Below are 111,679 nucleotides of genomic sequence, written 5' to 3'. Positions count from 1 at the left end.
TCCGGGTCCCGCAGACCCGGGACATGATCGGGGACGAGCTCTCCGGAGACGAGGCGTTCACCGCCCTGCGCCACTACGGCGGGCTGCGGCTGCTGACCGACTCCTTCGCGCGGTTCCGTTACGCCGACGGTTTCACCAACGCGCGCGCCCTCGCCTTCCAGGTGGTGCTCGGGCTGGTTCCGTGCACCGTGGCGCTGGTCGGTCTGGCCACGTCGGTGCACACGGAGGGCGTGGGCCGGATCATCGAGCTCACGCTCGGCCGGATCGTGCCGGGCGCGAGCGCCGATGTCGTGAAGGACGCCTTCGACGGGACGCGCCGCACCGCGCACGGCAGCGTCTGGAGCACGCTCGCCCTGTGGCTCGGTCTGGGTTTCGCGCTGTTGAACCTCGCCTCGGCCATGGGCCAGATCGAGCGCGGCGCGAACCGGATCTACGGCATCGAGCGCGACCGTCCCTTCCCGCGCAAGTACGCGCGCGGGATCGTGCTGGCGCTCGCCGCCGGTCTGCCGCTGGTGCTGGGGTTCGTCGTGCTGGTCGCCGGAGAGGCCGTGGGCGACGCGGTGGCCGAGTCCGCGGGCCGGGCGGGCGGCGGTCCGCGCTGGTGGGGAGTACTGGACCTGCCGGTGGGGCTCGCGCTGGCCTGGGTGGCCTCCGCCGTGATCTTCCGCTGGTCACCGCGCCGGGTGCAGCCCGGTTACACCTGGCTGGCCTTCGGCTCGGCCGTACATCTGCTGCTGTGGGTGGCGGCCACCTGGCTGCTCGCGCTGTACGTCGAGGAGAGCGGTGCCTTCGGTGCCGTGTACGGGCCGCTCACGGCCTTCATCGCCCTGCTGCTGTGGGCCAACCTCACCGCTGTCGCCCTCTTCCTCGGCATCGCGTTCGCCGCCCAACTGGAGGCGGCCCGCGCCGGCATCGAGTCGGCCGTACACCCCGATCCGGGTCCGGGGGTGTGAGACCGCCCGGCAGCAATGTGACGCGGGATGCGACGGCGCACCGGGGCCGTACCCCCAGGTCCCCATCCCGGGGTGTGAGACCGCCCGGCAGCGATGGCACGCGGGGTGCTACGGCATACCGGCGCCGTACACCCGGATCCCGGCCCCGGGAGGTGAGCCGGAGTACGCCCGCAGCCCCCGGCGTCAGCCTTCCGCCGCAGCCGTGACCGTCGCGGGGTCCACGCCGGTCAGTTCGACGATGCGATGCGGCGGTACGCCGGCGGCCAGCGCGCGGCCGATCAGGCCGTCCCGGCCGTCCGCGTAGTCGCGGTAGGTGAGCAGTTCCTCCTCGACCCCGGCGAGGGACTCCGGTGCCAAGTGGTGGCGGACCCGGCTCAGTTCCTCCTCGCTCAGCGGCACGGGCAGCCGTTCGGCCCCCTCGGGCACGGCCGCGGTCTCCTCCGGCGGCAGCAGACGCAGATGCGGGGAGGTCAATGTGGTTCCCTGGGCGTCCAGCCACGCGCGGACCGCGGGCGTCTCCATGCACGCGAGCTCGCCGACGGCGGCGGGGGCCACGCCCAGCCGCGCGGACGCGTTGTCGAGCAGGAACAGGTAGGCGTCGTCGGTCATCCTCGGCTCCTTCACACCAGGGGTCGATCGACCTCCCCTTACCCCGCCTCGCCCGGCTAATGTTCAGGTTCGGTGGATGACCCCGGAGGAGTGAGGACATGCCCGGTTTTCCCAGCACGCGTTGACGTCGTAGGCCGTCCGGCCTGTCATCGCGTGCCGCCCCTGACGGTGTGGCACAGCACGCCTTCGATCCGGGGATCCTTGTGCCGTCCGCTTCCTCCAACGTGTCCGATTCCGGTCGCCCCACCCCGTCGAACCTGTGGCGGAACGGCGACTTCCGTAGCCTCTGGGTGGGCCAGACCGCCTCCCAACTCGGCGAACAGACAAGCCTGTTGGTGTTGCCGCTGTTCGCCGTCCTGACTCTCGACGCCGGTGCTGGCCAATTGGGCGTCCTGCGAGCGGTGGGGCAGGCGCCGATCCTGCTGCTCTCGCTCTTCGTCGGCGCGTGGGTGGACCGATGGCGCACCCGCACGGTGATGGTCCTGTCGGACGCCGGCCGGGCCCTGGCGCTGGGTGCCGCCGCCCTGGCCGGGCTCCTGGGGCTGCTCGGCCTGCCCGCACTGTTCGCGGTCGTCTTCGCCGTCGGGGTCCTGTCCGTGTTCTTCGACGTCGCCTACCAGTCGTCTCTCGTGCGGCTGGTGGGACGCGACCAGTTGGTGCGGGGCAACAGCGCGCTCGAGGGCAGCCGGTCCGCGGCGCAGACCGGCGGTCCCGCCCTCGGTGGTGCGCTGGTGTCCTGGCTGTCGGCACCGGTCGCCGCCGCCGCGGGCGCGCTCTTCTTCGCGCTGTCGTTCCTGTCGATCCGAGGGATCCGTCGCGGCGAGTCGATACCGGAGCACTCGGGACGCTCCCCTCGCACAGGGCGGCGGATTCAGGAGGGCCTCCGCTTCGTCGTGCGCGACACCTCCCTGCGGACCGTGTGCCTCGCCTCGGCGGCCTTCCAGTTCTCCTTCGCCGCGCTGATGACCGTCTATCTGCTCTTCCTGCCGCGGGAACTGCACCTGTCGGGCGCGGTCGTGGGACTGTGCCTCGCGGCTACGGGGCCGGGCGCGCTCCTGGGTTCGCTGCTGGCCGCCCGTCTGCCGGGCCGGTTCGGTCATGGCGTCGTGCTGGTGTCCGCGGCGGTGCTCGGCGACGGCGCGTTCCTGTGGGTGCCCGTGCTGCACGGCTCCTCCGGGGTGACGGTCGCCGCGCTCCTCTCGGTCGGCTTCGTGTTCGGGGCGGGCGGCCAGTTGGTGAACGTCACGGTCATGGCCGTACGGCAGGCGGTCACCCCGGACGGGATGCAGGGCCGCGTGGCCGCCACGATCACGTTCGTCGGCATGGGCCTGACCCCGCTCGGCTCCCTGCTCGGCGGGTATCTCGCGCAGGAGTGGGGGTTGCGCACCAGTCTCCTGGTGACGGCCGCGGGCATGATGCTGTCGCCGGCACTGATGGCCCTGTCCCCGCTCGCCCAGCTGGGACGGACACTCCCGGCCCACGTGGGGCACACCGACCTCGCGTCCGACTGATTCCAGCGGGACCGACGGCCCGCCGCGAGGACGACGGGTCCGCCACCCAGACCGACCGACCGCCCGCCGCGAACCCCGTCTGCCCGCCCCGGAGTCGGCCTTCGTCCACCCGCACCGCCTCGACGCCCGCCGCGCGTCGCCGGTCGCGAACCTCTCAGCGCCGCGAGGCCTTCGGGAGCGGAGGCGACGACCACGGCGTCCAGCCCACCCGCCCGCCACGAAGAGCACACGTCCACCGCCCAGACCGACCATCCGCCACGCGAGTCACATGTGCGCCGCCCACCCGCCACGGCCACCAACCGCCCACCCGTCATGACCATCAGCCGCCCACGCAGACCACCTGTCCGCCACGAAGAGCACACGTCCACCGCCCAGACCGACCATCCGCCACGCGAGTCACATGTGCGCCACCCCGTCCGCCACGGCCACCAACCGCCCGCCCGCCCGCCCGTCATGACCATCAGCCGCCCACGCAGACCACCCGCCCGCCACGAAGAGCACACGTCCGGCGCCCAGACCGACCGCCAGCACCACCACCAGCCGCCGACCCACACCGTCCATCCGTCACGAGACCACTCGTCCGCCACCCAGACCAACCGTCCACCCCGGCCACCAACCGCCCGCCCAAACCGACCGCCCGCCCCTCAGACCGCCCGCCGCCCGCCGCCCACCCACCCACCACCCCATTCGCATGAACCTCCCGAAGCCACTCGCCACCCAAAATCGAACAGGCGTAGCATTGTGGCGTGCCTAAGACCTACGACTTTCCGAGTGACCTCCTCGCCGGTCAGGAGGAGCTGCATCAGGTCCGGGCCGAGCTGTCGGCCCTGCTCAAGCGGCTTCCTTGGTCGGTCGCGCCTCTGGACGGCTTCAGCGACGACAACGGCTGGCGGAAGGTGGAGCGCCCCGCCTCCCCCGGCTGGACCCCCGACGAACAGGCCGAGGTGGAGAAGCTCCGGCGACGCGAACACGAACTCGCGGTCTTCGTCACCACGCACCGCTTCTGGACGGAAGTGGAGACACCGGACCGCGTGGACGCCCGGACCGGGCTGAAGCACGCGACCGGCACGCGGGAAGCGGGCTGAACGACGAAGGACCCCGGCCGAGATCGGCCGGGGTCCTCTCCTGATGTGGGCGCGGACGGTTTCGAACCGCCGACATCCTGCTTGTAAGGCAGGCGCTCTACCCCTGAGCTACGCACCCGAGACGAGTCGACAGCCTACCTTGCCCGGGGCCCTGCCCTGCAAACCCTTACTCCGGGGGCCCGGGGAAGTCAGGGTCGGTACGGGGGAAAACCCCACCCCCGATCCGGGAGCGGCCCGGATCCCCCGCGGGCGCCCCGGTCCCTAGGGTCGAAGCAGGGTCGCGGAGTGCCCGCGGCCGCCCGTCCAGGGCGCGGTCAAAGCTCTATCAGAGTTCGATCAGGGCTGAGTCAGAGCTCGTTCAGGGCTGAACCAGGGGGAGATCATCATGTTCCGTTCCGTTCCCGCACGTGCCGCCGCCGCGGCCGGGGTCGTCGCGCTTCTCGTCGCGGGGGCCACCGCCTGCGGTGCCTCCGCCGGGGACGACAAGACCCCCGACCACAGGTCCTTCGCGCTCCAGGGCCGCACCCTGACCGTCGACTCCGACGACTCGGCACTGGAGATCGTCGCCGCCGATTCGAACAAGTCGGGGACGGTCGAGGTCACCCGCTGGTTCCAGGGAACCGTCGCCGTCGGCAAGGACCCCGAGGTGACCTGGTCGATGAAGAACGACCGGCTGGTGCTGCGGATGAAGTGCAGCGGCGTCGTGGCCGACTGCGCGGCCAAGCACCGTATCGAGGTGCCGCGGGACATCAGCGTGAAGGTGGAGGACGGCGACGGCAGTGTGCGGGCCCGTGGGTTCACCCGGCCGCTGAGCATCAGCACCGGGGACGGCTCCGTGCGGGTCACCGACTCCAGCGGGCCGCTGGAGCTGCACACCGGCGACGGGTCGATGCGCGCGGAGGTCACCTCCCGCCGCGTCACCGCCCGCACCGGCGACGGCTCGGTCCACCTGGAACTCGGCGCCGTACCGGACCGGGTGCAGACCCGCAGCGGCGACGGTTCGGTGACCGTCGAGCTGCCGAAGGCCACCTACCGCGTCGAGACGAAGACCGGCGACGGAGGGGTCGACGTGTCGGTGCCCCGGTCCGACTCCAGTGACCACGTCGTGTCCGCCCAGAGCGGAGACGGAAAGGTCACGGTGCGAACCGCGAACTGATCGGCCCGTGTGTTCGTCCCTTACCGGTGGGAGAATGACACCGGGCACCGCCAGGACGGACCACAGCACGGGAGAGGGATGTGACGGCGACACCTTCGCAGCCGTACTCGTCGTCGTCGGTGCCGTCGGCACAGTCTTCGGTGCCGCGGGCACACCGTCAGGCGTTCAAGGACACCCTCACTCTCGTCGGCCTGCCCCTGCTCGCCGCCCTCGTGCTGCCGGCCGCGTTCGCCGGCGGCGGCACCCGGCGCTGGTTCGGCGGGCGCGCGGAGAGCCAGCGGGCCGAGGCGCAGGCCGCGAAGGACGCCGCCGCGGCCGCGTTCTACGAACTGGACACCGCGCAGCGGGATCTGCGGATCTCGATAGAGACCATCACTGCCGTCGACGACTCCCCCGCCGCCCGGCGGGCGGTCGCCGACTTCCAGGCGATCAGCGGGCGGATCGACGAGGCCAGCGGGCGCTACATCCAGGCCGTCGACGCCCATGACCTCGACCGGGACGACCTGGAGGCGTCGGTCGCCGCACACGCGCGTACCGAGCTCACCCGGGCCAAGGACGACCTCGGCAACGTCAAGAAGGAGCTGGACCGTTTCGGCGACAGCCTCGGCCCGCTGCTCGGCAAGGCCGAGACCCAGCTGGCCCGCCTCGCCCCGGCCGTCGAGCGGGCCCGGCAGGGACTGCTGGCCGCCTCCAACGCCCTGGACGCCGTACGGGAGTCGGGGCTGAAGGCGGACGACCTCGCCGCCCGGCTCGCCGCCCTCGGAGCCGACCTGACCAAGCTCAACCAGGGTGCCGGACAGCACGGCGTGCCGCAGACCCTGGAACGCGCCGAACGGGTCGCCAGGGAGGCCGAGTCGATCCGGGTGGAGGCCGAGCGGCTGCCGGAGCGGGCCGCGGAGATCGACCACCGGCTCGTCTCCCTGCGCACCCGCGCCGAGGCCCTCACCACCCGCGCGGGCCAGGTCGATCCGGTCCTGAGCGAACTGCGCCGCCGGTTCACCGCCGCCTGCTGGCAGGACCTCCAGCACGTCCCGGACCACGCCGCCGAGAACGTCCGGCAGGCCGAGCAGAAGCTCCGCGAGGCCCGTGCCGCGCGCGACGAACAGCGGTGGCCGGACGCGACCTCCCTGCTCTCCACGGTCCGCGCCCTGCTCAACACCACCGACGAGTCCGTCTCCGCCGCCGGCGACCGGCTGCGCCGGCTGAACGCCGTGCAGAAGGACCCGCAGCAGGAGATCGACCGCACCCGCTTCGCCATCCGCGACGCGCAGCGTCTGGCCATGACCGGCCGCACCACCCCCGACCCACGGCACGCGCGCCCCCTGGACGACTCGGTGGCCCGCCTGGACCGGGCGATCGCCACCCTGGAGGGCCGCCACCCCGACTACTGGCACTTTCTCACCGAGACGGAAGCGGTACGGCAGACGGTGGCCCGGGTGGTCTCGCAGATCCGCGAGGAGCGCGGGGGCGCGCACTGAGGGTGCGTCAGCCGTCAACTACTTGCGAGCAGGAAATTGAAGCTCGCACGAACTAGACAAATCGACCTTTTTTGCATACATCGCGCTAATACGGTGACATGGACTAAGACCCGCATATCTCTCGCAAAAGGAGATGGTGGTATGTCTTCCACCGAGTTCCAGCTCGAGGACCTCACCGAGGTTCCCGGCACCGACGTCGAAGCGGCTCTCGACCCCGTCGAGGCCGACGGCTACTACCGCGACAGCCGCCAGTGCGCGGCGCTTGCTCTGACGTCCTCGTCGAGCAACCTCCTGCTGTCGCCTCCGACGCCACGGCCGAAGAAGGGCTGACGGGAGAATCCGCATGGAGCAGTCAGGCACTTCGACCCGCCTCGCGGGCGCGGTGCAGGGCCTCACGTCGGAACTGGTCTCCGCTCTTCGGAGCGGAGACCGCTTCCGGCTCGCGGGCATGGTCGCGCAGGGGCACGCCCCCGGGACGACCGCCGACCCGTCCCTCGCCGCCGTACGGGTGGTGGGAGCCGATGTCGTCCTGCCGAGCGTCCTGCTGCGTTGCCCGCCCCCGGACGGGGACGACCTCGCCGTGTTCGGCAGAGCCGTACACGCCTATCCGCCGCCCGCCGGAGCCCCTCCCGCCTCGGTGTGGAGTCACTGGGCCATGCGGCGGGCCCTGCTGCGGCTGGACGCGTCCCTCGACGGCGCCTGGGACGACGACGCCGAGCCCGAAGCGGCCTGGCTCGACGACGTGCCGTGGCAGTTCCTGACCCATCAACTCGCCGTGCTCGCTCCGCTCGCGCTGCCCGGCGAGGACTGCGCGGTGGCCCGTGCGGCACGCCGCCGCCCGGTCGACGTCGCCCGGGGATTCGTCCGGGCGGTCCGCCGCCGCGACTGGCTGCAGGCAGCCGGAGCGGGACGCTGGCTGACCGTCCTCGACGGCGTGCCGCGGACGCTGGGCCTGGACACCGGGCTGGAGTTCGTGGCCCAGATGGGCGGCGAGGACGCCCGCGTGGCGTTCCAGGTCGAGGCCGCCCAGCTGATGCGGACCGGGGTGCTGGTGTGACGGCGCACCAGGTCCGGGCGGCGCGCGAGATCCGGGCAGCGCGCGAGGTCCGGGCTCTGGGCGAGGCCGCACTGGCCTGGGTGTGCGCCCACCGCGACGGATTCGCGCTCGGCGACGACGCGCTCGCCGAGCACGGCAACGTGAACACCACCTGGAAGCCCCTCGGCGAGCTGGCCCAGGTGTGCGTCTGCGTACGACGGCACACCGATACGGCCGACCCGCTCCACGTGATGGCGTCCGGCCTGTTGTCGTTCGCGTGGCAACAGACCGGGCGCGGCGCCCTGTTCACGGAGTTGCAGCGCCTGGAACCCTTCGCGACGTATCCGCTGGAGGTGTACGCGGCGTTCGCGTCGGCGGGCCTGCGTCACGCCGGCTATGAGCGCGCCACCGCGACGGTGGCCCGTACCCGTGGCTGGCACGTGACGGAGCAGGAACCGAACCGGCGCCTGAGCGTGCTCAACTCCGAGCGCCGCAGCGGCCTGCCGCAACACGACGACATGGCGCGGGCATTGGACCGCACCTGGCTCGCCGGCCTGCCGGAGCCATGGACGTTCGAACTGGCCGCCGGTTACACGCTCACCCATGTGATCTTCCATCTCACCGACTGGGGCCTCACCCCGCAGGCCGTCCCCCCGCCGGTCGCGGCCTATCTGCGGCACTGGCTCGCCCCCTGGCTCGACACCTGTCTGGAGGACGAGCAGTGGGATCTCAGCTGCGAACTGCTGGCCGTGGCGAGCAGTCTGCCCGGCCCGCCGGAGCGCGCCCTGTTCGAGGAGGCGTGGGCGAGGCTCTCGGTGGCCCAGGACGACTCAGGTGCCGTCCCGGAGGTCGGCGGTCGAGGCAGCCGTACGACCGCGCCCGCCTTCCTCGACTGCTACCACTCGACGCTGATGACGGCCTTCGCCGCCGTGCTGACCGTCAACCGGCTGCGCGAGGCGGCCGGGGACGACACGGAGGCGGCGGCCGACGGACAGGGAGTGCCGGGATGACCCCCACGCGTCTCATCCACCAGGTCGGGCTCGGCGCCCTGGAGTGGCTGCACGCCCACCGCGACGGATTCCGGCTGGAGTTGGACGTCGACCCCGAGGTCGGCTTCCTTGAGCGCTTCAAGCCGGTCGGCGAACTGGCTTTGATCTGCAAGGTGTTGTTCCGCGAAGGCGTGGCCGGGTCCCGACAGGCCACGCTGGCTCGCCAGTTGATCGACCACGCCTGGCGTCACACGCTGGACGGCGGCCGGATGCTGGTGCAGGGCCAGCGCACCGAGCCCATCTCCCCCATCCCCTTCGAGGTCTACCTGCCGTTCAGGGAACTGGGCTACAGCAACCCCGAGGCCGAGCGGGCCTTCCGGCTCAACCAGCGGCTGGACAGCTTCGCCGCCCTGGAGATGTCACCGGTGCGGCGCCTGGGCCTGTCCGCCTTCCAGCGCCGCTTCGGCCTGCCGCCCCGGGTTCCGGAGGCCGACATCGTCGGCGCGACATGGCTGGGGCGTGCACCCGAACCCTGGACGGTGGAAGGGCACATCGCCTACGACATCACCCACACCGTCTTCCACCTCACCGACTGGGGGGAGAACCCCGACGGCCTGCCGGCCGGGATCGCCGGCTACCTCGCGGACTGGCTGCCGGCCTGGCTGGACGACTGGCTCGACCTGCAGCGCTGGGACCTGCTCGGTGAACTGCTCGTCGTCGACGCCTGTCTGCCCCGTCCCACCTTCGACGAGCGGGCCTGGGAGGGCTTCGCCGCCGCCCAGCAGCCCGACGGCGCGATGCCCGCCGTACGCGAGATGCCGCCGGGCGGACCCGACGAGGTCTTCGACGTCGTCTACCACCCCACACTGGTCGCCGCCTTCGCCTCCGTCCTGGCCACCTCCCGCGCCCTGACACAGCTGGCGCACACACCGTCATGACAGCCGCCACGCGCCCCACGCGCCCCGCTCCCTGGCCGGGCGGTCCGCCCGACGTCACCGGCGTGACGTCGAAGCAGGCACCCGTCGACGACGAGACGGTACGGCGGCGGCTCGACGCGGCCGTCGACGCCGTGGACGCGCCCGACGTCGTCTTCGCCCTGTCCCGGCACGGTCGCCGCACCGTGCGCACCGGAGGCACCGCGCCACCCCCGCCCGTGGCCCGCGAGCGGTTGCGCTACGAGATGGGCTCGGCCTCCAAGACGTTCACCGGACTGCTGCTGGCCCATCTGACGCAGACGGGCCTGCTGTCCGCGGGCGAGCCGGCCGCCGCCCTGCTGGATCCGGCCCGGCGCCCCGGCGAGGCCCCGGTCACCCTCGCCCACCTGATCACCCACACCGCCGGTCTGCCCGCCCTGCCCGCCGACTTCTTCGTCCGGGCGCTCCCGGCGTGGCGTACCAACCCCTACGCCCGCTATCCCGCCGAGCGCGTGGTCGACGCCTTCCTGCGCCACCGGCGACGCCACCGGCCCGGCACCCGCTGGCACTACTCCAACTTCGGTGTCGCCGTCCTCGGTCACGCCCTGACGGCGGCGACCGCCACCCCGTGGGACGAGCTGATCACCGGCCACGTGCTGGGGCCGCTCGGGCTGAGCGAGGCCACGCTCGTCCCCGGCGGCCCGGACACCGACGTCACGGGCCATCGGAGGGACGGCACGACGTCCGTGCCCCCGCTGGACGTCGGCGGTTTCCAGGCGGCCGGGGCCGTCCGGGCCACCCCGCACGACCTGCTCACGTTCCTCGAAGCACATCTGGACCCGGCGGGCCACCCGCTGGCCGACGCGCTGCGCGCGGTACAACGCCCGGTGCTCCGGCGCGGTATCGGGCACCGGCATGTGCACACGGTGGCCTGGTTCCAGCACCCCACGGAGTGCGGCCCGATGTACTTCCACGGCGGGGCGACCCTCGGTCAGCAGGCCTTCCTGGGCTTCCGGCCGGACATCGGCACGGCGTTGGCCGCCGTGTCCACCCGCCGTTTCCGCGCCGGCGATGCCTTCGTGCCGACCGCCTACACCTTGCTGGCAGAGATGTAGCCGGCCGACGAGCTCGGGCATCGCCGACGTCACCGCGTCCTCAGACGCGCTGCCACAGCCCCGGAGCGAGGGCGGGCTGCCACGCGGCCTGCGCCTGGTGGGACTGCAGGCACTCGTACGTGACTCCGTCGACGGTCACCCGCGCTCCGACCTCGTACACCCGGCCCGCGGCCCAGGAACCCTGCTGGCCGTCCTCGGGGGCGGATGTGCCGCTCTCGCTCGTGCTGGTCCTCAACGTGAGGCCGTAGGTGCTGAGCACCGGGTTGATCGGCTGGTAGAAGGTCGTGCCGCCGCTCGTGCAGTCGCCGGAGCCCCCGGACGTGACGCCTTGTGCCTGGACTCCCGAGATGTACGAGCCGCCGGAGTCGCCCGGCTCCGCGCACACCGTCGTACGGGTCACGCCGTTGACGGTGCCCTCCGCGTAGTTGACGCTCGTGTCGTGCTGCTCGATCGTGCCGCAGTGCCAGCCCGTGGTGGAACCGGACCGGCACACCGCCGCCCCGGTCAGGGCCTGCACCGAGCCGGCGGTCAGAACGTCCTGGTCGCCCTCGCCCTTGACGGCGGGCGTCGCGGTCCAGTCGCTGTTGACGCCCACCCAGGCCATGTCCTGCCCGGGGAAGACGGACGCCTGGAAAGTGCCCTGGGCGACCTGGTTGTAGCCGGTGGTCGTCGCCCCCGCCTTCCCGCAGTGCCCGGCCGTGGCGAACCCCTGCTGGTCGCCCTTGGTGACGCCGAACCCGATGGAACAGCGGGCCGTGCCGTCGATGTAGAAGGCGTCACCGCCCCGGATGTCGTACAGGGCGCGCGGCCGGTCGGCCGACACCTTGACGTCCACGAGGGCGCTGTCGACTCCGGCGGCCTTGACGAGCGCGTCGGCGGCGGCACGGCTCGTCGCCTGCACCGTCACCCGGTTGGTCCGTACGTCGATGTACCGGACCGGCGTGTCGAGGGCCTTGCCGGTCACGGATCGGTCCAGCTTCCGCTTGGCCTTCCTCAGGTCCTTCAGCGGGGTCTTGACGACCACCGCCCGTGCTCCCCCGGCCTCGATGGCCGGGCTGTCCGCGGCGTCGGTGGTGGCGACCGTCAGGTCGGCGGAGGTGGCGCCGCTCACCCACGCTCCCGCGAAGCGCTTGCCCAGCGCGTTCTGCAGCCGGCCGGCCCGCGTGCCCGCCTCGGCCTCGTTCACCAGGCGCGTCCTGGCCTGTGTCTCGGTCAGGCGCAGGTCGCGCTCCAGGGCCCGCAGGACCACGGGTGAGAGGCTGTTCGCGCCGAGCGTCTCGGCGGCGGAGGGGGCCGGTGTCGGCGCGGGGGGCTCGACGGCCGCCGCGGTGGGCAGCCCGGTGAGCACGAGTGCACCGAGTACCGTCAGCACGGCACAGCCGGCTGAAACGTGTCTGTGGGCCATCAGGCGTCTCCTCGGGGTGGAAGTACAGAGCTCTCGAATCCCTAGGTTTTGCCGAAAACGGCTCAGCGGATGTCCGTTTCCCGTTCGTTCCGCGCATCGGACGACATGAAGGGGCCGCCCGGCGGAGCACGGGATGCCGACGGGCCGGCACAGCGGGTACGTCAGACGGGCTCGATACCGGGGTTGCCCGCCTCCGTCACGAAGGACGCGGCGGTCGTGACCGGGGCGCCTGGTGTCGTCACGGCGGACACGGTCCTGAAGTCGGCCCGCGCCTTCTGCCGGTCGAGGGTGACCCTCACATAGCCGCGGCGCCCGTCGTAGAACTTCAGATGCGGGTTAGCCTTGAGATAGGTGTCCCAGGTGGGGGGCCGCTCGGCGCCGTCCCGTCCGCTGGTGACCGACGTGGCGGTGAACTCCGTGCCCAGGGTCTTCGAGGCCGGGTCGTCGAAGTCGTCCTTGATGTCGAAGGCGTAGGCGACGTGCACGTCCCCGGTCATCACCACCAGGTTCTCCACCCCGGCCGACTTCGCGCCGTCGAGGATCCTGCGCCGGGAGGCCCGGTAGCCGTCCCAGGCGTCCATGGACATCAGGGGTTCCGACGTGAGGTCGAGTTTGCGCTGGGAGAAGCAGACCTGTTGCGGCATCACGTTCCACAGGGCCTGCGAGGCACGCCAGCCGTCGATCAGCCAGCTCTCCTGCGCGGCCCCGGTCATGGTGCGCGCCGGGTCGTCCTGGAGGGGACCGCCGGAGTGCTTGGTGGACGCGTACACCTGGTCGGAGCGGTACTGCCGGGTGTCGAGGACGTCGAACTGGGCGAGGGTGCCCCACTGGAGCCGGCGGTAGAGCTGGGCGTCGGGGCCGGTCGGCTGTTGCGCGGCGCGCAGCGGCTGGTTCTCCCAGTAGGCCCGGTAGGCGGCGGCGCGGCGCAGCAGGAACTCCTCCGGCGGGTCGTCGTTCTCGCTTACGGCGCCCGCGTAGTTGTTCTCGGTCTCGTGGTCGTCCCAGGTGACGACGAAGGGGTGCGCCGCGTGCACGGCCCTGAGGTCCGGGTCGCTCTTGAAAAGGGCGTAGCGCAGCCGGTAGTCCTCCAGTGTCATGGTCTCGCGGTTGAAGAGGGGCGGCAGCTTCCGGTCGGTGTAGGCGCGTTGGCCGCCCACGGAGTTCACGGCGTACTCGTACAGGTAGTCGCCGAGATGGAGGACCACGTCGACGTCGTCCTGGGAGAGATGGCGGTGCGCCGTGTAGTACCCGTCGTGGTAGGCCTGGCAGGAGACGGCGGCGTAGGTGAGCGACGCGGCCGCGGCGCTGGTGGCCGGCGCCGTGCGGGTACGGCCCGTCTCGCTGATCCATGTCCCGGCCTTGAACCGGTAGTAGTAGACGCGGTCGGGTTCGAGGCCGTCGACGTCGACGTGCAGGGTGTGGTGGTACTCCGGATAGGCGACGGCCGTGCCACTGCGGACGGGGGCGCCGAAGCTCGCGTCGGAGGCCATCTCCCACTGGACGACGACGTACTGCTGGGGCAGGCCGCCGTCGGGCTCGAAGGGGGCGGGCGCGAGCCGGGTCCACAGCAGCACAGAGCCGGGCAGTGGGTCCCCGGAGGCGACGCCGAGCGTGAAGGGATCGCTGTCGATCCTGGCCGCGTCGAGTTCCCTGGAGCCCGCCGCACCCCGGGCCGGCAGATGGGTACCGAACGCCAGGGCGGCGGCCGCCGCGGTGACCGTGAGAAAGCGGCGCCGCCCGAAGTGCCGTGCCGCTGCCCGCAGTTCGGGGTCGTGTCGCTGGGCCAAGGGGTTCCTCCCACGGTTGATCATCGGCGGAGAACCCCAGCATGTTAACCAGACAAAGTTCAGAATTCGGACATGCCCGCCGGGCCGCCGGTTAACCTGTGTACATGCCTCGCTACGAGTACCGCTGCCGGACCTGCGGCGACACCTTCGAACTGAGCCGTCCCATGGCCGAGTCCTCCGCCCCCGCCGACTGCCCGTCAGGCCACGACGACACCGTGAAGTTGCTGTCGACAGTGGCGGTGGGCGGCTCGGCGTCCGCATCGGCCGCCCCGGCTCCCCAGTCGGGTGGCGGCGGCTGCTGCGGCGGAGGGTGTTGCGGCTGACCGCCGTCCGGAAGCCTCTTCAGCCTGCCTTCAGGTCGACTTCCCTAGCGTGGGCCCATGTCAGCCATCGACTGGGTCAACGGCCTCATGGACACCCTCGGCGCGCCCGGCGCCGGGGTGGCCATCGCCCTGGAGAACCTCTTCCCGCCCATTCCGAGCGAGGCGATCCTGCCGCTCGCGGGCTTCGCGGCGAGCACCGGCCGGATGAGCCTGGCCGCCGTGCTGCTGTGCACGACGGCGGGCTCGGTGGTCGGCGCCCTCGCGCTGTACGGCGTCGGCGCGCTCCTCGGCCGGGACCGCACGGTGGCACTCGCGGCCCGGCTGCCCCTCGTCAAGGTCTCGGACATCGAGAGGACCGAGGCCTGGTTCCTGCGACACGGCACCAAGGCGGTGTTCTTCGGCCGGATGATCCCGGTCTTCCGCAGCCTCGTCTCGATCCCGGCCGGTGTCGAGCGCATGCCGCTGCCGGTGTTCCTGACGCTGACCACCTTGGGCAGCGCCCTGTGGAACACGGCGTTCGTCCTCGCGGGCCACGCCCTGGGCGCCAACTGGACCCAGGTCACCGACGTCGTGTCCACGTACTCGAAGGCCGTCCTCGTGGCCGCCGCGCTCGCGGTCGTGGCGTTCGTCGCCGTACGACTGCTGCGGCGGCCCTCTTCTACTGAGGCGTCCGAGCCGTCCTGAGCAGCTCCCGCAGGATCCGCTCCCCCGCCAGCACTCCCCGCTCCGGCAGCGCGCTGATCGCCGGAGCGGTCCAGTTCTCGTCCGCCAGCTCCCCGTGCCCGGGCCGCCAGCCGCGGTCGGCCGCGAGGAGCAGGTCGGCGTCGAGCAGGGAGTCGCCCGCGGCCAGCGTCAGGGTGGCCCCGGTACGCCGGGCCACCTCACGCACGGCCGCGCTCTTGGTGAGCGGCTTGGGGACGGCGTAGATCTTGCGGCCCTGGAGGGAGACCGTCCAGCCGCGGCTCTCGGCCCACACCGCGAGCTCCTTCACCCACTCCTCGGGCAGCAGTTCGCGCTCGACGACCAGGTAGGCGAAGAGGTCCTCGGCGATCCGGTGCTTGCGCACCCACAGAGGGTCGGCCGTCTCCTGGAGGTGCGCGGCGATCTCGTCCAGCGGGGCGCACTCGTCGGCGAGGCGGGCCGTGACCCGCGCGTGCCAGTCGGGGTCGCTGACGCCGTCGACCAGCAGATGGCCGCCGTTCGCACAGATCGCGTACGTGGGCGCGGGGCCGGGCAGGTTGATGCGCTGGTACTGCTTGCGGGTGCGGGTCGTCGTCGGCACGAAGACCGCCGCGTCCCCGAGTTCGCAGAGCAGTGCGGCCGCGGTCTCCGTCATGTACGACAGCGGCCTGCTCTCGTGCACCTCGACACAGAGCAGCCTGGGCGCCCGCGCGTCCGGCATGGTCAGCGCGAGAGCGGCGGCGGAGTAGATGAGCGTGCGGTCGAGGTCGCTCGCCACGAGCACCGGAGGCTGCGTCGGCATCAGAGGGCCACCGCCCTGCCGTCGGCGCCCGTCGCGCCCCGCGTGTACTTGGGGTGGATCAACCCCACGCAGGTGTACGGGAGTTCGGCGACCTCTTCCACCGGGACACCTCTCTGCTCGGCCAACAGGCGTACGTGGTCCAGGTCCGCGCCCGCGCCTGCCCTGGCGAGGATCTTCCAGGGCACCCGGCGCAGCAGCACCCGGGTGGTCTCGCCGACGCCCGGCTTGACGAGGTTGACGTCGTGGATGCCGTACTCCTCACTGATGCGTTCGACGGCGGCCCAGCCCTCCCAGGTGGGCTCGCGGTCCCCGGCCAGCAGTTCCTTCACGGTGGCGTCGACGGCGTCCACGACCTCGGGGAACCGGGCGGCCACGGCGTCCAGGAAGTCCACCGACACGTCCGCGCCCGCGAGTTCGCGGTAGAACTTGGCGCCGTGGAAGTCGTGCGGCCCGACCAGGTCCGCGCGCAGGACCGTACGCGAGATCAGCCCGGAGACCGTGGAGTTGAGGCAGGCCGAGGGGATGAGGAAGTCCTCACGGGTGCCGTACGTCCGTACGCACGAGCCCGGGTCGGCGAGTACGGCGATCTCCGGGTCGAAGCCCGCGGCACCGCCCTCGGCCTCGAACTTCCGTACCGCTTCGGTGAGTTCGCGGGTGATCGCGCCCTTGCCGGTCCAGCCGTCGACGAAGACGACGTCGGCGGGGTCGTGGTGTGCGGCCAGCCAGCGCAGGGCGTTGGCGTCGATACCGCGGCCGCGGACGATCGAGACGGCGTAGTGCGGCAGTTCCAGCCCGTGGCGGAACCCGGCCCAGCGGCGCATCAGGACGCCGACGGGGGTGCCGGCGCGGGCGAGGGAGACGAGGACGGGGCGCGGTGAGCGCTCCTGGAGCACGAGCTCCGTGACGGCGCCGACGGCCTGGGCGAGCCGCGCGGAGGACTCCTTGAGGGCGGTGTGGAACAGCTCCTGGTACTGGTCGCTCGGCTGGTACTCCACCGGCAGCGACTCCGCGTAGTGCGCGCCGCCGCTCTGGATGGCCTCCTCGCGCTCCTCGGTCGGCGCCTCCAGGGTGACGTCCGAGAGGTCCTGGAGCAGCCAGCCGACCTCCTCGGGGGCGTACGAGGAGAAGGCGGGGCCGCGAAGGGGCTCGGGGAGCATGGGGGGCCTTTCGGGGGTGTAGCTGGGGACGACGGCGAGGACGACCTGCCGGGTGTGCGCGGCGAGCTGGGCCAGGAGGCCGTCGGGGGCGTGCAGTTCGGGGGTGTCGGCGGTGGAGTCGACGACCACGATCACCGCGTCGAAGCCGGCACCGGCGACGTTGTAGGCGTAGCGGTCGCCGGGGCCGTCGGCCGGGTTGTCGTGGGCGGGGAAGACCAGACGGCTGCGGATCGCGTAACCCGGGTCGTCCACCGCGAGTACTGGGGAGCGGGTGGTGGTGGAGAAGGTCGCCTCGATCCCTTCGGCGACCTGTTCCAGCTCGCGGGCGAGTCTCAGGGGGGTGTACATCAGCTCTTCGAAGCCGAGGATGTGCACGCGGTGCGCGTCTTGCGGCAGGGCGTCGGCGAGCCTTGCGGCCATTTCCGGGAGCGCGGATTCCAGGCGTATTCGGTGTGCCGGGGTGAAGCCGTGGCGGCCGCCGTCGGGGAGGTCTCGGGGCCACGTCAGGTCTACGCGGTTGATTGCCGGGTGCGGGGGCGTGGGGGCTGGGCGCGCCCGCGCGGCGGTAGCCGCAGATTCGATACAGCCCCGCGCCCCTAGGTCAGTCACCTCGAACCTGGCCACAAGGTCCTGGCCCTTCTCCAAGACCCCTTCGGGCAGGCGCACGGTGCCCGAAGCCGCCGCCACCAGATCCACCCTCGCGCCTATCTCCCCGGCGAACTCGGACAGCCGCCCCGCGTCCGCCTCCGACCGCATGTCCACCAGTGCGACCACCACGTACCGGTCTCTCGGATACCGCTCGTGCAGATCCCTGATCGTGTTCAGGACCGTGTTGCCCGTCGAGAACTCGTCGTCGACCAGGACCAGGGGGCCGTCGCCGGCCAGCAGGGCCGGGTTCTCCGGCAGCAGAAGGTGGCTCGTGGCGTGGGAGTGGGACTCCTCGAAGCCGCCCGCGGGGGTCACGCCGGGGACCGGGCGGCGGGTGGAGTGGAGGTAGGGGGCGAGGGCGACGCCGTCGGCGACGCAGTGGCCGAGGCCCGTCGCCGTCTCCGCGTAGCCGAGGACGACCGCGCGGGCCGCCTCCTCGTCGCCCAGCAGGTCGCGGACCCTGCGGCCCAGTGCGAAGCCGTGGCCGTGGACCACCGACGGTGACTGCGGGACGTGTTTGCCCAGCACGTTGGAGACCAGCAGATGGGCCCGCTTGGGGTTGCGGCGCAGGGCCAGTCCCAGCAGGTCGGTCAGCCGGCTGTCGCCCACGAGTTCGACGCCGAGCCGGTCGGCGACCCACGTCCCCGACCAGACCTCGCCCTGCGTCCCGTCGTTCACTGCCTTGTTCATGCGTCCCTTGGTGTCCACGGATGATCAGCCGGAGATTCCGGCGGCGAGCAGCTCCACGAAGCCGATGTCCTCGTTGGCCACCCCGAAGACCTCGGCGCGCAGCATGGTCCGCTCGGCCCAGGCGCGATGCGGCTTCACTTCGTTCATCTTGTTCGTGTACTGCGACCTCAGCACCCCGCCGCCACCGCGCTCGGGCCGCAGGATGTCCTGAGCGTCGCTGAACTCCTCGTGGCTGACCACGGACAGCGCGTGCACGGGCAGTACGTGGGTGGGGTGGATGCAGGTCTTGCCGAGCAGGCCGTTGGCCTGGTCGAGGGTGATCTCGCGCAGCAGGCCGTCCATGGCGTGCTCGATGAGCGCCTCGCGCAGCTCCTCGGCCTGACCCTCCAGGAAGGGGCTGCGGCGCAGCTGCGGCTTGAACATGCGCTCCTGGACCCGGAAGTACTCCCAGACCGGCCCGGTCACGGTGAAGCCGGTGCCGTCGGCGCGGCCCAGCATGTTCACCACGTCGGCGATCACCGAGGCGACGATCTGGACGTCCCAGGCGGTCATGTCGGGGGCGCGGCGCAGGCCGTAGGAGGAGCAGAAGTCGGTGACGCCGAGGCGCAGCGCCAGCACCCGGTCGCGGTACTTGTCGACCGCGCGGGCGATGCCCTCCAGCGTCTCTACGCGCGTCTCCCGGTAGAGCAGCTCCGGAGACTCCAGCACCGGCATGGCGAACAGCCGGTGTCCGCTCGCGACCTCGGCGCCGGAGAGGGCCTCCAGGAAGGGGATGCCGCGCTCCTCGGTGAACTTCGGGAGCACGAATCCGGACAGCAGCCGGACGGCGGGACCGAGCCGTCGTACGAGATCGGGGATCTGCTGGGGGTGGCGGACCCGGATGAAGAGCAGGGGCGGGTCCACCTGCCGCTCCGCGAGGTCCGTGAACTGCCGGACGAGGTTCTCCTCACCCTCGGCGACGTCGTCGTCACCGATCGAGTCTTCCAGGCACAGCACCATCGAGACCACGCCGAGCCCTGCCTGCTTGACGATGTCGTCGGCGAGGCGCGGCCGCGTGGCCGGACTGTAGAGCGTGGCGCCCAGGGCCGCGGAGAGCAGCCGGGCCGGGGAGTCCGAGGTGAACTCGCAGGGCTCCTGGTGGAAGAGGCGCTGACGCACCTCAGGGGTGATGTGCCCGAAATGCCGCATATGACTCCCCCGTGGTAGCTGTGCCGCCTGTGAAGGGTTCACAGGTGGCCGGTAATAGTACGTAGGTACCCATGTCCGAGGTTCCCACCGGGCATGAATTTCAGGTAACGCAGACAAACACGGCCATGTCGACACCGGTACGACATGAATCGGTGTCCCGTACCCCCGCATTGTCGTGATCAGGACCGAGAGGGCAGGATGACCGCATGACGCACGCCATGCTGAAGGGGTCGAACGTCCCGCTGGAAGCCACCACGGTACGCGCCGTGCTGCGCTGGGCCCCCGGGCAGGGGGTCCCGGTCGTCGACGCCTCGGCGCTGCTCCTCGGCCCCGACGGTCGTGTGCGATCCGACGAGGACTTCGTCTTCTACAACCAGCCCCGGCACCCCTCCGGGCAGGTCTGGCTCCTCGGCAAGAAGCGCGTCGCCGAGGGCCCCACCGACACGATCCAGACGGATCTCGCCGGTGTCGAGGCCGACGTCAGCCAGATTCTCCTGGTCGCCTCGGTGGACGACTCGTCGGCTCAGAACGCCACCTTCGGCCGCGTGCAAGGCCTGTGCATCCTGCTGTACGACGCCTCGGCCGCCGACGGCGAGCCGCTGATCTCCTTCGACATCAAGCCGGAGACGGGCAAGGAGACCGCCCTGATCTGCGGTGAGCTGTACCGCCGCGGCGAGGGCTGGAAGTTCCGCGCCCTGGGCGAGGGCTATGTGGAGGGCCTGCAGGGCCTGGCCACGGACTACGGCATCGTGGTGGACGAGTCCGACTCCGCGCAGACCCAGTCCCAACCCCAGCCCCAGCCCCAGCCCCAGCCCCAGGCCGAACCCACGTCGTTCCCCCTGCCCCCGGAACAGCCGGCGCAGTCCGCGGCCTCGGTCCCGACCCAGGCCGCCTACGGCTACCCCCAGCAGGCGACCCCGGCGACGGCTCCCGTGGCGGCGTCGGGCTACGGCTATCCGCACCCGGCGGCGGTCCCGGCGGCGGCGGAGTTCCGTATGCCTCCCCAGGGCCCGCAGTTCATCGGGCGGTAGCGGCGCTCACCGGTCCGCCTTCGCCTTGTAGCCCCGCCCCCACTGCAGTCCCCACCCGTACAACCGGTCCAGCTCGCCCTGGAAGCCGTACACGAACTGCACCTCACGGCGCACGACGAGCTCGCCCTTGACGTTCTCGATCATGACCACCGCACACGACCGGGCCTGGGGGTGCCGCTCGTCGAGGCCTATCTCGATCCGCGGTCCGTTGCTCGGATACAGCGTCACGATGGCGTGCGTACGGTCGAACGCCGGGGTCTGGTCGTAGATGTACACGAAGACCAGCAGCCGCTTGATCTGGTCCCGGTGATCGAGGTTGACGTACATCGTCTCGCCGGACGCCGACCCGAACCGGTCGTCCCCGCTGAGCTTCACGTACGGCGGCGCGTTGACGTCCCCCAGCAGGCCGCCGAGGGGCTGGACCACCCCCTTGGTGCCGTCGGCCAGTTCGTACAGGCATCCCAGGTCGAGGTCGACGTTGACCATGCTCTGGCTGTGGCCGAGGACCTCCGGCGGCTTGAGGGCCTTGAAGGGGTGCCGCAGCAGCGACTCCCGCTGTGAGCCCCCGATGTCGGAGGTCCGCATCCGCCAGGTCAGGTTGATGCGGAGGTTCCCGGTCGCCGCGCCCTGCTTGGTGAGCGAGACCCGGTTGTGCCGCTTGGTCAGTTCGATCGCATTGCTGGCCGCGCTGCCCGAGTCGAAGTCGACCTCACGGCCGCCCCGGAGTCCGTCCAAGAAGCCCATTCCCGCCCCCATGTTCACTTAGGAGAAACCGGCGGGGCGGCCGGAGGCCGGCCGCCCCGCTCAGAGCGTTCCTCACCAGGGAGGGTGTCACACCCCGGACGAGACCTCAGTCTTCTCGTCCGAGCCCGCCGCTTTTCCCTCGGCGGCCGCCAGCGCCTTGTTGCGGCGCACCGAGGACCAGAAGGACCAGCCGATCAGCAGGACACCGATCATGCCGGTGATGATCTCGTGGATCTCGTACTGGATGGTGACCATGAGGATCACGGCGAGGGCGCCGATCGCGTAGTGCGCGCCGTGCTCCAGGTAGACGTAGTCGTCGAGGGTGCCCTGGCGGACCAGGTACACGGTCAGGGAACGGACATACATCGCACCGATGCCCAGGCCCAGCGCCATCAGGACGATGTCGTTGGTGATGGCGAACGCGCCGATCACACCGTCGAAGGAGAAGGAGGCGTCCAGGACCTCCAGGTACAGGAACATGAAGAACGCTGCCTGGCCGGCCATCAGGACCGCCGACTTGGGCTTGCCCTCGCGCTCGGCCCGTTCCTCGTCCTCGTGCTCGCGTTCCTCCTCCTCTTCGAGCTTGTCCTCGAAGTAGCCGGAGAGACCGCCGACGACCATGTAGGTGATCAGACCCGCGATGCCGGAGATCAGAACCGTCTGCGCCTTGTCGACGTGCGCGCCGCCGTGCTGGTGGGCGTGGGTGGCGAAGGTGAAGGCGGTGATCAGCAGGACGACCAGGGCGATGCAGACCGACAGCATGTCGACCTTGCCGAGCTTGGCCAGCGGCCGCTCGATCCAGCGCAGCCACTGGATGTCCCGGTCCTCGAAGATGAAGTCGAGGAAGATCATCAGCAGGAACATGCCACCGAACGCGGCGATCGCCGGGTGCGCGTCGGTGACCAGCTCCTGGTAGTGGTCCTTGTTGTTGAGCGCGAGGTCGACCGCCTCGATGGGCCCCATCTTGGCGCTGATCGCGACGATCACGACGGGGAAGACCAGCCGCATGCCGAAGACGGCGATCAGGACGCCGACCGTGAGGAAGATCTTCTGCCAGAAGGCGTTCATCTTCTTCAGGATTCCGGCGTTGACCACCGCGTTGTCGAACGACAGGGAGATCTCGAGGATGGAGAGGATCGCCACGATTCCGAAGGCCTCCCACCCCCCGTAGAGGACCGCAGCGACCAGGCCGAGCGCGGTGACCGCGAACGACCAGCCGAAGGTTTTGAGAACCACTGGCTACCCAATCCGTACGTGTACGGGGTTCCCCCGTGCCGCACTCGGCTTTACGAAACTTTGAAGCGAAGTGTAGTCGGGCACCCTCGAAGCCCCACCCGGCCCCGGCTTTTGCTCATATCGCGTTACGAGACGTTGACGCCGAAGTCCAGGGCGATGCCCCTGAGGCCCGACGCGTATCCCTGCCCCACCTCCCTGAACTTCCACTCGCCCTGGTAGCGATAGAGCTCGCCGAAGATCATCGCGGTCTCGGTGGAGGCGTCCTCGGAGAGGTCGTAGCGGGCCAGTTCCTGGCCGTCGGCCTGGTTGACCACGCGGATGAAGGCGTTGCTGACCTGGCCGAAGGTCTGGCCACGGTTGTCGGCGTCATGGATGGAGACCGGGAAGACGATCTTGTCGCACTGCGGCGGCACCTTGGAGAGGTCGATCAGCAGCGACTCGTCGTCGCCCTCGCCCTCACCGGTGAGGTTGTCGCCGGTGTGCTCGACCGAGCCGTCCGGGCTCTTGAGCTGGTTGTAGAAGATGAAGTACTCGTCACCCAGGACCCGCCCGCTGCTGCACATCAGGGCGCTGGCGTCGAGGTCGAAGTCGGCTCCGGTGGTGGAGCGCGCGTCCCAGCCGAGTCCGACCATCACCTGGGTGAGGTTGGGTGCGGCCTTGGACAGGGAGACGTTCCCTCCCTTGGCGAGCGTGACGCCCATGTGCTGTCCCTCCCCGAAAGTGTGCTTCTGTGCTTGTCCTGCGCGTCCGGCGCCGCACGCAAACCGCGCGGCGCCGGACGAAGAGAGCCGGGGCCGGTCCGAGGGCCGGCCCGGTGAACAGGTCCTAGACGTTGACGCCGAAGTCCTGGGCGATACCGCGCAGGCCCGAGGCGTAGCCCTGGCCGATGGCGCGGAACTTCCACTCCGCGCCGTTGCGGTACAGCTCGCCGAAGACCATGGCGGTCTCGGTGGACGCGTCCTCGGAGAGGTCGTAGCGGGCGATCTCCGCCTCACCGGCCTGGTTCACGACGCGGATGAACGCGTTGCGCACCTGGCCGAAGGACTGCTGGCGGTTCTCGGCGTCGTAGATCGAGACCGGGAAGACGATCTTGTCGACGTCGGCCGGGACCGCGGCGAGGTTGACCTTGATCTGCTCGTCGTCTCCCTCGCCCTCACCGGTGATGTTGTCGCCGGTGTGCTCGACCGAGCCGTCCGCGCTCTTGAGGTTGTTGAAGAAGACGAAGTTCGCGTCACTTGCGACCTTGCCGGCCGCGTTCAGCAGCAGTGCGCTGGCGTCCAGGTCGAAGTCGGTGCCGGTCGTGGTGCGGACGTCCCACCCCAGACCGACGATGACCGCGGTCAGGCCCGGGGCCTCCTTGGTCAGTGATACGTTGCCGCCCTTGCTGAGGCTGACTCCCACGAGTCCTCCATTTTGGTGTCCGGGGGCCGGGAGCCCCACAGTGCGTGCGATGTCGGATGCTGTCGGATCAACGATTCGATCCTAGTGACGGGTTCCCGGCCCACGCAGTCCCTGGAGGCGAACAATCACAGGGTGTCGAGTGCTTTCACGTACTCGTTCAGGTCGCGGGCGTCCGGCAGGGCGTTGACGACGGTCCAGCGGACCACGCCCTCCTTGTCGATGACGAAGGTGCCGCGCACCGCGCAGCCCTTGTCCTCGGCGAAGACGCCGTAGGCGCGGGAGACCTCGCCGTGCGGCCAGAAGTCGCTGAGCAGCGGGTACTCCAGCCCCTCCTGCTCGGCGAAGACGCGCAGGGTGTGGATGGAGTCGTTGGAGACGGCGAGCAGCTGGGTGTCACGGTCCACGAACGTGGGCAGGTTGTCACGCAGCTCGCACAGCTCACCCGTGCACACACCGGTGAAGGCGAAGGGGTAGAAGAGCAGCACGACGTTCTTGCTGCCACGGAAGTCGGACAGCTTCACGGTCCGGCCGTGGTTGTCCTTGAGCTCGAAGTCGGGGGCCTTTTCGCCGACCTGGATCGCCATCGCGTGGATGTCCCTTCGGGGGGCTGTTCGAGTGACGCGACCACCCTACGCAGCGATCACCACAGGAAAGCGGACGGGCCGGTCGCGCCGGCCCGTCCGGTTCCACAGGGCTACTTCTTGGACTTGGCCGCCTTGGGTGTCACCAGCCGGCTGCCACTCCAGTCCTTGCCCACGCTGACGCTCTTGGAGGCGGACAGGCCTGCCGTCGTCGCGGCTTCGGAGATGTCACTCGGCTCCACGTAGCCGTCCCGGCCGGTCTTCGGCGTCAGCAACAGGATCGAGCCGCCCTCCTCGATGTACGTGGTGGCGTCCACCAGCACATCGGTCAGGTCGCCGTCCTCGTCACGGAACCAGAGCACCACGGCATCGGCGACGTCGTCGTAATCCTCGTCCACAAGGTCGCTGCCGATGACTTGCTCGATGGCCTCGCGGAGTTCCTGGTCTACGTCGTCGTCGTAGCCGATCTCCTGGACCACCTGCTCGGGCTGGAACCCCAGCCTCACGGCAGGGCTCGTCTCCGCGTGGTCCGCGGTCGCGCTCACGGGTTGCCTCCTGGTCTTGTCTTTGATTGGGGGTCCCCCCAGGCCGTCGGCTCGGGGGGAGTCTCAGCCACGCGCGTGCGCGAAGCATTGGCCGTAGTCCACACGGGCGGGGCGGATCGCGCAAGTACCCGGCGTTTCAGACCGCCGAAACGGTGACGTTCCGGGACTGTCACCCCAACTCCAGGCACATCATCGCGGTCACGTCGTGACGCATGCCACACCTTTCTGCCCTCTTTGCGTGTTTGGGAACCATACCCGGGTACGGGACCTGGGGTTACCCCGGAGTAGAGATGACGTTTGGCCCCCCGAGGTACACGATGGGGAGCGGTGCAGACATACAGAAATACGGCCCTCTGACAGGTAAGGAACAGCGTGGCTTCCGGATCCGATCGCAACCCGATCATCATTGGCGGCCTTCCGAGTCAGGTTCCTGACTTCGATCCCGAGGAAACCCAGGAGTGGCTCGACTCCCTCGACGCCGCCGTGGACGAGCGCGGCCGGGAGCGGGCCCGCTATCTCATGCTGCGGCTCATCGAGCGGGCCCGCGAGAAGCGCGTGGCCGTGCCCGAGATGCGCAGCACGGACTACGTGAACACCATCCCGACCAGAGCGGAGCCGTTCTTCCCCGGCAACGAGGAGATCGAGCGCAAGATCCTGAACGCCACCCGGTGGAACGCGGCCGTGATGGTCTCGCGCGCCCAGCGTCCCGGGATCGGCGTCGGCGGCCACATCGCCACCTTCGCGTCCTCCGCGTCCCTGTACGACGTCGGCTTCAACCACTTCTTCCGCGGCAAGGACGAGGGCGACGGCGGCGACCAGGTCTTCTTCCAGGGGCACGCCTCGCCGGGCATCTACGCGCGCGCGTTTATGCTCGACCGGCTCAGCGAGGACAATCTCGACGCGTTCCGCCAGGAGAAGTCGAAGGCGCCGCACGGGCTGTCCTCGTACCCGCACCCGCGGCTGATGCCGGACTTCTGGGAGTTCCCGACCGTGTCGATGGGCCTCGGCCCGATCGGCGCGATCTACCAGGCGCGGATGAACCGCTACATGCACGCGCGCGGGATCGCCGACACGAGCAAGTCCCATGTGTGGGCGTTCCTCGGCGACGGCGAGATGGACGAGCCCGAGTCGCTCGGCCAGCTGACCATCGCCGCACGCGAGGGCCTGGACAACCTGACCTTCGTCGTCAACTGCAACCTCCAGCGCCTCGACGGCCCGGTGCGCGGCAACGGCAAGGTCATCCAGGAGCTGGAGTCGGTCTTCCGCGGCGCCGGCTGGAACGTGATCAAGCTCATCTGGGACCGGACCTGGGACCCGCTGCTCGCGCAGGACCGGGACGGCATCCTCGTCAACCGGATGAACACCACCCCGGACGGCCAGTTCCAGACCTACGCCACCGAGTCCGGGGCCTACATCCGCGACCACTTCTTCGGCGACGACCACCGGCTGCGCGCCATGGTCGAGAACATGACCGACGACCAGATCCTGCACCTGGGCCGCGGCGGTCACGACCACAAGAAGATCTACGCCGCGTTCAAGGCGGCCGTGGAGCACACCGGCCAGCCGACGGTCATCCTCGCCAAGACCGTCAAAGGCTGGACGCTGGGCCCGAACTTCGAGGGCCGCAACGCCACGCACCAGATGAAGAAGCTGACGGTCGACGACCTCAAGGGCTTCCGCGACCGGCTGCACCTGCCGATCTCCGACAAGGAGCTGGAGTCGGGCGCGCCGCCCTACTACCACCCGGGCCGGAACTCGGAGGAGATCCAGTACATGCACGACCGCCGGCTCGGTCTGGGCGGTTACGTCCCGACGCGTGTCGTGCGCGCGAAGCCGCTCGCGCTGCCGGAGGACAAGACGTACGCGAGCGTGAAGAAGGGTTCAGGGCAGCAGTCGATCGCCACCACCATGGCCTTCGTGCGACTGCTCAAGGACCTCATGCGGGACAAGGAGCTCGGCAAGCGGTTCGTGCTGATCGCGCCGGACGAGTACCGCACCTTCGGCATGGACTCGTTCTTCCCGAGTGCGAAGATCTACAACCCGCTCGGTCAGCAGTACGAGTCGGTGGACCGTGAACTGCTGCTCGCGTACAAGGAGTCACCGACCGGCCAGATGCTGCACGACGGCATCTCCGAGGCGGGCTGCACGGCCTCCCTCATCGCGGCGGGTTCGGCGTACGCCACGCACGGCGAGCCGCTGATCCCGGTCTACGTCTTCTACTCGATGTTCGGTTTCCAGCGCACCGGCGACCAGTTCTGGCAGATGGCGGACCAGCTGGCGCGCGGATTTGTGCTGGGCGCGACCGCGGGCCGTACGACGCTGACCGGTGAGGGGCTCCAGCACGCGGACGGCCACTCGCAGCTGCTCGCCTCGACCAACCCGGGGTGTGTGGCGTACGACCCGGCGTTCGGGTTCGAGATCGCGCACATCGTGCAGGACGGTCTGCGGCGGATGTACGGGCCGACCGCCGACGGCAAGGTGGGTGAGGACGTCTTCTACTACCTCACCGTCTACAACGAGCCCATCCGGCACCCGGCCGAGCCGGAGAACGTCGACGCCGAGGGCATCATCAAGGGCATCTACCGGTTCTCCGAGGGCACCTCGGGCTCGATCCCGGCGCAGATCATGGCGTCCGGGGTGGCCGTGCCGTGGGCGGTCGAGGCGCAGAAGATCCTCGCCGAGGAGTGGAACGTCAAGGCGGACGTCTGGTCGGCGACCTCCTGGAACGAACTGCGGCGCGAGGCCGTGGCCTGCGAGGAGCACAACCTGCTGCACCCGGAGGAGGAGCAGCGGGTGCCGTACGTGACGCGGAAGCTGGCCGGGGCGCAGGGTCCGTTCGTGGCCGTGTCCGACTGGATGCGGGCGGTTCCCGACCAGATCGCGCGGTGGGTGCCGGGCACGTACCAGTCGCTGGGGGCCGACGGGTTCGGGTTCGCCGACACCCGGGGCGCGGCGCGGCGGTTCTTCCACATCGACGCGCAGTCGATCGTGGTGGGTGTGCTGACGGAGCTGGCGCGGGAGGGCAAGGTGGACCGGTCGGTGCTGAAGCAGGCGATCGACCGGTACCAGTTGCTGGATGTCTCCGCGGCCGACCCGGGGGCCGCGGGCGGCGACGCGTAAGCGCTGCGCTCGGCCGGAGCGGACGAAGGGCGGTGGAGCTGTGGCTCCACCGCCCTTACCGTTTCCTTACGATGCGGTCATGAAGGAACAGTCGGCGCAGGTCCGTTGGGAACAGCACACCCAGCGGCCCCTTCTGGCGCTCGCGGTGCTGTTCGCCGTCGCCTATGCCGTGCCGATCGTGGACACCTCGGCGGGACGGTCGCTCACGGCGGTGTGCACGGGGGTCGAATGGGTGGTGTGGGGGGTGTTCGCCGTCGACTACCTCATGCGGTTGTCGCTCTCGCGGGACCGCCGCGGATTCGTACGGCGGCACTGGATGGACCTGTGTGCCGTGGTGCTGCCGCTCATACAGCCGCTGCGGCTGCTGCGGCTGGTCTCCACCCTGTTGCTGGTGGGGCAGCGGGCCCGGATGGCGTCGCAGATCCGGGTGACGACGTATGTGGCGGGGGCGGTCGTGGGACTGCTGATGTTCGGGTCGCTGGCGGTGCTCTCGGTGGAACGGGACGCACCGAACGGGAACATCCGCACGTTGGGTGACGCGGTGTGGTGGTCCTTCACGACCATGACGACCGTGGGCTACGGCGACCACGCCCCGACCACCGGCCTGGGCCGCATGATCGCGGTCGGGCTGATGCTGTCCGGGATCGCCCTGCTGGGTGTGGTGACCGCGAACATCGCCGCCTGGTTCATCGAGCGGTTCGAGAAGGACGACGTGGAGGAACGCCGGCAGACGGAGGCGATCCAGGCCCTGACGGAGGAAGTACGGGCCCTGCGCGCGGAGGTCGCGGCCCTGCGCAAGACGTCCGTCGGGGGGTGACACGAACTCCGTCCCAGGACGCGAGGTGTCGATGGCGCCCGGAACAAAGGCGCCCAGAGCAGGCCAGGCACGGTTGCCGCCCGACCAGGTACGGCCCGATCGCAACGGGGCCACGTCACGCGGCGGAGTCACCGAAACCCTCGCCACACCATGAGGCGGGCCCCCGGTCGTCCCACCGGGGGCCCTTCCCTCACGCGCCCCGGGTCAGAACAGACCGCTGCCCGGGGTGGCCGCTCCGACGAGCCAGATGATCGCCAGGAGCGTGTCGATGGCGCCCAGTACGAAGGCGACCAGAGCAGGCCAGGCACGGTTGCCGCCCGACCAGGTGCGGCCCATGGCAAGCCAACCGCAGACCATCGCGACGGGGCCCAGAATGATGCCCAGCACGAAGAAGCCCGCGACCGCACAGATGACTCCGATGATTCCGAGCGTCGCGCGATCCGGCCCGCTCCGTGACCACGTCCGGCCACGTGATCGGGGGTACTTGCGCGTTCCGTGTCCGTAGCCCGCCATCATCAACTCCCTGACACCCTTGGTTGGTTGGGTTCGTCTCGGGTTCAACGATGCGAGTACCCCGGTCTCCGCGGTTAATCCTCCGGCCTTGCGGCGCGCCGCCCCCCTCCGGCAGCGCGCCGCAGCGCCGTCCGTCCTCCGCGCCGCACGAGCGTGCCGTGCGGAGGACTTGACTTACTGTGACCTGCGGCGCGTACCGAGGGCGAGAAATCTTTAGCCTCTTCACCCTGATAGGGGAAGAACGGTCAACTACCCAGAGCTAGAGCATCAGGCTTGCGTAACTGGCATCACTGGCGGTGATGCGTCGTTTGCGTCCGGCCTCACGTCCGGTAATCCGCGGTGGGGCAGGGGCCGTTGACTGGGCCCCGCGTCGCCACAAATCCCACGCTCTGGCGCGGATGTTGCGGGAGCTGTCGCGGTCTGCGTGATCAACGAATCCGCAGCTCCGGCATGCGAACCAGGCCTGGGAGACCCGGTTGGCCTTGTCGATGTGGCCGCATTCGGCGCAGGTGCGGGAGGTGTACGCCGGATCGACGTGCACCACCGGCACCCCTGCTTTGCGGGCCTTGTACGCGATGAACTGCCCCAGCTGGGCGAAGGACCAGCTGGCGTGGGTGGCCCGTTGGGGCTTGCGAAGCCGTACCCGTTCGCGGATGCCCGTCAGGTCTTCCAGGGCGATTCCGCGACCGGTGCGTTCTGCCTCGGCCACCACATGTTTCGCGATCTTGTGGTTAATGTCCTTGGCCCTACGGGCTTCCTTGCGCCGCCGTTTCTTCAGCCGGCGCTTGGCGGATGGGGTGTTCTTCTTCTGCAGCTTGGCGCGCAGGCCGCGCTCGCGGGTGCGGATGCGGTTGAGTTCGCGTCCGGCCATGATCTCGCCGTCGGAGGTGGTGGCGATGTTCACGATGCCCAGGTCGATGCCGAGAAAGTCCACCGGTTCGGTGTTCAAGGGTGCTTCGGGCACCTCGCAGGTGGCGTTCAGGAACCACATGCCGTCCCGCTCCAGCAGGTCGGACTGAACGCCACGTTCTTGACCCGTCCGCCGGTGGTCCAGATCGACACCGTTCGGTCCGGAATCTGCCAGGACAGTATGCGGTCGTCGTAGGGCTGCGCGCCCTGGGGGCGGAAGGAGATTGGCTTCTCAGTGGCCCGGCGGTAGCGCGTGGAGCCGGGTTTGCCGAGGTTTCCGGCCTTGAGGTTCGCCTTCAGTGTGGCGTACGCGTCGCAGGTCTTCTTGATGACGTGCTGGGCTGCCTGCGCGCCCAGGCCCCAGCGGGACTTGACCACGTCGTAGGTGTGCTTGCGCAGGGAAAAGTTCTTGAACTCCCCGCACTCGAATGCGACCTCGCTCACCCAGGAGGCAGCCAAATTGCGGGCACGCAGGGTCGCTTCGAGTGCCGCCGCCTGCTCGGGCGTCGGCAACAGCCTGACCTGCACCACCAACTTCACGATCATCGAACCTACACACCCGCACGACAGGCCACCGCACGTTCGAAGTGGATCACCTGAATGAGTGACACCCATGCTCGTGTGCCGGACCAGAGTCACGGCCTTGGAGCAGCCGGGACAGCCTCATGGCGTTGCAGCGCTCCGCGTCGAGTGACTCAGGATGCGGTTGCCCCGGGCCTGAACGCCCGGGGCCCCTCTCGAACAACTGCAGTCCTGCCGGGTGTCAGATGTGACCGACGCCCGCGCCCGCCTCCGCGTTCTCGCCGCGCTTGGTGAGCAGCGCGACGAGGACGGCGAACGCGGCGACACCCGCGGCGACCAGGGAGGCCAGGCTCATCCCGGAGATGAAGGTGTCGTGGGCGACGTCCGTGATCTTCGCGACGATCTCCGGCGGGGTGCCCTTGGCGACCGGCGCCACCCCCACCTGGACCGCCTCCGAGGCCTGGTCCAGCTGGGCCGGTGTGAGCGCCGGCAGACCCGCGTCCTTCCAGTTGGCCGCGAGGTCGCCGTCCACCTTGGAGGCCATCACGGCGCCGAGCACGGCCGTACCGAGGCTGCCGCCGATCTGCATCGCGGCCTGCTGGAGACCACCGGCCACACCGGAGAGCTCCATGGGCGCGTTGCCCACGATGACCTCGGTGGCGCCGACCATCACGGGCGCGAGGCCGAGGCCGAGCAGGGCGAACCAGAGGGACATCAGGGCGCTGCCGGTGTCCGTCTGCAGCGTGGACATGCCGTACATGGCGATCGCGGTGGCCGCCATGCCGCCCGCCAGCGGGATCCGCGGACCGAGCTTGGTGATCAACGCGCCCGCGAGCGGGGAACCGACGATCATCATCCCGGTGAGCGGGAGCAGGTGGAGGCCGGCGTCGATCGGGCTCATACCGTGCACGTTCTGCAGGTAGAAGGTCACGAAGAACAGGCCACCCATGAACGCGATCGCCATGAGGACCATGAGGACCACACCCGCCGACAGCGCCACCGAACGGAACAGCCCGAGCGGGATCAGCGGTTCCTTGACCTTCGTCTCCCAGAAGGCGAACAGCGCGAAGCCCACGGCGGAGGCGGTGATGAAGGTCCAGGTCAGTCCGTCGCCCCAGCCCCAGGTCGGGGCCTTGATGAGCGCCCACACCAGGCAGAACATGGCGGCGGACAGCAGGGCTATGCCCAGGATGTCGAAGGAGCGCGGGGCGTTCTCGGCGCGGTGGTCGAGGAGGATCAGCACACCGAGGACGAGGGCGAGGACACCCACCGGCACGTTGATGAAGAACACCGACTGCCAGTTCACGTGCTCGACGAGGACACCGCCGAGGATCGGGCCGCCGGCGGTGGAGGCGCCGATGACCATGCCCCAGATGCCGATGGCCATGTTGAGCTTCTCGGCCGGGAAGGTGGCCCGCAGCAGACCGAGCGCGGCCGGCATCAGGAGAGCACCGAACAGGCCCTGCAGGACACGGAAGGTGACGACCGCGGCGATGCTGCTGGACAGTCCGATCGCGCCCGAGGCGGCGGCGAAGCCGACGACACCGATCAGGAAGGTCTGGCGGTGGCCGAAGCGGTCACCGAGCTTGCCCGCGGTGATCAGGGCGACCGCCAGGGCGAGGAAGTAGCCGTTGGTGATCCACTGGACGTCCGCGAAGCTCGCCTTGAGGTCGGCCTGGATCGCCGGGTTGGCGATGGCCACGATGGTGCCGTCCAGGGCCACCATCATGACGCCGACAGCCACGGTCAGGAGGGTGAGCCACGGGTGGCCGCGCAGCCCGGAGGCGGGCGGCTGATCCGACGTGGACCGCGGCGCGCCGTCCCCCGCCCCCGTCGTATCGATGGTGGTCTGACTAGTCATGTGTTCGAGGCTAATGACAGCCACTGACAATTGACAAACCAATTCACAAGTCGGTAACTGACACCAATGGAAACACTGCGCGAACGCAAGAAGCAGCGCACCCGTGAGGCACTGCTGCGGGTCGCCATCGAGCTCTTCACCACCCGGGGCTACGAGCAGACGACCGTCGACGACATCGCCGACGCCGTGGGGGTCTCGCAGCGCACCTTCTTCCGCTACTTCGCCGGCAAGGAGGACGCGGCGCTCGGGCTCGACGCGATGACGGCGACGCGTTTCGTGGAGGCCGTACGCGCCCGTCCGCCGCACGAGCCCCCGCTGGAGGCCCTGCGCCAGGCCGTGCTCCAGGGCTGGGACACGCTGCACGAGGTCGTCGAGTCGGTCGTCCCGGTGGAGCGGTTCCTGAGCATGTACCGGGTGATCGAGTCGACGCCCGTGCTGCTCGCCGCGCATCTGCGGCGCTCGGCGGAGGTCGAGGAGGTGCTCACGCGCGTGCTCGCCGAACGCGAGGGCCTCGACCCGGCCACCGACCCGCGGCCCATGCTGCTGGTGGCCGTCTTCAGCGGTGTGATGCGGGTGACGGAAAGGCAGTGGTCGGCCGACGGGGAGTTCAGCCTGGAGGCGATGCGCGCTCTGACGGTCTCCCACCTCGAACTGCTGGGCCCCGCCCTGACCGGGAAGTGGTTCCCCTACACCGAAACGTGATCCCTGTCACTCGATTAACCCGAGACCGTCTCGTTCTCCTAGTGTGTCCTTTCAGTGACTTCCTTCGACACCTCCCCGCAACTCAACGTCTGGCGCGCACTGCTCGCGCTGGCCGTGGTGTTCGTGATGCTGGCGACCACCGGCTGGACCGCTCTGCGCAACGACAGGGAGGCCACCCCGCTCCAGGCCTCGCTCCAGTCCTGGGCGCACGGCCGCCTCCACGGACACCCGCTGCCGGACCCGGACACCGCCCCCGACCGGCTCACGCGGTTCTTCGCCGCCCTCACCTCCCAGGAGCGGGTCCGCCTCGCCCAGCGCTACCCGCTCGCGGTCGGCAACATGAACGGCGCCCCCGTCGCCCTGCGCTACCAGGCCAACCGGCTCGCGCTGTTCCAGGCCCGGGCCGTCGAGCGCACCCGCATGCACGACACCCGGCTCAGCCCGGCCGGTCAGCAGGAGGCGGGCCGCCGCATGCACCGCTTCGAGTCGCTGACCGCCCCGGAGCGCCACATCCTCGCCTTCGACCCCGACGGCTCCGGCCGGGTCGCCGAGGTCTTCGGCGACCTCGGCACGGCGGAGCGGATCTCCGTGGTCGTGCCCGGTGTCGACACCGACGTGCTCACCTTCCAGCGCACCAGGCGGACCTACTCCGCGCCGGTCGGTATGGCCCAGGCCCTCTACCGGGCCGAGCGCGAGGCGAGCCCGGCCACGCGTACGGCGGTGATCGCCTGGGCCGACTACACGGCACCCGCGGGACTCGGCATCGACTCGGCCACCGCGATGCGCGCCGAGACGGGCGCCGTCCGGCTGAACGCGCTGCTGCGCGCGCTGCCCGGCAGCGCGCCCGTCTCCCTGTTCTGCCACAGCTACGGCTCCGTGGTGTGCGGGGTGGCCGCGCACGCGCTGCCCGGCCGGGTGGCCGACATCGCGGTGGCCGGCAGCCCGGGGATGCGGGTCGCCAACGCCTCCCACCTGCGCACCACCGCGCACGTGTGGGCGATGCGGGACGCCGACGACTGGATTCAGGACGTGCCGTACATGGAGGTGGGCGGCCTCGGCCACGGCGCCGACCCGGTGTCCTCCGCGTTCGGCGCGCGTGTCCTGTCCGCGCGGGGTGCGGACGGGCACGCCGGTTACTTCGAACCCGGAACGGAGAGTCTGCTCAACTTCGCCGAGATCGGCATTGGCGCGTACCGCTCGGTGCACTGCGCCCACGAGGACGAAGCCTGCCGCGCCGGTTTGTCCGGCACGGCCACGGCCGGACGCGCGTAGAGACCGCAGGAATCGCGGTCTGCGCGAGGAGGGGACGAAGGAGCTCGTGCCGAATACGATGACCCGCATGGGTGACGTACTGGCCGGATTTCATGCCGCCTGGGAGTTCGAGTCCGACTCCGTGCTCATCCGCTACGAAAGGGGGATTCGCACACCGAAGCTCTTCCAGGCGCTGGGGGAACGACGGATCCCCCTGGAGGCGATCTCCGGTGTGACGCTGACGCCGGGCAAGCGGGGCACGGTGGTACTGCAGGCCGAGCCGCGGCCCGGGGCGGATCCGCTCATGGAGGCGGCGGCGGGGCAGCTGAAGGAAGGGTGCGATCCGTACCGGCTGGTGCTGCCGGCCGACAAGGAGACGCTCGCCGAGTACTACGCGGACGAGCTGCGCGCACTCCTGAAGGAGGACGCCGAGCCGGCGGAACGTTTCCTGGTGCCGGCGCCCGAGGTGCCGTTGCAGTTCAAGGCGTACGACGGGAAGGCGTCCTTCGACGGCCGTACCGTGCGCTTCCGCTGGTTCTGGACGGGAGCGTCCTCGGCGAAGTGGAAGGCGGGCGACCAGAGTTTCCCGGTGTCCGAGCTGACGGGTGTCGAGTGGCGGTCACCGGAGATATTCGAGGGGCATCTGCGGCTGCTGCGCGGCGAGCCGGGGCCGGTGCAGGCCGACCAGGATCCGGCGGCCGTGGTGTTCGGGCTCGGGTACGGGCCGGTCCATGAGTCCCTGCCGTTCGCGGCGGCGGTCCTGGCGGCCGTACGGCAGCGAGGGCCCGCGGCGGTGATCCCGGCCGCGACCGCGCCGCGCCGGGACCCCGCCGACATCGCCGAACGGATCCGCCATCTCGGGGAGCTGTATCAGGCCGGACTGGTCACCGACGAGGAGTTCTCCGTGAAGAAGGCGGAGCTGCTGGCGGAGCTCTAGCTCACTCCCGGCCCGCTGAAGAGAACCGCATGTCCGCGTACCGGTCCCCGGCCACCTGGGCCGCGATCGGCTCCAGCAGCTCCAGCTCCTCCTTGGTGAGCTCGATGCCCGTGGCCGCCGCGTTCTCCTCCACGCGACTCGGCTTGCGGGTGCCCGGGATCGGGATCACCGGGAGGTCGTGGACCGCCGTCTGCTGCTGGACCCAGGCCAGGGCGATCTGGCCCAGGGAGACGCCATGGGCCTCGGCGACCGTGCGGACCGGCTCCAGCAGGGCCGCGTTCGCCGCCGCGTTGTCGCCCGTGAAGCGGGGCTGCTGGCGGCGGAAGTCGTCGGCGGTGAGGTCCTTGTCGGCGTTGGTGAAGGACCCGGTGAGGAACCCGCGGCCGAGCGGGGAGTACGGCACGAGCGCCACGCCCAGCTCGCGGGCCGCCGGGACCACCTTGGCCTCGATGTCCCGGCTGAACAGGGACCACTCCGACTGCACGGCGGCGATGGGGTGCACGGCCTGCGCCGCACGCAGCTCCGAGGCGGTGACCTCGCTCAGGCCCAGGTGCTTGACCTTGCCCTCGCGCACCAGCTCGGCCATGGTGCCGACGGATTCCTCGATCGGGACGTTCACATCGCGCCGGTGCATGTAGTAGAGGTCGATCGCGTCGACGTCCAGGCGCTTCAGGCTCGCCTCGACCGCCTGGCGGATGTAGGGCGGGTCGTTGCGGATGATCCGCCGGGTCGGGTCGTCCGGGGGTATCGCCAGCGCGAACTTGGTGGCGATCACGACCTCGTCGCGGTGGGCCTTGAAGAACGGGGACAGGAACTTCTCGTTCTCCCCCTGGCCGTAGGCGTCCGCCGTGTCGTAGAGGGTGATGCCGAGCTCCAGGGCCCGCTCCAGGGTGGCCCGGGACGCCTCCGCGTCCGTGGGGCCGTAGGCGAAGCTCATGCCCATGCAGCCGAGGCCCTGGACGCCGACCGTGGGGCCGCTGTCGCCGAGCTGTGCGGTGGGGATCGTGCGGTCCGTCATCCGGCCTTCTCCGATTCGTAGGCGCGACCGGCTTCGGCGTAGAAGCTGATCTTCCGGTCGAGAACGGCGAGCGTGTCCTGGAGTTCCGCGATCCGGGACAGGACGTCCCGGCGGGTCGTCTCCAGGAGCTCGAACCGTTCGGTGAACGTGTGGTCGCCCTCGCGCACCAGTTCCGCGTACCGCACCATGTCGGCGACCGGCATGCCGGTGAGCCGGAGCTTGCCGACGAGGTCGAGCCAGTCGAGGTCGCGGTTGCTGTAGCGGCGCTGGCCGGTGTGCGAGCGGTCGATGTGCGGCATGAGGCCGATGCGCTCGTACCAGCGCAGGGTGTGCGCGGTCAGGCCGGTGAAGGCGACGACCTCGCTGATCGTGTAGCTGTCCTGGCCCGCCGGCCGCCGGTGGGGGTGCGGCGGGGCGGCGCAGCTGTCGGTCCTGGTACCCGTGGTCTCCATAACCGTCATGACCCCAACGCTATGGCCTTGGAGTGCACTCGAAGCAAGCGGTACCGGTAAGAAATCGGCGGGACGCCCCTTGGGTGCGATCGCTAACGTGCGGTGCATGAGTCTCGTACGCCGTGCCACGACCGAGGACGCCGAAGAAGTACTCCGGCTGCGTCAGGTGATGATCGACTCCCTGCCCGGCGGGGACGGCTCCACGGCGTGGCACACGGAGGCGTTGCCGTCGCTGCGGGAGAAGCTGGCCGAGGCCGACGGGGACTTCGCGGCCTTCGTCGTCGACCACCCGGACCGGCCGGGGGCGCTGGCCGCGCTGGTGGTCGGGACGGTCGACTACCGGATCGGGAAGGCCGCCAATCCGCACGGCCTTGTCGGGTACGTCTTCAGTGTCGCCACCGACCCGCAGGCGCGCCGACGCGGGTACGCGCGCGCGTGCATGGACGAACTGCTGGCGTGGTTCCGCGAGCGGGGCGCCGGGCAGGTCATGCTGACCGCGTCCCCCGAGGCCGAGCCGCTCTACGTCTCGCTCGGGTTCGTCCGGAAGCCGGACCCCACGATGATTCTCGGGCTCTGAGCCGCTTACGCTCGACGGCATGTCCTTGCAGAGCCTCGCGTTGATCGAAAACTGGCCGGTTCCCACCGCTGCGGCGGGGGTGGTGCGCGGCGACGGTACGGTCCTCGGGACCCACGGTCCGACAGGTCACCGCTTCCCGCTGGCCTCGGTCACCAAGCCGCTCGCCGCGTACGCCGTCCTCGTCGCGTACGAGGAGGGAGCGGTCGAGCTCGACGAGCCGGCCGGGCCGAGCGGATCGACGGTGCGGCACCTGCTCGCCCACACCTCGGGGCTGGCCTTCGACGAGCACCGGGTGACGGCCGCCCCCGGGGAGCGGCGGCTGTACTCGAACGCGGGCTTCGAGCAGCTCGGCGACCACGTCGCCAAGGCGACGGACATCCCGTTCGCGGAGTATCTGCGGCAGGCCGTGCTGGAGCCGCTGGGCATGACGTCGACGTCGCTGGAGGGCTCCCCCGCGAAGGACGGTGTGTCGACGGTCGGGGATCTTCTCCGGTTCGCGGCGGAGGTGCAGGCGCCTCGGCTGCTGGATCCGCGGACGGTCGCGGCGGCGATGACGGTCCAGTACCCGGGCACGAAGGGCGTGCTGCCCGGCTACGGCCACCAGAACCCCAACGACTGGGGCCTCGGCTTCGAGATCCGCGACTCCAAGTCCCCCCACTGGACGGGCTCTTCGTCCTCGCCGCGCACCTTCGGGCACTTCGGCCAGTCCGGCACGTTCCTGTGGATCGACCCGGACGCGGGAGCGGCCTGCGTGGCGCTGACCGACCGCGCGTTCGGGCCCTGGGCGATCGAGGCGTGGCCCGCGTTCACCGACGCGGTGCTCGCCGGCCTCTAGGACATCTCCCACACCAGCAGTTCGGCCGGGGTCACCGCCACCACGTCCAGCTCCTCGGCATCGGTGACCCGGGCCGCGTCACCGGCCCCCAACTCCTCGCCGTCCAGGCGGACTTCGCCGCGCACGACATGGACGTACAGGTGGCGCCCGTCGGGCACCGCGGTCCGCTCCCCCGCCGCCAGCCGCCGCACATGGAGCATCGCGCCCGCCTCCGGGACGGCGTACGGCGTCGAGTCGGCGATCCCGCGGACGATCTCGTACGACGGCTCACCGCCGGGCTCCAGGGGCGCCAGCCAGGTCTGCACGAAGGTCAGCGGGGTCCCGGCGTCGTTGCGCTCGACGTGCCGGACGCCCGCGGCGGCGCTCAGCCGCTGCACGTCACCGGGCCGCACGACCGTCTCGTGCCCGGTGGAGTCCCGGTGCGTCAGCTCCCCCTCGACCACCCACGTCACGATCTCGGTGTGGCTGTGCGGATGCTCGTCGAACCCGGCGCCGGGCACGAGCCGCTCCTCGTTGCAGGCGATCAGCGCGCCGAAGCGGAGGTTGTCGGGGTCGTAGTGCGGCCCGAAGGAGAAGGCGTGCCACGACTCGATTCCGGTCCCGGGGTCCCCGCCTGGGTAGCGCTCCGCTGCGCGCCGTACGTCCGTCACGGGACCACGGTAGTGCCAGGGCGGGCCGCCGGTGGGGACGCAGTCGGTACCCGGCGGCGCACGCTGACGTCCGGATAAGGCAGTCTTGTCCCCGTGCCCGAACCCGAACACCGCGAGTCCGACCCCGCCGCGCCCGTCGCCCACGCCCACGCCGCGACCCTGAAGCGGCTGGAGAAGTCGTCCGGGTCTCTCGCGCAGCAGGCCATCACGCGCATGGACGAGACGCTGCCGTGGTACCGGGCCATGCCGCCGGAGAACCGTTCCTGGATCGGGCTGGTCGCCCAGGCCGGCATCGCCGCCTTCACCGAGTGGTTCCGGCGTCCGGACGCCCCGCAGGCCATCTCCACCGACGTGTTCGGGACCGCTCCCCGTGAGCTGACCCGGGCCATTACGCTGCGGCAGACCGTGGAGATGGTGCGCACCACCATCGAGGTCATGGAGAGCGCGATCGACGAGGTCGCGGCCCCCGGTGACGAGTCCGTGCTGCGCGAGGCGCTGCTCGTGTACGCCCGTGAGATCGCCTTCGCCACCGCGCAGGTCTACGCCCAGGCCGCCGAGGCACGCGGTGCCTGGGACGCCCGCCTGGAGTCGCTGGTCGTGAACGCCGTGCTCAGCGGTGAGGCCGACGAGGGAGCCGTGAGCAGGGCCGCCGCCCTGGGCTGGAACGCTCCCGAACATGTGTGCGTCGTCCTCGGCCCCGCCCCCGAGGGCGACTCCGAGCTGACCGTCGAGGCCATCCGGCGGGCCGCCCGGCACGCCAAGCTCCAGGTGCTGACCGGCGTGCTCGGGGCCCGGCTCGTCGTGATCGCGGGCGGCAGCGACAACCCCCTCGCCGTGGCCAAGTCGCTGATCGGGCCGTACGCGGCCGGACCCGTGGTGGCCGGGCCCGTCGTCCCCGATCTGCTGGCCGCGACCCGGTCCGCGCAGGCGGCCGCGGCCGGGCTCAAGGCGTGTTCCGCCTGGCAGGACGCCCCGCGCCCGGTGCTGGCGGACGACCTGCTTCCGGAACGCGCGATGGCCGGTGATCCCAGCGCGCGCGAGCAGTTGGTGGAGGAGATCTACAGACCGCTGGAGGAGGCCGGTTCGGCGCTCCTGGAGACACTCTCCGTCTACCTCGAACAGGCGTCCAGTCTGGAGGGGGCGGCCCGGATGCTGTTCGTGCATCCCAACACCGTGCGCTACCGGCTTCGACGTGTGACTGATGTCACCGGCTGGTCGCCCTCGGATGTACGTTCGGCCTTCACCTTGCGCGTCGCGCTCATCCTGGGGCGTCTGGCCGACGGGGATCTCCAGCCCTAGGCTTTTGTCGGGGGCCCACAAAACCCCCTCCTGTTCTTCGTCCCTGTCCCCACGGGCGGCTTGGGCCGCCCTCAAGAGAGAGTGTGAGAGTGCTCGTACTCGTCGCTCCCGGCCAGGGCGCCCAGACGCCCGGCTTCCTGACCCCCTGGCTCGAACTCCCCGGTGCCGCGGACCGCGTCGCCGCGTGGTCCGACGTCATCGGACTGGACCTCGTCCACTACGGCACACAGGCCGACGCGGACGCCATCCGCGACACCTCCGTGGCCCAGCCGCTGCTGGTCGCCGCCGGGATCCTGTCGGCCTCGGCACTCGGTGCCCTCGACGACATCGCCCCCGGCGCGGTCGCGGGGCACAGTGTCGGTGAGATCACGGCCGCGGCCTTCGCGGGCGTGCTGGACGAGACCGCCGCCCTCACCCTCGTACGCAAGCGGGGTCTGGCCATGGCCGACGCCGCCGCGATCACCGAGACCGGCATGTCGGCGCTGCTCGGCGGGGACCCCGAGGTCTCCGTCGCGCACCTGGAGAAGCTGGGTCTGACTCCGGCGAACGTCAACGGCGCCGGGCAGATCGTCGCCGCGGGCACGCTGGAGCAGCTCGCCGTCCTGAACGAGGACAAGCCCGAGGGCGTCCGCAAGGTCGTCCCGCTCAAGGTCGCCGGCGCCTTCCACACGCACCACATGGCCCCCGCGGTCGACGCGCTCGCCAAGGCCGCCGCCGATCTGACGCCGGCCGACCCGACGCTCACGTACGTCTCGAACAAGGACGGCAGGGCCGTCGCCACCGGCGCCGAGGTGCTGGAGCGGCTGGTCGGTCAGGTCGCCAACCCGGTCCGCTGGGACCTGTGCATGGAGACCTTCAAGGAGCTCGGCGCCACCGCGTTGATCGAGGTCTCCCCCGGCGGCACGCTGGTCGGCCTCGCCAAGCGCGCGCTGCCCGGCGTCAGGACGCTGGCCCTGAAGACCCCGGACGACCTCGACGCTGCTCGCGAGCTCATCGCCGAGCACAGTGCCTGAGAAGGAGCACGAGAGCATGTCGAAGATCAAGCCCAGCAAGGGCGCCCCGTACGCGCGCATCCTCGGTGTCGGCGGCTACCGCCCCACCCGGGTCGTGCCCAACGAGGTGATCCTCGAGACGATCGACTCGTCCGACGAGTGGATCCGCTCGCGCTCCGGCATCCAGACCCGGCACTGGGCGAATGCCGAGGAGACCGTCGCCGCGATGTCGATCGAGGCGTCCGGCAAGGCGATCGCCGACGCCGGGATCTCCGCCGAGCAGATCGGCGGCGTCATCGTCTCGACCGTCTCGCACTTCAAGCAGACCCCGGCCGTGGCGACGGAGATCGCCGACAAGCTGGGCACGAACAAGGCCGCCGCCTTCGACATCTCGGCGGGCTGCGCGGGCTTCGGCTACGGTCTCACCCTCGCCAAGGGCATGATCGTCGAGGGCAGCGCTGAGTACGTCCTCGTCATCGGCGTGGAGCGGCTGTCCGACCTGACCGACCTCGAGGACCGGGCCACCGCCTTCCTGTTCGGCGACGGCGCCGGCGCGGTCGTCGTCGGCCCGTCGAAGGAGCCCGCGATCGGCCCCACGGTCTGGGGCTCCGAGGGCGACAAGTCTGAGACGATCAAGCAGACCGTGGCGTGGACCGAGTACGACTCCTCGGGCAAGTTCCCCGCGATCACGCAGGAGGGCCAGGCGGTGTTCCGCTGGGCCGTGTTCGAGATGGCGAAGGTCGCCCAGCAGGCGCTGGACGCGGCCGGGATCAGCCCGGACGACCTGGACGTCTTCATTCCCCACCAGGCCAACGAGCGGATCATCGACTCGATGGTGAAGACGCTGAAACTGCCGGAGCACGTCACGGTCGCGCGTGACGTGCGCACCACCGGCAACACCTCGGCCGCCTCGATCCCGCTCGCGATGGAGCGGCTCCTGGCGACCGGTGAGGCGAAGAGCGGCGACACGGCGCTCGTCATCGGATTCGGGGCGGGTCTCGTCTACGCCGCCACTGTCGTTACCCTCCCCTAGGCACTCCGTGCCGGATCATCCGGTCCGGGACGGGAAGCACTGCCAACCCTCTGAACAAGAAAACGAAGGAGCGCCACCATGGCCGCCACTCAGGAAGAGATCGTCGCCGGTCTCGCCGACATCGTGAACGAGATCGCCGGCATCCCGGTTGAGGACGTCCAGCTGGACAAGTCCTTCACCGACGACCTGGACGTCGACTCGCTGTCCATGGTCGAGGTCGTCGTCGCCGCCGAAGAGCGCTTCGACGTCAAGATCCCGGACGACGACGTCAAGAACCTCAAGACGGTCGGCGACGCGACCAGCTACATCCTCAAGCACCAGGCCTGAGCCACTGCTTGGGCCGGACGCTGACCGGCCCCGCCACCCGGCGGTGGCGCCGCTTAATCCTCGTACCGTTGGAGAAAGATTTCCCGTGAGCCCGACCAATCGCACCGTGGTCGTCACCGGTATCGGCGCAACCACACCGCTGGGTGGCGACGCAGCCTCTACCTGGGAGGGTCTGGTCGCCGGCAAGTCCGGCGTCAAGCCCCTCGAGCAGGAGTGGGCCGCCGAGCAGGCGGTCCGCATCGCCGCACAGATCGCCGTGGAGCCGACCGAGGTCATTCCCCGGCCGCAGGCCCGTCGCCTGGACCGCTCGGCGCAGTTCGCGCTGATCGCGGCCAAGGAGGCGTGGGCCGACGCCGGTTTCGAGGGCAAGGCCGGTGAGGACGGCTCGGTCGGCGAGGTCGACCCCGACCGTCTCGGCGCCGTCATCGCCTCCGGCATCGGCGGCGTGACGACCCTGCTCGACCAGTACGACGTGCTCAAGGAGAAGGGCGTCCGCCGCGTCTCCCCGCACACCGTGCCGATGCTGATGCCCAACAGCCCGTCCGCCAACGTGGGTCTGCTCGTCGGCGCCCGCGCCGGTGTGCACACTCCGGTCTCCGCCTGCGCGTCGGGCGCCGAGGCCATCGGCTACGCCATCGAGATGATCCGTACCGGCCGCGCCGACGTCGTCGTCGCCGGTGGCACGGAGGCGGCGATCCACCCGCTGCCCATCGCCGCGTTCGGCAACATGATGGCGATGTCCAAGAACAACGAGAACCCCGAGGGCGCCTCGCGTCCCTACGACGTCGCCCGGGACGGCTTCGTCCTCGGCGAGGGCGCCGGTGTCGTCGTCCTGGAGTCCGCCGAGCACGCCGCCAAGCGCGGTGTGCGGGTGTACGCCGAGGCGGTCGGGCAGGGCATCTCCGCCGACGCCCACGACATCGTGCAGCCGGAGCCGGAGGGCCGCGGCATCTCGCACGCCCTGCAGAACCTGCTGGACCGCACCGACCTGAACCCGGCGGAGATCGTGCACGTCAACGCGCACGCCACGTCGACCCCGGCCGGTGACATCGCCGAGCTCAAGGCGCTGCGGAAGGTGTTCGGTGACGACGCCGACCACATGGCCGTGTCCGCCACCAAGTCGATGACCGGTCACCTGCTGGGTGGCGCGGGCGGCGTGGAGACGGTCGCGACGGTGCTCGCCCTGTACCACCGGGTGGCTCCGCCGACCATCAACGTCGAGAACCTCGACCCAGAGGCGGAGGCCAACGCCGACGTGGTCCGCGGCGAGGCCCGCAAGCTGCCCGTGGAGGGCCGTATCGCCGCGCTGAACGACTCGTTCGGGTTCGGCGGGCACAACGTCGTACTGGCGTTCCGTACGGTCTGAGGACCGTCTGTACGCAACGGAAGGGCCCCCGCCGGTCGGTGGGGGCCCTTCGCGTGTACGGGGGTTGTACGGGGGCTCACACCACCTGGTGCAGCCAGCGGACCGGGGCGCCCTCGCCGGCGTACCTGAAGGGCTCCAGTTCGTCGTCCCAGGGCTTGCCGAGGAGCTTGGCCAGCTCGGCCTCCAGGTCCGTCTCGCCGCGCTGCGAGCGGGTGAGGGCCGCGCGCAGGCGGTCCTCCGGGATCAGGATGTCGCCGTGGATGCCGGTGACGGCGTGGAAGATGCCGAGCTCCGGGGTGCAGCTGTAGCGCTCGCCCTCGGCGGTGGCGCAGGGCTCGGCGGTGACCTCGAAGCGCAGCAGGTGCCAGCCTCTGAGGGCCGACGCGAGCTTGGACGCCGTGCCCGCCTCGCCCTTCCAGGAGAACTCCGAGCGCCAGGTGCCCGGCGCGGCCGGCTGCCGGATCCAGTCGAGGCTCACGCGCGTGCCGAGCACCCCGGCGACGGCCCACTCGACGTGCGGGCACAGCGCGCGCGGCGCGGAGTGCACGTACAGAACTCCACGTGTCGTCACCGGGACCTCCGGGCTGAGCGGGACAGGTCTTGCCGGCCGGCATGGCGGCGATGCCGACCGGCCACGTTGATGGCGAGGCTACCGTGCGGCGGCGCAAGGAGTGTGACGTACCGTCGGTCCCGGTGCCCGGAAACGCCCGCCATTCACCCGGCAGGACGCTAGTACGGGTGTCGATCGTTCCCTCGCGGCCCCCGGGAACTCCCGTGCGTTGTGATGAGAGGACCACCATGTGATGAGGGGAACACCACGGATGCGGAAGCAGGGCCACCGCTCGCGGGCCGTCGTCGCCGTCCTGACGGCGGCTCTTGTGGGCGTCGCCGGCTGTGACGCCGTGGGCGGCGACTCGGCGGGGCCGACCCAGCCGAAGACCTCACCGAAGCCCACCCCGGCGTGGGACACCAGCCCGGGCTCGATGGCCGCTGTCGGCGACTCCATCACCCGCGGCTTCGACGCGTGCGGGATCCTGAAGGACTGCCCGGACGTGTCCTGGGCCACCGGGAGCAGTACCCAGGTCGCCTCCCTGGCCGTGCGGCTGCTGGGGAGGGCGAAGGCGGCCGGGCGCAGCTGGAACTACGCGGTGTCCGGGGCGCGGATGGCCGATCTGCCGGCCCAGATGACCCAGGCGGCCTCGCGCACGCCGGCCCTGGTGACCGTGATGGTGGGTGCCAACGACGCCTGCCGGGACTCCACGGCGGCGATGACGTCGGTGTCCGACTTCCGCGCCGGCTTCGAGGACGCGCTCGGCGTGCTGCGGAAGTCGGCGCCCAAGGCGCAGGTGTACGTGGCGAGCGTGCCGAACCTCAAGCGGCTGTGGTCCGAGGGCCGCGCCAACCCGCTGGGCAAGCAGGTGTGGAAGCTGGGTGTGTGCCCGTCGATGCTGGCGGACGCGGACGCCCTGGACGCGGCGGCGACCGAGCGGCGGGACACCGTGCAGGAGCGGGTGGAGGCGTACAACGCCGTGCTGAAGGAGGTGTGCGCCAAGGACGAGCGGTGCCGGTACGACGGGGGCGCGGTGTACGCCTACCGGTTCGGCACCGACCAGCTCAGCCACTGGGACTGGTTCCACCCGAGTGTGAACGGACAGGCGCGGCTGGCGGAGATCGCATACCGCAAGGTCAGGTCCGTGTCCTAAAGTTCCGCACATGAACGAACTCTTCGCCACACTTTCCGACGGCACACCGGTGCACCGCTGGACCCTGGAGCGCGCGGGTGTCCGCGTGCGGATCCTGTCGTACGGCGGGATCGTGCAGTCGGTCGAGGTCCCGGACCGGGACGGCCGGACGGCGGACGTGGTGCTGGGCTTCGCCGGCCTTGAAGGGTATCTGGAGCACTCCGGTCCGTATCTCGGCGCTTTCGTCGGGCGGTACGCGAACCGGATCGCGGGCGGCCGCTTCGAGCTGGACGGGGTGACGTACGCGCTCGCGCCCAACAACGCGCCGAACTCCCTGCACGGCGGTGTGCAGGGTTTCGACAAGCGGGTGTGGGACCTGGAGCCCGCCGGTGAGCACGGGGTGCGGCTGAGCCGGGTCAGCCCGCACGGTGAGGAGGGGTTCCCGGGGCGTCTCGAGGTCTCGGGCACGTACAGCCTGGACGAGTCCGGTGCGCTGCGGATCTCGTACGAGGCGGTCACCGACGCGCCGACCATCGTCAACCTGACCAACCACAGTTACTTCAACCTGGCCGGGTCCGGGAACGCGGGCGGGCACGAACTGCGCATCGACGCCTCGCGGTTCACCCCGGTCGACGCGGATCTGATCCCGACCGGCGTCGAGGAGGTCGCGGGCACCCGGTTCGACTTCCGTCAGTCGCGCAAGGTCGGCGCGGGCTACGACCACAACTTCGTGCTCGACAAGGGGATCTCCGAACAGGCCGTCGAGGTCGCCGAGTTGTACGACCCCGCGTCCGGGCGGCTGCTGACGGTGGCGACCACCGAGCCGGGGCTGCAGCTCTACACCGCCGACCACCTCACCGAGCCCTTCGCGCCCGGCGACGGCATCGCGCTGGAGACCCAGCACTTCCCCGACTCCCCCAACCACCCGGGGTTCCCGAGCACGGTGCTGCGGCCGGGCGAGGTGTTCCGCTCGGAGACGGTGTACGGCTTCGGTACGCGCTGAGCACACACGAGCCCCGGCCCAGGGGTCAGGTCCCGGGCCGGGGCTGGTCATGTGAGGGCTGTGCCCCCTGGGATCAGACGTTAATCGTCGCGGTGACCCTGCGGTCCCCGATCGAGCGGCCCACCTGGATTTCGTACGAACCCTTCACATACGACCTCGATGAGGTCTTCTCGTCCCAGATCTCAAAGGCCCGGCGCGGGATCCGGACGGTGACCTCGACGCTCTCGCCGGGTCCGGCCCCGGCCCCCGCGAAGCCGGCGAGCCGACGGGCCGGGCGCTCGGCGTCGCGTTCGGCGGGCGCCAGGTAGACCTGGACGACCTCGCGGCCCGCGCGGGCTCCGGAGTTGCGCAGCCGGACCCGGACGGTGGTGCCCCGGACCTCGACGGACTCGTAGGTCCAGTCGGTGTAGGTCCCGGAGTCGGTGGACATGCCGGGAGCGTTCCGGGACTTTCTGCGACTGCTGGGCGAGCCGGCGGAATGAGGGCCACCGGCTCTGGGCGTCATGTCACCCGGCCGCCGGCACCGCTGCCACGACTTCGATCTCGATCCGCGCCTCGGGCCGGAAGAGCCGGGATACCTCGAAGGTCATGCTGGTGGGCGGGGTGCCGGTGAGGAACTCCCGCCGTACGGCGCCGTACTGCTCCAACTCGGAGATGTCCGTGAGGCAGGTGCGGATGTTGATGACGTCGGCCAGGCTCGCCCCGTGCGCCGCCAGCAGCGCGGCGAGGGTCTCGAAGACGCCCCGGGACTGTTCGGCGAGCGTGGCGCCCTCGGCGATCTGGCCGGAGACGAACAACAGGGCGCTGCCGTCGGCCTGTTCGACACGGGCCACCTGGGAGTAGTAGGGACTCAGGGGCTGGGGCGCGCCGGCGGGGTTGTCCAGGGTGATCTGCATGCCGTCGACGCTAGGTCCGCTCTTGCGATGCGACAAGCGAATGTCCAGCATGGCGTCCATGCCGAACCCGCATCGCACGGACCTCCCTCCCGACCTCGCCACCGTCTGGCTGCGGGTCTTCCTGGAGGTGGCCCGGCACGAGTCGTTCACCGTGGCGGCGCGCACGCTGGGCTGGACGCAGTCCGCGGTGTCCCGGCAGATCTCCTCGCTGGAGGGGGCGTTGGGCGGGGCGACGCTGTTCGACCGGCTGCCGCGGGGGGTCCGGCTGACGGAGGCGGGGCGGGTGCTCGTGCCGTACGCGGAGACCGTCACCGGGGCGCTGCACGGGGCCGCGCGCGAGCTGGCGGCGCTGTGTGAAGCGGCGGGCGGGCGGCTGCGGTTCGGGGCGTTCCCGACGGCGGACGCGGCACTGGTCCCGCACGCCCTCGGCGCCTTCCGCACCCGCCGTCCGGGGGTTCGGGTCTCCCGCGAGGAGGGGCTCACGCCGTCCTTGCTGGACCGTCTCGCCGGGGGGCGACTGGATCTCGCGGTGGTCTCCACGACCGGCGGGGCACCGCTGTCGGGGTTCCGACTGAGCCATCTTCTCGACGAGTCGCTCTACGTCGCCGTCCCGGCCGGCCATCCGCTGGCGGGCGCCGGTCCGGTACGGCTGGGGCAACTCGCGGACGCCGACTGGATCTCCGGGAGCCCGCGGCCCGAGGGCACACTGCTCGACGCGGCCCTGCGGCAGGGCTTCCGGCCGCGGATCGCGCATGTCGTCGGCGAGTGGACCGCCAAGCAGGGCTACGTCGCCGCCGGACTCGGCGTGGCGCTGGTCCCGGCGCTCGCCGCGCAGGCCGTACGACCGGACGTCGTGCTGCTCCCGGTGCTCGACGAAGGAGCCCCGGCGCGGGCCGTGTACGCGGCGACACCGCGGGGCCGGGCGCCCTCACCGGCCGTGGCGGCGTTCGTGGCGGCGCTGCGGGAGGCTGCGGGGCGGATTCCCCGCACGTCGCTCCCCATGGCGTAGACCACTTCCGTCACGCGATACTGCCGTCGTCCGGTACCACTCGCGCCCCACAGCGACGGAAGGGCCTGAACTCCCTTGACATCCCTACGTGTTCGGATCGGCATCCTCGGACTGGCCCTGCTGGCGGGGTCGGCGGCCCCCGTGAGTCCGGCGGCGGCCGCGGACGTGCCCTCGCCCACGGTGGAGGAGCGGCGGCTCGACCGGGCCGTGCCGCGGGAGATCCTCGAACGGTCCGGATTCGACGCCGTGCCGCTGCGCTTCACGCGGGCGCTCGGGTCGGCGCGTTCCTACGCGGAGGCGCGGCAGGTCGTCGTGCGGCAGGGGTCCGCGCTGTGGAAGCGGGCCGTCGACCGGGCGCAGGGGCGGGGGCCGGCCGACGGGGATCTCAGCCGGGACGACGACCGGCCCCTGTACTGGGCGCGGTTGGCGATGACGCGGGAAGTGCGGACCTGGGAGGCGCCGTTCGGACTGACGGACACGCAACGGACCGCTCTGCTGGGTCAGTTGGAGCGGACCTCGCGGGGGCAGGCCGCGGTGCGGTATCCGGGGGGTGACCGGCTGAAGCGGGTGCTCGTCACCGGGTTCGATCCGTTCACGCTGGACCGGGACATACGGATCTCGAACCCGTCCGGGGCCAGTGCGCTCGCGCTCGACGGGACGGTGATCCGGACGGCGAACGGGCCGGCGCGGGTGGAGACCGTCGTGTTCCCGGTGCGGTGGCAGGACTTCACGGACCGGACCGTGGAGCGGGCGCTGCGGCCGTATCTGAAGCGGGTGGATCTCTTCACGACCGTGAGTCAGGGGCGGGTGGGGCGGTTCGACATCGAGCGGACCAACGGGGCCTGGCGGGGCGGGTTCGCGGACAATGACAACGTCGGGGTGACGGGGTTGGTGCCGGTCGCCGATCCGGGCTCGCAGCCGCAGTGGACGACGACGACACTGCCGTATCAGGCGATCGTGGACGCGGACACCGGGCGCTTTCCCGTCTACGACCACACGAGCGTGACCGAGATCCCCGCCGGCGCGACGCAGCCCGTCGTCCGGCCGGACGGACCCACACCGGGGTCCGCCGCGCGGGCCGGGGGCGGCGGGGACTACCTCTCCAACGAGATCGCGTACCGGGCCACGCTGCTGCGGGACCGGCTGGGGCTGCACGAGGTCCTGCCGGGCGGCCATGTGCACACGCCGGTGCTGGAGTTCGGGACGGGGAACACGGACCCGGCGACGGGGACGGTGACCGACCCGGGGTTCGTGCGCAACCGGCTGGACATCATCGCGCAGGTGCGGGGGATTCTGACGGTCGCGGTGGAGAAGGCCACTTGAGGTAGGTCGCCGTCTCCGTGAAGTCCAGGCGGCGGTAGAAGTCGGCGGCCCTGCGTGTCGGCACGGTCATCTCCACGTCCTGGGCGTGCCGCGCGCGGTCCTGCATGGCCCGGACGAGCCGGGAGCCCGTGCCGCGGCCGCGCAGGGGCGTGTCCACGGCGAGTTCGAGGAGTTCGAGGACCGTGCCGCCCGCGAACAGAGTCGGCATCCGGGCCGCGTAGGCGTAGCCGATCACCTGCGTGTTCCGCTCCGCCACCAGGAACTCGGCGCGGCCCTCGGCCGCGGCGCGCAGGGCCTCGGGAAACGTGACGGTCGTGAAGCGGTCGGGGTCGGGGCGGTAGGTGGTGGCGAAGTCGCTGAGGAGGCGGAAGACGGCGTCCGCGTCCGGGACAGTCGCCGGGCGGACCGTCGTCTCAGCTTCCGAGTTCACCGGACACGGACTCGCCGTCGGACTCGTCGGACCCCTCCGGTTCCTCGGACCCGTCCCGTGTCTCCTCCCCCAGCAGTTCCCGTGCCATCAGCGTGGCCCCCGCCACCGCGCCCGGCATCAGGAACACCGCGACGAAGGGGACGATGAAGGCCAGGGCGAGCGGGGTGCCGAAGCCCCAGATGAGGGTCTTGCGGGAGCGGAGCAGGGTCAGGCGGGCCCGGAGGTCCACGCCTCGGCGTTGGAGGGCGACCGCGGTCAGTTCCTCGGTGAGGAAGAAGCCGGTCACGAAGAAGCCGAGCACCGGGATCACCGTCTGGCCGACGACGGGGACGAAACCCAGGGCGAAGAGGAGGACCGCCCACAGGGCGGCCCGGATCACGATGCGCAGGCTGTCCCTCGCCGAGATCCACAGCTCGCGCCAGAGCGGCAGACCGGACTCGGGGGCCGTGCCGTCGGGGGAGACGTCCCGGTCGACCTTCTCGGAGAGGTTCTCGTAGAAGGGCTGGCCGATGAGGAGGGTGACCGCCGTGAAGGTCAGGACCGCCAGCAGGAGGGCCAACGCGAACAGGACGGCCGTGAGGAAGCCCCGGAACAGGCCCTGCCACGGGCTCGACCAGTCGTCGGCGAAGGGGGTCGCCCAGGACACCGCGTCCTCGCCCCAGGTCGCCAGGGCCACCAGTGCCGCCACGTACAGCACCAGGGTGATCAGGCCCGGAACCAGTCCGAAGCCGTACTGCTTGCCGTGCCGGGCCACCCACCGCTGGCCCTTCAGGAGATAGTGGAACCCCGCCCCGAGATCACGCATGTCCCGCACCCTATCGGGTGCCTCCGGAGCTGCGGATAGGGCCTTGTGCCCGGTCCGGACACCCGAGTTGCGCCATCCGGGGCATCAGCGCCACGAACTCCCTCTTGTTGCGGTTGAGTCGAACAGGTACATCTCGCCGTACCGATCTCAGGAAGCCCAGGAGGAGGTACGCGTGCACACCACGAGAACCGTTCCTGCGAGACCCGTCCTGCTCATCGCCCTCACGAGCGCCCTGCTGCTCACCCCGGACAGCGCGACCGCGGACCCGGAACCCCCGATCCGCGAGAGCGCCGGCGACCAGGGCCCGGCCCGGGCCCCGGAGAGCGCCACCCGGCGGGCGCTCACCGCCCCGACCACCGGCTTCACGGACACCACCCGCGGCTATCCCCGCGAGCAGGTCCTCACCCCCGACCCCGTCGACCCGGCGGACAGGTCTGTCAAGCTGGGCCTCACGCCGTACCACGCGATCGCGCCGAGGCTCAACGCCCTGCAGCGGCTGGGCGACCGGGTGAGCGTGGAGGTCGCCGGGCGTTCGGCGGGCGGGCACCGGCTCTACCTCGTCACCGTGACCGCCCCGGAGACCACCGCCCGGGCACGCGCCCAGGAGCGGATGCGCGAACTCATCGAGAACGCGCCCGCGGCCGCCGCCAAGTCGAGGGAGATCAAGGCGGGTTACAAAGCGCCGGTCTTCTTCAACAACAACATCCACGGCAACGAGTGGGAGGGCACCGACGCCTCCCTGAAGCTGATCGAGCAGCTCGCGACGGCCAAGGACGCCCGCACGAAGGACCTTCTCGCCCATTCCCGGCTGTACTTCAACATCACCGCCAACCCCGACGGTCGTATCGCCGGCACCCGGGCGAACGCCAACGGCTTCGATCTGAACCGGGACTTCGTGACCGCCTCGCAGCCCGAGACGCGGGCGATGCGGCAGATCGAGATCGACAAGCAGCCGGCCGTGATGCTCGACCTGCACGGGTACGTCAACGGCACGCTCATCGAGCCCACCACTCCCCCGCACGGCGAGAACTACGAGTACGACCTCTTCCTGAAGAACACCTACGCCAACGCCCTGGGCATGGAGGCCGCCGTCAACGGCCTCGGCTACACACCCGCGAAGGACGGTGTCGAGCCCGCGCAGATCCCCTTCCGGGACCAGGAGGAGGGCTGGGACGACTGGCCGCCGATCTTCACCCCGCAGTACGCGGCCTTCCACGGCGCGGTCGCCGCGCACACGGTCGAGATCCCGCTGGCCGTCAACAACTCCCTCTACGACAGCCTGCCCGTGGCGGAGTTGCGGCGCCGGTCCGCGGTCAACACGGCGGTGGCGGGCGCGGCCATCAGGGCGACGCTCGACTTCGTCCGGAACAGGCGCGCTGCGCTGATCGCCGACCAGATCGAGGTGTTCCGGCGCGGGGCGGCGGGAGCCGCTCAGGTGCCGGTGTCCGAGGAGACGGTCCCCGGGGTGCCGGGCATCGGGCCCGAGGACGTGTACACCGCCGACTTCCCCCGCGCGTACGTGATTCCGGCCGGTACGAACGACACCGCCGCCGCCCGTCTCGTCGGCCACCTCCTCGCCAACGACGTCCGCGTCAGCCGCGCGAGCCGGGACTTGCGGCTCGGCGGACGGACGTACCCCAAGGGCTCGTACGTCGTCGACATGCGCCAGCCGAAGCGGGGTCTGGCGAACGTGCTGCTCGCGGACGGCCGGGACATCAGCGACAAGGTCTCCGTGATGTACGACATCTCGGGCTGGAGCCTGGGCCGGCTGTGGGGCGCGACGGTCGTGCCGGTCACGTCCGGGAGCCTGGCCGGTGCGCCCCTGAAGGCCGTCCAGGTCGCCGCGCACGTCGGCCGGGTGGCCCCGCGCGGCGACCTGCGGCTGCGACTGACCGATCCACAGGAGATCGCGGCGCTCAACTCCCTTCTCCGGCAAGGTGTTCCGGTACGGCGGGCCGCCGACGGCAGTGCGATCGTGCCCGCGTCGGCACGTGCCCTGGCCACCGAGGCCGCTCGCACCCACGACGTGGTGTTCGACGCGACGGGACAGAAGGGCACGGCCCCACTGCGCCGCACCCGGGTGGCCGCCGCCGTGACTCCCGGCGAGCTGTTCGCGCTGCGGGAGATGGACTTCGAGGTCACCCCGGTCTCGACGGCCGTCCTGAACGCCGGCTTCGACTGGTCGTCGGTGGACGTGCTGTTCGTGTCGGCGGGGCTGGACCGCGACGCCCTCACCAGCGGCGCCCGTACGGCCCTGGACGCCTTCCTGGGCGCCGGGCGCGGGCTCGTCGGGCGCGGGGTCGTCGGGGCCCGGCTGAGCGCGGACACGGGACTGCTGGCCGCGAAGCCGGTGGAGGGCAACGGGGACGCCAACGGCGTGGTGCGGATGGTGAGTTCGGGTCCGGTGGCGGCCGGGGCGCCAGACCACAGCTTCGTCTACGCACCGGTCTGGTTCACCGATCTCGGGCCGGGGGTGCGGGTGGAGCAGTCGTACGCCACCGGGAACCCGCTGGTCTCCGGGCACTGGCGGTCGCTGCCGGACGGCACCGGCGGTCCCGCCGCAGCGGCCGGGCAGGCCTCGGTCGTCAGCGGCCCGCGAGCCGTTCTGTTCGGCACCGAGCCCCTCTTCCGGGATCATCCGAAGGGGGAGTTCGCCCAGGTCGGGCGGGCATTGTTCACCATGGCACACGCGAGCAGCGGCTGAAGTTGAGGAGAGCGGATGACGCAGGAGATCCACGGCACCGTCGCGGACGGCTTCGAGGCGGTGCGCGAGGAGTTCGCCGCCTTCGTGGCGGGCGAACGGCCCGATTACGAGGGGCAGTTGAGCGCGTTTGTGCATGGCAGGCGGGTCGTCGACCTGTGGGCCGGTGAGGGCGCCGGACCGGACTCCCTGTACGGCGTGTTCTCGTCGACCAAGGGTGCCGCCCATCTGGTGGTCGCGCTCCTCGTCCAGGAGGGCACGCTGGAACTGGACCGCAAAGTGACCTATTACTGGCCGGAGTTCGGCGCCGAGGGCAAGGGCCAGCTGGCCCTGCGGGAGCTGCTGGCGCACCGGGCCGGAGTGGTGGGCCTCGACGCCGGGTTCTCCACGCAGGAGCTGGCGGACGACCGGGCGATGGCGGAACGGCTCGCGGACCAGAAGCCGTTCTGGCGCCCCGGCACGGCCTTCGGCTACCACGCGCTCGTGATCGGCGCGCTCACCGGCGAGATCGTGCGGCGGGCGACGGGCCGTTCGCTCCAGGAGGTGTACGAGGAGCGGATCCGGGCGCCGTACGGGCTGGACTTCCACCTGGGGCTGCCCGAGGCCCTGGAGCCCCGGTACCGCTCCGTGCAGCCGATGGCCCCGACCGCCGAGCAGCAGGCCCTGCTGGACGCGGCGCCGACGGGTCCGCACACCCTGACCGCGATCGCCTTCAACCAGCAGGTGCCGGACCCGGGTGACTTGGTGGGATACGCCAACTCCCGTGCCGTACGCGCGAAAGGGCCGGCGTCGGCGGGCGGGGTGGCGGCCGCGCGGGGCCTGGCCGGGATGTACGCGGCGGCGATCAGCGAAGTCGCCGACCGGCCGCCCTTGTTGAAGCCGGACACCATCGCGGAGGTGGGCCAGATCCACTCCGTCGGCTACGACCTGGTGGCCCGTGCGCACAAGTCCTACGGCCTGGGCTTCCAGGCCACGGCCGACATGTGGCACCCCTTCCTGGGCGCCGGTTCCTTCGGCCACAGCGGCGCCGGGGGTTCCCAGGCCTTCGCCGACCCCCGCAGCGGTCTGGCCTACGGGTACACCCGCCGCCGGATGGCGTTCCCGGGAGGGGCGGCGCCGGAGAACGAGCGGTTCGTGAGGGCCGTGCACGGGGCGGCTCTGGCCGTGTGAGCCTGCGTACGAGGTCGAGTTAGCTCGTCGGGTGATCGCCTGCTGGCGGACTTGCGGAGTCCTGGGCCGATCGGGCTAACGTGATCGCGCGACCTGGGACACCGGGTACGGCGTCAGCGCCTAGGGCCCCTGCTCCACCAGAGGATGGGTCAGGGCCTCCCCGCCGCCTCTGGCCGTACCTGTTTGGCCAGGTCGCACAGGGCAGCGTCCATCAGCGGCCTCCGGCCGCGGGGGCCTCCCGGGACCGGACCACGCACAGGATGCGTGTCGCCACCCGGGGTCGAGTACGCCGGGGACCAGCTCGCCCAAGACCGTTCGGGGCGCGCGGCTGAACGGACTCACTCCCGACCGGTCCACGGGAACGGTACCGCCTCCGCCTGTCCGACCAACGAGCTCCGTCAGGCGAGCGTCACGGAGATGTTCCCGCGGGTCGCCTTCGAGTACGGGCAGACCTGGTGGGCCTTCTCGATGAGGGCCCGGGCCGTGGTCGCGTCGAGGTTCGGGAGGGTCGCCGAGATCTCGACGATCAGTCCGAAGCCGTCGGTGTTCTTGCCGATGCCGACCTTCCCGGTGACCGTCGAGCCGGAGAGGTCGGCCTTCTCCTGGCGGGCGACGACGCCGAGGGCGCCCTGGAAGCAGGCGCTGTAACCGGCGGCGAAGAGCTGTTCCGGGTTGGTGCCGTTGCCGCTGCCGCCCATCTCCTCGGGCGGGTTGACGACCACGTCGAGCCTGCCGTCGTCGGTGGCGACCCGGCCGTCGCGGCCGTTCTCGGCGGTGGCGACGGCGGTGTACAGGACGTCGGACTGCTGGATCTCCGGCATGCGGGTGTCTTCCTCCTCGGTCCGCCGCGACTCGCGCCCACGATCGACGGCGGGATTCGGAAAGAAGTTACCGCATGCCGGAAACTCAGCACAGCGGACCGCAGAGGTCAGAGCTTGACGATCATCTTTCCGGTGTTGTCGCCGCGCAGGACCCCGAGGAAGGCCTCCAGGTTGTTCTCGATGCCCTCGACGACCGTCTCGCGGTACTTGAGTTCTCCGGACGCCACCCACGGGCCGACCTCGGAGACGAACTCCGGCTGGAGGTCGTAGTGGTCGCCGACCAGGAAGCCCTCGATACGGCCGCGGGTCTGGATCAGACGGGCGAGGTTGCGCGGGCCGGGGGCGGCCTCGGTGTTGTTGTAGACGGAGATCATGCCGCAGACCGCGATCCGGCCACCCTGGTTGAGGGAGCCGATGGCGGCCTCCAGGTGGTCGCCCCCGACGTTGTCGAAGTAGACGTCGACGCCGTCCGGGGCGGCTTCGCGCAGCTGGTCGCTGACCTTGCCGTTCTTGTAGTTGAAGGCCGCGTCGAAGCCGTACTCCTCGACGAGCAGCTTGACCTTCTCGTCGGAGCCGGCCGAGCCGATGACCCGGGAGGCGCCCTTGAGCTTGGCGATCTGGCCGACCTGGCTGCCGACGGCACCCGCGGCGCCGGAGACGAAGACCGAGTCGCCCTCCTTGAAGGAGGCGGTGCGCAGGAGGCCGGCGTAGGCGGTGAGGCCGGTCATGCCGAGGACGCCGAGGTACGTCGACAGGGGGGCCTGGTCGGCGTCCACCTTGACGGCGTGCTTCGCGTCCATGACCGCGTACTCGCGCCAGCCGAAGAAGTGCAGGACGTGGTCACCGACGGCGATGCCCTCGGCGTTGGACTCCACGACCTCGCCGACCGCGCCGCCCTGCATGACCTTGCCGAGCTCGAAGGGCGCGGTGTACGACTTCGCGGCGCTCATGCGGCCGCGCATGTACGGGTCGACGGAGAGGTACTTGTTCCGGACCAGCACCTGGCCCGCACCGGGGGTCGGGACCTCGGCTTCGACCAGGGCGAAGTCCTCCGGCTTGGGCCAGCCGACCGGACGGGACAGGAGGTGCCATTCGCGGTTGATCATGATGCCTGGACCTTTCCATTTACTTCAGTACCTGAAACAACCATGCCTCTGAATATTTCATCTTGTCAAGTAAAGGGGTACCCTGGAACCCATGCCCACTCCTCACAGAACCCGGCCCGACGCGCTGACCATGGAAGTCGTGGAGCTCATCGGCGACGTGGTGGCCCGCTTCTACTCGGACTACGAGGACGCGGCCGCGGAGCACGCCCTCACCGGGGCGCAGGCGCGGCTGCTGAGTCTGCTGTCCCTGGAGCCGCTGCCCATGCGCAAGCTGGCCCAGAAACTGAAGTGCGAGCCGTCGAACGTCACCGGGATAGTGGACCGTCTTGAGGCACGCGGGCTGGTGGAGCGGCGGCCCGACCCCGCGGACCGGCGGGTGAAGGTGGCGGCGGCGACGGAGGCGGGGGTCCAGGTGGCCCGGGACCTGCGCGAGGGGCTGCGGTTCGCCCGGGAGCCGCTGGCCGGGTTGTCCCACGGCGAGCGGGAGTCACTGCGGGATCTGCTGCGGCGGATGCGGGACGCGTAGGAGTGGCGGGGGTTCGGGGGGGCCTTGCCGGTTCGGCTACTGCGGGTTCGTCGCGGCAGGTCGCACCTGGGCGCGCCCCGCGGCGGAGCCGCTGATGTCACAGGCCCGCACCCCTGAGGGTCCGGTCGTACACCCTTCCTTCACGTGAGCGAATGACTCACGTGCACCACCACAGGAAGCGGTCGCACTCCGTCGGGGACGGGTCCGGGCTCGGCGCCACGGTGGTGGGGGTGGCCGTGGGGGCCGAGCCGCCGCTCGTGGACGTGGGGGTGACGGCGGGGGTCGACGCGCCGGCAGTGCTGGTGGGCACCGACTGGGCGTCGGGGCTCTTGCTCGCGTCGGCCTCCTCGCTCTTGGACGCGGAGGGTGACGGGGACTCGGAACCGGACGGGGAAGGCGAGTTCGAGGGGACGAGTCCTCCGGAGCCGGCCTCCTTCGACGCCGACGCACTCGCCTCCGGGGAGGTGCCGCCATCGGCGGACTCCCCGCCCGCCGCGGCCGGCTTGGGGGACGATCCCGGGGCGTCCATGCCCAGTTCGGCGAGGCTCAGACCGCCGGCCGCGAGCACGAAACCGGCGGCGATCAGGAGGGTTCGGCGACGACGCCGGCGGTGCGCTGCGGCTTTGCGGTCGCGCCGGCTCGCCCCGCCCGCGAAACCGTCGGAGTCCTCGTCGTCGTCCTCGAACCCGTCGGCGTCGTCGTGGCCCTCGGGAACGTCCTGTGCCTGCGCGGCCCGGCCACCACGCCCTCGCGCGCGTCGCCGCACCGCCCGGCCGCCGCCCACGGGTTCGGCCTCCGCCTCGGCCGCCGGGGCCGCCTCCGGCCGCTCGACCCCGTCGTGAGGCTCCCCGGCCTCGGCCTGATCGCCGTATGCGGCACTCCCCTGACCGCTCTCGTACGAGGCGGCCGCTTGAGGGGCCCCGTACGCGATGTCCGCGCCCCGGCTCTCGTACGCGACCGGGTATCCGGCGCCGTCGTACGCGTGCAGTTGATGGGCCGGCGTGCCGCACCCCGGGCAGGCGAGGGCGCCGTTGAGGTGCCGTCGGCACGGGAGGCAGAAGTCCATGACGCGGGAAGATTAAGTTCCGGACCGGTGGCGTTCCTAGAGCCAGTCGTGAAGGTTGTGTGGGGAACCGGCCGTTCCGGTGCGGCAGTCGAGGATGTTCCACTCCCATCGCATCGAAACCGACATCGCCGGTTCCCCGTCGGCTCAGTTTTTCCTACGGGCCGTCATCACGCGCTGGATCAGGATGAACGCACAGAGCAGCACACCGGTGGCGATCTTCGTCCACCAGGAGCTGAGCGTGCCCTCGAACTGGATGATGCTCTTGATCAGGCCGAGGACGAGGACGCCGAAGAGGGTGCCCAGGACATAGCCGGAGCCGCCCGTCAGCAGGGTGCCGCCGATGACCACCGCGGCGATCGCGTCGAGTTCCATGCCCACGGCGTGCAGCGGGTCACCGGACTGGATGTACAGCATGAAGAGCAGGCCGGCCAGCGCGGAGCAGAAGCCGCTCATCGTGTAGACCGCGATCTTCGTGCCGCCCAGCGGGAGGCCCATCAGCAGGGCCGACTGCTCGTTGCCGCCGATGGCGTACACCCGGCGTCCGAAACGGGTGTAGTGCAGGACGTAGAAGGCCGCGGCGAGGACGACCAGGGCCACGACGGCGCCGATCGACAACTCGCCCAGGCCCAGCGGCACTCGCGTCTGGGCGAGGCTGCTCACCTCGGAGTCGTCGATGGCGATCGACTCCTTGCTGATGACCAGGCACAGGCCCCGGAAGAGGAAGAGCCCGGCGAGCGTCACGATGAACGGCTGGATCTCGAAGTTGTGGATCACATAGCCCATGAGGAAGCCGCCGAACGCTCCCACGGCCAGGGATATGGGGATCACCAGGAGCAGGGGCAGGCCCACGTCCTGTACCAGCCACGCCGTCAGCATCGTCGTGAAGCCGATCACCGAGCCCACCGACAGGTCGATGCCGCCCGACATGATGACGAAGGTGGCCCCGACGGCGGCGACCAGCAGATAGCCGTTGTCGATGAACAGGTTGAGGAACACCTGCGAGTCGCCGAAGCCGTAGTTCTGGTAGCGGCTGAGGCCGACGATGTACATCACGAGGAACAGGGCGGCCGTGACCAGGACGGGCAGCCGCCGGTCGCCGAGCAGGCGGGCGGACCTGGACGTCGTACGGCGCTCCGGCGCGCCCGGTGTCGCGGGAGTCTTGGTGGTCGTACTCATCACGACACCTCCATCTTGGGAGCGGAGTCGGCGGGCTCGGCGACCGCGGCGGGCGCTGCCGGGCCCGCGGTCTTCGCGCGGCCGCCGAAGACCTTGGCGCGGAACTTCGGGGACTGGAGCAGGCACACGACGATGACGACGGCCGCCTTGAAGACCAGGTTGGTCTGGGTGGGAACGCCGATGGTGTAGATCGTCGTCGTAAGGGTCTGGATGACCAGGGCGCCGATGACCGTGCCGCCGATGGAGAAGCGTCCGCCGAGCAGCGAGGTGCCGCCGATGACGACGGCGAGGATCGCGTCGAGTTCGATCCACAGGCCGGCGTTGTTGCCGTCCGCGGCCGAGGTGTTGGAGCTGATCATCAGGCCCGCGATGCCCGCGCACACCGCGCAGAACACGTACACCATGATCTTGATGCGCATCGACCGGATGCCCACCAGACGACTGGCCTCGGCGTTGCCGCCCACCGACTCGACGAGCAGGCCGAGGGCCGTGCGGCGGGTCAGCAGGACGGTGACGGCCACGACCGCGGCCACCACGAAGATGGAGAAGGGCAGCGTCAGCCAGTAGCCGCCGCCGATGAGCTTGTACGGCTCGCTGTTGATGGTGATGATCTGGCCGTCGGTGATCAGCTGGGCGACACCGCGGCCGGCGACCATGATGATGAGGGTCGCGATGATGGGCTGGATGCCCATCCTGGCGACGAGGAAGCCGTTCCACAGACCGCAGACCACCGCCGCGATCAGGCCGAGGCCCATCGCGAGCAGCACCGAGGACAGGGCGCCCTGGTCGGCCTGGTCGCTGATGTACGAACAGGTCAGGGCCCCGGTGATGGCGACCACGGCGCCGACCGAGAGGTCGATGCCGCCGGTGGCGATGACCAGGGTCATGCCGACCGCCACCAGGATCAGGGGCGAGCCGAACAGCACGATCGAGACGAGGCTGCCGTAGAGGTGGCCGTTCGTCATGTGGATCGCGAAGAAGTCGGGCGTGAAGGGGACGTTGACGAGCAGCAGGGCCACCAGGACCGCGACCGGCCAGAACAGGTTGTGGCGCGTCAGTGCTCGCCAGCGGGAGGTGGTGGTCACTGGTGTGCTCCGCTCGCGATGGTCTCGAGGATCTTGCTGGGGGTGATCTCGGGCCCGTTGGTGAGCTGTGCCACCAGCTTGCGGTCGCGCAGCACCCCGATGGTGTGGCTGAGGCGGAGGACCTCCTCCAGCTCGGCCGCGATGTAGAGCACGGACATGCCGTCCTCGGAGAGGGAGACCACCAGCTTCTGGATCTCCGTCTTGGCGCCGATGTCGATGCCACGCGTCGGCTCGTCCAGGATGAGCAGCTTCGGCTGGGTGATCAGCCAGCGGGCGAGAAGCACCTTCTGCTGGTTTCCGCCGCTCAACTGGCCGACCCTGGCTTCGGGGTTGGCGGGGCGGATGTCCAGCGCCTTGATGTACTTGGCGACGAGTTCGTCGCGCTGCGCGGTGGGGATGGGCCGGGTCCAGCCGCGGGCCGCCTGCAGGGCGAGAATGATGTTCTCACGGACCGTCAGATCCGGTACCAGGCCCTCGGTCTTGCGGTTCTCCGAGCAGAACGCGACCCCGGCGCCGATGGCGTCGTTCGGGGCGCTCAGGGAGACCTGCTTGCCGCCGACGGTCACCGTGCCGCTGTCCGGCTGGTCGGCGCCGAAGAGCAGCCGGGCCAGTTCGGTGCGGCCGGAGCCGAGCAGTCCCGCGAGGCCGACGACCTCGCCCTTCTTGATGTCCAGGTCGAAGGGGGCGATGCCACCGGTCCTGCCGAGGCCCTCCGCCTTCAGCAGCGACTCGCCGACATCCGCGTGGAGTTGCTGGTCGTGGAGCTCCTCCAGCTGGTCCAGGGCCTTGCCGATCATCAGCTCGATCAGCCCGACCTGGTCGAGGTCGCGGACCATGTGCTCGCCGACCAGGGTGCCGTTGCGAAGGATGGTCATGCGGTCGCAGATCTCGTAGATCTGGTCGAGGAAGTGGGAGACGAAGAGGATCGCCACGCCCTCGTCCCTCAACTGCCGCATCAGGCGGAACAGTTCGAGGACCTCGTCACGGTCGAGGCTGGAGGTCGGCTCGTCCAGGACCAGGACCTTGGTGCCGGAGCCCTCGCCGTCACTGTCGCCGGTACCCACCGACCGTACGATCGCGACCAGTTGCTGCACCGCGAGGGGGTACGAGGACAGCGGCGCGGTGACGTCGATGTCGAGGCCGAGGCGGTCGACGAGCTCCGCCGCCTCCTTGCGCATGCGCTTCCACTGGATGCGGCCCGCGCGGGTGGGTTCACGTCCGATGAAGATGTTCTCCGCCACCGACAGGTTGGGGCAGAGGTTGACCTCCTGGTAGACCGTGCTGATGCCGGCCTGCTGCGCCTGCAGCGGGCTGTCGATCCGCACGGCCTCGCCGTCGAGGGTGATGGTGCCGCCGTCCAGGGTGTAGACCCCGGTCAGCACCTTGATCAGGGTGGACTTCCCTGCCCCGTTCTCGCCCATCAGGGCGTGGATCTCGCCGGGGAAGAGCCGGAAGTCGACGCCCGACAGAGCCCTTACCCCTGGAAACTCTTTGACTATGCCCGTCATCTCCAGGACGGGCTGCGGCTCTGCCATGGCAGCGCTCCTCATGGATTCGTCGAATCTCGTTCACGGCCCGCGGGGAGCCTCCTTGAGCCGAGGTGTGCTCGGCCTGCCGGAGGCTCCCCTGCGGTGGGTGTGGTCGGTCGGTCCCGCCGTCGGTCAGTACTTGCGGCTGGGGAGCGCGGCCTTGGCCTGGTCCTGCATGAAGTCGCCCTCCTTGGTCTTGATCCAGCGCTCGACCTTCTCGCCGTTCTTGACCTTCTTCACGGTGTCCATCAGCTGCGGGCCGAGCAGCGGGTTGCACTCGACGATGGCGTTGATCTTGCCTTCGGACATGGCCACGAAGCCGTCCTTCACGCCGTCGATCGAGACGATCAGGATGTCCTTGCCGGGCTTCTTGCCCGCCGCCTCGATGGACTGGATGGCGCCGATGGCCATGTCGTCGTTGTGCGCGAAGAGGACGTTGACGTCCGGGTTGGACGTGAGGAAGGCCGCCATGACCTGCTTGCCGCCGGCGCGGGTGAAGTCACCGGTCTGGCTGACGACGATCTTCCAGTCGTCCTTGTGGTCGGCGTCCATGACCTCCTTGAAGCCCTTGGCGCGCTCGATCGCCGGGGCGGCGCCGGTGGTGCCCTCCAGCTGGGCGATCTTCACCGGGCCCTTGTGGCCGGCCTTCGCCAGGACCTTCTCCAGGATCTTGCCGGCGCGGCGGCCCTCGGCGGTGAAGTCGGAGCCGACCAGGGTCACGTACAGGGACTCGTCGGAGGTCTCGACGGAGCGGTCGGTGAGGACCACCGGGATCTTCGCGGCCTTGGCCTCCTTGAGCACCGCGTCCCAGCCGGTGACGACGACCGGGGAGAAGGCTATGACGTCCACCTTCTGCGCGATGTAGCTGCGGATGGCGGAGATCTGGTTCTCCTGCTTCTGCTGCGCGTCGGAGAACTTCAGGTTGTAACCCGCCTCCTTGGCCGCGGACTTCACCGAGTCGGTGTTGGCGCTGCGCCAGCCGCTCTCGGAGCCGACCTGGGAGAAGCCGAGGGTGATCGCCTTGCTGCCGTCGGCGGAGGTGCTGGACCCCTTGTCGTCCTTGGCGCAGGCCGCCAGGGTGCCCGCCGCCGCCACGCCGATCGCCGCAGTGAGGAAGTTCCTTCTGTTGAGCATGTTCTTCTCCTTTGAAGAGCCAGGACCGATCGCACTGCGTCCAGCCTGTCGATCATTATTCGAAATACCGGTCACACTGGTGTGCGAATATTGCCGGTTCATGCTGTCTGGTGCCGCGTCAGTCGGGGGCCGTGCTGGCCCGGACGACCAGTTGGGGTTCGATGGCGACTCCGGGCGCCCCGGAGGGCTCCCGGCCTTCGATGAGATCCAGCAGCAGGTCGATGCTCCGCTTGCCCACCGTCGCGAAGTCCTGCCGGACGGTGGTGAGCGGTGGAGCGAAGAACTCCGATTCCGGGATGTCGTCGAAGCCGACCACCGCGACGTCCTGAGGAGTGCGTACGCCCGCCTCACGCAGCGCCCGCAACACCCCCAGCGCCATCTGGTCGTTGGCGACGAAGACGGCGGTCAGTCCGCGGCCCACCCAGCCGGCCAGTTGCTGGCCCGCACGATAGCCCGACAGTGGACTCCAGTCCCCCCGCAGCGGCAGCGGCGGCTCGATGCCCGCCGCTTCGAGGGTCGCCCGCCAGCCGGCGGCACGGTCGGCCGCCTCCTGCCAGTCCTCGGGTCCGGCGAGATGCCAGACCGTGCGGTGGCCGGCGGCCAGCAGATGACGAGTGGCCAGCCGCCCGCCCAGCAACTGATCCACGTTGACACTGGGGATCTCCGCGCCGGAGCCGGTCCCCACGGCCACCACCGGGAAGGGACGCCGGAGTTCGGCGAGGGCCTCGACCGCCGACCGCTGCGGAGCGAGGGCGATCACCCCCTCCACCCCGCCCTCACTGAGGTGGTCCAGGGCCTCGGAGAGAGTCTCCACCGCGAGCTTGCGCAGATTGACCGTCGAGACCGTGTACCCCTCGGCGCGCGCCGCCTCCTCCAGCGCGAACAGCGTGCTGGCCGGTCCGTAGAGGGTGGTGTTGGAGGCGACCACCCCCAGAGTCCGGGTGCGCCGGGTCACCAGGGCCCGTGCCGAGGAGTTGCGGCGGTAGCCCATCTCCTCGATCGCCCGCTGCACCCTGGCACGCGTCTCGTCCCGCACATTGGGGTGATTCCCCAGGACACGAGAGACGGTCTGGTGGGACACCCCGGCCAGACGTGCCACATCGGCCATGGTGGGCGGTCGGAGCTGTACGTGGTTCACGGCCGCACCTCCTTGGCGATCGTTTGCGGGCAGGTCCTGTGTCGTGGGCGGACGATTCCGCGCCGACCAGGTCACTCGGGGGTTCCGGACAACCTCGTGCCTCCTTGGATGCCGACGGGCACCCATCGGTGTGTGCGGAGGTCATTGTGAGCGCTAACAATTCCCGTCGGTCAAGAGGGCTGCAGCGGGAAGTGTCGTCACGGTTGAATAACGCGACAACCTGCAGGAGTCGAGGAGCTGGGTGGTTTCGTGCGGCCGCACACCCGCCATGTGCGGGCATGTGGGCGGTCACATTGAAACCGTTACGCGTTCGACCATCCGACCCATTGACACTCCGACCACGTCGTCTTTACGGTCGTGTCAGCATTTCGAACGTGAGCCGATATTTCGAACAAGCTGAAAGCCTAGGGAGTAGTTGACGTGCGCATCACGGGAATCAGCACGCACGTGGTCGGGACGCCATGGCGGAACCTGACCTACGTCCAGGTGCACACCGACGAGGGACTGACCGGAGTCGGCGAGACCCGCATGCTGGGCCACACCGACGCCCTGCTCGGCTATCTGCACGAGGCGAAGACCAACCACATTCTGGGGTCGGACCCGTTCGCTGTCGAGGACCTCGTCAAGCGTATGAAGTACGGCGACTACGGCCGGGCCGGCGAGATCGTGATGTCCGGTATCGCTGTGATCGAGATGGCCTGCTGGGACATCAAGGGCAAGGCCCTGGGGGTGCCCGTCTGGCAGCTGCTCGGCGGCAAGGTCACCGACAAGGTCAAGGCGTACGCCAACGGCTGGTACACCACCGAGCGGACCCCGGAGGCCTACCACAAGGCCGCCCAGGGGGTCATGGAGCGCGGCTACAAGGCGCTCAAGATCGACCCCTTCGGCACGGGGCACTTCGAGCTCGACCACGAGCAGAGCCTGTACGCCGTCTCGCTCATCGAGGCCGTCCGTGACGCCATCGGGCCGGACGCCGAGCTGATGCTGGAGATGCACGGCCGCTTCTCCCCCGCCACGGCGGTCCGCCTGGCCAAGGACCTCGCGCCCTTCAAGCCCGCCTGGCTCGAGGAGCCGGTGCCGCCGGAGAACCTGAAGGCGCTGGAGAAGGTCGCCGCCAAGGTGGACATGCCGGTCGCCACGGGTGAGCGGATCCACGACCGCATCGAGTTCCGCGAGCTCTTCGAGAGCCAGGCCGTGGACATCATCCAGCCCGACGTCGGCCACATCGGCGGCATCTGGGAGACCCGGAAGCTGGCCGCGACCGCCGAGACCCACTACGTGCTGGTGGCGCCCCACAACGTGGGCGGGCCGGTCCTGACCGCAGCCTCTCTCCAGGTCGGCTTCACCGCGCCGAACTTCAAGATCCTGGAGCACTTCAACGACTTCGCCGACGCGGAGATCAAGAAGGTCGTCAAGGGCGCCCCGCAGGTCGTGGACGGCTACTTCCACCTCTCCGACGCCCCCGGCCTCGGGGTCGAGCTGGACGTCGACGCCGCCGCGGAGTTCCCGCAGCAGCAGGCACGGTTCGACCTGTGGGCCGAGGGCTGGGAGCGGCGCAAGCCCAAGGGCGCCGCCGAGTGAACCTCGCGGTCGTCATCGAGGCGCCCGGTGAGCACCACCTCGTCGAGCACACCCCTCGGGAGCCCGCCGCCGGCGAGGCGCTGGTCCGCGTCCACGCCGTCGGCATCTGCGGCAGCGACCGCGAGGTGTACCAGGGCAACCGGCCCGAGGGCTACGTCCGCTACCCGCTCACGCCCGGTCACGAGTGGTCCGGCACGGTCGAGGCGGTGGGCGCCAGAGTTCCGACGTCGCTCGTCGGCCGCAAGGTGGTGGGTGAGGGCTTCCGGAACTGCCAGGTCTGCGACCGCTGCCACGCGGGCCAGACCACTCTGTGCGCAGCCGGCTACGAGGAGACGGGCTTCACCGAGCCCGGCGCCATGGCCACCACGCTCACCCTGCCGGCCCGGCTGCTGCACGCCCTCCCGGACGACGCCGACCTGACGGCGGCCGCGCTCCTCGAACCCGCCGCCTGCATCGCCGCCGCCGCCCTCAAGGCGAACGTGCGGCCCGGCGATCGGGTCGCCGTGGTGGGGACCGGGACGCTCGGGATGTTCGCCGTCCAGTTTCTGAGGGCGGGTTCGCCGTCGGAGCTGCTGATGGTGGGCACCCGCCCGGACCGGGCGGAACTCTCGAGGACCTTCGGCGCCACCGACTTCCGCACCCGCGACCAGGAGCTGCCGGACGACTTCGACATCGTCATCGAGACCGCCGGATCTGCGTCCGCCGCCACCACCGCCGCCGCGCTGCTCAGACGCGGTGGCCGCCTCGTCCTCACCGGCATCCCGGCCCCGGGCGCCGACGGACTCGACCCCACCGATCTCGTCGTACGACAGCTGGAGGTGCACACCGTGTTCGGGGCGCCGCCGGACGCCTGGGCGCACACGGTGCGGGTCTTCGGGGCCGGGTTGCTCGATCCGTTGCCGCTCGTCACGCACGAGTTGCCGTTGGAGGAGTTCCCTCATGCCATCGAGTTGGTCGGGTCCGGTGACCCGAAGGTCGGAAAGGTCCTCCTCCGGCCATGACACACCGCTGAGCCGTACGCCGGTACGAGGTACCTGACGACTTCGTACCGGCGTACATCCAAAGCCTTGCGTACCCAGAGCCGCGAATGTCGTCCGAAATACCGAACCTGAAGGACAGCTTGTGACCGAGACCACCGCCAGCGCGGCCCGACGACCCGGCGAGCAGGCACTCGCCGCGCTGGGCCTGAACGCGCCCGCCCTCGTCCCCTCCGACGCGTCCCCGCACGCCTTCCCCGGGGGCGGGCGCTGGCGTACCGAGGTGCCCTCCGTGGAGGGTCCTGAGGCGCTCGGCGTGGTCCTCAAGGAGTCCTCGCGGCTCGATGTGCCGATCCACCGGATCAGTCAGGGGTCGGGCGTATGGATGCTCACCGACGCCGAGATCACCGAGATGGTGGAGGCGACCGCCGAGCGTGACATCGAGCTCTGCCTGTTCACCGGCCCCCGCGGCACCTGGGACATCGGCGCCTCCACCCGCACCGACTCCCGGGGGGCAGGACTGCGCGCCCGGGGCCACGACGCGGTCGCCGGGTGCGTCGAGGACGCCGTCCGCGCCACCGAGCTCGGTGTGAAGTGCCTGCTCGTCGCCGACGAGGGTGTGCTGTGGACGCTGCACCGGGCGCGGGCCGCCGGGATCATCCCGGCCGACACGACGCTGAAGGTGTCGGCGCTGATCGGGCCGGTGAACCCGGCCGCGTACGCCGTGTACGAGAACCTCGGCGGCGACTCGATCAACGTGCCCAGCGATCTGACGCTCGATCACCTCACCGAGATCCGGCGGGTGTCGGCCGCCCCGATGGACATGTACATCGAGGCTCCCGACGATCTCGGCGGCTATGTACGGATGTACGAGGTCGCCGAGCTGATCCGGCGCGGCGCACCGATCTATCTGAAGTTCGGCCTGTCGAAGGCCCCGGGGATCTACCCGTACGGGCACCACATGCGCGATCTCACCCTGTCCACCGCCAAGGAGAGAGTGCGGCGCGGACGGCTCGCCCTGGACCTGCTCGCTCGGCACGGGGCGGACGGCGACATGGCTCCGCTCGGCTCCCGACTGCCGGGCGCCCTGAAGCGGTTCGAAACGCCTGCATAACGTTCCGGACAACTCCCCTTCACAAAACCCGACGCAGTCACACAGACTCCGACACGACCCAACCTCTCCCGGTCGCTCCCCCGCACCACCCCCAACACCTCACCGCCGGACCGCACCCGGCCTCCCGACATCAAGGATGATGATCATGCGTACTCGTCGAGCCGCACTCACCGCCATAGCCGGCGCCGCCTCTCTCGCCCTCACCCTCACCGCCTGTGGCCAGGACAGCAAGGGCGGCAGCGAGGAGAGCACGGGCAGCGCCAAGGGCGGCACCATCGGCATCGCGATGCCGACCAAGTCCTCCGAGCGCTGGATCGCCGACGGCAACAACGTCGTCAAGAACCTCAAGGCCAAGGGCTACAAGACCAAGCTGGTCTACGGCGAGGACGACCCCGACCAGCAGGTCTCGCAGATCGAGAACCTGATCACCCAGGGCGTCAAGGGCCTGATCGTCGCGGCCATCGACAACAAGTCGCTGAACAACGTGCTCCAGCAGGCCAAGGACGCCAAGATCCCGGTCATCGCCTACGACCGTCTGATCCTCGGCACGCCGAACGTCGACTACTACGCGTCGTTCGACAACACCAAGGTCGGTGAGCTGCAGGCCAGTTACATCGTCGACAAGCTGGGTCTGAAGAGCGGCAAGGGCCCCTTCAACATCGAGCTGTTCGCCGGCTCCAACGACGACAACAACACCAAGTACTTCTTCGGCGGCGCGATGAGCGTGCTGCAGCCGTACATCGACAGCAAGAAGCTCGTCGTCAAGTCCGGCCAGACCAAGATCAACCAGGTCACCACGCTGCGCTGGGACGGTGCCACCGCGCAGAAGCGCATGGAGGACATCCTCACCTCGACGTACGGCAGCGGCAAGGTCGACGCGGTCCTGTCGCCGTACGACGGCATCTCCATCGGTATCCTCGCCGCGCTGAAGTCGGACGGCTACGGCTCCGCGAGCAAGCCGCTCCCGGTCATCACCGGCCAGGACGCCGAGCTCGCCTCGGTGAAGTCGATCATCGCGGGCCAGCAGACGCAGACCGTCTACAAGGACACCCGCAAGCTCGCCGAGGTCGCCTCGACCATGGTGGACGACGTCCTCAACGGCAAGAAGCCCGAGGTCAACGACACCAAGACGTACGACAACGGCTCCAAGGTCGTCCCCGCCTACCTGCTGCAGCCGGTCAGCGTCGACAAGAGCAACTACACGAAGGAACTGGTCGACACCGGCTACTACAAGGCCAGCGAGCTCAACTAGTCAGCTCTGTCGGCACATTCCTCTGATTGAAAGGCACGACCATGGCGGGACCCGTCCTGGAAATGCGCTCGATCGTCAAGACCTTTCCCGGCGTCAAAGCGCTGTCGGACGTCACACTGACCGTCCGTCAGGGCGAGGTCCATGCCATCTGCGGTGAGAACGGCGCCGGGAAGTCCACCTTGATGAAGGTGCTCTCCGGCGTCCATCCGCACGGCACGTACGAGGGCGACATCCTCTTCGAGGGAGACGTCGTCCAGTTCAAGGACATCCGGGCGAGCGAGCAGCACGGCATCGTGATCATCCACCAGGAACTGGCCCTGGTGCCGTTCCTGTCGATCGCGGAGAACATCTTCCTCGGCAACGAACACGCCTCGGGCGGGTTCATCAACTGGAACGAGACGCTGAAGCACGCCACCGAACTGCTGCGCCGGGTGGGTCTGAGCGACCACCCGGAGACCCGGATCACCGACATCGGTGTGGGCAAGCAGCAGCTGGTGGAGATCGCCAAGGCGCTCTCGAAGAAGGTGAAGCTGCTCATCCTCGACGAGCCGACCGCGGCTCTGAACGACGAGGACAGCGGCAAACTCCTGGATCTGATCCTGGAGTTGAAGAAGCAGGGCATCACCTCGATCATCATCTCCCACAAGCTCAACGAGATCCGCAAGGTCGCCGACTCGGTGACGATCCTCCGCGACGGGAAGTCGATCGAGACCCTCGACGTGAAGGCCCCGGAGACCACCGAGGACCGGATCATCTCGGGCATGGTGGGCCGTGACCTCGATCACCGGTTCCCCGAGCGCACCCCGTACGAGGGCGAGGTGGACGCGGCCCCGGCGCTGGAGATCCGCGACTGGACCGTGCACCACCCGATCGACCAGCAGCGCAAGGTGGTCGATGACGTGTCGATCCATGTGCGCCGCGGGGAGATCGTCGGTATCGCGGGCCTGATGGGCGCGGGGCGCACCGAACTCGCGATGAGCGTGTTCGGGCGGACCTACGGCCGGTACGCGGGCGGCAAGGTCTTCAAGGACGGCAAGGAGATCCGTACGAAGTCCGTCGCGGAGGCGGTCGAGCATGGCATCGCCTACGTCACCGAGGACCGCAAGCACTACGGCCTCAACCTCATCGACAACATCAACCGGAACATCTCGCTGACCGCCCTGAACAAGGTCGCCAAGCACGGTGTGGTCGACGAGCACGAGGAGCGGAAGGTCGCCGAGCGCTTCCGCAAGTCCATGAACATCAAGGCGCCGACCGTCTTCGAGACGGTGGGCAGGCTGTCCGGCGGCAACCAGCAGAAGGTCGTCCTCAGCAAGTGGATCTTCGCGGGTCCCGAGGTGCTGATCCTGGACGAGCCCACGCGCGGTATCGACGTGGGTGCCAAGTACGAGATCTACACGGTCATCGACCAGCTGGCGGCCGAGGGCAAAGCGGTCGTCTTCATCTCCTCCGAGCTGCCGGAGCTGCTCGGGATGTGCGACCGCATCTACACCATGGCCGCCGGACGGCTCACGGGTGAGGTTCCGCGGGCCGAGGCCACGCAGGAAGTGCTGATGCGCCAGATGACGAAGGACAAAGAGGTAACGCGATGAGCACCGATGTGACGAAGGTTCCGGCCGCGGCGCCGCCGGGCAAGGGCGGGGGGTCGTCCTCCGGCGGGGGCCTGCTCCAGCTGATGCTGAACGGGCTGCGCCGCAACATGCGGCAGTACGGCATGCTGATCGCGCTCGGCCTGATCGTCGTGCTGTTCGCGGTGTGGACCGACGGCGACCTGCTGCTGCCGCGCAACGTCTCCAACCTGGTGCTCCAGAACAGCTACATCCTGATCCTCGCGATCGGCATGATGCTGGTGATCATCGCGGGGCACATCGACCTGTCGGTCGGCTCACTGACCGCCTTCGTGGGCGCGTTCGCCGCCGTACTGACGGTCCAGCACCACGTGGCCTGGCCGGTCGCGCTGGTGCTGACCCTGGTGGTGGGCGCGGTCGCGGGCTCGGTCCAGGGCTATCTGATCGCGTATCTCGGCATACCGTCGTTCATCGTCACCCTGGCGGGCATGCTGCTCTTCCGCGGTCTGACGGAGATCCTCCTGCAGGGCCAGACCCTCGGCCCCTTCCCGAACGGTCTGCAGAAGCTCGGCAACGGCTTCCTGCCCGAGGTCGGCCCGAACACCAACTACCACAACATCACCCTGCTGCTCGGCTTCGTGCTGCTGGCCTTCGTGGTCTACCAGGAGGTCCGCGACCGCAAGCGCCAGCAGGAGTTCGCGCTCGACGTGCTGCCCAGGAACGCCTTCCTGCTCAAGCTCGTCGCGATCGCCGCGGCGGTCCTCGCGGTCACCATGCTGCTCGCCAGCTACCAGGGTGCGCCGATCATCCTGCTCGTCCTCGGTGTGCTGGTGGTCGGATACGGCTACGTCATGCGCAACGCGGTCTTCGGCCGGCACATCTACGCGATCGGCGGCAACCTGCCGGCCGCGAAGCTGTCCGGCGTCAAGGACAAGAAGGTCACCTTCCTTGTCTTCCTGAACATGGGCGTGCTCGCGGCCCTGGCGGGTCTGGTGGTCGCGGCCCGCCTGAACGCGGCCTCCCCGAAGGCGGGCCTGAGCTTCGAACTCGAGGCGATCGCCTCGTCGTTCATCGGTGGCGCGTCCATGAGCGGCGGTGTGGGAACCGTCCTCGGCGCGATCATCGGTGGTCTCGTCCTCGGTGTGCTGAACAACGGCATGAACCTCCTCAGCGTCGGCACCGACTGGCAGCAGGTCATCAAGGGCCTGGCCCTGTTGGCGGCGGTCGGCTTCGACGTGTGGAACAAGCGCAAGGTCGGTTCGTAGACCGCACCGACCGGATCGGGCCCCGCCTGAAGGCGGGGCCCTTCCCATGGGAGGAGAGGAAAGACCGGTGAAGACGCTCTTCGGCAGGCTCGCCGACGGGACCGAGGTCGACCGGTGGTCGCTGGAGAACGGCGGCACCCGGCTGAAGGTCCTGTCGTACGGCGGGATCGTGCAGTCCCTGGAGATCCCCGACCGGGACGGCCGGTACGCGAACGTCTGCCTCGGCTTCGACCGCGTCGAGGACTACGTCGCCTCCAGCCCGTACTTCGGCGCGCTGATCGGGCGTTACGGCAACCGCATCGCCGAGGGCCGGTTCACCCTGGACGGCAAGAGCTACCAGCTCTCCGTCAACGACGGGGTCAACAGCCTGCACGGCGGCACCCAGGGCTTCGACAAGCGGGTGTGGGACGTCGAGCCGTTCACCGAGGGCTCGGACGTCGGCCTGCACCTGTACTGCACGTCGGTCGACGGCGAGATGGGCTACCCGGGCACCCTCGAGGTGAGGGTGACGTACACCCTCACCCGGCACGGCGACTGGCGGATCGACTACGAGGCCACCACCGACCAGGCCACCGTGGTCAACCTGACCAACCACGTGTACTGGAACCTCGGCGGCGAGGGCACCGGCACCATCGAGGACCACGAGCTGCGCATCGCCGCCTCCCGCTACACGCCCACCGACTCGGGTCTGATCCCCACCGGTGAGCCGGCGGAGGTCGCGGGCACTCCCTTCGACTTCCGCCAGGGCAAGCGGATCGGCCGGGACATCCGCGCCGGTCACGAGCAGCAGGTCTTCGCCAAGGGCTACGACCACAACTGGGTCCTGGACAAGGGCGTCACGGCCGAGCCCGAGCACGTGGCGACCCTGCGCGACCCGTCGTCGGGCCGCGCGCTGAAGATCTCCACCGTCGAGCCGGGTCTGCAGTTCTACTCGGGCAACTTCCTCGACGGCACCCTCACCGGCACCGGCGGCCACACCTACCGCCAGGGCGACGCGCTGTGCCTGGAGACACAGCACTTCCCGGACTCGCCGAACCACCCGTCGTTCCCCTCGACGGTGCTGCGTCCGGGCCAGACATACCGGACCACGACGATTCACTCGTTCGGCGTCTGACCTGGTGAGATGACGAGTTCGGGCCCGGGGTTCCCGAACTCACACTTCTTTCACACCCGTTGAACAGCGCCACTCAGGCGTCCGTATGTAAGGGCGGCCCGTGCTCCCCCGCGCGGGCCACCCAATGACGACGGACCCGGTCGTCCCCGCCGGGTCCGCCCCATACGGAGGTTCGATGGCCGACAACGTCACCTCGTTGTTCCGCAGCACGGCTGCGCACAGCCCGTCCATGGCGGCGCTGGCGCGCGAGGGCGGCGACGGGACGGGGCCGGTGGACTTCTGTATCCCCTGCAATCCCTACTTTCCCACTCCGGCGATGATGGACACCATGGCCGCGCGGCTGAAGGACATCATCACCTACTACCCGTCCAGTGCCGACACCATCACCGCCGAGCTGTGCAACCTCCTCCAACTCCCGCCGCAGGCCGTGGCGATGGGCAACGGCTCGACCGAACTGATCACCTGGATCGACCATCTGCTGGTCCGCGAGTCCCTCGCCATCCCGGTCCCCACCTTCGGCCGCTGGACCGACCAGCCGATGGAGACCGGCAAGCGGGTCGACATGTTCCCGCTCCAGGAGTCCAGCGGGTTCGCCCTGGACCTCGCGCAGTACGCCGAGTTCATACGCACCCGGGGCACGCGGGTCGCGGTCATCTGCAACCCGAACAACCCCGACGGCGGCTTCCTCCACAAGCACGCGCTCGTGCAGTTCATGGACGCCATGGCCGATCTGGACCTCATCGTCATCGACGAGTCGTTCCTGGAGTTCGCGGACGCCGAGCAGGAGCCGAGCGTCGTCCAGGAGGCGATGATCCGGCCGAACGTCATCGTCCTGCGCAGCCTCGGCAAGAACTTCGGCCTGCACGGCATCCGCTTCGGCTACATGGTCGCCAACCCCTCGCTGGCGGGCCGGGTCCGCTCGATGCTGCCGAAGTGGAACCTCAACGCCTTCGCCGAGTACGTGGTGTTCATGCTCAAGGAGCACGGCGCCGAGTACGCGCAGAGCCTCCACCAGGTCCGCCGGGACCGCCTCGACATGGCGAGCCAGCTCTCCGCGCTGCCCGGCCTGACCGTCTACCCCTCCCAGGGGAACTTCCTCTTCGTGCGCCTGCCCGTGGGCGCCGAAGGCACCGTGGTCCGGGACCGGATGCTCACCGAGCACCGGATCCTCGTCCGCGAGTGCGGCAACAAGATCGGCTCTTCAAGCCGCTTCCTGCGACTCGTGGTGCGCCCCCAGGTGGACGTGCGTCGCCTGGTGTCCGGCCTGGAACAGGTGCTCTACGGGACCAGGAGGGGAGCCGTCGTGCCCGAGCTCGCTCAAGGGACCGGCTACAGCTCGGGTACGGCGGCGGTCGACCGCTTGGTCGGCCAGACCAACGGGGCGGGCATGCAGGACCTGGCCGCGATGGCCGTCGGCGGTGGCGGGATGAGCGCAGGCGTCGGCATGCCGATGCCGGTCGCCCAGCCGATGGCGGTGGCCGCGCCGGCACCGATGGCGCCGGCTGCGTCCATGGGCTCCATGGGCTCCATGGGCTCCATGGGCTCCATGGGGGCGGGGATGCCGATGCCGGCCCAGATGCCGGCGCCGGCCCAGATGCCTGCCCCCGCCCCTGCCCCGATGCCGACGCCTCCGCCGGCTCCCGCGGCTCCGGCGCCCTTCGCACCGCCCAGCGGCCCGACTCCGGTGGGAGTGCCGGCCCGTGGTGGGCTCACGGCCGCGCAGGTGCGGGGTATGACCGCCCCGGCACCCGGGGCTCCGCAGGAGCTGTCCCAGGCGCCCGCCACCGGGTGGCCCAACGCTCAGAGCTGGCCGAACGCGGCGGGGATGGGGCAGACCGGCTGAGCGGCGCCCACGGGCCCGACCGGATCAGTAGGCGACAGGCCAGCCGCTGCTCCAGTTCAGCAGGTTGATGCCGAGCTTGGGTGTGCCGTTGGCGTTGCCGTCGTAGTAGTGGTAGACGATCAGGTCGCCGTCGGAGTCGTTCATGATGGACTGTCCGCCGGGGCCGATGATGCTGCCGTGGGACTCCAGGACCGCCGTGCCGCCGTTGTTCATCATCGAGACGCCGTTCTTGTCGACGTACGGCCCGGTGATGCTGGTGGCGCGGCCGACCTTGACCTTGTAGGTCGAACTGGTGCCGGCGCAGCAGGTGTCGTAGGACGCGAAGAGGTAGTAGTAGCCGTTCCGCTTGACGATGTACGGCGCCTCGACGGCCTTGGTCCCGGTCGGGCGGGAGGCGATCGAGTACCGGGTCGTGTTGGTGGAGAGCTGTTTGCCGGTGGCCGGGTTGATCTGGATCATCTTCAGGCCGGTCCACCAACTGCCGAAGGACAGCCACCACTTGCCGTCGCCGTCGACGAACAGGTTCGGGTCGATGGCGTTGTAGTCGCTGGAGGTGGTGGAGGTGTACACGGTGCCCTGGTCGCTCCAGGAGCCGGGCAGGCCGGTGCTCGAAGTCGCCAGGCCTATCGCGGACTTGTTGGAGCCGAAGGTCGAGACGGCGTAGTACATCAGGTACTTGCCGCCCTGGTAGGAGATGTCGGGCGCCCACGCCTCGGTGGCGTACGAGGACCACCAGCCCGGCTTGGTGGAGAAGGCGTCGCTGCCGGCCGTGAACGCGATCCGGTCGGTGGAGGTGCGGTAGCCGAGGCCGCCGCCGGTGCCGTACAGCAGGTAACGGCCCGCCGACGTACGGATCATCGTCGGGTCGTGGATGGTGGTGGCACCGGTGACGGTTCCGGGGTTGGGGTACGCGGAGGCGGTGCCCGGGATCAGGGCCAGCAGGAAGGCCACGGGGACTGCCAGAAGTGAGGTGCGGCGCACGCTGACGCTCCTTGAGTGGGGGGAGGTGTTCGATATGGCGATCACCGATCAGAGCTTCGGACGGGACCGTAGAATCGAACCCCTTGCGCGTCAACGGTTCGCGCACACCTCAGTCGCCGTCAGTGGTCCTGCTCCAGGTGCAGCTTGAGGAGATCGATCCCGTAGGAGTTCGCGGTGTCGGCGGAGTCCGAGGAACAGCCGGTCATGGTCGCCATGGCGGCGACACCACCGGCGAGCAGCGACTTGTTCACGAACCAGCGGCGGCTGCGTGCGGCTTCGGGGGCGCGGCGGATCTTGTCCGCGCCGGAGTGTTTCGGATCGGGCCCGGTGCTCAGGGTGCGCAACGCGCGGAGCAGGCTACGGGCCCGGTCCTCGTCCTCGGCTACATCCAGCAACTCCGCCTGGTCCACCTCACGTCCGTCCGGCACGTGCCCCTCCCCCTTCCGTACGCCCCTCGCCCCAGCATCCAACAGCCCCGCGGGCCAAGGGAGTCGGAGCGCGTCCTCAGGAAGCGAGCGCGTCCCGCATCGCCTTCGCGGTGACCGCCGGGTCGTAGCCCTCGGGCACGCCCTCGACGAGGATGATGTCGCCCGCGATGTGCCGCGAACGCAGCGGCGCGATCTCCTGGTACGCGGCGGAGTCCCACCAGGACCGCGCCTGCGCGATCCCGGGAAATCCGATCACCACGACATGTCCCGGCCAGCCGCCCTCCTTCACCTCGTGCTGCGTGCCATGCACGAGGAAGCGACCGCCGTACGGCTCGAAGGTGGCCGTGATGCGCTCGATGTACTCGGCGATCTCCGGATGCGGCGCGGCTTCCCGCAGGTGGGCTATTGCGTAGGCGGTCATGGCGTCCTCCCGGCCGGTGGGGCTCCGTACGCGGACGAGCCTGGCAGGCGGGGCCGACCGGGGTCGATTACCCGGGAGGTAAGCGGTCGGGGAAGCCGCGTCGACGCGTGCGAAGCGGTGCGCACGGCGAGTCGTTCAGTCGGACGTCTCGGGAGTCTCGGCCAGGTCGGCCGGCTCGGAGCCGTCGTCCACGGCGGACCGCTCGATGTCGTCGTTGCTCGCGGCCCAGCTGGCCAGCAGGTTCAGGGCGTCCTGCGACGGGGACGCGGGCTCGGCGGTGTAGGTGAGGAGGAACTGGCTGGGGCCGTCGCCCAGCGGAAAGGTCTCGAAGGGCAGGTCGAGGTCGCCGACGACCGGGTGGTGAAGGAGCTTCACTCCGGTGGTGTGCATCCGGACGTTGTGGGCGGCCCAGCGGCGCCGGAATTCCTCGCTACGAGTGGACAGCTCCCCGATCAGGTCCGTGAGCCGCCGGTCGTAGAGGTCGCGGCCGGCCTCGGCGCGCAGCATGGCGACGGCGTCGTTGGCGACCTCGTCCCAGTGGCGGAAGAACTCGGTCGCGTGCGGGCTGAGGAAGACGAACCGGGCGTTGTTCGGCGGCCGCAGCGGGTCGGCGTAGACGGGGGAGAACAGGGCGCGCCCGAGGTGGTTGGCGGCCAGGATGTCCCCGCGGCCGCTGAGGACGAACGCGGGTGTGCCGGCCATCGAGTCGAGGACGCGCCGCACTGTCGGCCGGACGCGCTGCTGAGCGGGCCGGCGGCGTGGTGGGCGGGTGGTGCCGGCGCCGCGCAGGAGGTCGTTCAGGTGGATGCGTTCGGCCTCGTCGAGCTGGAGTGCCTGCGCGATGCCTTCGATGACGCTCTCGGAGACGCCGGTGGCATTGCCGCGCTCCAGCCGGGTGTAGTACTCGCTGGAGATGCCCGCGAGCAGGGCGACCTCCTCGCGGCGCAGCCCGGTGACCCGTCGGCGCTCTCCGCCGTACAGGGGTAGTCCGGCCTGCTCGGGCGTGACCCTGGCGCGTCGCGTGCCGAGGAATTCGCGGATCTCCGCGCGAAAATCATCACGGATGTCGCGGTTGCTGCCTTGTGGGTCGTTTCTGCCTGCCATGGGCTTCACTCTACGAGCGCTTGTGCCGGGGTGGGGGTCCCTGTCAGTGACCCCCTCATCAGGGACTCCCATCCGCGCGTGACAGCGGGTTTCGTTAAAAGCACACCCCCGCACACACCGGGTGCCGGATCGCGGCACCTGAAAGGAAACTCCGCATGAGCAAGGTCATTCTCGTCACCGGTGCCGGACGCGGCCTGGGCACGGACATCGCCCGCGAGGCCCTCGCCGCCGGCCACCAGGTCGTCGCCACCGGCCGCCGCCCCGAAGACGTCGAGAAGGCCCTGGGCGGACCGCAGGACGACCTGCTGGTCACCAAGCTCGACGTCACCAGCGTCGAGGACGCCGAGGCCGCCGCGCAGGCCGCCGTCGACCGCTTCGGCCGTATCGACGTCCTGATCAACAACGCCGGGAACCTGTTCACCGGCTACTTCGAGGAGATCTCGCCCGCGCAGATGCGCCGCCAGTTCGAGACGAATCTCTTCGGTCCGATGAACGTCACCCGCGCCGTCCTGCCCGTCATGCGGGCACAGCGCGACGGACATGTCATCACCATCACCTCGACGGCCGGCCTGGTCGGCATGGAGTTCACCTCCGCCTACGCGGCCTCCAAGTTCGCGGAAGAGGGCTGGATGGAGTCCCTGGGCCACGACGTGGAGCCGTACAACATCCGCACCACGGTCGTGGAGCCCGGCTACTTCCGCACCGAACTCCTCGTGGACGGCTCCACCGTCTGGCCCGAGCTGTCCATCGAGGACTACGCCCCGCGCACCGCCCCGAGGATCGAGGGCATGAAGAGCATGAACGGCCGGCAGCCCGGCGACCCCGCCAAGCTCGCCCGCGCCCTGCTCACCATCGCCGGCCAGGACAAGCCGCTGGAGCGCTTCGTCGCCGGAGCGGACGCCATCGAGGCCGCCGAGGCCAAGGCGAAGCAACTCCTCGCCCAGGCCGAGGCCTCCCGCGAACTGGGCGACAACCTTGCCTACGACGACACCACCGTCTGAGAGGGACCCATGCCGCTGAAAGGCGAGTACGAGCCGAGCACGGCACAGTTCGTGCGTGACCGGGTCGAGCTGTACGAAAGCTCCGGCGGCACGCAGGGAACGACGCTGGGTGTCCTGATCACCCGTGAAGAAGAAGAGGAACTGGAGGACGTGCCCGTTGTCATTCTGACCACGCTGGGCGCGAAGAGCGGCAAGATCCGCAAGTCCCCGCTCATCCGGGTGGAGCACGACGGCTCCTACGCCGTGGTCGCCTCCGCGGGAGGAGCCCCCCAACACCCGGTCTGGTACCACAACGCGGTGGAGGTGACCGGGGAGGAGAAGGCCCTGTGGTGGGCCCGAGCCGTCGAGGCGTTCCCGTCCTACACCGAGTACCAGAAGAACACGGACCGTGACATTCCGGTCCTCGTCCTGGAGCCGGCGGCCCAGGCGCACTGACGCGCACATCCGGTCCTCGCGGGCCGCCTGACAGCACCTACCTACGGCGTACCTGATGAAGCATGTATCACTGGGCGGGCTCGATGTCTCGCGCGGGCGAACGCCACGACGAGGCCAACATGGCCGGCATCGACCGCTGACCGCCTGCGCCCACAGCTCACTGCGGGCGGCCCCCCGGCAGATCCACCTCGGCCCGGACCGTCTTGCCGGGCGGCGGCTCCCGGTCCAGCACCTCCCAGCGGTCGGCGAGAGCCTCGACGAGGAGGAGACCGCGGCCGCCGTCGTCCAGGGGACCTGCCGGCCGTACGGCAGCAGGGAGCTCACCGCGGGTGTCGGTGACCTCGACGCGGACGCTGCCGGTGACGAGGGAGAGCCGTAGCTCGAAGCCCCGGCCCGGCACCCGGCCGTGGGTCACCGCGTTAGCGGCGAGTTCGGCAACGATCACGGAGACGGCGTCCGCTGTCGGGCTGTCGTACGGGATGCCCCAGTCATGCAGTTGGTTCAGGGCGAGGTACCGGGCGAGGCGGGCGCCGCGCGGGGTCGCACTGAGTCGCTGGGCAAACGTACGTACGGTGACTGGGGGTTGGGGGCCGGGGGGTGCTGTCATGGGCCCAATCTGGCGCCCCCGAGGGGAACTTCTCCAGGTGGACGCCGCGTACGCTGCGGCAGCGTACGCGGTCACGGACTGGACAGTACGCGTGACTGACCGTGACGATGAGCGCGGGAGGTGACCGACTGTGGTCGATGGTGGCGGTGAGCCGGAGTCGTCGGACAGCATGCGGACGTTCGGGGCGGTGCTGCAAGCCCTGCGGGAGCACTCGGGGTTGAGCCGGGAGGAGTTCGGGGAGCTGGTGGGCTTCTCCAAGCACACGGTGGCGTCCGTGGAGTTGGGGCGCCGGATGCCGGATCTGGTGCTGGTGGAGCGGGGCGAGGAGGCGACGGGGAACACGGGGGCGTTGCGTAAGTCGTTTCCCAAGCTGGCTCGGCAGCCGGGGTTGGCGGCGTGGTTCCGGCAGTGGGCGGGGCTGGAGGCGACCGCGATCACGCTGTACACGTATGAATGCCGGTTGATTCCGGGGCTGTTGCAGACGGAGGCGTATGCGCGGACGCTGTTCACGAATCAGCTCCCACCGCTGGACGACGAGCAGATCGAGGCACAGTGGATCGCCCGAGCGGAGCGCCAACAGCTGCTACGGGAAAGGCCGAACACGGCGTTCGGCTTCATCCTCGAGGAGCACTTGTTCCGGCGGTGCACAGGCGGTGTGGACATCACTCGGGAACTCATCGACCACGTACTGGAGATCGCGGATCTGCGGAACGTGGAGATCCAGATCATGCCGACGGTACAGACGACTCACGCCGGGCTGGACGGGCCGATGCAACTGCTGGAGACACCGACGAATCGGTGGTTCGCCTACTGCGAGGGACAACGAGCCGGTCTGCTCATCTCCGAAGCGCAAGAGATCAGCGTCCTCCAACGGCGGTATGCCAGGATGCGGTCACAGGCTCTCACTCTCACGCATTCCGTGAGCCTGTTGCAGCGGATGCGAGGAGACCTATGACCACCGACGAACTGGCCTGGTTCAAGTCGACCTACAGCAGTGGCGGCGATGGCGACTGCGTAGAGGTCGCTCTCACCCCCGCCACCATCCACATCCGCGACTCCAAGAACCCCGAAGCCCCCCACCTCACCACCACCCCCACCCCCTGGACCGACTTCCTCACCCATCTCAAGAAGTGAGCCGCTCAGGAGAGCTCGGGGTCGCGCAGGCCGACGCAGTCGAAGGCCCAGAAGACCTCTGAGTAGACGAAGGTGCCAGTCATCCACGGCTCGTGGGCGGACAGCCGGGCCACCTGGAACGCCGGTTCGGGAATCCGCAGGGACGGTGAACGGAACCCCACCGCGTCGGCCCGCTCGAAGCCGCGGGTGCCGTAGTAGTGCGGTGAGCCTTCCAGGAACACCAGCGGCACACCCTGACTGTCGGCCGCCGCGAGGGCGTGCGCGATGAGCCGGGTGCCGATGCCCTGACGCTGGAACTCCGGGAGCACGCCCAGCGGTGACAGGGTGAGGACGTCCACGATCCGGCGTGGCGCGTCCAGCCGCGCCGCGCTCAGCAGGACATGCCCGACGACCCGGTCGTCGACGGTGGCGACGTAGGACATCGGCGCCGACGCGGCCTCCGCGACGCGCAGCGCCTCCACGAGCCCGGGAACATGCTCGCCGTCGTCGAAGGCGCGCGTGTGGACCTCGCGTACGTCCCGGTGATCGGCGGCGGTCTCCTGTCGGATCACCGGCCCGGAGCCGGCGGAAACGACCCGGGAGCCTTCGGGCACATCATGTGACGTCATGGCCGTAAGCGTAGGGCGCGCGGCCCCGCAGCCACATGCGAACCCGGAGGTTCGACATCCACTGCGGGCCCGCACCCGCGGTCAGCCGGTGGAGGCCGCCGGCCCGAAGTCCGCCTCCAGCCGCTCCCTCCACCCGGCGTCCGCCAGCCCCGCCCCCACCAGCACGTCCCGCCAGTCCTCCTTGGCCAGCTGGACGGCGTCGAGGATCCGGTCCACCCGGCCCTGTCCGCACAGCAGGGTCGCGGCGGCGATGCGCTCCTTGTCCTCCTGGTCGCCGCGGTCGGTCAGGTGGTTGACCAGTTCGGTGAGGAGATCGCCCACCACCTCGCCCTCCCGGCCCGGGAAGTCCTCCGCGATGCGCCGTTCGACCCGCACGGTAAGCCCCATTTACCCTCCTTGTCGGCATACGCCCTGATACGGTACCGCGTCCACCCCGCCCGACACCGCAACCTGACGCGTCAGAATCTTGACGGTCACTCACTTTGCCGAACTGACAGCTCACCTACAGCAATGGCCCTTATGGTGTCGTGTCCATGACAGACACCTCAATGAATGAGACCCCCATGGATGAGACCCCCACAACCGGCGCCCCCGCGAGAGACGCCCTCGCCCGCCGGACGGTCCTCGTCGCCACAGGCGCCACCGCCGCCACCCTCGCCGTGGGCGCCGCCGTGTCCGGCGCCCCGGCCGCGCGGACGGCCGACACCGCCGACACGGCCCCCGTGGCCGCCGCGGCCGTCTGCACCCTCACCCGGGAGATGACCGAAGGCCCCTACTACCTCGATGGCCAGTACGTCCGTTCCGACATCACCGAGGGCAAGACCGGCTTCCCGCTCAAACTCGCCCTCACCGTGGTCGACGACGACACCTGCGCCACGATCAGCAACGCCCTCGTCGAGATCTGGCACTGCGACGCACTCGGCGAGTACTCCGGCTACGTCGGCAACAACGGCCACAACGAGCCCGACAGCGGCACCTTCCTGCGCGGCGGCGTGCTCACCGACTCCAGTGGCGTCGCCCGCATCACGACGGTCTACCCCGGCTGGTACATCGGCCGCTGCGTCCACATCCACGTGAAGGTGCACGTGAACGTCACCCTCACCTCCGACGGCTCCTTCACCGGCGGCACCGAACTCCACACCGGCCAGCTCTTCTTCAACGAGACGGTCACCGCCAAGGTCGGCGCCCTCTCGCCGTACTCGGCCAACACGGTCCGCCGCACCACCCTCGCCCAGGACGGAATCTACGACGACGGCGGCGCCGCGTCCGGCCTCCTGACCCTGACCGCCCTGGGCAGCAGCCCCTCGGCCGGCTACTCCGGCACCCTGACGCTCGGCGTCGAACGCTGATCAACGCGTCGCCCGCCGCCCACAGGAGCGGCGGGCGACACCCGTTCACTTGCCCGGGCACTCCTTCCACGCCATGTGGTACACGGTGCTGATGTCGCCGTCGGTCGAGTCCATCGTCATGAAGCTGACCTTGGACGGCGAGGAGGTGCCCGCGTTCACGCGGATCTCCGTGTTGATGTTGAAGTTGCGCTGAACTCCACAGGGAGCCCACACCAGTTGGGCCCAGTCGGTGGTGTCGGTCGCCTGCCAGTTGTCGTTGTAGGCGCCGGGGAAGGTGTGGGTCTTGGCGGCCGTCTGCGAGGAGCCCTGGAAGTAGTACGAGGCCCGCTGGACGCCGCTCGCGCCGGCCTGGAGCGAGGCGAAGCCGCGGTAGTCGGCCTCGGCGATGGCGTAGGTGAAGCCCTGCGGGACATGGACGATCAGGTTGAGCTGGCAGTTCTTGCGGAACGCCGTGGGGTCGGAGTTGCCGCCGACCTGGGCGAGGTAGTCGCTGTAGGTCACCGTGAACGCGGTGTTGTCCTCGGAGACGGCGACGGCCGCCGTGCCCGCGGGACAGCCGGAGCCGTTCACCGTGGCGACGTCGATGACGATCTTGTCCGGGGGCGGGTCGACGAACCCGCCGGACGGGTTGTGCGCGGGCACCGCCGCGGTGAGGAGGGCGGCGACGGCGCCGCCCAGAATCAGTCCACTTGCCATGGGGGGTCTCTCCTCTGCGCTGTTGTTGAAGCGTGGAGAACCTGTGTGGTTTCTGTGAAGCACCGCGGCGATCGAATCGTAGGGAGCGCTCTGTGACACCGCCAGGGCGAACTCCAGCCATTCCTCTGATGGCCGAACTCACGTGTAAACAGGGGAAGTTGGACACCTACTGAACCCGAGTCGACCCCCGGCTGGATTCAGGGGTTCTCCCACGCGGCCGGTTCCGCCGCGAGCCGCTGCACCGGCTCCGGGAGCGCGTCGCCCGCGATGTCGGCGATGGTGACGCCCTCCAGGATCTTGCGGACGTTGGCCCGCAGCGCGATCCACAGCGGGAGGAGTGGCTGTGCGGAACCCGTGTACTCCAGACCGGTGGGCCGCTCGCCGCGCACCGACACGATCGGCCCGTCGACCGTGCGGATGACATCAGCGACCGTGATGGCCGAGGCCTCGCGCGCGAGCCGGTAACCGCCGCCCCCGCCCCGCCTGCTGTCGACGATCCCGCCGCGCCTCAGGTCGCCGAGAATCCCCTCCAGGAACTTGTGCGGAATGTCCTGGACCGCGGCGATGGCCTCGGCCTTCACCGGCTCGGAGTCCTGCCGCACGGCAAGCTCCAGCACCGCCCGTACCGCGTAGTCCGCCCGTGCAGAGATCCTCATACGGCAATTGTGCGGTGTGCGGGCGTAGACAATGGTCACGCCACAATAGGCACACCACCCACACCCACGGACGGACTGGCGCTAGCGCGGCACGACCAGGAGGCGCTCCCTTGGAGCTGAGCAGACGTACATTCAGCGCCCTCGCCGGCACCACGGCGCTCGGTTTCGCGCTGAGCGACAGCGGTGGGGAGACCACCCGGGCCTACGCCTCCCACAGCGTGCCCACCGGGCCCGCGCCCGGCGCGCCGGCGGCCGACCGGGTCCGGCACAAGGTCGGTTACGACAAGTACTCGCTGGTGGTCGACGGCCGGCGCCTGGTGCTGTGGTCCGGCGAGATGCACCCCTTCCGGCTGCCGAGCCCGTCGCTGTGGCGGGACGTCCTGCAGAAGATGCGCGCCCACGGCTTCAACGCGGTCAGTGTGTACGTGGCCTGGAACTACCACTCCCCGGGCCCCGGCCAGTACGACTTCACCGGCGTCCGCGACCTCGACCTGTTCCTGCGCACGGCCGCCGAGACCGGTTTGTACGTGATCCTGCGGCCGGGCCCGTACATCAACGCCGAGGTCGACGGCGGCGGCTTTCCCGGCTGGCTCGCGGCGACCGCCGGCCGGGCCCGCACCTCCGACCCGGCCTATCTGTCGTACGCCGACGAGTGGCTGACCGAGGTCAACGCCATCGCCGTGCGGCATCTGTTCACCAAGGGCAGGGGCACGGTCCTGCTCTACCAGATCGAGAACGAGTACGACGCCTTCGTCGACGAGCGCCTCGGCCGCGACTACATGTCCCACCTGTACAAGAAGGTGCGTGCCGACGGGATCGACGTCCCGCTGTTCCACAACGACAAGGGAAGGAACGGCTACTGGACGCCTGGGTCCTTCAACACCGGAGGTGAGGAGCGTGGTTGGCTCTACGGCTTCGACGGGTATCCCGCGCCGTCCGAAGTGCCGCCCGACTGGGGCGACTTCGGCGTGGGCGGACTGAAGGGCGGGGCCACGGCCAGCCCCAGGACACCCGGGTTCATCCCGGAGTTCGGCGGCGGCTGGTTCGACCCGTGGGGCGGGGCCACCTTCGACGGCAAGGGGTACGCCGAGGCACGGCGGACCCGGGACGCGGCCTACGAGCGGCGCTTCCAGCTCACCAACCTCGCCAACGGCATCACCGTGCACAACGTCTACATGACCTTCGGCGGCACCTCGTGGGGCTGGCTGCCCGCACCGCAGGTCTACACGTCGTACGACTACGGGGCGGCGATCGACGAGGCGCGCCGGCCGACACCGAAGCTCGCCCCGACGCACCAGCTCGGCCATCTCCTGCGGACCGTGCCGGACTTCGCCAAGCTGGACCGGGCCGACGCGGTGCGGGCCGCCGACGAGCGGCTGAAGGTGTACCACCTGACCAACCCGGACACCGGCTCCCAGGTGTACGTCGCGCGCAACGACACCGACGCGCCGATCACCACCACGATCCCGGACGCCGGGATCGACGTGGCGTTCACCGTCGCCGCCCATGACGCCCGACTGCTCGCCGCGAAGCTGCAGTTGGGCGGACGCATCCTCAAGTACGCCACCGCGCAGCCCATGATGTACCTGAAGGTCGGGCGGATGGACGTCGCCGTGTTCACCGCCCCGCACGGCGAGATGGCCCAGGTCCTGCTGGAGTGCCCGGAGGAGCCGCTGGTCACCCGGGGCGACGCGCAACCCGCGTGGAACTACGACCTCGGTGTCCTCAGGATCACCGTGCCGATGGGCGTCGGCGGCCCGGCCCGGGTGCGGATCGAGGGCGGCGGCAGCGACACCCCGCTGCTGCTGATCTTCGCCGACGACCCCTGGTCGCTGCGGCTGTTCCCGGTGGACACCCCGACCGGACCGGTGCTGGTGTACGGTCCGTCGCTGGTGCGCGGGGTCACCCTGGACGGCGCGACCGCCCACCTGACCGGAGACACCGTCGAGGGCACGGGCATGGAGGTGTGGGGGCCGCGCGGCATGGACCGGATCACCTGGAACGGCCGCCCGCTGCGCACCTCCGCCACCCCCATGGGCAGCCTGCGGGCGGACATGCCGGCCACACCCGGACAGCTCCCGATCCCCGGCGTGGGCGAGGTGCGGCTGCCCGCGCTGGGCGGCTGGCGGCGCCGTACCGAGAACTTCGAGTCCCTCCCGGACTACGACGACTCCGGCTGGACGCGGGCCGAGCGCACGAGCTCGTTCAGCGTCACCCCGGTCCCCGAGGACGGGCCGGTCCTGTTCGCCGACGACTACGGCTTCCACTACGGCGACGTCTGGTACCGGGGACACCTGACGGACGGGGACGAGCTGGAGTCGGTGTCCCTGTCCTACAGCACCGGCACGCAGGGGCTGCTGATGGCGTGGCTGGACGGCGAGCCGCTGGGCACGCACCGGATGCCGGTGCCGGACAAGAGCTCGGCGCGCAAGGGGAGTTGGACGGCGACGGCCACCTTCGACCTGCCGCCGCCCTCCGGGTCCTCGCCCCGCGTCCTGTCCGTCCTCGTCCGGCGGACGGCACACGACATGGACGGCGGGTCCGCCGACTCCCACAAGGCGGCCCGGGGGTTGACGCAGGTCACCTTCAAGGGCGGTTCACCGATGGCGAGTTGGCGCATCCAGGGCGAGACGGCGCCCGACCCGGTGCGCGGGCCGCTCAACAACGGCGGACTGTACGGGGAGCGCAAGGGCTGGCATCTGCCGGGCTTCGCCGAAGAGCACTGGAAATCCGCCGAGTTGCCCCGTGCCGACCGGCGTCAGGGGGTCACCTGGTACCGGACGACGTTCCGGCTCGCCGTGGACACCGGCATCGACGCCTCCATCGGCCTCACCCTCGACGACGACCCGAAGCGGGCCTACCGCGTCCAGATCTTCCTCAACGGCTGGAACATGGGCCAGTACGTCAACGACGTGGGCCCGCAGCACACCTTCGTCCTGCCCAACGGCATCCTGCGCACCCGCGGCACCAACACCCTGGCGCTGGCGGTGCTGTCCGACGGGACGACGGAGTCGGGGCCCGGTGACGTGCGCCTGACGCTGCTGGGGGCCGCGGCCGGAGGAGTGCCGGTGACACCGGTGGACTCCCCCGGCCGGTAGCCCGTCGGTCACGCGAGCCGGATCACGTTCCAGGACAGCGGCTCCAGTACGGCGGTGAGGGTGCCGTCCTTCAGCGCGGTGCCCTCGGCCGTGTGCGGGGCGACCCGGTCGGGGGCGTCGAGGGTGTTGCGGGCGTCCGGGTCGGCGTCGGCGAGGACGCTGTGCTCGACGACGTCCGTCAGGTCAAGGCCGCTCAGGGCGATTTCGAGGGGCAGGGACTCGCCCTGACTCCGGTTGACGGCGAAGACGGTGACCGTGCCGTCCTCGGCGCGCACGGCGGTGGCGTGCAGGAGGTCCGTCTCGCCGTACTTGTTCGTCTCGTACGTCGGTGAGTCGACCCGTACGTCGAGGACCTCGCCGCGGCCGTACTTCGATGCCTGGGCGAACGGGAAGAACGTCGTCTGGCGCCAGGCCGGGCCGCCCGGCTCGGTCATGATCGGGGCGATCACGTTGACGAGCTGGGCGAGACAGGCGACGGTGACGCGGTCGGCGTGCCGCAGCAGGGCGATGAGGAGGGAACCGAAGACGACCGCGTCGAGGACGCTGTAGTTGTCCTCCAGGAGGCGGGGGGCCTCCGCCCAGTCCCGCGCGCCGGAGTTCTCGATCTCGTGCCACTCCGAGATGTACCAGACGTTCCACTCGTCGAAGGAGAGGTTGATCTTCTTCTTGGACTTGAGCTTCGCGCCCACGTGGTCGGCGGTGGCGACCACGTTCTCGATGAAGGACTCCATGTCGACGGCGGAGGCCAGGAAGGAGTCGACGTCGCCGTTCTCGGGCTGGTAGTAGGCGTGCAGGGAGATGTAGTCGACGAGGTCGTACGTCTCGGCGAGGACCGTTGCCTCCCACTCGGCGAACGTGGGCATGGACTGGCTGGAGGAGCCGCAGGCGACGAGTTCGACGCCCGGGTCGATCTGGCGCATCGCTCGGGCCGTCTCGGCGGCGATCCGGCCGTACTCCGTCGCCGTCTTGTGGCCGGTCTGCCAGGGGCCGTCCATCTCGTTGCCGAGGCACCAGAGGTTGATGCCGAAGGGGTCCTTGTCGCCGTGGGCCGCGCGGAGGTCGGAGAGGGCGGTGCCGGCCGGGTGGTTGGCGTACTCCTGGAGTTCGAGGGCCTCGGCGACACCGCGAGTGCCGAGGTTGAGGGCCATCATCGGCTCGGCCTGGGGGCCGACCTTCTTCAGGAAGGCGATGTACTCGGAGAGGCCGAAGCGGTTGGTCTCGGTGGAGCGCCAGGCGAGGTCGAGGCGGCGGGGGCGGTCCTCGACCGGGCCGACGCCGTCCTCCCACTTGTAGCCAGAGACGAAGTTGCCGCCGGGGTAGCGGATGGCCGTGACGCCGAGTTCGCGGACGAGTTCCAGGACGTCGGTGCGGATGCCGTCCTCGTCCGCGGAGGGGTGGCCGGGTTCGAAGACGCCGGTGTAGACGCAGCGGCCCAGGTGTTCCACGAAGGAGCCGAAGAGACGGGGGTTCACTTCGCCGACGGTGAAGGCGGGGTCGAGGGTGAAGCGGGCGGTGGGCTTGCTCATGGGGACCTTTCAGGAACGGAGTTACTTGACAACGGGCCAGTCACGCACCCAGCCGAGCCTGTTCAGGCCCAGCTTCGGTGTGCCGTTGTCCTGTGCGTCGTAGTAGTGGTACGCCAGCCAGTCCTGGCCGCGGGTGCGGAAGACCGACTCGCCTCCCGTGCCGATGTACCTCCCGTGTCCTGCCAGCAGCAGGTCGCCGCCGCCCTCCAGCAGCGGCTTGCCGGTGCTGTCGACATACGGGCCCGTGACCTTGGTGGATCGTCCGACCCTGATCTTGTACGTGGAGTTCACTCCCGCACAACAGGCGTCGTAGGACGCGAAGAGGTAGTAGAAGCGGCCGTGCTTCACGAGGGCCGGGCCCTCGACGGCGTACGGGGCGTCGGGGCGGGTGGCCAGGTGGTGGACGTCGGCGCCGGGGAGGGCCTTGCCGGTGGCCGGGCTGAGCTCGACCATGCGGATGCCCGTCCAGTACGAGCCGAACGACATCCACAGCCTGCCGTCCGCCGGGATGATCGCCGGGTCGATGGCGTTCCAGGAGTCGGTGGTCTCGGAGGTGAAGACCTTGCCGCGGTCGGTCCAGGTGCCGGGGAGACCGGACGGGGAGGTGGCCACGCCGATCGCGGAGTGGTTGGTGCCCCAGGAGGAGACGGCGTAGTAGAGCCAGTAGCGGCCCGCGCGGTAGGAGATGTCCGGCGCCCACGGGTCACCGGTGTCGTTGTACTCGTACCACCAGTCCGGCGCCTCGGCGAAGGCGTTGCCCGCGTCGCTCCAGTGCGTGAGGTCCTTGGACAGCCGGGCCCCGATCACACCGCCGGTCGAATAGGCCACGTACCCACCGGACTTGAGATGAATGACGGCCGGATCGTGAATGATCTGCTGACCGCTGATCGGAACCGGGTCGGGGTAGGTGGGATCGGCCTGGGCCGTGGTCGGGAGCAGGGCGATGAGGGCGGCGGTCAGGACGGTGGCAAGTCTGAGACGCTTCAATTGGTGCTCCCTACGTCGATGACGGCCCACCGGGGCCGGATTCGATCGGTGCGGCGAGACCGCGCGGCCCGCCCGGACCATTCCCCCGCGCCTCGGCCAGACCCACCACCGGAACAGAAACCGGCTGACACAGAGCCGCCGTCCCCTCGGCCGCGGACACGCACCCGCCCGGCAGGCTCGGACGAGTCCCCCACGCCCCCGACAGACCCACCACCGAAGCAGGAACCAGCTGCCGCAGAGCCCTCGTCCGGCCAGCCGTGGGCACGCGTCTGCCCGACCCCGCCAGGGCTCGGCCGGTGACCAGGCCCACGCCACTCCCCGACCACTGGCCCACCGGGGCCCTGTCCGCTCGGCGGCTGTCGAGAGACGGCCGGCTCGCCGCCACCGGCCCCGCGCCGTACCGCGGCCGTGTCACTGGCCCGCCAGCCCCGTGTGGGCCACGCCCGCCACGATCTGGCGTTGGAAGAAGACGAACACGATGATCAGCGGGAGGCCCGCCATGAGGCCGCCGGCCATGAGCTGGGCCCACTGGATGCCGTAGGAGTTCATGACGGTCGCGATGCCGTTCGGCATGGTCATCAGGTCGGGGTTGTTGGTCACCATGTAGGGCCACAGGAAGTTGTTCCAGGAGGCGATGAAGGTGAAGATGCCGACCGCCGCCAGGGAGGGACGGGCCAGTGGGACCACGATCGTGAAGAAGACCCGCCAGCGGCCCGCGCCGTCGATGAAGGCCGCCTCCTCCAGTTCGCGCGGGACGCCCTGGAAGAACTTGTAGAGGATGTAGACCATCGCGGCCGGTGCGCACTGCGGGAGGATCATGCCCCAGTACGTGTCGACCATCCCCATCTGCTGGACCGTGGTGAACAGGGGTACGCCGAGGACCGCCGGGGAGATCATCAGGCCCGACATGACGATGCCCATGAGCACGTTCTTGCCGCGGAACTCCGTGCGGGCGAAGCCGTATCCGGCGAGGGCGCTGACGGTCAGGACCACGGAGGTGACGCAGACCGACACCACCAGCGAGTTGACGAACCAGTTGGTGATGTTGCCGGTCTCCCACAGCGCCTTCCACGCCTGGACCGTCCAGACCTTCGGCAACCAGTGCGGCGGGATCTCGGCCGCCTCCGCCTCGGACTTGAGGGAGGTGAACAGGGCCGCGGCGATCGGTGCCACGAACACGGCGGACACGGCGACGCCGAGGAGGGTGAGGACGATCTGGCTGGGGGTCCAGGGCTTACGCGGGCTCTTGCGGGCCGGTACGGCGGTGGTCATCGGCCGCCCTCCTCACGGTTGCGCAGCAGCCACATCCGCGACAGGGCGACGACTGCGATGATCACGAAGAAGATGATGGACATCGCGGAGGCGTAGCCCACGCGGTAGCTGGTGAAGCCCTGTTCGAGGGTGTACTGCACGAAGGAGCGGGTGCTGACCTCCGGCCCCGGCCCGAAGTCCATCATCACGACCGCCTGGTCGAAGAGCTGCAGCGAGGCGAGGATCTGGAGCGCGATCACCAGGCCGGTGATGTTGCGCAGCATCGGCAGCGTGATGTGGACCATGCGGTGCCAGGCGTTCGCGCCGTCCAGCTTCGCGGCCTCGTAGAGGTGGTCGGGGATGCCCTGGAGGGCGGCGAGGTAGAGCAGGAAGCTGAAGCCGACGGTCCACCACAGGGTCTCGATGACGATGGCGAGCATCGCGTACGACTTGTCGGTCAGCCAGGGTGTGTCGAGCCCGAAGGTCTCGTTGATCAGGCCGATGCCCTGGGTGAACAGCCACTGGAACATGTTGGCGGCGACCGTGGAGGGCAGCAGGAACGGCACGAAGAAGCACAGCCGCCACAGCCACTTGCCGCGCTCGATGTGGTGGGCGAGCATCGCCAGCAGGAAGGCGAGGACCGTGATGCAGGGGACGACCAGCAGCGTGAAGTACGCGCTGTGGCCGAGCGCGTCCCACATCGCCGAGTCACCCAGGGCCTCGCGGTAGTTGTCGAGGCCGACGAAACTCGCGCCGTCGCCGGAGATGTTGGCGTCCGTGAAGCTGAGGTAGACGCCGCGCAGCAGCGGCCAGATCACGAACAGCACGAAGAGCGCCAGGAACGGGGCGACGAACCAGCCCCCGTGCTGGAAGCCCTGCTTGCGGCGGACGGTCGCCGTCGCGGCCGCGGTCCTGGCGCGGGCCGGTGCGGCGACGGCTCCGGTCGTCATGTGAGCGCTGGTCGTCATGCGACCGCACCTCCCTGCGCGGCGGTCCTGCCGTCCATCGGGTTCTTCGAGGCGAGGAGTTTGGTGAGATGGCTCTTCATCGTCTGCGCGACCTTGTCCGGCTTGGCGGAGCCCATCGTCGAGGAGACGACGACCGGGCCGAGGTCCTGGGCGAGCACGCCGGTGGAGCCCGCGAACCACACCTTCGGCTCGGTGGCCTGGTGGTCCATGGCGCTGACGTACTCGTTCTGCGGGGTGAGCTTCTTGTACGCGGCTGTGGAGAGCGTCGGCGTGTACGCGGGGATGTGCCCGCCGGCCGCCCACTGGAGGGCGTGCGTGACGACGTACGCGGCGAGTTCGTGCGCGCCCTCGTTGGTGGCGCCGCCGCGGCCCGCCTGGTGCGGCAGGACGAAGGCGTGCGACTCGGCGTGGGTGGCCGGCTTGCCGAAGACGGGCGGCAGCGGGGTCGCGCCGTAGTCGAGCTTCGCGCCGGAGAAGACCGGCACGGACCAGTTGCCCTCCCAGGTGAAGGGGGCGCCGTTGATGAACTGTTCGCCGGTGGGGGCGCCAGGGATGACGTACCCGTCGGTGACGTGCTTGCGGAGGAACTCCAGTACCCGGGTGGCCCTGTCGGGGTCGAAGAGGACCTCGGTGTTGTCGGCGTTGAACCACTTGCCGCCGAGCTGGGTGTAGAAGGCGACGAAGAACCACCACTGGAAGTTCTGGTCGTTGGTCCACAGGCCGATCGTCTGGAGGCCCTTCTTCTGGGCGGCCTTGGCCTTCTTCAGGACGTCGAACCACTCGTCGGTGGAGGTGACCGGGACCATCCGGCCGTCGTCGCCGAGCAGGCCCGCCTTGCCCAGGACGTCCTTGCGGTAGAAGCAGAGCTGGACGTGGATGTCGAGCGGGAGGGCGTAGAGCTTGCCGTCGATGACGCCGCGCTTCCACAGCGCGGGGTTGTAGTCCTCCTCGCGGACGCCGTACTTGGCGAGCAGGTCGACGTCCCACGGGTCGAGGAGGCGGCCCGGCGAGAAGCCGGTGACCCGGCCCATGTGCATGACGCCGAGGTCGGGGGCGCGGTTGCCCGCGGCCGCCATGGCGAGCTTGGTGTAGAAGGGGTTGCCCCACTGGAGGGTGGAGTCCTTCACGTCGATGTCCGGATGGGCCTTACGGAAGGCGTCCAGCATCGCGATCATGTTGGCGCCGTCGCCGCCGCTGAACAGGTTCCAGTAGCGCACCCGGGTGTCCGCGCCGGAGGCGAGCGCGTCGGCCCCGGTGCCGAGGGCCGCGAAGCCGAAGCTCGTGGCGACGGTCAGGCCGCCCGCCGCGGCGAGGAGATGCCGGCGGCTCAGGTCAGGTCGTCCCATTCCCTGCCCCATCTGTTCGAGATATCGAATTGCGCTCGTAACTTCGAACGGGACCGTAGGCAGGAAGCGCTTTCTAGTCAATGGGGTGCGCAGGCAAAATCGGATCGCGTGACGGGACAGTTCGGGGCGCGTAGTCTCGAACAGCCCGTCCTACGGCGGCGGGAGAGCTCAGGGGGTGGGATGGACATCGCGGGCGCGCGCAGGAGTGCGGCCCGGATCGCCTCGGCGCTACGACGCACCCGTGCGACCCCGGCCATGCGCGATCTGGTCTCCGACCTCACCGACGCGGTCCGGGCCCGGCCCCGCCCCCCGGCCGACGTGCCCGAACTGTGCCGGATCCTGTGCCAGGAGATGAGCGCGCGCCGCGGCGGCCGCCTCGTCGACCTGCGTTTCGAGCGGTTCCCCGACGAGATCGCGGTGACCGGACTGTGGGTGGAGTTCGAGGACTTCGACCTCGTCATCGTCGAGGAGCGGGCCGAGGAGATGCAGCAACTGGTCATCCTGGGCCATGAGTTGTGGCACCTGCACGCGGGGCACGCCCACCATCACGCGGCCGCGGCGGACGCGCTCGCCGGGCGGCCCGGCTGGGACTCCGTCGCCCTGACCGTGGCCGCCCGCAACGGCTCCCGGGAGGCGGACGAGGCCGAGGCCGACGACTTCGGGCACCGGCTCGCGGCCGCCTTCCTTCAGGTGGGGCGAGGCGACACGGCCTCCCCCGACCCGGTCCAGAGGTCGCTCGGCTACCGGGGACGCGGAGGCGGGAGGCTGTGACACCTCAGCAACTGGCCGAGGGACCGACCGCGTTCTTCACCGGCCTGTACATCTCCTTCTGGCTGCCGGGCCTGGTCCTGGGCGCGGCCCTGGCGATCAAACTGCCCAGCATCGTCAAGCTGTGGCGGGATCCCCTGCTGCGTGCCGTCGGCGGTGTGCTGCTGCTCGCCTGCGCGGTGTTCGTCTTCGCGGCCCCGAGCACCATCGCCTGGACCAACCGGGTCACCGGCGTCCCGAACATCGCGGCCCCCTGGGTGTACTCCCTAATCACCGCGCTGTCCGCGTCCTGGCTGCTGCTGGTCGTGCACTGGCGCAACGGCCACACCGACCGCCGTGCGCAGACACGGCGTGCGACCCGCTGGGTGGTCGGCGTCTACACGGCGGTGGTGGTCGCGCTGTGGGTCCTGTTCGCCCTCGCCGACGTACCGGTGGAACAGATCCGGGACCTGGACACGTACTACGCCACCACGCCCTTCATGCGCGAGGAGATCCTCCTCTACCTGATCGTGCACACGGCGGCCTGTCTGATCACCGCCCGGCTCATCTGGACCTGGATCCGCACCGAGGGACTCGACGGCTGGCTGCGCTGGGGCCTCAGGTTCCTGAGCGTCGGCTACGTCACCAACCTCCTGTTCAGCGCGTCCAAGTTCACCGCCATCGTGGCCCGGTGGACCGGGCACGACCTGGACTGGCTCAACACCAACATCGCGCCGTCCGCCGCCTGTATCGGCGCCACCATGGTCGCGACCGGTGTCATCGTCCCGCACGCCGGGCAGTACCTGCAGGAGCGCTGGCTGGTCCGCCGCCGACGCCGCAACCTCAGGCCGCTGGCCCGCCTGCTGCGGACCGTGCCGGGCCGCCGTGAGCCGCTCGCCCTGCAGGCCACCCCCGAGATCCGCCTGATCCGCCGCGAGACCTACATCCGCGACGCGCTCCTCCAGGTCTCCCGCCACCTCGACGAGGACCTGCGGCGGCGCTCCCACGACGCCGCCCTCGCCCTCGGTGCCGACCCCGGCCGGGCCCGGGCCCTCGCCGCCGCGGTGACGATCCTGGACGCCGTGGAGACCGGGCGGCACGCCGGGGACGGCGACGACACGACGGCTCCTGACACGGCATACCTGCTGCAGGAGATCCACGCCGTCTCCGCGGCCCTGCGCAGTCCCGACGAGATCACGGCGGTGCGCGCCCGCGCGGCCGTCCCGGCAGAGAGCATGTCCACGCATGACTGAAAGCTCCTCCCCCGCCAGAGTCGCCGTCGTCCTCGGGGGGTCCCACACCGGCATGCTCGCGGCAGCCGCCCTGGCCGGGCTCGCCGACCGGGTCGTCGTCGTGGAACGCGATGTGCTGCCCGCCGGGCCCGCGCCCCGCAAGGGACTTCCGCAGGCCCGCCATGTCCACCAGCTCTGGTCCGGCGGGGCGCTCGCGCTGGAGGAACTGCTGCCGGGGGTCACGCGAGGACTGCGGGCGGCGGGGGCGCACCGGCTGCCGGTGACCACCGACATGGTGGCGCTGTCCCCGCGGGGCTGGTTCCGGCGCTGGACCGAGTCCCACTTCATGCTGCTGTCCAGCAGGGATCTGCTGGACGCCACGGTGCGGGCCCAGGTGCTGGCGGACGACCGGATCGAGCTGCTGCAGGACGCCGAGGTGCTGGGGCTCGACGGCACCGGCGCGGCGGTCACCGGCGTCCGGGTCCGGGTGGACGGCGCCGAACGCACCCTGCGCGCCGATCTGGTGGTCGACGCGACGGGCCGCGCCTCACGGACCCCGCAGTGGCTGACCGAGCTCGGCCTGCCCGCCCCCCGGAGCCGGACCGTGGACTCCGGCCTCACCTACGCCAGCCGCCGCTACCGCGCCCCCGAACCCGCCCGCGACGGCTACCCCGTCGTCAGCGTCCAGCCCGACGCGCGCTCCGGCCGGCCCGGACGCGGCGGTGTGCTGCTGCCGATCGAGGACGGGCAGTGGCTGGTGACGCTGTACGGCACCCGGGGCGGCGAACCCGCCGCCGACACCGCCGACTTCGCCCGGTACGCCCGTACGGAGCTGCGCCACCCCGTCCTCGCCGACCTCGTCGACCGGGCTGAGCCGCTGACGGAGGTGGCCCTCACCCGTACGACGGCCAACCGCCGCCACTTCTACGAGCGGATGCCGGCGTGGCCCGAGAACTTCGCCGTGCTGGGCGACGCCGTCGCCGCGTTCAACCCGGTGTACGGGCACGGCATGTCGGTGGCGGCGCAGGGCGCGGTGGCCCTGCGTGCGGTGGTACGACGGCACGGCTGGGGCGCGCCCGGTCTGTCCCGCCGTATCCAGAAGGCGGTCGCCCGGCCGGTCTCGGCCGCGTGGGACCTGGCGATCGGGCAGGACGTGTTCTACCCGGGCGCCACGCAGGACGGACCGACGCTGCGGGACCGTGTGGTGGCCGCGTACGTCGACCGCTTGATGTACACGGCCACCGGGAACGGGCGGATCGCCCGCCGCGTCACCGATGTCACGTCGTTGGAGCGGCGGGCGGAGGTCCTGCTGACGCCGGGTGTCCTGCTGGCGGCGGCGGTGGGGCCGTTGAAACCTGCGTTGACCGAACCGCCGCTGACCGCCGAGGAGTTGAAGCAGGCCGGACTCGAATAGTCAGCCCGGATCAGCCCAGCTCAGCCCGCGAACGGCTGCTGCCGTACGCCCTTCCCGGCCCCCGGCACCACCAGCAGGGAGCCCGCCACCGGGTGCGGGGCGTCCAGTCCCACCCGGGCCGTGGTGATGTACAGGTCGCTCAGGTCCGGGCCGCCGAACGCGCACGCGGTGACACGCGGGGTCGGGAGGGTGATCACCCGGTCCAGCTCGCCGCCGGGCGTGTAGCGCCGTACCGCTCCCCCGTCCCACAGGGCGACCCACACGCACCCGTCGGCGTCGACGGTGAGGCCGTCGGGGAACCCGGCACCGTCCTCGATCTCGATGAGGGTCCGGCGGCCGGAGATCTGCCCGTTCTCGTGGTCGAAGACGTCGACGCGGCGGGTGGGCGAGTCGATGTAGTACATGAGCCGGCCGTCCGGGCTCCAGCCGGTGCCGTTGCTGACGGCCACGTCGTCGAGGACGGTGTGGTGCGTGCCGTCACCGGTGATCCGGGACAGGGTGCCACCGCCCGGTGCCTCGTCGTAGCGCATGGTGCCGGCCCACAGCGAACCGTCGGGGGCCACGGCGGCGTCGTTGGCCCGGCGGCCGGGGACGGGCTCGTGGTGGAGCCAGCGCAAGGAGTCGTCGGGGTCGAGCAGGGCCACGCCGTCCCGCAGGTTGAGGACGAGTCCGCCGCCGGCGCGCGGCTTGACGGCACCGATGTGTTGGTCGAGGACGCGGACCGTGCGATGCCCGGAGACGGGGTCGTAGCTGTGGAGCCGAGCGCCCAGGATGTCGATCCACAGCAGCCGCTCGCCGTCCCACGTGGGCCCCTCGCCGAGGGTGGCCTCGGCACGTACGGCGACCTCGTACTTGGTCATGCGGGTCATCCCACGCTCCGGTGACCGAGGCGCTCGGACAGCTCGGCGGCACCCTTGGCGGCCAGCTGCTCCAGCTCGCCGCGGCGGTCCTCGCTCCAACGGATCATCGGCACGGAGATGGAGAGCGCGGCGACGACCTGCCCGGTGCGGTCACGGACCGGGGCGGCGACGCAGGACACGTCCGGGTTGGACTCGCGGTTCTCGACGGCGACCCCGCGCTGCCGGATCTCGTCGAGGGCCTCGCGCAGGGCGCCGGGGTCGGTGATGCTGTTGGGCGTCATCGCGGCGAGCGGGGTGCCTTCCGGGATGCGGGAGGCGAGCTGCGGCTCGGGGAGGGAGGCGAGGAGCATCTTGCCGACGGAGGTGCAGTGCGCGGGCAGGCGCCGGCCGGCGGCGGACACCATCCGCACCGCGTGCGTCGAGTCGACCTTGGCGATGTAGATGACGTCGGTGCCCTCCAGGATCGCCACGTGCACGGTCTCGTCACAGGTCTCGGCGACGGACCGGGCGACCTGCTGCCCCTCGGCGGCGAGGTCGAGCTGCTCGGCGTACCGGCTGCCGAGCTGGTACGGCCGCACCCCGAGCCGGTAGCGTCCCGGCTGGCCGGGGACCTGGACGATGTACGACCGAGCGGCGAGAGTGGTCACCAGCTCGTGCACGGTGGTGCGCGGCAGCTGGAGCCTCCGGACGATGTCGGGGGCGGAGAGCGTCCCGTCTCCGTCGAGGAAGAGCTCGAGAATGTCGAGAGCCCGGGTCACGGCAGGTACGAGGCGTCCCACAACCGGCCACCTCCCTTTACGTCTAAGGCGTCTGCGTTCGAAATCTCAACAGACGATCGGAATGACGAACACAGGCTAGCGACAGGCTGTTTCCTCCGGCAATGGCCATGCGGGTCACGAACTCCTCATCGGAGCTGTTTCCGCAGGATGGACACGGGTGCGAGCCGCCGGTACTACTGTGTTCGTGTGCGACACGTCACATTGCGTGGTGTGTTCTGGGGGATGTGATTCCAGGGGGATCTCGTGCTTGAAATGACCAAGGGGTCGAACACTGCCCTGTCGACCCTGAGCGAGAACATCGGTTCGGTGATCGTGAGCCTGGCGACATGGACGCGCAAGCACCAGGTGGCGCTGTGGCACCTGTCGTGGGCCGAGGTGGCCCATCAGGCGCAGTTGCTGATCCGGCACGAGGGCGTCGGGAACGCGGCGCGGACCTGGCTCCTCCAGGAGTTGCTGCACTATCTCCAGCACGAGAACTCCGGCTGCCACGGCTTCCAGAACATGGGCTCGGCCTGGGTGCCGGTGCGCAACGGCATCAGCGACGAGACCCTGTGCCAGGGCGATCCGCGTGCCCTCGAAGTGGTCGAGAGCTGGGAGCGGCTCGTCCGCCAGGTGTGTCTCAGGCTCGGCGGCGAACTCGGGCAGAAGGTGTTGCCCGCCCAGCGCGCCCGGCGAGGCACCGATCCCGAGGCGCGCCGGTTGCAGCTCGCCGATCGGCTCTGCGTGGAAGGCAGGCTTCAGGCGGAACTCCGCGTCGAGCAGGCGCCCGGCCTGCTCACCATCGGCGCCGATCTGCGCACCGGCAGACTGCGCACTTCCATCGAGATTCCCGCGCCCGAGCAGGGCTACCCCCTGGCCTGGGCCAAGCGTCTGGTCCGCCGCCTCGCCGAGGCACCGGCGGACCTGCACGTCGAGACGCTGGTGGAAGGCCAGGCGGGAGGCCCGCGGGGCACGCTGGAGCGGCTGCGCCCCGAACCGGCGGACATGCTGCCGAAGGGCGGCGCGGCCATCACCGGTTTCCGTCTGTCCCTCCTCAAGACCATGGGGAACAGCCGTGGCAACGCCGAGTCCAGTTTCATCCGCAGCGTCGACGATGCCGTACACCGCTTCTACTCCACGGTGATCGTCCACCTGGACGGTCCTGCGCCCCGGCGGACGGGGGTGAGGGAGCGGGCCAGCGTGTGAGCCACGGGCGGCGGCGGTCCGCCCTTCACGCCAGCTCCCCCCGCAACCGCCGGGCCCTCAGCACCAGCTCCAGTTCGAAGCGGCGGTCCGGGTCGTCTATCTCGTCGCCCCAGAGCTCGCGGATCTGGCGGAGGCGGTAGCGGACGGTCTGGGGGTGGACGCCCAAGCGGGCCGCGACCTCCGGGGCTCCGCCGCGGGTCTCCAGCCAGGCGAGCAGGGTTTCGGCGAGGCGGCGGCCGTGGGTGGGGCCGCAGTGGCGGAGGGGGGCCAGGCAGCGCAGGGCGAGGTCGTCGATCAGTTCCTCCGGCTGGAGCAGGACCAGGGCCTCGGTGTGTTCGGTGCAGTACAGGACGTCCCCGGCGGGGAGCAGGTCGCGTTCCATGAGGCGTACGGCGGCCTCGGCCCAGCGGAGGGATTTCGCCGCGTCGGCGAGCGGGACCGGGGGGCCGATCGCGCCGGCCCAGCCGGTCAGGGCCCGGTGCAGGAGTTCGGGTCGGCCCGCCGCGGCCGGTTCCGGTACGACCATGCGGGGCTGTTCGTAGTCCATGTCCAGGAGGACTCCCTGGCCCACCGCGGGAGGTACCGCCTCGCGTGCCGGACGGAGGAGGACGCCGACCGCCACCTTCTTCGGGAGGGGCCAGCCGATGCGGGCCGCGCGTTCCGTCAGCGCGTCCGCCGGATCGCCCCGGTGGCGTTCGGCCAGGAGTAACTCCATCAGGCGGCGCTGGAGACGCAGGCGCTCGCCCGCCTGCCTCGCCGCGGCCTCCGCGTAACCCCGGACCGACTGGTCGACCAGGCCGTCCAGGTACTCGTAGCCCGCGTCCACCAGCTCGTACATCGCCGGCGGCGGGATCTCCACGCGCTGGCCGATGTCGGCGAAACGTCGCCAGGCCAGGCGTACGCCCATGCGGTAGATCGCCTGGAGCGAGTCCAGGCTGCGGCCGTTCAGGCCCTCGCCGCGGCCGAACTCCTGGAAGACACCTGGGGGAACCGTCGGACGGCCCTCCGCCGTCTCCAGGTGCTGGACGAAGACCTCGATCGCGCGGCGGATGCCGACCAGCGCCATCGGTTCGCCGGACTCGTCGAGGACCACCGGCAGATGCGGGTACTCGCGGCGGATCTCGCGCAGGATCTCCTCCGCGAGGGCCGGCGCCTCGGACATGGCGATGGCCGCGAAACGGCGGACCTGGAGGCGCGGGACATCATGCCAGGCCGAGCGGGCGTTCACGGCTGCCGGGCGGGCGGCCACGGGTCAACCCCCCTGGTCCGTCTGCTCGTAGGTGATCAAGGGTGTGTTGGGCTGCTCGGGCGTCGCCTCCAGCAGCGCGACGATGCCGAGCGCGGCACCGAGGGCGAGCAAAGCGGCGACCACCACGGTCAGTGCGGCGGCGAGCAGTCTGGACATCGCAGGGGCGCCTCTCTCGAGCGGCTCGATCCGGCGTACGTCCCCACCCGGAACGCGGAACCCATCGGGTTCCCGCCCCGGCACCCACCCTGCCTGTCGACCCAGTGTCGACAGGACATTGACAATCCGTCAAGTCATTGACACTCCGCACTCGGACGCCATACGGTCTCCGGCCCAAGGCCCTGTCGTCACACTCCCGCCTGCCGAGCGACGCCTGGCACGCCCTCCCCCAGAGGGGGTGCCCCCAGCGGCGTTGTCGTCGGTTGCCGACGCTCCGCGTCGACGCCCTCCTCCGCCTTGCAGCTGCACGCACCAGACGCCGCTCGGCCCGCCCTACGGGCGGACGACGGGAGTGTGACGACAGGGCCCAGAGCGGCCCGAACTCCGTCATCTCACGCCCCTGGAGTGTCCGGATGCGCCGTACAGCCTCTCCAATCTCCCTGATTCTGCTGGGACTCGGCACGTTCTTGCTGGTACTGGCGCCGTTGCTCGCGTGGTACGTGGCACCGCGGGCGGCCGTGAATCCGATCAACATCGACCAGACCGCGGTCTACCGCGGGACGGGCAGCGTCTTCGACACCGAGAAGGTGAAGACGGTTCCCGATCAGCGGATCACCGTCACCCAACGGGTGCGCGCCGACGTCGAGGACAGTGAGCGCAGCGACGGAGCCGCGGTGTGGGACGTCACCACCACCGTCGACACCGACAAGTCGCTGCCGGCCTCCGACCCGCACGACGCGCTGGAGTTCGTCCCGCACCGCTGGGTCATGGACCGCAAGACCAACAAGCCGGTGCACTGCTGCGGCGAGAAGCCGTACATCGAGGGCGAGGCCTATCTGAAGTTCCCCTTCGACGTGCAGCGACGCTCCTACCAGTGGTGGGACAACTCCCTGGGTTCGACGGTGACTTTGCGTTACCAGGGTACGAAGAAGGTTCAGGGGTACACGGGTTACCGGTTCACCGGCACGGTCGCCCCGGCGAAGGTCGGGACACGGCTCGTGCCGGGCACGATCGTGGACGAGCCCGGACGGCCGCAGGTGCTGGCCGAGGAGTGGTACTCCAACCACGGCATCGAGCTGGTCGTCGACCAGCGCACCGGCCGGGTGGTCTACGCACAGGTGGGCCCCAAGCGCACCCTGCGGGCGCCCGGCGCGCAGAAGGACACCGTGGTCCTGCTGGACAGCCCGAAGATCGCGTTCACCACCGCGACCCAGAAGGAAGCCGTACGTCTGGCCGAGCGGGACAGCGGCCAACTGCGCGCGGTGGGCGAGACGTTGCCGATCGGGACGGCTGTGGCCGGTTTCGTACTGGCTGCCGTGGGGGGCGTTTTGGTGGTACGGGGACGCAGGCGCCCCGAGTCCACCGATATGAGCGGTACGCCCGAGCCCGTCCTCACGAAGTGACTGGACGTCAGCTCTAATAAGCCTGGAAATTGTCACGTGCGTGAGTAGCCACGGCGTACGGGTGGGCGAAAACTGTGCCATCCCACCCAAGCACAGCCCGTCCACATCCTCCTCCTAGGAAGCACTCAGTCCCCCCACAACCAGCCTGAAAGACACTGCTGAGTTCCGCACCCTGAGACGAGTTGGAGCACCCATGCCCCAGCACGTGCCCCACCAGCTGCACACCGCGCTTCCCCAGGCGTCGCAGCTGCAACCCTCTTCGCACGGCCCGCACCACTCTTCGGCGCTCCCCCCACCTCCGCGCCGAATCGTTTTTCTCGCCCATCGTGACCTCGACAATCCGGCCGCCGGCGGCTCCGAGCTTCTCGTCGACCGGCTCGCCGACGGACTGACCCGCCTGGGCCACCAGGTGACCCTGCTGTGCGGCGGCCCGGCCTCCTACCGGGGCTACCGGGTCGTCTCGGCGGGCGGCGAGTTCGGCCACTACCTGCGCGCCCGTACGGCCTTCGCCCGCCAGGTCGGCGAGACGGACCTGCTGGTCGAGGTCTGCAACGGCATGCCGTACCTCGCGCCCCTGTGGCACCGCGGCCCCACGCTGTGCCTGGTCAACCACGTACACACCGACCTGTGGAAGATGCGGTTCGGCGGGCCCCTGGCGCCGGCCGCCCGGATCGGCCGAAGACTCGAACACTGGGCGCTGGCCGGTGCGGCGGCCCGGCACCGGAGTCTGCTGGTCGCCGTGTCGCCCTCGACGGCACACGCCCTGCGGGCGATCGGTGTCGAGCGGGACCGCATCCGCGTCGTGCACAACGGCGTCGAGGAACCGGAACCGCTGGTTCGCCGCTCACCGGAACCGCTGTTCGTGGCCGTGGGCCGGCTCGTCGAGTACAAGCGGATCGACCTCCTGCTGAGACTCTGGGAACGCGTGCGGCCGGTCACCGGCGGCCGGCTCGTGATCGTCGGGGACGGTCCCGAGCGGCCTCGGCTGGAACAACTCGCCGGTCCCGGCGTCGAGTTCACCGGACACGTCACGGAGGCCGAGAAGCACCGGCTGCTGTGCGAGGCGTGGCTGCTGCTCCATCCCTCCGCCGTCGAGGGGTGGGGGCTGGTGGTCACCGAGGCCGCCACCCGCGAGACGCCGACCATCGCCTTCGACGTCCCCGGACTGCGGGACTCCGTCGTGGACGGGGAGACGGGAGTGCTCGCGCGGGGTGAGTCCTCGTTCGCCGCCGCCTGGTGCACCCTCGCCCTGTCGGGCCACCGCCGCGAGCTGATGGGCAAGGCTGCCCGGGACCGGGCGGCCCGGTATCGCTGGGACCGGACCGTCAGACAGTTCCGGGCCGTGGCCGCCGAGGCGGTGAGGAGCTGGGGACCGTGACACGGCCTCGGGCGAAGGACCCCTCCCTTCGACGTTCCCTCACTCTGTTCCGGGCCTTCCTCCATGAGCAGGACGACCCAGAGTCCTGCTACGCGCTGCTCGCCCGCGACGCGGTCGACCAGGTCGAGGCCTACGACGGCCCCGTCGCCGGCCGTACCGTCGTGGACGTCGGCGGCGGGAGCGGGTACTTCACCGAGGAGTTCCGCAGACGGGGTGCCGACGCGTTCCTCTTCGAGCCGGACGTCCGCGAACTGGGTGAGAAACCGCCCGACTCCACCGTGATCGCCGACGGCTACCTGCTCCCCCTGCGGGACGGCGCCGCCGACGTCACCTTCTCCTCCAACGTCCTCGAGCACGTGGCCGATCCGGAGATCTTCCTGAGCGAGCTCGTCCGGGTGACCCGGCCCGGTGGGCTGATCTACGTGTCGTTCACCAACTGGCTGTCCCCGTGGGGCGGTCACGAGTGGGCGCCCTGGCACTACCTGGGTGCCGAGCGGGCCCGCGCCCGCTACCGGCGCCGTACCGGGAAGGCCGCCAAGCACACCCTCGGCGAGAACCTGTTCGCCGTGCACATCGGCCCGACCCTGCGGCTGGTGCGTGCCCGGGACGACGTCACGGTCGTCTCGGCGCGCTCCCGCTACTGGCCCTTCCTCGCGGAGACCGTCGTACGGGCTCCCGGCATCCGCGAGATCGCCACCTGGAACCTCCTCCTCATCCTCCGGCGGTGTCCACCATGACGACGTCCACGGTCCAGGCCCCTCCTCCGGCAGCCGTGCCCAGCACCGCGGTCATGTCGGGTCCTCCCGAGGGCCCGCGGTCACGGAGCTGGCTGCTGGGGTTCTGGGCCGTGGTCTTCGTGCTGTTCCTCGCGGTGCACCCGGGCCGGCAGACCTTCGACACCAAGCTGGGCGTCACCACGGACCCCGGGCGGTTCCTCGCCGACCTCGGGCAGCTGTGGCACGACCAGGGCTCCTTCGGCGGCATCCAGGACCAGTACGTCGGATATCTGTGGCCGATGCTGCCGTTCTACTGGCTGGGCCACGCCCTGCAGTTGCCGGTGTGGCTGGTGGAGCGGCTGTGGCTGTCGCTGATCGTGTCGGTCGCCTTCTGGGGCGCGCTCAGGCTGGCCGACCGGCTGCGTATCGGCAACGGTCCTGGAAGGCTGCTCGCCGCCGTCGCGTACGCGCTGTGGCCGACCTTCACCATCGTCATCGGCTCGACCTCCGCCGCCGCGCTGCCCGGCGCCTTCCTGCCCTGGGTGCTGCTGCCGCTGACGAACGAGCGCCACAGCGCCCGGATCGCCGCCCTGCGCTCCGCGCTGGTCATCCCATTCATGGGCGGGGTGAACGCGGCCTCCACCCTGGCCTGTCTGCTCCCGGTCGGGCTGTATCTCCTGTCCCGGCCGCCCGGGCCACGGCAGCGCAAGCTGATCGCCTGGTGGGTGCCGGGCGTGATCCTTGCGACGGCCTGGTGGGTGATCCCGCTGCTGCTGCTCGGCCTCTACGGCGAGAACTTCCTGCCGTACGTCGAGAGCGCGCACACCACGACCGAGACGATGTCGGCGACGGAGGCCCTGCGCGGGGCGGGGAACTGGGTCGCCTATCTGCACCTGGGGGAGGCGTGGCTGCCGGCCGGCTGGACCGTGGCCTCCTCGGTGATCGTGATCCTCTGCTCGGCGTTCGCGGCCGGGCTCGGTCTCGCGGGGTTGGCGCGGCGGGACCTGCCGGAGCGGCGGTGGCTGGTGCTGACCGTGCTGACGGCCGTCCTGATGCTGCTCGCCGGGTACGGCGGCGCGTTCGGCGCCCCCTTCCACGGGGTGGTGCAGGACTGGCTGAACGGCGGTCTCGCGCCCTTCCGCAACATCTACAAGTTCCAGCCGGGGCTGGCGCTCGCCCTGGTGCTCGGCCTCGCCCATCTGGTGGGGGTGGCCTCCGAGCCGCGCGGGGCGAGAGCGGTCAGGGGCCGCCGGTACGCCCCGCTGATCGCGTCGGTCCTCGTCCTGCCCGGGCTGATGTGGCCGTATCTCAACGGCTCCATCCTGAACCCGGGTTCCTTTCAGGAGTTGCCCAAGTACTGGCACACCACGGCCGACTGGCTGGAGAAGTACTCCCCCGACTCGCGCGCCCTCGTGGTCCCCGCGACCGCGCACGGCATCTACACCTGGGGCTCCCCCATCGACCAGCCCCTCGACGTCCTCGCCGAGTCCCGCTGGGCGCAGCGCGACTACGTCCCCTTCGGCACCCCCGGCAACCGGCGCGCGACGGACGCGGTCGAGCAGGCGCTGCTGACCGGCGGTGAGATTCCCGGCCTCGCCGACTACCTGAGCCGGGCCGGCGTCTACTACGTCGTCGTCCGCAACGACCTCGACCCGGACCAGATCGGCGCCGTGTCGTCCTCGGTCGTCAAACGGGCCCTCGAACAGTCCGGCTACGAGCGGGTGACGGGTCTCGGGCCGCTCATGACGGGCGGCAAGATCGCGAACGGCACCCCGCTCCAGATCGAGGGGCTGTACCCGAGGCAGCGGGCGGTGGAGATCTACCGTCCGGCGAGCGAGGACGTGCCGCGGCCCGGACAGGCCGGCCTGCTGCCGGTGGCCGACACGGCCCAGGTGTCCGGCGGCCCCGAGTCACTGCTCCCGCTGGCGACCGAACTGCGCGGCAGGGCCACGGTGTTGACCGGTGACAACCACCCCGGGCTCGGCACCCCGGCGCTCCAGATCGTCGGTGACGGACTGCGGCGCGCGGACACCCGCTTCGGGCTCGTCAACGCGAACACCTCGTACACGTACACCAGCGACGAGCGCAACGCCTCCGGGGCCGCCCAGGACGCCGGTGAGAAACCGCACCAGATCCTGCCGACGAAGGGCCAGGACCACCAGACGGTGGCGGAACTGCGCGGCGCCCGCTCGGTGACGGCGTCGTCGTACGGCAACTGGCTGTTCCACCTCCCGCAGTTCGACCCGGTCAACGCCCTCGACGGCAACCCGGACACCGCCTGGGCGGAGGGTGTCGCCGGCTCGCCGGACGGGCAGTGGCTGCGGATCGGGTTCTCCGATCCGGCGTACGACATGCCCTCGTCGTTCAAGGTCACGCCGTTGCCGCAGGACAGCGTGCGGTCGGCGGCGACCAAGGTGCGGGTGGAGACGGAGAACGGCTCGCGCACCAGCCTCCTGCGGGCCGACGGGTCGACTCAGAGCATCAAGGCCCCTGCGGGTACGACGGGTTGGATGAAGCTGACGATCGTCGACTCGGTCGCGCGGCGGACCGGGCTCGCCGGGGCCGGGTTCTCCGAGATCGACCTGCCGGATGTGCAGGTGACCCGGCTGCTGCGGCTGCCGACCGATGCCGACGGCGCGGACTCCGCCGCCGAGGTGGTCTCCCTGCACCGGGTCCCCGACCCGGCCGGGATCTCCCCGACCGGCACCGAGGCCGGTCTGCACCGCCGCTTCACCACGGCGGCCTCGGGCACGTACTCGGTGAAGGCCGGCGCGGTGCCGATCTCCGGGGAGGAGCTCGACAGGCTGCTGTACGACGTCGCCCCCGACCAGCGCAACCGCATCACCGCGACCGCCGACTCCACGGCGACCCTCGGCACCGGCCTGTCCGCCCGCAACCTCACCGACGGCGACCTCACGACGGCCTGGATCGCGGGCGACCGCCCCACCATCCACCTCAGCTGGAGCGGCAAACAGCCCATATCCGAGGTGGTGCTGGCGCCCGCGGGCGGCCTCTCGACCCGGCCCACCGAAGTGGACATCACCTCACCCGACGGCGCGACGGTGGCCGGGGTCGACGAGAACGGCGCGGTGCGCTTCCCCGCGATCACGACCGACCGTCTCGACATCACGATCACCAAGACGGCCCCGCTGGTCCTGCACAACCCGGTCGCCGACGAGGACCTCCAGCTGCCGGTGGGACTGACGGAGGCCTACCTCCCGGCCCTCGACCAGTACCGGACCCCGCAGCCGAAGGCCGACCGGACGTTCTCCCTGCCGTGCGGCAAGGGCCCGGTGACGGCGATCGACGGGAAGCTGTACCAGACGGGCGTGTCGGGCCGGGTCCGCGACCTGACCGAACGGCGGGAACTGACCGTGACACTCTGCCAGTCGGGCCGTTCCGGCGCCGAGGTGTCCCTCCCCTCCGGTGACCACGTCGTCGAGGGCGGGGACGCCGGCCCGCTCGCCCTGACCGACATCACCCTGACCCGCGGCACGATCGCCGAACCGACCGCCCTGGCAAGGGAGTTGCGAATACGGGACTGGCTGGGCGACCGGCGCGAGGTGAGCGTGGGCTCGGGCGCCGCCTCCTACCTCACGACGTACGAGAACTACAACGACGGCTGGAAGGCCACGCTGAACGGCAAGTCGCTCACCCCGCTGCGGCTCGACGGCTGGCAGCAGGGCTGGCGCATCCCCGCGGGGGCGGGCGGCACGGTGAAGCTGTCGTACGAGCCCGCGACGACGTACGACGGGGCACTGATCGGCAGCGGGGTCGCACTGGTGGTGCTGGTGGGCCTGGTGCTGTGGCGCAGGCGCTCCCCGAACCCCGACGAGCCGCAGCCGGTGCCTCCGCCGCCGGGAGTGTGGCTCGGGGTGGTGGCGCTCACGCTGGTGGGCGTGGTGATCGCCGGGTGGTTCGCGCTGCTGGTGCCGGCCTTGGCGCTGCTCGCGTCCCGACGGCACGGGCTCCTGGTGCCGATCGCCTTCGCGGCCCTGACGGGGGCGGGCATCGCCGCGGCGGTGGGCGCGGGGGAGCCGGTGGGCGCGGCGCACGGGGCGTTCGGGCATGTGGCCCAACTGCTGGCACTGATCGGCCTGTTCGCGGCCCTGGTGAGCGTGGGTGAGCGTGAGACAGCCCCCGAGTCCGAGGCGCCGACACAGCAGCTGCTGCCGGTCGAGGCGAGCAAGGGGAGGACGGAACCGACATGACCCCACCGACACGCATCCCGTTCCCGGTGGTCGACGAGGTCTCCCGGCACTGCCTCCAGGAGGAGGAACCGGAGACGGTCCACATCGAGGTGCACCTGCCGGGACGGCTGGACCGGTCACGGCTCCGGAAGGCGTTCTTGGAGGCCCTGCACCGGCACCCGCGGATCCTGATGCGGGAGGCCCCGGGGGGTCGGTACCGCCGCCGCTACGAGTGGGAGCTGACGACGGAGCCGGACGTGGAGGTGGTGAGCTTTCCGACTCCGGGGCGGAACGCGCTACGGGACGCGAGGACAAGGGCGCTGATGGAAACACCACCGCTCTCGCTGTCTCCACCCATACGGCTGGAGGTGGTCGAGGAGGCAGGCCCGGCAGAAGGTAGCGAGGCGACCGACTTGGCAGGAGTGCACCCACCCCAGGGGCGCGGGGCTGCACCTATTAGCGGCTCCGCCGCGGGGCGCGACCAGCCCCCACCGGCGCGCACCCGGAAGACGACCTCCACCGTCCTCTTCCTCACCATCAACCACACAGCCCTGGACGGCCCCGCCTGCCTCCGCATACTCGCCACGGCAGCCGAAATCTACGGCGGCAAGGACAACTCCCCGACACCCGCGCCCACTCGCCCCCAAGAACCCCCCGCACCCCCCGAGAACGCCCCCTCCAACTGGACCCGCCCCGCCCGCGTAGCGCAAGGCACTCCCGAGAACTCTCCCGGCAACGGCCTCCTCGTCACCGAACTCGCCCTCCCCCACCGCCCCAAGGGCTCCCCCTACACGGTCAACGACCAGCTCATGGTCACCACGGCCCTGACGATCGCCCATTGGAACAAGGAACACGGACAATCCCCCCGCCCCCTCCGCATCACGATGCCCGTCGACGACCGCCCGAGGGACACGACGATGCCGATAGGAAACGGCACCCGCCTGGTGGAAGTCCCCTTCGCGCCGGACGAGTTGCGGCACGGCCCCGACGACATGCCCGCGTTCCTGCGCCGCACGGCACAACGCACGCGCGCCCTCAAGTCCCTCCCCCGCCCCCAACTCGGCCACGGCGCGGGTCTGCTGACCGCCCCGGTCACCCCGGTGGCCTGGCGGGCTGCCCTCACCCGGGGCCTGCGCAGAGCCGCCGCCCCCTGGACCTCCACCACCCTCCTCAGCAACATCGGCCGCATCCCGTATCCCTTGGACTTCGGCGAGGAGGCCGGGCGCGCGCACGCCGTGTGGTTCTCGGCACCGGCGAGGATGCCCCGCGGCCTGACCGTCACGACCGCCTCGACCGCCGACCGGCTGCACCTCGCCCTGCGCTGGTCACGGGCCCTGCTCAGCCACAGCGACGGCACCCATCTGCGGGACCTGTTCGAGCACTACCTGCACACCACGGAGGTGGCCCCGTGAACACCACCGCACCCCCGCGCCGCAGCCTCAGGGACTTCTACGAGGACCCGGCCGTCCCGGTCGCCTCCGGCACCCCCCGCTCCCTGCGCCAGGCCCGCATGCTTGCCGGGGCCCTCGGCACGGCCGGAACCGCCGCGCGCACCGTCCTGGACATCGGCTGCGGCGACGGCACCGCGGCCGCCACCGCGGCACCGCTCCTCACCGGCCACCGCATCGTCGGCGTCGACTGGTCCCAGGACGCCCTCAAGCGGGCCCGCACCCGGCTGCCGTACGCCGTGCGTGGTGAACTCAGCGGCTCCGGGCTGCCGTTCAAGGACGCCTCCGTCGACGCCGTGCTGTTCAGCGAGGTCGTCGAACATCTCGTCGACCCGGACTCGGCACTGGACGAGATCCGCCGCATTCTGCGCCCGGGAGGCCATCTCATGCTGTCCACGCCGAACCTGGCCGCCTGGTACAACCGCGGGCTCCTGCTGGCCGGCGTCCAGCCGGTGTTCTCGGAGGTGAGCCTGCGAGCGATCCACGGGCGGCCGGGGCGGGAGGTCGTGGGCCATCTGCGGCTCTACACGGCCCGGGCACTGCGGGAGTTCGTCGCGGCGGCCGGCTTCGAGGTGGTACGGCTGGAGGGGGCGCCCTTCCACGGTGTGCCGCGTCCGCTGCGCGCCCTGGACCGGCTGGCGTGTGCCAGACCGTCGCTCGCGTCGATCCTGCTGCTGCACGCGCGCAAGACCTAGGGGGCGTGGACCATGTGGTGGGGAGTGGCGGCGGCCCTGTTGGCGAACACCCTGTACAGCGTCGGATTCGT

102 protein-coding genes, 1 tRNA gene and 4 pseudogenes (2 of these 107 running past the window's edge) are annotated in these 111,679 nt (G+C 70.3%); 57 read left to right on the top strand and 50 right to left on the bottom strand.

Annotation, left to right across the window (positions count from 1 at the left end; all coding sequences use genetic code 11):
• Nucleotides 1–953, top strand: the 3' portion of a protein-coding gene (locus ACIRP7_RS33955; protein ID WP_403667197.1) for a YihY/virulence factor BrkB family protein. 13 nt of this gene lie to the left of the window's left edge; the window shows 953 of its 966 coding nt (coding positions 14–966); the start codon falls outside the window, past its left edge; the stop codon is at nucleotides 951–953.
• Nucleotides 954–1,136: 183 nt separating this feature from the next.
• Here ACIRP7_RS33955 and ACIRP7_RS33950 read toward each other — a convergent pair whose 3' ends face one another.
• Entirely contained in the window at nucleotides 1,137–1,562 is a 426-nt protein-coding gene (locus tag ACIRP7_RS33950; RefSeq protein ID WP_352383375.1) for a DUF6003 family protein, read from the bottom strand.
• Between the two features lie 203 nt (nucleotides 1,563–1,765).
• Between ACIRP7_RS33950 and ACIRP7_RS33945 the strand changes: the two genes are divergently transcribed.
• Complete coding sequence (locus tag ACIRP7_RS33945) at nucleotides 1,766–3,073, top strand: MFS transporter (protein ID WP_403667308.1); 1,308 nt, start codon at nucleotides 1,766–1,768, stop codon at nucleotides 3,071–3,073.
• A 746-nt stretch (nucleotides 3,074–3,819) separates the two neighbouring features.
• Complete coding sequence (locus ACIRP7_RS33940; RefSeq protein WP_403667194.1) at nucleotides 3,820–4,158, top strand: hypothetical protein; 339 nt, start codon at nucleotides 3,820–3,822, stop codon at nucleotides 4,156–4,158.
• 46 nt (nucleotides 4,159–4,204) lie between these two features.
• On the opposite strand, the gene ACIRP7_RS33935 is transcribed toward ACIRP7_RS33940, so the two are convergent.
• Nucleotides 4,205–4,276, bottom strand: a tRNA-Val gene (locus ACIRP7_RS33935).
• A gap of 267 nt (nucleotides 4,277–4,543) precedes the next feature.
• On the opposite strand from ACIRP7_RS33935, the gene ACIRP7_RS33930 reads away from it, so the two are divergent.
• The 7 genes from ACIRP7_RS33930 (at nucleotide 4,544) to ACIRP7_RS33900 (ending at nucleotide 10,846) form a co-directional block, all read left to right on the top strand.
• Nucleotides 4,544–5,314 carry a DUF4097 family beta strand repeat-containing protein gene (locus tag ACIRP7_RS33930; protein WP_403667191.1) on the top strand — a complete coding sequence of 257 codons (771 nt, stop codon included), beginning with the start codon at nucleotides 4,544–4,546 and terminating at the stop codon, nucleotides 5,312–5,314.
• An 80-nt stretch (nucleotides 5,315–5,394) separates the two neighbouring features.
• Nucleotides 5,395–6,792: a hypothetical protein gene (locus ACIRP7_RS33925; protein WP_403667188.1), complete on the top strand. Its 1,398-nt coding sequence runs from the start codon at nucleotides 5,395–5,397 to the stop codon at nucleotides 6,790–6,792.
• Between the two features lie 141 nt (nucleotides 6,793–6,933).
• The gene (locus ACIRP7_RS33920; protein WP_007381710.1) at nucleotides 6,934–7,122 is read left to right on the top strand and encodes a hypothetical protein; all 189 of its coding nucleotides are present in this window, start codon (nucleotides 6,934–6,936) and stop codon (nucleotides 7,120–7,122) included.
• 13 nt (nucleotides 7,123–7,135) lie between these two features.
• Nucleotides 7,136–7,849 (top strand): hypothetical protein, encoded by a 714-nt coding sequence (locus ACIRP7_RS33915; protein ID WP_403667185.1) that lies wholly within the window; start codon nucleotides 7,136–7,138, stop codon nucleotides 7,847–7,849.
• Nucleotides 7,846–8,838 carry a DUF6895 family protein gene (locus tag ACIRP7_RS33910; protein WP_403667182.1) on the top strand — a complete coding sequence of 331 codons (993 nt, stop codon included), beginning with the start codon at nucleotides 7,846–7,848 and terminating at the stop codon, nucleotides 8,836–8,838. The genes ACIRP7_RS33915 and ACIRP7_RS33910 overlap by 4 nt, the downstream gene beginning before the upstream one ends.
• The gene (locus ACIRP7_RS33905; RefSeq protein ID WP_403667179.1) at nucleotides 8,835–9,755 is read left to right on the top strand and encodes a DUF6895 family protein; all 921 of its coding nucleotides are present in this window, start codon (nucleotides 8,835–8,837) and stop codon (nucleotides 9,753–9,755) included. Before ACIRP7_RS33910 ends, ACIRP7_RS33905 begins: the two co-directional genes overlap by 4 nt.
• A complete protein-coding gene (locus ACIRP7_RS33900) occupies nucleotides 9,752–10,846 on the top strand; it encodes a serine hydrolase domain-containing protein (RefSeq protein ID WP_403667176.1) in 1,095 nt (364 codons plus the stop codon). Before ACIRP7_RS33905 ends, ACIRP7_RS33900 begins: the two co-directional genes overlap by 4 nt.
• A gap of 40 nt (nucleotides 10,847–10,886) precedes the next feature.
• On the opposite strand, the gene ACIRP7_RS33895 is transcribed toward ACIRP7_RS33900, so the two are convergent.
• Both ACIRP7_RS33895 and ACIRP7_RS33890 read right to left on the bottom strand, forming a co-directional pair.
• Entirely contained in the window at nucleotides 10,887–12,251 is a 1,365-nt protein-coding gene (locus tag ACIRP7_RS33895) for a carbohydrate-binding protein (RefSeq protein ID WP_403667173.1), read from the bottom strand.
• A 161-nt stretch (nucleotides 12,252–12,412) separates the two neighbouring features.
• Complete coding sequence (locus tag ACIRP7_RS33890; protein ID WP_403667170.1) at nucleotides 12,413–14,062, bottom strand: alkaline phosphatase D family protein; 1,650 nt, start codon at nucleotides 14,060–14,062, stop codon at nucleotides 12,413–12,415.
• 80 nt (nucleotides 14,063–14,142) lie between these two features.
• On the opposite strand from ACIRP7_RS33890, the gene ACIRP7_RS33885 reads away from it, so the two are divergent.
• Together ACIRP7_RS33885 and ACIRP7_RS33880 are read left to right on the top strand one after the other, a co-directional pair.
• Nucleotides 14,143–14,361, top strand: coding sequence for a zinc ribbon domain-containing protein (locus tag ACIRP7_RS33885; protein ID WP_403667167.1), 219 nt, complete (start codon nucleotides 14,143–14,145; stop codon nucleotides 14,359–14,361).
• 57 nt (nucleotides 14,362–14,418) lie between these two features.
• Nucleotides 14,419–15,045 (top strand): DedA family protein, encoded by a 627-nt coding sequence (locus ACIRP7_RS33880; protein WP_403667165.1) that lies wholly within the window; start codon nucleotides 14,419–14,421, stop codon nucleotides 15,043–15,045.
• Here ACIRP7_RS33880 and ACIRP7_RS33875 read toward each other — a convergent pair.
• The 3 genes from ACIRP7_RS33875 to ACIRP7_RS33865 are packed head-to-tail and all read right to left on the bottom strand — an operon-like array spanning nucleotide 15,020 to nucleotide 19,527.
• Nucleotides 15,020–15,844: an HAD family hydrolase gene (locus tag ACIRP7_RS33875; protein WP_403667162.1), complete on the bottom strand. Its 825-nt coding sequence runs from the start codon at nucleotides 15,842–15,844 to the stop codon at nucleotides 15,020–15,022. The two genes, ACIRP7_RS33880 and ACIRP7_RS33875, sit on opposite strands and share 26 nt — an antisense overlap.
• Nucleotides 15,844–18,339, bottom strand: a complete 2,496-nt coding sequence (locus tag ACIRP7_RS33870) for a phosphoribosyltransferase (protein ID WP_403667159.1) — start codon at nucleotides 18,337–18,339, stop codon at nucleotides 15,844–15,846. The genes ACIRP7_RS33875 and ACIRP7_RS33870 overlap by 1 nt, the downstream gene beginning before the upstream one ends.
• A gap of 24 nt (nucleotides 18,340–18,363) precedes the next feature.
• Nucleotides 18,364–19,527, bottom strand: a complete 1,164-nt coding sequence (locus ACIRP7_RS33865) for an HpcH/HpaI aldolase/citrate lyase family protein (RefSeq protein WP_403667156.1) — start codon at nucleotides 19,525–19,527, stop codon at nucleotides 18,364–18,366.
• 206 nt (nucleotides 19,528–19,733) lie between these two features.
• On the opposite strand from ACIRP7_RS33865, the gene ACIRP7_RS33860 reads away from it, so the two are divergent.
• Nucleotides 19,734–20,558 (top strand): TerD family protein, encoded by an 825-nt coding sequence (locus ACIRP7_RS33860; protein WP_403667153.1) that lies wholly within the window; start codon nucleotides 19,734–19,736, stop codon nucleotides 20,556–20,558.
• A 6-nt stretch (nucleotides 20,559–20,564) separates the two neighbouring features.
• Here the strand turns inward: ACIRP7_RS33860 and ACIRP7_RS33855 are convergent, their stop codons facing one another.
• The 6 genes from ACIRP7_RS33855 to ACIRP7_RS33830 form a co-directional block, all read right to left on the bottom strand.
• Nucleotides 20,565–21,302, bottom strand: a complete 738-nt coding sequence (locus tag ACIRP7_RS33855) for a Tellurium resistance (RefSeq protein ID WP_280851750.1) — start codon at nucleotides 21,300–21,302, stop codon at nucleotides 20,565–20,567.
• Nucleotides 21,303–21,389: 87 nt separating this feature from the next.
• Nucleotides 21,390–22,538, bottom strand: coding sequence for a DUF475 domain-containing protein (locus ACIRP7_RS33850; protein WP_403667150.1), 1,149 nt, complete (start codon nucleotides 22,536–22,538; stop codon nucleotides 21,390–21,392).
• A 125-nt stretch (nucleotides 22,539–22,663) separates the two neighbouring features.
• The gene (locus ACIRP7_RS33845) at nucleotides 22,664–23,239 is read right to left on the bottom strand and encodes a TerD family protein (protein ID WP_403667147.1); all 576 of its coding nucleotides are present in this window, start codon (nucleotides 23,237–23,239) and stop codon (nucleotides 22,664–22,666) included.
• A gap of 124 nt (nucleotides 23,240–23,363) precedes the next feature.
• Nucleotides 23,364–23,939 carry a calcium homeostasis/redox stress adaptation protein gene (locus ACIRP7_RS33840; RefSeq protein WP_007381726.1) on the bottom strand — a complete coding sequence of 192 codons (576 nt, stop codon included), beginning with the start codon at nucleotides 23,937–23,939 and terminating at the stop codon, nucleotides 23,364–23,366.
• Between the two features lie 125 nt (nucleotides 23,940–24,064).
• On the bottom strand, nucleotides 24,065–24,523 hold the full coding sequence (locus tag ACIRP7_RS33835) for a peroxiredoxin (RefSeq protein ID WP_403667144.1): 459 nt from the start codon (nucleotides 24,521–24,523) through the stop codon (nucleotides 24,065–24,067).
• Between the two features lie 110 nt (nucleotides 24,524–24,633).
• Nucleotides 24,634–25,065 (bottom strand): DUF3052 domain-containing protein, encoded by a 432-nt coding sequence (locus ACIRP7_RS33830; protein ID WP_020116104.1) that lies wholly within the window; start codon nucleotides 25,063–25,065, stop codon nucleotides 24,634–24,636.
• Nucleotides 25,066–25,437: 372 nt separating this feature from the next.
• Here ACIRP7_RS33830 and aceE point away from each other — a divergent pair, with 372 nt between their 5' ends.
• Both aceE and ACIRP7_RS33820 read left to right on the top strand, forming a co-directional pair.
• Complete coding sequence (aceE, locus tag ACIRP7_RS33825) at nucleotides 25,438–28,185, top strand: pyruvate dehydrogenase (acetyl-transferring), homodimeric type (protein ID WP_403667141.1); 2,748 nt, start codon at nucleotides 25,438–25,440, stop codon at nucleotides 28,183–28,185.
• A gap of 79 nt (nucleotides 28,186–28,264) precedes the next feature.
• Nucleotides 28,265–29,002, top strand: coding sequence for a potassium channel family protein (locus tag ACIRP7_RS33820; protein WP_403667139.1), 738 nt, complete (start codon nucleotides 28,265–28,267; stop codon nucleotides 29,000–29,002).
• A gap of 204 nt (nucleotides 29,003–29,206) precedes the next feature.
• On the opposite strand, the gene ACIRP7_RS33815 is transcribed toward ACIRP7_RS33820, so the two are convergent.
• From ACIRP7_RS33815 to ACIRP7_RS33805, 3 genes and pseudogenes are all read right to left on the bottom strand, one after another.
• On the bottom strand, nucleotides 29,207–29,518 hold the full coding sequence (locus ACIRP7_RS33815) for a small hydrophobic protein (RefSeq protein WP_352384341.1): 312 nt from the start codon (nucleotides 29,516–29,518) through the stop codon (nucleotides 29,207–29,209).
• 256 nt (nucleotides 29,519–29,774) lie between these two features.
• A pseudogene (locus ACIRP7_RS33810) lies at nucleotides 29,775–30,970 on the bottom strand (RNA-guided endonuclease InsQ/TnpB family protein).
• A gap of 217 nt (nucleotides 30,971–31,187) precedes the next feature.
• The gene (locus ACIRP7_RS33805; RefSeq protein WP_403667136.1) at nucleotides 31,188–32,807 is read right to left on the bottom strand and encodes an MFS transporter; all 1,620 of its coding nucleotides are present in this window, start codon (nucleotides 32,805–32,807) and stop codon (nucleotides 31,188–31,190) included.
• Between the two features lie 66 nt (nucleotides 32,808–32,873).
• Between ACIRP7_RS33805 and ACIRP7_RS33800 the strand changes: the two genes are divergently transcribed.
• Genes ACIRP7_RS33800 through ACIRP7_RS33790 form a run of 3 tightly spaced genes read left to right on the top strand, consistent with a single transcriptional unit; the run spans nucleotide 32,874 to nucleotide 35,697 of the window.
• Nucleotides 32,874–33,509, top strand: coding sequence for a TetR family transcriptional regulator (locus ACIRP7_RS33800; RefSeq protein ID WP_403667133.1), 636 nt, complete (start codon nucleotides 32,874–32,876; stop codon nucleotides 33,507–33,509).
• Between the two features lie 54 nt (nucleotides 33,510–33,563).
• A complete protein-coding gene (locus tag ACIRP7_RS33795) occupies nucleotides 33,564–34,781 on the top strand; it encodes an alpha/beta hydrolase (protein ID WP_403667130.1) in 1,218 nt (405 codons plus the stop codon).
• Between the two features lie 58 nt (nucleotides 34,782–34,839).
• Nucleotides 34,840–35,697 carry a DUF4429 domain-containing protein gene (locus ACIRP7_RS33790; protein ID WP_403667305.1) on the top strand — a complete coding sequence of 286 codons (858 nt, stop codon included), beginning with the start codon at nucleotides 34,840–34,842 and terminating at the stop codon, nucleotides 35,695–35,697.
• A gap of 1 nt (nucleotide 35,698) precedes the next feature.
• Here ACIRP7_RS33790 and ACIRP7_RS33785 read toward each other — a convergent pair whose 3' ends face one another.
• Entirely contained in the window at nucleotides 35,699–36,715 is a 1,017-nt protein-coding gene (locus ACIRP7_RS33785; RefSeq protein ID WP_403667127.1) for an aldo/keto reductase, read from the bottom strand.
• The gene (locus tag ACIRP7_RS33780) at nucleotides 36,712–37,176 is read right to left on the bottom strand and encodes a MerR family transcriptional regulator (protein WP_125191391.1); all 465 of its coding nucleotides are present in this window, start codon (nucleotides 37,174–37,176) and stop codon (nucleotides 36,712–36,714) included. The genes ACIRP7_RS33785 and ACIRP7_RS33780 overlap by 4 nt, the downstream gene beginning before the upstream one ends.
• Nucleotides 37,177–37,273: 97 nt before the next feature.
• On the opposite strand from ACIRP7_RS33780, the gene ACIRP7_RS33775 reads away from it, so the two are divergent.
• Together ACIRP7_RS33775 and ACIRP7_RS33770 are read left to right on the top strand one after the other, a co-directional pair.
• Nucleotides 37,274–37,744: a GNAT family N-acetyltransferase gene (locus ACIRP7_RS33775; RefSeq protein WP_403667123.1), complete on the top strand. Its 471-nt coding sequence runs from the start codon at nucleotides 37,274–37,276 to the stop codon at nucleotides 37,742–37,744.
• A 19-nt stretch (nucleotides 37,745–37,763) separates the two neighbouring features.
• Nucleotides 37,764–38,579, top strand: a complete 816-nt coding sequence (locus ACIRP7_RS33770) for a serine hydrolase domain-containing protein (protein WP_403667120.1) — start codon at nucleotides 37,764–37,766, stop codon at nucleotides 38,577–38,579.
• On the opposite strand, the gene ACIRP7_RS33765 is transcribed toward ACIRP7_RS33770, so the two are convergent.
• Nucleotides 38,576–39,229 (bottom strand): pirin family protein, encoded by a 654-nt coding sequence (locus ACIRP7_RS33765; protein WP_403667116.1) that lies wholly within the window; start codon nucleotides 39,227–39,229, stop codon nucleotides 38,576–38,578. The genes ACIRP7_RS33770 and ACIRP7_RS33765 overlap by 4 nt on opposite strands.
• A 93-nt stretch (nucleotides 39,230–39,322) precedes the next feature.
• Between ACIRP7_RS33765 and ACIRP7_RS33760 the strand changes: the two genes are divergently transcribed.
• The 5 genes from ACIRP7_RS33760 (at nucleotide 39,323) to ACIRP7_RS33740 (ending at nucleotide 44,246) form a co-directional block, all read left to right on the top strand.
• Complete coding sequence (locus ACIRP7_RS33760; protein ID WP_403667113.1) at nucleotides 39,323–40,528, top strand: PucR family transcriptional regulator; 1,206 nt, start codon at nucleotides 39,323–39,325, stop codon at nucleotides 40,526–40,528.
• Between the two features lie 89 nt (nucleotides 40,529–40,617).
• Nucleotides 40,618–41,541 (top strand): ACP S-malonyltransferase, encoded by a 924-nt coding sequence (locus tag ACIRP7_RS33755; protein WP_403667111.1) that lies wholly within the window; start codon nucleotides 40,618–40,620, stop codon nucleotides 41,539–41,541.
• 16 nt (nucleotides 41,542–41,557) lie between these two features.
• Nucleotides 41,558–42,553 carry a ketoacyl-ACP synthase III gene (locus ACIRP7_RS33750; RefSeq protein WP_352383427.1) on the top strand — a complete coding sequence of 332 codons (996 nt, stop codon included), beginning with the start codon at nucleotides 41,558–41,560 and terminating at the stop codon, nucleotides 42,551–42,553.
• 78 nt (nucleotides 42,554–42,631) lie between these two features.
• Nucleotides 42,632–42,880, top strand: a complete 249-nt coding sequence (locus ACIRP7_RS33745; RefSeq protein WP_062042561.1) for an acyl carrier protein — start codon at nucleotides 42,632–42,634, stop codon at nucleotides 42,878–42,880.
• Nucleotides 42,881–42,965: 85 nt separating this feature from the next.
• Nucleotides 42,966–44,246 (top strand): beta-ketoacyl-[acyl-carrier-protein] synthase family protein, encoded by a 1,281-nt coding sequence (locus ACIRP7_RS33740; protein WP_403667107.1) that lies wholly within the window; start codon nucleotides 42,966–42,968, stop codon nucleotides 44,244–44,246.
• 76 nt (nucleotides 44,247–44,322) lie between these two features.
• Here ACIRP7_RS33740 and ACIRP7_RS33735 read toward each other — a convergent pair whose 3' ends face one another.
• Entirely contained in the window at nucleotides 44,323–44,817 is a 495-nt protein-coding gene (locus ACIRP7_RS33735; RefSeq protein WP_352383431.1) for a DUF3145 domain-containing protein, read from the bottom strand.
• A gap of 250 nt (nucleotides 44,818–45,067) precedes the next feature.
• Between ACIRP7_RS33735 and ACIRP7_RS33730 the strand changes: the two genes are divergently transcribed.
• Together ACIRP7_RS33730 and ACIRP7_RS33725 are read left to right on the top strand one after the other, a co-directional pair.
• Complete coding sequence (locus tag ACIRP7_RS33730; protein WP_403667104.1) at nucleotides 45,068–45,949, top strand: SGNH/GDSL hydrolase family protein; 882 nt, start codon at nucleotides 45,068–45,070, stop codon at nucleotides 45,947–45,949.
• Nucleotides 45,950–45,959: 10 nt separating this feature from the next.
• On the top strand, nucleotides 45,960–46,931 hold the full coding sequence (locus tag ACIRP7_RS33725; protein ID WP_403667101.1) for an aldose epimerase family protein: 972 nt from the start codon (nucleotides 45,960–45,962) through the stop codon (nucleotides 46,929–46,931).
• A gap of 73 nt (nucleotides 46,932–47,004) precedes the next feature.
• Here the strand turns inward: ACIRP7_RS33725 and ACIRP7_RS33720 are convergent.
• Both ACIRP7_RS33720 and ACIRP7_RS33715 read right to left on the bottom strand, forming a co-directional pair.
• Nucleotides 47,005–47,340, bottom strand: a pseudogene (locus ACIRP7_RS33720) (fibronectin type III-like domain-contianing protein); the annotation flags it as partial.
• 97 nt (nucleotides 47,341–47,437) lie between these two features.
• Nucleotides 47,438–47,827 carry a RidA family protein gene (locus tag ACIRP7_RS33715; RefSeq protein WP_403667099.1) on the bottom strand — a complete coding sequence of 130 codons (390 nt, stop codon included), beginning with the start codon at nucleotides 47,825–47,827 and terminating at the stop codon, nucleotides 47,438–47,440.
• Between the two features lie 58 nt (nucleotides 47,828–47,885).
• Here ACIRP7_RS33715 and ACIRP7_RS33710 point away from each other — a divergent pair, with 58 nt between their 5' ends.
• On the top strand, nucleotides 47,886–48,836 hold the full coding sequence (locus tag ACIRP7_RS33710; RefSeq protein WP_403667096.1) for a LysR family transcriptional regulator: 951 nt from the start codon (nucleotides 47,886–47,888) through the stop codon (nucleotides 48,834–48,836).
• Nucleotides 48,837–48,911: 75 nt separating this feature from the next.
• On the top strand, nucleotides 48,912–50,159 hold the full coding sequence (locus ACIRP7_RS33705; protein ID WP_403667093.1) for a pyroglutamyl peptidase: 1,248 nt from the start codon (nucleotides 48,912–48,914) through the stop codon (nucleotides 50,157–50,159).
• On the opposite strand, the gene ACIRP7_RS33700 is transcribed toward ACIRP7_RS33705, so the two are convergent.
• A complete protein-coding gene (locus ACIRP7_RS33700; protein ID WP_403667091.1) occupies nucleotides 50,107–50,589 on the bottom strand; it encodes a GNAT family N-acetyltransferase in 483 nt (160 codons plus the stop codon). The two genes, ACIRP7_RS33705 and ACIRP7_RS33700, sit on opposite strands and share 53 nt — an antisense overlap.
• A complete protein-coding gene (locus ACIRP7_RS33695; RefSeq protein ID WP_403667088.1) occupies nucleotides 50,573–51,394 on the bottom strand; it encodes an EI24 domain-containing protein in 822 nt (273 codons plus the stop codon). Before ACIRP7_RS33695 ends, ACIRP7_RS33700 begins: the two co-directional genes overlap by 17 nt.
• Nucleotides 51,395–51,566: 172 nt before the next feature.
• Between ACIRP7_RS33695 and ACIRP7_RS33690 the strand changes: the two genes are divergently transcribed.
• Complete coding sequence (locus tag ACIRP7_RS33690) at nucleotides 51,567–54,098, top strand: M14 family zinc carboxypeptidase (RefSeq protein ID WP_403667086.1); 2,532 nt, start codon at nucleotides 51,567–51,569, stop codon at nucleotides 54,096–54,098.
• Between the two features lie 15 nt (nucleotides 54,099–54,113).
• Nucleotides 54,114–55,265: a serine hydrolase domain-containing protein gene (locus tag ACIRP7_RS33685; protein WP_403667083.1), complete on the top strand. Its 1,152-nt coding sequence runs from the start codon at nucleotides 54,114–54,116 to the stop codon at nucleotides 55,263–55,265.
• Nucleotides 55,266–55,663: 398 nt separating this feature from the next.
• Here ACIRP7_RS33685 and ACIRP7_RS33680 read toward each other — a convergent pair whose 3' ends face one another.
• The gene (locus ACIRP7_RS33680; RefSeq protein WP_403667081.1) at nucleotides 55,664–56,086 is read right to left on the bottom strand and encodes an organic hydroperoxide resistance protein; all 423 of its coding nucleotides are present in this window, start codon (nucleotides 56,084–56,086) and stop codon (nucleotides 55,664–55,666) included.
• Between the two features lie 107 nt (nucleotides 56,087–56,193).
• Nucleotides 56,194–57,192: an NADP-dependent oxidoreductase gene (locus tag ACIRP7_RS33675; protein ID WP_403667078.1), complete on the bottom strand. Its 999-nt coding sequence runs from the start codon at nucleotides 57,190–57,192 to the stop codon at nucleotides 56,194–56,196.
• 91 nt (nucleotides 57,193–57,283) lie between these two features.
• On the opposite strand from ACIRP7_RS33675, the gene ACIRP7_RS33670 reads away from it, so the two are divergent.
• Entirely contained in the window at nucleotides 57,284–57,718 is a 435-nt protein-coding gene (locus ACIRP7_RS33670) for a MarR family transcriptional regulator (protein WP_352383454.1), read from the top strand.
• 157 nt (nucleotides 57,719–57,875) lie between these two features.
• Here the strand turns inward: ACIRP7_RS33670 and ACIRP7_RS33665 are convergent, their stop codons facing one another.
• The 6 genes from ACIRP7_RS33665 to ACIRP7_RS33640 form a co-directional block, all read right to left on the bottom strand.
• Nucleotides 57,876–58,784, bottom strand: a complete 909-nt coding sequence (locus ACIRP7_RS33665) for a hypothetical protein (RefSeq protein ID WP_403667074.1) — start codon at nucleotides 58,782–58,784, stop codon at nucleotides 57,876–57,878.
• A 144-nt stretch (nucleotides 58,785–58,928) separates the two neighbouring features.
• Nucleotides 58,929–59,960 (bottom strand): galactofuranose ABC transporter, permease protein YjfF, encoded by a 1,032-nt coding sequence (gene yjfF, locus ACIRP7_RS33660; protein ID WP_403667071.1) that lies wholly within the window; start codon nucleotides 59,958–59,960, stop codon nucleotides 58,929–58,931.
• Complete coding sequence (locus ACIRP7_RS33655; protein WP_403667068.1) at nucleotides 59,960–61,045, bottom strand: ABC transporter permease; 1,086 nt, start codon at nucleotides 61,043–61,045, stop codon at nucleotides 59,960–59,962. The genes yjfF and ACIRP7_RS33655 overlap by 1 nt, the downstream gene beginning before the upstream one ends.
• Nucleotides 61,042–62,580, bottom strand: a complete 1,539-nt coding sequence (locus ACIRP7_RS33650; protein ID WP_403667065.1) for a sugar ABC transporter ATP-binding protein — start codon at nucleotides 62,578–62,580, stop codon at nucleotides 61,042–61,044. Before ACIRP7_RS33650 ends, ACIRP7_RS33655 begins: the two co-directional genes overlap by 4 nt.
• A gap of 126 nt (nucleotides 62,581–62,706) precedes the next feature.
• Nucleotides 62,707–63,708, bottom strand: a complete 1,002-nt coding sequence (locus ACIRP7_RS33645; protein ID WP_403667063.1) for an ABC transporter substrate-binding protein — start codon at nucleotides 63,706–63,708, stop codon at nucleotides 62,707–62,709.
• 118 nt (nucleotides 63,709–63,826) lie between these two features.
• Entirely contained in the window at nucleotides 63,827–64,846 is a 1,020-nt protein-coding gene (locus tag ACIRP7_RS33640) for a LacI family DNA-binding transcriptional regulator (RefSeq protein WP_403667061.1), read from the bottom strand.
• A 420-nt stretch (nucleotides 64,847–65,266) separates the two neighbouring features.
• Between ACIRP7_RS33640 and ACIRP7_RS33635 the strand changes: the two genes are divergently transcribed.
• The 8 genes and pseudogenes from ACIRP7_RS33635 (at nucleotide 65,267) to ACIRP7_RS33600 (ending at nucleotide 75,560) form a co-directional block, all read left to right on the top strand.
• Entirely contained in the window at nucleotides 65,267–66,427 is a 1,161-nt protein-coding gene (locus ACIRP7_RS33635) for a mandelate racemase/muconate lactonizing enzyme family protein (protein ID WP_403667059.1), read from the top strand.
• Nucleotides 66,424–67,428 carry a zinc-binding dehydrogenase gene (locus ACIRP7_RS33630; RefSeq protein ID WP_403667056.1) on the top strand — a complete coding sequence of 335 codons (1,005 nt, stop codon included), beginning with the start codon at nucleotides 66,424–66,426 and terminating at the stop codon, nucleotides 67,426–67,428. Before ACIRP7_RS33635 ends, ACIRP7_RS33630 begins: the two co-directional genes overlap by 4 nt.
• A gap of 121 nt (nucleotides 67,429–67,549) precedes the next feature.
• A complete protein-coding gene (locus ACIRP7_RS33625; protein ID WP_403667053.1) occupies nucleotides 67,550–68,518 on the top strand; it encodes a hypothetical protein in 969 nt (322 codons plus the stop codon).
• 145 nt (nucleotides 68,519–68,663) lie between these two features.
• Nucleotides 68,664–69,770: a multiple monosaccharide ABC transporter substrate-binding protein gene (chvE, locus tag ACIRP7_RS33620; protein WP_403667050.1), complete on the top strand. Its 1,107-nt coding sequence runs from the start codon at nucleotides 68,664–68,666 to the stop codon at nucleotides 69,768–69,770.
• A 41-nt stretch (nucleotides 69,771–69,811) separates the two neighbouring features.
• Nucleotides 69,812–71,362 (top strand): multiple monosaccharide ABC transporter ATP-binding protein, encoded by a 1,551-nt coding sequence (gene mmsA / locus ACIRP7_RS33615; RefSeq protein ID WP_403667048.1) that lies wholly within the window; start codon nucleotides 69,812–69,814, stop codon nucleotides 71,360–71,362.
• Nucleotides 71,359–72,603 (top strand): multiple monosaccharide ABC transporter permease, encoded by a 1,245-nt coding sequence (gene mmsB, locus ACIRP7_RS33610; protein ID WP_403667046.1) that lies wholly within the window; start codon nucleotides 71,359–71,361, stop codon nucleotides 72,601–72,603. The genes mmsA and mmsB overlap by 4 nt, the downstream gene beginning before the upstream one ends.
• Before the next feature lie 58 nt (nucleotides 72,604–72,661).
• Nucleotides 72,662–73,717: pseudogene (locus ACIRP7_RS33605) on the top strand (aldose epimerase family protein); the annotation flags it as partial.
• Between the two features lie 175 nt (nucleotides 73,718–73,892).
• Nucleotides 73,893–75,560, top strand: a complete 1,668-nt coding sequence (locus ACIRP7_RS33600) for a pyridoxal phosphate-dependent aminotransferase (RefSeq protein WP_403667043.1) — start codon at nucleotides 73,893–73,895, stop codon at nucleotides 75,558–75,560.
• A 24-nt stretch (nucleotides 75,561–75,584) separates the two neighbouring features.
• Here ACIRP7_RS33600 and ACIRP7_RS33595 read toward each other — a convergent pair whose 3' ends face one another.
• The 4 genes from ACIRP7_RS33595 to ACIRP7_RS33580 form a co-directional block, all read right to left on the bottom strand.
• A complete protein-coding gene (locus ACIRP7_RS33595; protein ID WP_403667041.1) occupies nucleotides 75,585–76,541 on the bottom strand; it encodes an arabinan endo-1,5-alpha-L-arabinosidase in 957 nt (318 codons plus the stop codon).
• A 119-nt stretch (nucleotides 76,542–76,660) separates the two neighbouring features.
• On the bottom strand, nucleotides 76,661–76,969 hold the full coding sequence (locus tag ACIRP7_RS33590; RefSeq protein ID WP_403667038.1) for a hypothetical protein: 309 nt from the start codon (nucleotides 76,967–76,969) through the stop codon (nucleotides 76,661–76,663).
• Between the two features lie 76 nt (nucleotides 76,970–77,045).
• Nucleotides 77,046–77,390, bottom strand: a complete 345-nt coding sequence (locus ACIRP7_RS33585) for a DUF1330 domain-containing protein (protein ID WP_403667035.1) — start codon at nucleotides 77,388–77,390, stop codon at nucleotides 77,046–77,048.
• A 135-nt stretch (nucleotides 77,391–77,525) separates the two neighbouring features.
• The gene (locus tag ACIRP7_RS33580; RefSeq protein WP_403667032.1) at nucleotides 77,526–78,494 is read right to left on the bottom strand and encodes a helix-turn-helix domain-containing protein; all 969 of its coding nucleotides are present in this window, start codon (nucleotides 78,492–78,494) and stop codon (nucleotides 77,526–77,528) included.
• 155 nt (nucleotides 78,495–78,649) lie between these two features.
• Between ACIRP7_RS33580 and ACIRP7_RS33575 the strand changes: the two genes are divergently transcribed.
• Entirely contained in the window at nucleotides 78,650–79,495 is an 846-nt protein-coding gene (locus ACIRP7_RS33575) for an SDR family oxidoreductase (protein WP_403667030.1), read from the top strand.
• A 9-nt stretch (nucleotides 79,496–79,504) separates the two neighbouring features.
• Nucleotides 79,505–79,930, top strand: a complete 426-nt coding sequence (locus ACIRP7_RS33570; RefSeq protein ID WP_403667027.1) for a nitroreductase family deazaflavin-dependent oxidoreductase — start codon at nucleotides 79,505–79,507, stop codon at nucleotides 79,928–79,930.
• A 157-nt stretch (nucleotides 79,931–80,087) separates the two neighbouring features.
• Here ACIRP7_RS33570 and ACIRP7_RS33565 read toward each other — a convergent pair whose 3' ends face one another.
• Nucleotides 80,088–80,537 carry an ATP-binding protein gene (locus tag ACIRP7_RS33565; protein ID WP_403667024.1) on the bottom strand — a complete coding sequence of 150 codons (450 nt, stop codon included), beginning with the start codon at nucleotides 80,535–80,537 and terminating at the stop codon, nucleotides 80,088–80,090.
• Nucleotides 80,538–80,706: 169 nt separating this feature from the next.
• Here ACIRP7_RS33565 and ACIRP7_RS33560 point away from each other — a divergent pair, with 169 nt between their 5' ends.
• Together ACIRP7_RS33560 and ACIRP7_RS33555 are read left to right on the top strand one after the other, a co-directional pair.
• A complete protein-coding gene (locus ACIRP7_RS33560) occupies nucleotides 80,707–81,492 on the top strand; it encodes a helix-turn-helix domain-containing protein (protein WP_403667021.1) in 786 nt (261 codons plus the stop codon).
• Nucleotides 81,489–81,671: a DUF397 domain-containing protein gene (locus ACIRP7_RS33555; RefSeq protein ID WP_403667019.1), complete on the top strand. Its 183-nt coding sequence runs from the start codon at nucleotides 81,489–81,491 to the stop codon at nucleotides 81,669–81,671. The genes ACIRP7_RS33560 and ACIRP7_RS33555 overlap by 4 nt, the downstream gene beginning before the upstream one ends.
• A 5-nt stretch (nucleotides 81,672–81,676) precedes the next feature.
• Here ACIRP7_RS33555 and ACIRP7_RS33550 read toward each other — a convergent pair whose 3' ends face one another.
• Nucleotides 81,677–82,279: a GNAT family N-acetyltransferase gene (locus tag ACIRP7_RS33550; protein ID WP_403667016.1), complete on the bottom strand. Its 603-nt coding sequence runs from the start codon at nucleotides 82,277–82,279 to the stop codon at nucleotides 81,677–81,679.
• Between the two features lie 81 nt (nucleotides 82,280–82,360).
• A complete protein-coding gene (locus tag ACIRP7_RS33545) occupies nucleotides 82,361–82,666 on the bottom strand; it encodes a hypothetical protein (protein WP_403667014.1) in 306 nt (101 codons plus the stop codon).
• Nucleotides 82,667–82,842: 176 nt separating this feature from the next.
• On the opposite strand from ACIRP7_RS33545, the gene ACIRP7_RS33540 reads away from it, so the two are divergent.
• The gene (locus tag ACIRP7_RS33540; protein ID WP_403667011.1) at nucleotides 82,843–83,628 is read left to right on the top strand and encodes an intradiol ring-cleavage dioxygenase; all 786 of its coding nucleotides are present in this window, start codon (nucleotides 82,843–82,845) and stop codon (nucleotides 83,626–83,628) included.
• Between the two features lie 45 nt (nucleotides 83,629–83,673).
• Here ACIRP7_RS33540 and ACIRP7_RS33535 read toward each other — a convergent pair whose 3' ends face one another.
• Nucleotides 83,674–84,324, bottom strand: coding sequence for a DUF4360 domain-containing protein (locus tag ACIRP7_RS33535; protein WP_403667009.1), 651 nt, complete (start codon nucleotides 84,322–84,324; stop codon nucleotides 83,674–83,676).
• Between the two features lie 197 nt (nucleotides 84,325–84,521).
• The gene (locus ACIRP7_RS33530; protein ID WP_403667006.1) at nucleotides 84,522–84,980 is read right to left on the bottom strand and encodes an RrF2 family transcriptional regulator; all 459 of its coding nucleotides are present in this window, start codon (nucleotides 84,978–84,980) and stop codon (nucleotides 84,522–84,524) included.
• Nucleotides 84,981–85,090: 110 nt separating this feature from the next.
• Between ACIRP7_RS33530 and ACIRP7_RS33525 the strand changes: the two genes are divergently transcribed.
• Nucleotides 85,091–88,078 carry a beta-galactosidase gene (locus ACIRP7_RS33525; protein ID WP_403667004.1) on the top strand — a complete coding sequence of 996 codons (2,988 nt, stop codon included), beginning with the start codon at nucleotides 85,091–85,093 and terminating at the stop codon, nucleotides 88,076–88,078.
• Between the two features lie 8 nt (nucleotides 88,079–88,086).
• Here ACIRP7_RS33525 and ACIRP7_RS33520 read toward each other — a convergent pair whose 3' ends face one another.
• The 5 genes from ACIRP7_RS33520 to ACIRP7_RS33500 form a co-directional block, all read right to left on the bottom strand.
• The gene (locus ACIRP7_RS33520) at nucleotides 88,087–89,604 is read right to left on the bottom strand and encodes an alpha-N-arabinofuranosidase (RefSeq protein ID WP_403667001.1); all 1,518 of its coding nucleotides are present in this window, start codon (nucleotides 89,602–89,604) and stop codon (nucleotides 88,087–88,089) included.
• A 21-nt stretch (nucleotides 89,605–89,625) separates the two neighbouring features.
• The gene (locus ACIRP7_RS33515; RefSeq protein WP_403666998.1) at nucleotides 89,626–90,591 is read right to left on the bottom strand and encodes an arabinan endo-1,5-alpha-L-arabinosidase; all 966 of its coding nucleotides are present in this window, start codon (nucleotides 90,589–90,591) and stop codon (nucleotides 89,626–89,628) included.
• Between the two features lie 411 nt (nucleotides 90,592–91,002).
• Nucleotides 91,003–91,863, bottom strand: a complete 861-nt coding sequence (locus ACIRP7_RS33510) for a carbohydrate ABC transporter permease (RefSeq protein WP_403666995.1) — start codon at nucleotides 91,861–91,863, stop codon at nucleotides 91,003–91,005.
• Nucleotides 91,860–92,810 (bottom strand): carbohydrate ABC transporter permease, encoded by a 951-nt coding sequence (locus ACIRP7_RS33505; protein ID WP_403666992.1) that lies wholly within the window; start codon nucleotides 92,808–92,810, stop codon nucleotides 91,860–91,862. The genes ACIRP7_RS33510 and ACIRP7_RS33505 overlap by 4 nt, the downstream gene beginning before the upstream one ends.
• Nucleotides 92,807–94,156 carry an extracellular solute-binding protein gene (locus ACIRP7_RS33500; protein WP_403666990.1) on the bottom strand — a complete coding sequence of 450 codons (1,350 nt, stop codon included), beginning with the start codon at nucleotides 94,154–94,156 and terminating at the stop codon, nucleotides 92,807–92,809. The genes ACIRP7_RS33505 and ACIRP7_RS33500 overlap by 4 nt, the downstream gene beginning before the upstream one ends.
• A gap of 180 nt (nucleotides 94,157–94,336) precedes the next feature.
• On the opposite strand from ACIRP7_RS33500, the gene ACIRP7_RS33495 reads away from it, so the two are divergent.
• Genes ACIRP7_RS33495 through ACIRP7_RS33485 form a run of 3 tightly spaced genes read left to right on the top strand, consistent with a single transcriptional unit; the run spans nucleotide 94,337 to nucleotide 97,549 of the window.
• Nucleotides 94,337–94,927, top strand: coding sequence for a toxin-antitoxin system, toxin component family protein (locus tag ACIRP7_RS33495; protein WP_403666987.1), 591 nt, complete (start codon nucleotides 94,337–94,339; stop codon nucleotides 94,925–94,927).
• A complete protein-coding gene (locus ACIRP7_RS33490) occupies nucleotides 94,924–96,156 on the top strand; it encodes an MAB_1171c family putative transporter (RefSeq protein ID WP_403666984.1) in 1,233 nt (410 codons plus the stop codon). The genes ACIRP7_RS33495 and ACIRP7_RS33490 overlap by 4 nt, the downstream gene beginning before the upstream one ends.
• Complete coding sequence (locus ACIRP7_RS33485) at nucleotides 96,149–97,549, top strand: NAD(P)/FAD-dependent oxidoreductase (protein ID WP_403666981.1); 1,401 nt, start codon at nucleotides 96,149–96,151, stop codon at nucleotides 97,547–97,549. Before ACIRP7_RS33490 ends, ACIRP7_RS33485 begins: the two co-directional genes overlap by 8 nt.
• Nucleotides 97,550–97,569: 20 nt before the next feature.
• Here the strand turns inward: ACIRP7_RS33485 and ACIRP7_RS33480 are convergent, their stop codons facing one another.
• Nucleotides 97,570–98,418, bottom strand: coding sequence for an SMP-30/gluconolactonase/LRE family protein (locus ACIRP7_RS33480; RefSeq protein WP_403666978.1), 849 nt, complete (start codon nucleotides 98,416–98,418; stop codon nucleotides 97,570–97,572).
• Nucleotides 98,415–99,188 (bottom strand): IclR family transcriptional regulator, encoded by a 774-nt coding sequence (locus ACIRP7_RS33475; protein WP_403666974.1) that lies wholly within the window; start codon nucleotides 99,186–99,188, stop codon nucleotides 98,415–98,417. The genes ACIRP7_RS33480 and ACIRP7_RS33475 overlap by 4 nt, the downstream gene beginning before the upstream one ends.
• Before the next feature lie 273 nt (nucleotides 99,189–99,461).
• Between ACIRP7_RS33475 and ACIRP7_RS33470 the strand changes: the two are divergent.
• A pseudogene (locus ACIRP7_RS33470) lies at nucleotides 99,462–100,373 on the top strand (TerD family protein); the annotation flags it as partial.
• A gap of 25 nt (nucleotides 100,374–100,398) precedes the next feature.
• On the opposite strand, the gene ACIRP7_RS33465 reads toward ACIRP7_RS33470, so the two are convergent.
• Both ACIRP7_RS33465 and ACIRP7_RS33460 read right to left on the bottom strand, forming a co-directional pair.
• The gene (locus tag ACIRP7_RS33465; protein WP_352383520.1) at nucleotides 100,399–101,622 is read right to left on the bottom strand and encodes a helix-turn-helix domain-containing protein; all 1,224 of its coding nucleotides are present in this window, start codon (nucleotides 101,620–101,622) and stop codon (nucleotides 100,399–100,401) included.
• Between the two features lie 3 nt (nucleotides 101,623–101,625).
• Entirely contained in the window at nucleotides 101,626–101,778 is a 153-nt protein-coding gene (locus ACIRP7_RS33460) for a hypothetical protein (protein ID WP_403666971.1), read from the bottom strand.
• A gap of 413 nt (nucleotides 101,779–102,191) precedes the next feature.
• Here ACIRP7_RS33460 and ACIRP7_RS33455 point away from each other — a divergent pair, with 413 nt between their 5' ends.
• From ACIRP7_RS33455 to ACIRP7_RS33425, 7 genes are all read left to right on the top strand, one after another.
• A complete protein-coding gene (locus ACIRP7_RS33455) occupies nucleotides 102,192–103,181 on the top strand; it encodes a DUF3068 domain-containing protein (RefSeq protein ID WP_403666968.1) in 990 nt (329 codons plus the stop codon).
• A 193-nt stretch (nucleotides 103,182–103,374) separates the two neighbouring features.
• On the top strand, nucleotides 103,375–104,559 hold the full coding sequence (locus tag ACIRP7_RS33450) for a glycosyltransferase family 4 protein (protein WP_403666966.1): 1,185 nt from the start codon (nucleotides 103,375–103,377) through the stop codon (nucleotides 104,557–104,559).
• Nucleotides 104,556–105,296: a class I SAM-dependent methyltransferase gene (locus ACIRP7_RS33445; RefSeq protein ID WP_403666963.1), complete on the top strand. Its 741-nt coding sequence runs from the start codon at nucleotides 104,556–104,558 to the stop codon at nucleotides 105,294–105,296. The genes ACIRP7_RS33450 and ACIRP7_RS33445 overlap by 4 nt, the downstream gene beginning before the upstream one ends.
• Nucleotides 105,293–109,486 carry an alpha-(1->3)-arabinofuranosyltransferase family protein gene (locus ACIRP7_RS33440; RefSeq protein ID WP_403667302.1) on the top strand — a complete coding sequence of 1,398 codons (4,194 nt, stop codon included), beginning with the start codon at nucleotides 105,293–105,295 and terminating at the stop codon, nucleotides 109,484–109,486. Before ACIRP7_RS33445 ends, ACIRP7_RS33440 begins: the two co-directional genes overlap by 4 nt.
• Nucleotides 109,483–110,877 (top strand): condensation protein, encoded by a 1,395-nt coding sequence (locus ACIRP7_RS33435; RefSeq protein WP_403666960.1) that lies wholly within the window; start codon nucleotides 109,483–109,485, stop codon nucleotides 110,875–110,877. Before ACIRP7_RS33440 ends, ACIRP7_RS33435 begins: the two co-directional genes overlap by 4 nt.
• Nucleotides 110,874–111,608: a methyltransferase domain-containing protein gene (locus tag ACIRP7_RS33430; protein ID WP_403666957.1), complete on the top strand. Its 735-nt coding sequence runs from the start codon at nucleotides 110,874–110,876 to the stop codon at nucleotides 111,606–111,608. The genes ACIRP7_RS33435 and ACIRP7_RS33430 overlap by 4 nt, the downstream gene beginning before the upstream one ends.
• A gap of 24 nt (nucleotides 111,609–111,632) precedes the next feature.
• A protein-coding gene (locus ACIRP7_RS33425) for a hypothetical protein (protein ID WP_403667299.1) crosses the window boundary here: on the top strand, nucleotides 111,633–111,679 show its start. Its footprint extends 859 nt past the window's final position; the window shows 47 of its 906 coding nt (coding positions 1–47); the start codon lies at nucleotides 111,633–111,635; its stop codon lies off the right edge, out of view.

The sequence above is a fragment of the Streptomyces sp. NPDC102270 genome, assembly GCF_044766405.1.
Classification (GTDB): Bacteria; Actinomycetota; Actinomycetes; order Streptomycetales; family Streptomycetaceae; genus Streptomyces.
The sequence above is the reverse complement of the archived record's forward strand: the minus strand, read 5'-3'. Positions and strand labels throughout refer to the sequence as shown.

What these genes read in the sequence shown, in the direction of transcription:
- ACIRP7_RS33835 (WP_403667144.1), bottom strand. Translation starts at nt 24,523, where the DNA reads ATGGCGATCCAGGTCGGCGAAAAGGCCCCCGACTTCGAGCTCAAGGAC.
- mmsA (WP_403667048.1), top strand. Translation starts at nt 69,812, where the DNA reads ATGGCGGGACCCGTCCTGGAAATGCGCTCGATCGTCAAGACCTTTCCC.
- ACIRP7_RS33890 (WP_403667170.1), bottom strand. Translation starts at nt 14,062, where the DNA reads ATGATCAACCGTGGGAGGAACCCCTTGGCCCAGCGACACGACCCCGAA.
- ACIRP7_RS33695 (WP_403667088.1), bottom strand. Translation starts at nt 51,394, where the DNA reads ATGCGTGATCTCGGGGCGGGGTTCCACTATCTCCTGAAGGGCCAGCGG.
- ACIRP7_RS33570 (WP_403667027.1), top strand. Translation starts at nt 79,505, where the DNA reads ATGCCGCTGAAAGGCGAGTACGAGCCGAGCACGGCACAGTTCGTGCGT.
- ACIRP7_RS33540 (WP_403667011.1), top strand. Translation starts at nt 82,843, where the DNA reads ATGGATGAGACCCCCACAACCGGCGCCCCCGCGAGAGACGCCCTCGCC.
- ACIRP7_RS33520 (WP_403667001.1), bottom strand. Translation starts at nt 89,604, where the DNA reads ATGAGCAAGCCCACCGCCCGCTTCACCCTCGACCCCGCCTTCACCGTC.
- ACIRP7_RS33865 (WP_403667156.1), bottom strand. Translation starts at nt 19,527, where the DNA reads ATGCGGCATTTCGGGCACATCACCCCTGAGGTGCGTCAGCGCCTCTTC.
- ACIRP7_RS33480 (WP_403666978.1), bottom strand. Translation starts at nt 98,418, where the DNA reads ATGACCCGCATGACCAAGTACGAGGTCGCCGTACGTGCCGAGGCCACC.
- ACIRP7_RS33815 (WP_352384341.1), bottom strand. Translation starts at nt 29,518, where the DNA reads ATGATGGCGGGCTACGGACACGGAACGCGCAAGTACCCCCGATCACGT.
- ACIRP7_RS33885 (WP_403667167.1), top strand. Translation starts at nt 14,143, where the DNA reads ATGCCTCGCTACGAGTACCGCTGCCGGACCTGCGGCGACACCTTCGAA.
- ACIRP7_RS33460 (WP_403666971.1), bottom strand. Translation starts at nt 101,778, where the DNA reads ATGTCCAGACTGCTCGCCGCCGCACTGACCGTGGTGGTCGCCGCTTTG.
- ACIRP7_RS33505 (WP_403666992.1), bottom strand. Translation starts at nt 92,810, where the DNA reads ATGACGACCAGCGCTCACATGACGACCGGAGCCGTCGCCGCACCGGCC.
- ACIRP7_RS33440 (WP_403667302.1), top strand. Translation starts at nt 105,293, where the DNA reads ATGACGACGTCCACGGTCCAGGCCCCTCCTCCGGCAGCCGTGCCCAGC.
- ACIRP7_RS33585 (WP_403667035.1), bottom strand. Translation starts at nt 77,390, where the DNA reads ATGACCGCCTACGCAATAGCCCACCTGCGGGAAGCCGCGCCGCATCCG.
- ACIRP7_RS33805 (WP_403667136.1), bottom strand. Translation starts at nt 32,807, where the DNA reads ATGACTAGTCAGACCACCATCGATACGACGGGGGCGGGGGACGGCGCG.
- ACIRP7_RS33435 (WP_403666960.1), top strand. Translation starts at nt 109,483, where the DNA reads ATGACCCCACCGACACGCATCCCGTTCCCGGTGGTCGACGAGGTCTCC.
- ACIRP7_RS33555 (WP_403667019.1), top strand. Translation starts at nt 81,489, where the DNA reads ATGACCACCGACGAACTGGCCTGGTTCAAGTCGACCTACAGCAGTGGC.
- ACIRP7_RS33575 (WP_403667030.1), top strand. Translation starts at nt 78,650, where the DNA reads ATGAGCAAGGTCATTCTCGTCACCGGTGCCGGACGCGGCCTGGGCACG.
- ACIRP7_RS33920 (WP_007381710.1), top strand. Translation starts at nt 6,934, where the DNA reads ATGTCTTCCACCGAGTTCCAGCTCGAGGACCTCACCGAGGTTCCCGGC.
- ACIRP7_RS33820 (WP_403667139.1), top strand. Translation starts at nt 28,265, where the DNA reads ATGAAGGAACAGTCGGCGCAGGTCCGTTGGGAACAGCACACCCAGCGG.
- ACIRP7_RS33535 (WP_403667009.1), bottom strand. Translation starts at nt 84,324, where the DNA reads ATGGCAAGTGGACTGATTCTGGGCGGCGCCGTCGCCGCCCTCCTCACC.
- ACIRP7_RS33545 (WP_403667014.1), bottom strand. Translation starts at nt 82,666, where the DNA reads ATGGGGCTTACCGTGCGGGTCGAACGGCGCATCGCGGAGGACTTCCCG.
- ACIRP7_RS33485 (WP_403666981.1), top strand. Translation starts at nt 96,149, where the DNA reads ATGACTGAAAGCTCCTCCCCCGCCAGAGTCGCCGTCGTCCTCGGGGGG.
- ACIRP7_RS33650 (WP_403667065.1), bottom strand. Translation starts at nt 62,580, where the DNA reads ATGGCAGAGCCGCAGCCCGTCCTGGAGATGACGGGCATAGTCAAAGAG.
- ACIRP7_RS33855 (WP_280851750.1), bottom strand. Translation starts at nt 21,302, where the DNA reads ATGGGCTTCTTGGACGGACTCCGGGGCGGCCGTGAGGTCGACTTCGAC.
- ACIRP7_RS33580 (WP_403667032.1), bottom strand. Translation starts at nt 78,494, where the DNA reads ATGGCAGGCAGAAACGACCCACAAGGCAGCAACCGCGACATCCGTGAT.
- ACIRP7_RS33800 (WP_403667133.1), top strand. Translation starts at nt 32,874, where the DNA reads ATGGAAACACTGCGCGAACGCAAGAAGCAGCGCACCCGTGAGGCACTG.
- ACIRP7_RS33665 (WP_403667074.1), bottom strand. Translation starts at nt 58,784, where the DNA reads ATGGACTTCTGCCTCCCGTGCCGACGGCACCTCAACGGCGCCCTCGCC.
- ACIRP7_RS33780 (WP_125191391.1), bottom strand. Translation starts at nt 37,176, where the DNA reads ATGACGGTTATGGAGACCACGGGTACCAGGACCGACAGCTGCGCCGCC.
- ACIRP7_RS33915 (WP_403667185.1), top strand. Translation starts at nt 7,136, where the DNA reads ATGGAGCAGTCAGGCACTTCGACCCGCCTCGCGGGCGCGGTGCAGGGC.
- ACIRP7_RS33950 (WP_352383375.1), bottom strand. Translation starts at nt 1,562, where the DNA reads ATGACCGACGACGCCTACCTGTTCCTGCTCGACAACGCGTCCGCGCGG.
- ACIRP7_RS33905 (WP_403667179.1), top strand. Translation starts at nt 8,835, where the DNA reads ATGACCCCCACGCGTCTCATCCACCAGGTCGGGCTCGGCGCCCTGGAG.
- ACIRP7_RS33715 (WP_403667099.1), bottom strand. Translation starts at nt 47,827, where the DNA reads ATGCAGATCACCCTGGACAACCCCGCCGGCGCGCCCCAGCCCCTGAGT.
- ACIRP7_RS33450 (WP_403666966.1), top strand. Translation starts at nt 103,375, where the DNA reads ATGCCCCAGCACGTGCCCCACCAGCTGCACACCGCGCTTCCCCAGGCG.
- ACIRP7_RS33510 (WP_403666995.1), bottom strand. Translation starts at nt 91,863, where the DNA reads ATGACCACCGCCGTACCGGCCCGCAAGAGCCCGCGTAAGCCCTGGACC.
- ACIRP7_RS33645 (WP_403667063.1), bottom strand. Translation starts at nt 63,708, where the DNA reads ATGCTCAACAGAAGGAACTTCCTCACTGCGGCGATCGGCGTGGCGGCG.
- ACIRP7_RS33500 (WP_403666990.1), bottom strand. Translation starts at nt 94,156, where the DNA reads ATGGGACGACCTGACCTGAGCCGCCGGCATCTCCTCGCCGCGGCGGGC.
- ACIRP7_RS33730 (WP_403667104.1), top strand. Translation starts at nt 45,068, where the DNA reads ATGCGGAAGCAGGGCCACCGCTCGCGGGCCGTCGTCGCCGTCCTGACG.
- ACIRP7_RS33775 (WP_403667123.1), top strand. Translation starts at nt 37,274, where the DNA reads ATGAGTCTCGTACGCCGTGCCACGACCGAGGACGCCGAAGAAGTACTC.
- ACIRP7_RS33680 (WP_403667081.1), bottom strand. Translation starts at nt 56,086, where the DNA reads ATGCCGGAGATCCAGCAGTCCGACGTCCTGTACACCGCCGTCGCCACC.
- ACIRP7_RS33670 (WP_352383454.1), top strand. Translation starts at nt 57,284, where the DNA reads ATGCCCACTCCTCACAGAACCCGGCCCGACGCGCTGACCATGGAAGTC.
- chvE (WP_403667050.1), top strand. Translation starts at nt 68,664, where the DNA reads ATGCGTACTCGTCGAGCCGCACTCACCGCCATAGCCGGCGCCGCCTCT.
- ACIRP7_RS33560 (WP_403667021.1), top strand. Translation starts at nt 80,707, where the DNA reads ATGCGGACGTTCGGGGCGGTGCTGCAAGCCCTGCGGGAGCACTCGGGG.
- ACIRP7_RS33745 (WP_062042561.1), top strand. Translation starts at nt 42,632, where the DNA reads ATGGCCGCCACTCAGGAAGAGATCGTCGCCGGTCTCGCCGACATCGTG.
- ACIRP7_RS33930 (WP_403667191.1), top strand. Translation starts at nt 4,544, where the DNA reads ATGTTCCGTTCCGTTCCCGCACGTGCCGCCGCCGCGGCCGGGGTCGTC.
- ACIRP7_RS33675 (WP_403667078.1), bottom strand. Translation starts at nt 57,192, where the DNA reads ATGATCAACCGCGAATGGCACCTCCTGTCCCGTCCGGTCGGCTGGCCC.
- ACIRP7_RS33860 (WP_403667153.1), top strand. Translation starts at nt 19,734, where the DNA reads ATGACGCACGCCATGCTGAAGGGGTCGAACGTCCCGCTGGAAGCCACC.
- ACIRP7_RS33880 (WP_403667165.1), top strand. Translation starts at nt 14,419, where the DNA reads ATGTCAGCCATCGACTGGGTCAACGGCCTCATGGACACCCTCGGCGCG.
- ACIRP7_RS33600 (WP_403667043.1), top strand. Translation starts at nt 73,893, where the DNA reads ATGGCCGACAACGTCACCTCGTTGTTCCGCAGCACGGCTGCGCACAGC.
- ACIRP7_RS33750 (WP_352383427.1), top strand. Translation starts at nt 41,558, where the DNA reads ATGTCGAAGATCAAGCCCAGCAAGGGCGCCCCGTACGCGCGCATCCTC.
- ACIRP7_RS33725 (WP_403667101.1), top strand. Translation starts at nt 45,960, where the DNA reads ATGAACGAACTCTTCGCCACACTTTCCGACGGCACACCGGTGCACCGC.
- yjfF (WP_403667071.1), bottom strand. Translation starts at nt 59,960, where the DNA reads ATGAGTACGACCACCAAGACTCCCGCGACACCGGGCGCGCCGGAGCGC.
- ACIRP7_RS33785 (WP_403667127.1), bottom strand. Translation starts at nt 36,715, where the DNA reads ATGACGGACCGCACGATCCCCACCGCACAGCTCGGCGACAGCGGCCCC.
- ACIRP7_RS33875 (WP_403667162.1), bottom strand. Translation starts at nt 15,844, where the DNA reads ATGCCGACGCAGCCTCCGGTGCTCGTGGCGAGCGACCTCGACCGCACG.
- ACIRP7_RS33900 (WP_403667176.1), top strand. Translation starts at nt 9,752, where the DNA reads ATGACAGCCGCCACGCGCCCCACGCGCCCCGCTCCCTGGCCGGGCGGT.
- ACIRP7_RS33895 (WP_403667173.1), bottom strand. Translation starts at nt 12,251, where the DNA reads ATGGCCCACAGACACGTTTCAGCCGGCTGTGCCGTGCTGACGGTACTC.
- ACIRP7_RS33845 (WP_403667147.1), bottom strand. Translation starts at nt 23,239, where the DNA reads ATGGGCGTCACGCTCGCCAAGGGAGGGAACGTCTCCCTGTCCAAGGCC.
- mmsB (WP_403667046.1), top strand. Translation starts at nt 71,359, where the DNA reads ATGAGCACCGATGTGACGAAGGTTCCGGCCGCGGCGCCGCCGGGCAAG.
- ACIRP7_RS33870 (WP_403667159.1), bottom strand. Translation starts at nt 18,339, where the DNA reads ATGAACAAGGCAGTGAACGACGGGACGCAGGGCGAGGTCTGGTCGGGG.
- ACIRP7_RS33530 (WP_403667006.1), bottom strand. Translation starts at nt 84,980, where the DNA reads ATGAGGATCTCTGCACGGGCGGACTACGCGGTACGGGCGGTGCTGGAG.
- ACIRP7_RS33495 (WP_403666987.1), top strand. Translation starts at nt 94,337, where the DNA reads ATGGACATCGCGGGCGCGCGCAGGAGTGCGGCCCGGATCGCCTCGGCG.
- ACIRP7_RS33565 (WP_403667024.1), bottom strand. Translation starts at nt 80,537, where the DNA reads ATGACAGCACCCCCCGGCCCCCAACCCCCAGTCACCGTACGTACGTTT.
- ACIRP7_RS33550 (WP_403667016.1), bottom strand. Translation starts at nt 82,279, where the DNA reads ATGACGTCACATGATGTGCCCGAAGGCTCCCGGGTCGTTTCCGCCGGC.
- ACIRP7_RS33790 (WP_403667305.1), top strand. Translation starts at nt 34,840, where the DNA reads ATGACCCGCATGGGTGACGTACTGGCCGGATTTCATGCCGCCTGGGAG.
- ACIRP7_RS33710 (WP_403667096.1), top strand. Translation starts at nt 47,886, where the DNA reads ATGCCGAACCCGCATCGCACGGACCTCCCTCCCGACCTCGCCACCGTC.
- ACIRP7_RS33455 (WP_403666968.1), top strand. Translation starts at nt 102,192, where the DNA reads ATGCGCCGTACAGCCTCTCCAATCTCCCTGATTCTGCTGGGACTCGGC.
- ACIRP7_RS33770 (WP_403667120.1), top strand. Translation starts at nt 37,764, where the DNA reads ATGTCCTTGCAGAGCCTCGCGTTGATCGAAAACTGGCCGGTTCCCACC.
- ACIRP7_RS33685 (WP_403667083.1), top strand. Translation starts at nt 54,114, where the DNA reads ATGACGCAGGAGATCCACGGCACCGTCGCGGACGGCTTCGAGGCGGTG.